General features: G+C 41.0%; 96 protein-coding genes and 3 pseudogenes. 51 read left to right on the top strand and 48 right to left on the bottom strand.

The window, feature by feature from the left end:
- The coding region (locus H6G32_RS05265) for an RNA-guided endonuclease InsQ/TnpB family protein (protein WP_190455806.1) at positions 1 to 696 on the bottom strand (696 nt) is incomplete at its 3' end.
- Between the two features lie 776 nt (positions 697 to 1,472).
- Here H6G32_RS05265 and dnaJ point away from each other — a divergent pair.
- Genes dnaJ through rsgA form a run of 3 tightly spaced genes read left to right on the top strand, consistent with a single transcriptional unit; the run spans position 1,473 to position 3,939 of the window.
- On the top strand, positions 1,473 to 2,609 hold the full coding sequence (dnaJ, locus tag H6G32_RS05260; protein WP_190455803.1) for a molecular chaperone DnaJ: 1,137 nt from the start codon (positions 1,473 to 1,475) through the stop codon (positions 2,607 to 2,609).
- Positions 2,609 to 2,866, top strand: a complete 258-nt coding sequence (locus tag H6G32_RS05255) for a sulfurtransferase TusA family protein (protein ID WP_190455801.1) — start codon at positions 2,609 to 2,611, stop codon at positions 2,864 to 2,866. Before dnaJ ends, H6G32_RS05255 begins: the two co-directional genes overlap by 1 nt.
- Positions 2,863 to 3,939 carry a small ribosomal subunit biogenesis GTPase RsgA gene (gene rsgA / locus H6G32_RS05250; protein ID WP_190455798.1) on the top strand — a complete coding sequence of 359 codons (1,077 nt, stop codon included), beginning with the start codon at positions 2,863 to 2,865 and terminating at the stop codon, positions 3,937 to 3,939. The genes H6G32_RS05255 and rsgA overlap by 4 nt, the downstream gene beginning before the upstream one ends.
- 1,014 nt (positions 3,940 to 4,953) lie before the next feature.
- On the opposite strand, the gene H6G32_RS05245 is transcribed toward rsgA, so the two are convergent.
- The 3 genes from H6G32_RS05245 to H6G32_RS05235 all read right to left on the bottom strand — a co-directional run bounded on the left by H6G32_RS05245 (position 4,954) and on the right by H6G32_RS05235 (position 8,702).
- The gene (locus H6G32_RS05245; protein ID WP_242046503.1) at positions 4,954 to 5,934 is read right to left on the bottom strand and encodes a pentapeptide repeat-containing protein; all 981 of its coding nucleotides are present in this window, start codon (positions 5,932 to 5,934) and stop codon (positions 4,954 to 4,956) included.
- A 264-nt stretch (positions 5,935 to 6,198) separates the two neighbouring features.
- Positions 6,199 to 7,674 carry a pentapeptide repeat-containing protein gene (locus H6G32_RS05240; RefSeq protein WP_190455792.1) on the bottom strand — a complete coding sequence of 492 codons (1,476 nt, stop codon included), beginning with the start codon at positions 7,672 to 7,674 and terminating at the stop codon, positions 6,199 to 6,201.
- Positions 7,675 to 7,913: 239 nt separating this feature from the next.
- Positions 7,914 to 8,702, bottom strand: coding sequence for a pentapeptide repeat-containing protein (locus H6G32_RS05235; RefSeq protein ID WP_242046502.1), 789 nt, complete (start codon positions 8,700 to 8,702; stop codon positions 7,914 to 7,916).
- A gap of 536 nt (positions 8,703 to 9,238) precedes the next feature.
- On the opposite strand from H6G32_RS05235, the gene H6G32_RS05230 reads away from it, so the two are divergent.
- On the top strand, positions 9,239 to 10,432 hold the full coding sequence (locus H6G32_RS05230) for an FAD-dependent oxidoreductase (RefSeq protein ID WP_190455786.1): 1,194 nt from the start codon (positions 9,239 to 9,241) through the stop codon (positions 10,430 to 10,432).
- A gap of 165 nt (positions 10,433 to 10,597) precedes the next feature.
- Here H6G32_RS05230 and H6G32_RS05225 read toward each other — a convergent pair whose 3' ends face one another.
- On the bottom strand, positions 10,598 to 10,999 hold the full coding sequence (locus H6G32_RS05225; protein WP_190455783.1) for a fasciclin domain-containing protein: 402 nt from the start codon (positions 10,997 to 10,999) through the stop codon (positions 10,598 to 10,600).
- Between the two features lie 240 nt (positions 11,000 to 11,239).
- Here H6G32_RS05225 and H6G32_RS05220 point away from each other — a divergent pair, with 240 nt between their 5' ends.
- From H6G32_RS05220 to H6G32_RS05170, 11 genes are all read left to right on the top strand, one after another.
- Positions 11,240 to 12,472 carry an ABC transporter substrate-binding protein gene (locus H6G32_RS05220; RefSeq protein ID WP_190455779.1) on the top strand — a complete coding sequence of 411 codons (1,233 nt, stop codon included), beginning with the start codon at positions 11,240 to 11,242 and terminating at the stop codon, positions 12,470 to 12,472.
- A gap of 7 nt (positions 12,473 to 12,479) precedes the next feature.
- Positions 12,480 to 13,430: a branched-chain amino acid ABC transporter permease gene (locus tag H6G32_RS05215; RefSeq protein WP_190455776.1), complete on the top strand. Its 951-nt coding sequence runs from the start codon at positions 12,480 to 12,482 to the stop codon at positions 13,428 to 13,430.
- Between the two features lie 57 nt (positions 13,431 to 13,487).
- Positions 13,488 to 14,414: a branched-chain amino acid ABC transporter permease gene (locus H6G32_RS05210; RefSeq protein ID WP_190455773.1), complete on the top strand. Its 927-nt coding sequence runs from the start codon at positions 13,488 to 13,490 to the stop codon at positions 14,412 to 14,414.
- A gap of 6 nt (positions 14,415 to 14,420) precedes the next feature.
- Positions 14,421 to 14,924: a hypothetical protein gene (locus H6G32_RS05205; protein WP_190455771.1), complete on the top strand. Its 504-nt coding sequence runs from the start codon at positions 14,421 to 14,423 to the stop codon at positions 14,922 to 14,924.
- Between the two features lie 3 nt (positions 14,925 to 14,927).
- Positions 14,928 to 15,722 carry an ABC transporter ATP-binding protein gene (locus H6G32_RS05200; protein WP_190455765.1) on the top strand — a complete coding sequence of 265 codons (795 nt, stop codon included), beginning with the start codon at positions 14,928 to 14,930 and terminating at the stop codon, positions 15,720 to 15,722.
- On the top strand, positions 15,719 to 16,468 hold the full coding sequence (locus H6G32_RS05195; RefSeq protein WP_190455762.1) for an ABC transporter ATP-binding protein: 750 nt from the start codon (positions 15,719 to 15,721) through the stop codon (positions 16,466 to 16,468). Before H6G32_RS05200 ends, H6G32_RS05195 begins: the two co-directional genes overlap by 4 nt.
- 26 nt (positions 16,469 to 16,494) lie before the next feature.
- Positions 16,495 to 16,701: a hypothetical protein gene (locus H6G32_RS05190; protein WP_242046501.1), complete on the top strand. Its 207-nt coding sequence runs from the start codon at positions 16,495 to 16,497 to the stop codon at positions 16,699 to 16,701.
- 114 nt (positions 16,702 to 16,815) lie between these two features.
- Positions 16,816 to 17,220, top strand: coding sequence for a hypothetical protein (locus H6G32_RS05185; protein WP_190455759.1), 405 nt, complete (start codon positions 16,816 to 16,818; stop codon positions 17,218 to 17,220).
- A gap of 201 nt (positions 17,221 to 17,421) precedes the next feature.
- The gene (locus tag H6G32_RS05180) at positions 17,422 to 18,069 is read left to right on the top strand and encodes a histidine phosphatase family protein (RefSeq protein WP_190455756.1); all 648 of its coding nucleotides are present in this window, start codon (positions 17,422 to 17,424) and stop codon (positions 18,067 to 18,069) included.
- Positions 18,070 to 18,168: 99 nt separating this feature from the next.
- The gene (locus H6G32_RS05175) at positions 18,169 to 19,194 is read left to right on the top strand and encodes a glucokinase (protein WP_190455751.1); all 1,026 of its coding nucleotides are present in this window, start codon (positions 18,169 to 18,171) and stop codon (positions 19,192 to 19,194) included.
- A gap of 125 nt (positions 19,195 to 19,319) precedes the next feature.
- Positions 19,320 to 19,940 (top strand): hypothetical protein, encoded by a 621-nt coding sequence (locus H6G32_RS05170; protein WP_190455748.1) that lies wholly within the window; start codon positions 19,320 to 19,322, stop codon positions 19,938 to 19,940.
- 602 nt (positions 19,941 to 20,542) lie between these two features.
- Here H6G32_RS05170 and H6G32_RS05165 read toward each other — a convergent pair.
- Positions 20,543 to 21,919, bottom strand: a complete 1,377-nt coding sequence (locus H6G32_RS05165) for an ABC transporter substrate-binding protein (protein WP_242046500.1) — start codon at positions 21,917 to 21,919, stop codon at positions 20,543 to 20,545.
- Positions 21,920 to 22,024: 105 nt separating this feature from the next.
- On the opposite strand from H6G32_RS05165, the gene H6G32_RS05160 reads away from it, so the two are divergent.
- Together H6G32_RS05160 and H6G32_RS05155 are read left to right on the top strand one after the other, a co-directional pair.
- Positions 22,025 to 22,783, top strand: a complete 759-nt coding sequence (locus H6G32_RS05160) for a YebC/PmpR family DNA-binding transcriptional regulator (protein ID WP_190455746.1) — start codon at positions 22,025 to 22,027, stop codon at positions 22,781 to 22,783.
- A 109-nt stretch (positions 22,784 to 22,892) separates the two neighbouring features.
- Positions 22,893 to 24,152, top strand: coding sequence for an FAD-dependent hydroxylase (locus H6G32_RS05155; protein WP_190455743.1), 1,260 nt, complete (start codon positions 22,893 to 22,895; stop codon positions 24,150 to 24,152).
- Positions 24,153 to 24,227: 75 nt separating this feature from the next.
- Here the strand turns inward: H6G32_RS05155 and H6G32_RS05150 are convergent, their stop codons facing one another.
- The gene (locus H6G32_RS05150; protein ID WP_242046499.1) at positions 24,228 to 24,530 is read right to left on the bottom strand and encodes an SPFH domain-containing protein; all 303 of its coding nucleotides are present in this window, start codon (positions 24,528 to 24,530) and stop codon (positions 24,228 to 24,230) included.
- Between the two features lie 237 nt (positions 24,531 to 24,767).
- Here H6G32_RS05150 and H6G32_RS05145 point away from each other — a divergent pair, with 237 nt between their 5' ends.
- Positions 24,768 to 26,960 (top strand): lytic transglycosylase domain-containing protein, encoded by a 2,193-nt coding sequence (locus tag H6G32_RS05145; protein WP_190455739.1) that lies wholly within the window; start codon positions 24,768 to 24,770, stop codon positions 26,958 to 26,960.
- 662 nt (positions 26,961 to 27,622) lie between these two features.
- Here H6G32_RS05145 and H6G32_RS05140 read toward each other — a convergent pair.
- On the bottom strand, positions 27,623 to 28,885 hold the full coding sequence (locus H6G32_RS05140; RefSeq protein WP_190455736.1) for an ankyrin repeat domain-containing protein: 1,263 nt from the start codon (positions 28,883 to 28,885) through the stop codon (positions 27,623 to 27,625).
- A gap of 258 nt (positions 28,886 to 29,143) precedes the next feature.
- Between H6G32_RS05140 and H6G32_RS05135 the strand changes: the two genes are divergently transcribed.
- Positions 29,144 to 29,428, top strand: a complete 285-nt coding sequence (locus H6G32_RS05135) for a WGxxGxxG family protein (protein ID WP_190455733.1) — start codon at positions 29,144 to 29,146, stop codon at positions 29,426 to 29,428.
- Positions 29,429 to 29,780: 352 nt separating this feature from the next.
- Here the strand turns inward: H6G32_RS05135 and H6G32_RS05130 are convergent, their stop codons facing one another.
- Both H6G32_RS05130 and H6G32_RS05125 read right to left on the bottom strand, forming a co-directional pair.
- Entirely contained in the window at positions 29,781 to 31,199 is a 1,419-nt protein-coding gene (locus H6G32_RS05130) for an IctB family putative bicarbonate transporter (protein WP_190455729.1), read from the bottom strand.
- 75 nt (positions 31,200 to 31,274) lie between these two features.
- Positions 31,275 to 32,834, bottom strand: a complete 1,560-nt coding sequence (locus H6G32_RS05125; RefSeq protein WP_190455725.1) for a GAF domain-containing sensor histidine kinase — start codon at positions 32,832 to 32,834, stop codon at positions 31,275 to 31,277.
- 758 nt (positions 32,835 to 33,592) lie between these two features.
- Here H6G32_RS05125 and H6G32_RS05120 point away from each other — a divergent pair.
- On the top strand, positions 33,593 to 34,756 hold the full coding sequence (locus H6G32_RS05120) for a DegT/DnrJ/EryC1/StrS family aminotransferase (RefSeq protein ID WP_190455723.1): 1,164 nt from the start codon (positions 33,593 to 33,595) through the stop codon (positions 34,754 to 34,756).
- Between the two features lie 48 nt (positions 34,757 to 34,804).
- Positions 34,805 to 35,698: a cyanoexosortase B gene (crtB, locus tag H6G32_RS05115; protein ID WP_190455720.1), complete on the top strand. Its 894-nt coding sequence runs from the start codon at positions 34,805 to 34,807 to the stop codon at positions 35,696 to 35,698.
- Between the two features lie 92 nt (positions 35,699 to 35,790).
- Here crtB and H6G32_RS05110 read toward each other — a convergent pair whose 3' ends face one another.
- The gene (locus tag H6G32_RS05110; protein ID WP_190455716.1) at positions 35,791 to 37,719 is read right to left on the bottom strand and encodes an alpha-amylase family glycosyl hydrolase; all 1,929 of its coding nucleotides are present in this window, start codon (positions 37,717 to 37,719) and stop codon (positions 35,791 to 35,793) included.
- A gap of 281 nt (positions 37,720 to 38,000) precedes the next feature.
- Between H6G32_RS05110 and H6G32_RS05105 the strand changes: the two genes are divergently transcribed.
- From H6G32_RS05105 to H6G32_RS05095, 3 genes are all read left to right on the top strand, one after another.
- On the top strand, positions 38,001 to 38,735 hold the full coding sequence (locus H6G32_RS05105; protein ID WP_190455713.1) for a cyanoexosortase B system-associated protein: 735 nt from the start codon (positions 38,001 to 38,003) through the stop codon (positions 38,733 to 38,735).
- A 138-nt stretch (positions 38,736 to 38,873) separates the two neighbouring features.
- Entirely contained in the window at positions 38,874 to 40,232 is a 1,359-nt protein-coding gene (locus H6G32_RS05100; protein ID WP_190455711.1) for a polysaccharide biosynthesis/export family protein, read from the top strand.
- Positions 40,233 to 40,367: 135 nt separating this feature from the next.
- Positions 40,368 to 42,587: a GumC family protein gene (locus tag H6G32_RS05095; RefSeq protein WP_190455708.1), complete on the top strand. Its 2,220-nt coding sequence runs from the start codon at positions 40,368 to 40,370 to the stop codon at positions 42,585 to 42,587.
- 38 nt (positions 42,588 to 42,625) lie between these two features.
- Here H6G32_RS05095 and H6G32_RS05090 read toward each other — a convergent pair whose 3' ends face one another.
- Both H6G32_RS05090 and H6G32_RS05085 read right to left on the bottom strand, forming a co-directional pair.
- Complete coding sequence (locus tag H6G32_RS05090) at positions 42,626 to 43,297, bottom strand: rhomboid family intramembrane serine protease (RefSeq protein WP_190455706.1); 672 nt, start codon at positions 43,295 to 43,297, stop codon at positions 42,626 to 42,628.
- Between the two features lie 194 nt (positions 43,298 to 43,491).
- Positions 43,492 to 44,205, bottom strand: a complete 714-nt coding sequence (locus tag H6G32_RS05085) for a rhomboid family intramembrane serine protease (RefSeq protein ID WP_190455702.1) — start codon at positions 44,203 to 44,205, stop codon at positions 43,492 to 43,494.
- Between the two features lie 217 nt (positions 44,206 to 44,422).
- Between H6G32_RS05085 and H6G32_RS05080 the strand changes: the two genes are divergently transcribed.
- The 4 genes from H6G32_RS05080 to H6G32_RS05065 all read left to right on the top strand — a co-directional run bounded on the left by H6G32_RS05080 (position 44,423) and on the right by H6G32_RS05065 (position 47,010).
- The gene (locus H6G32_RS05080) at positions 44,423 to 45,160 is read left to right on the top strand and encodes a Uma2 family endonuclease (RefSeq protein ID WP_190455699.1); all 738 of its coding nucleotides are present in this window, start codon (positions 44,423 to 44,425) and stop codon (positions 45,158 to 45,160) included.
- A gap of 230 nt (positions 45,161 to 45,390) precedes the next feature.
- On the top strand, positions 45,391 to 46,011 hold the full coding sequence (locus H6G32_RS05075; RefSeq protein WP_190455696.1) for a tetratricopeptide repeat protein: 621 nt from the start codon (positions 45,391 to 45,393) through the stop codon (positions 46,009 to 46,011).
- 29 nt (positions 46,012 to 46,040) lie between these two features.
- Positions 46,041 to 46,496, top strand: coding sequence for a hypothetical protein (locus tag H6G32_RS05070; RefSeq protein WP_190455693.1), 456 nt, complete (start codon positions 46,041 to 46,043; stop codon positions 46,494 to 46,496).
- Between the two features lie 22 nt (positions 46,497 to 46,518).
- Positions 46,519 to 47,010, top strand: a complete 492-nt coding sequence (locus H6G32_RS05065) for a hypothetical protein (RefSeq protein WP_190455689.1) — start codon at positions 46,519 to 46,521, stop codon at positions 47,008 to 47,010.
- 43 nt (positions 47,011 to 47,053) lie between these two features.
- Here H6G32_RS05065 and H6G32_RS05060 read toward each other — a convergent pair whose 3' ends face one another.
- Both H6G32_RS05060 and uvrB read right to left on the bottom strand, forming a co-directional pair.
- Positions 47,054 to 47,614: a Uma2 family endonuclease gene (locus H6G32_RS05060; RefSeq protein WP_190455686.1), complete on the bottom strand. Its 561-nt coding sequence runs from the start codon at positions 47,612 to 47,614 to the stop codon at positions 47,054 to 47,056.
- Between the two features lie 4 nt (positions 47,615 to 47,618).
- Positions 47,619 to 49,616: an excinuclease ABC subunit UvrB gene (gene uvrB / locus H6G32_RS05055; protein WP_190455683.1), complete on the bottom strand. Its 1,998-nt coding sequence runs from the start codon at positions 49,614 to 49,616 to the stop codon at positions 47,619 to 47,621.
- A gap of 317 nt (positions 49,617 to 49,933) precedes the next feature.
- Here uvrB and H6G32_RS05050 point away from each other — a divergent pair, with 317 nt between their 5' ends.
- The 5 genes from H6G32_RS05050 to hpsJ-A all read left to right on the top strand — a co-directional run bounded on the left by H6G32_RS05050 (position 49,934) and on the right by hpsJ-A (position 54,877).
- Complete coding sequence (locus tag H6G32_RS05050) at positions 49,934 to 50,332, top strand: hypothetical protein (protein ID WP_199327996.1); 399 nt, start codon at positions 49,934 to 49,936, stop codon at positions 50,330 to 50,332.
- Positions 50,333 to 50,672: 340 nt separating this feature from the next.
- Entirely contained in the window at positions 50,673 to 50,855 is a 183-nt protein-coding gene (locus H6G32_RS05045; RefSeq protein WP_190455680.1) for a CsbD family protein, read from the top strand.
- A 907-nt stretch (positions 50,856 to 51,762) separates the two neighbouring features.
- A complete protein-coding gene (locus tag H6G32_RS05040) occupies positions 51,763 to 52,380 on the top strand; it encodes a PEP-CTERM sorting domain-containing protein (RefSeq protein WP_190455677.1) in 618 nt (205 codons plus the stop codon).
- Positions 52,381 to 52,552: 172 nt separating this feature from the next.
- Entirely contained in the window at positions 52,553 to 53,227 is a 675-nt protein-coding gene (locus H6G32_RS05035) for a PEP-CTERM sorting domain-containing protein (RefSeq protein ID WP_190455674.1), read from the top strand.
- Positions 53,228 to 54,154: 927 nt separating this feature from the next.
- The gene (hpsJ-A, locus tag H6G32_RS05030) at positions 54,155 to 54,877 is read left to right on the top strand and encodes an HpsJ-like protein, cyanoexosortase A-associated (protein WP_190455670.1); all 723 of its coding nucleotides are present in this window, start codon (positions 54,155 to 54,157) and stop codon (positions 54,875 to 54,877) included.
- A 51-nt stretch (positions 54,878 to 54,928) separates the two neighbouring features.
- Here the strand turns inward: hpsJ-A and H6G32_RS05025 are convergent.
- Positions 54,929 to 55,786, bottom strand: a pseudogene (locus tag H6G32_RS05025) (RNA-guided endonuclease InsQ/TnpB family protein); the annotation flags it as partial.
- On the opposite strand from H6G32_RS05025, the pseudogene H6G32_RS05020 reads away from it, so the two are divergent.
- Positions 55,787 to 55,867: pseudogene (locus H6G32_RS05020) on the top strand (IS200/IS605 family transposase); the annotation flags it as partial. It abuts the pseudogene before it with no gap.
- A gap of 300 nt (positions 55,868 to 56,167) precedes the next feature.
- Here the strand turns inward: H6G32_RS05020 and rpe are convergent.
- Entirely contained in the window at positions 56,168 to 56,875 is a 708-nt protein-coding gene (gene rpe / locus H6G32_RS05015; RefSeq protein ID WP_190455666.1) for a ribulose-phosphate 3-epimerase, read from the bottom strand.
- A gap of 436 nt (positions 56,876 to 57,311) precedes the next feature.
- Between rpe and H6G32_RS05010 the strand changes: the two genes are divergently transcribed.
- A complete protein-coding gene (locus tag H6G32_RS05010; RefSeq protein WP_190455819.1) occupies positions 57,312 to 58,907 on the top strand; it encodes a S8 family serine peptidase in 1,596 nt (531 codons plus the stop codon).
- Between the two features lie 454 nt (positions 58,908 to 59,361).
- Complete coding sequence (locus tag H6G32_RS05005) at positions 59,362 to 59,589, top strand: proteinase inhibitor I4 serpin (protein WP_190455663.1); 228 nt, start codon at positions 59,362 to 59,364, stop codon at positions 59,587 to 59,589.
- A gap of 110 nt (positions 59,590 to 59,699) precedes the next feature.
- Here H6G32_RS05005 and H6G32_RS05000 read toward each other — a convergent pair whose 3' ends face one another.
- A complete protein-coding gene (locus H6G32_RS05000) occupies positions 59,700 to 60,878 on the bottom strand; it encodes an AI-2E family transporter (protein ID WP_190455659.1) in 1,179 nt (392 codons plus the stop codon).
- Positions 60,879 to 60,987: 109 nt separating this feature from the next.
- Between H6G32_RS05000 and H6G32_RS04995 the strand changes: the two genes are divergently transcribed.
- Both H6G32_RS04995 and H6G32_RS04990 read left to right on the top strand, forming a co-directional pair.
- Positions 60,988 to 61,380: a hypothetical protein gene (locus H6G32_RS04995; RefSeq protein ID WP_190455656.1), complete on the top strand. Its 393-nt coding sequence runs from the start codon at positions 60,988 to 60,990 to the stop codon at positions 61,378 to 61,380.
- A gap of 239 nt (positions 61,381 to 61,619) precedes the next feature.
- A complete protein-coding gene (locus H6G32_RS04990) occupies positions 61,620 to 63,038 on the top strand; it encodes an LCP family protein (protein ID WP_190455653.1) in 1,419 nt (472 codons plus the stop codon).
- A 172-nt stretch (positions 63,039 to 63,210) separates the two neighbouring features.
- On the opposite strand, the gene H6G32_RS04985 is transcribed toward H6G32_RS04990, so the two are convergent.
- Complete coding sequence (locus H6G32_RS04985; protein WP_190455650.1) at positions 63,211 to 63,363, bottom strand: nicotinate phosphoribosyltransferase; 153 nt, start codon at positions 63,361 to 63,363, stop codon at positions 63,211 to 63,213.
- Positions 63,364 to 63,636: 273 nt separating this feature from the next.
- Here H6G32_RS04985 and H6G32_RS04980 point away from each other — a divergent pair, with 273 nt between their 5' ends.
- The 8 genes from H6G32_RS04980 to H6G32_RS04945 all read left to right on the top strand — a co-directional run bounded on the left by H6G32_RS04980 (position 63,637) and on the right by H6G32_RS04945 (position 70,097).
- A complete protein-coding gene (locus H6G32_RS04980) occupies positions 63,637 to 64,200 on the top strand; it encodes a hypothetical protein (protein WP_190455647.1) in 564 nt (187 codons plus the stop codon).
- A gap of 57 nt (positions 64,201 to 64,257) precedes the next feature.
- The gene (locus H6G32_RS04975; RefSeq protein ID WP_190455644.1) at positions 64,258 to 64,647 is read left to right on the top strand and encodes a DUF2358 domain-containing protein; all 390 of its coding nucleotides are present in this window, start codon (positions 64,258 to 64,260) and stop codon (positions 64,645 to 64,647) included.
- A gap of 43 nt (positions 64,648 to 64,690) precedes the next feature.
- Positions 64,691 to 65,878 carry a TRC40/GET3/ArsA family transport-energizing ATPase gene (locus H6G32_RS04970; protein ID WP_190455642.1) on the top strand — a complete coding sequence of 396 codons (1,188 nt, stop codon included), beginning with the start codon at positions 64,691 to 64,693 and terminating at the stop codon, positions 65,876 to 65,878.
- 86 nt (positions 65,879 to 65,964) lie between these two features.
- Positions 65,965 to 66,522 (top strand): RDD family protein, encoded by a 558-nt coding sequence (locus tag H6G32_RS04965; protein WP_190455639.1) that lies wholly within the window; start codon positions 65,965 to 65,967, stop codon positions 66,520 to 66,522.
- A gap of 43 nt (positions 66,523 to 66,565) precedes the next feature.
- Complete coding sequence (gene rpmG, locus H6G32_RS04960) at positions 66,566 to 66,760, top strand: 50S ribosomal protein L33 (protein WP_015211349.1); 195 nt, start codon at positions 66,566 to 66,568, stop codon at positions 66,758 to 66,760.
- Positions 66,761 to 66,762: 2 nt separating this feature from the next.
- Positions 66,763 to 66,978, top strand: coding sequence for a 30S ribosomal protein S18 (gene rpsR, locus H6G32_RS04955; RefSeq protein ID WP_190455636.1), 216 nt, complete (start codon positions 66,763 to 66,765; stop codon positions 66,976 to 66,978).
- Positions 66,979 to 67,191: 213 nt separating this feature from the next.
- Positions 67,192 to 69,252, top strand: a complete 2,061-nt coding sequence (locus tag H6G32_RS04950) for a ribonuclease catalytic domain-containing protein (protein WP_190455633.1) — start codon at positions 67,192 to 67,194, stop codon at positions 69,250 to 69,252.
- A gap of 14 nt (positions 69,253 to 69,266) precedes the next feature.
- Positions 69,267 to 70,097, top strand: coding sequence for a 2-isopropylmalate synthase (locus tag H6G32_RS04945; protein ID WP_190455630.1), 831 nt, complete (start codon positions 69,267 to 69,269; stop codon positions 70,095 to 70,097).
- A 44-nt stretch (positions 70,098 to 70,141) separates the two neighbouring features.
- Here the strand turns inward: H6G32_RS04945 and H6G32_RS04940 are convergent, their stop codons facing one another.
- From H6G32_RS04940 to H6G32_RS04930, 3 genes are all read right to left on the bottom strand, one after another.
- Positions 70,142 to 70,339, bottom strand: coding sequence for a hypothetical protein (locus H6G32_RS04940; protein ID WP_190455627.1), 198 nt, complete (start codon positions 70,337 to 70,339; stop codon positions 70,142 to 70,144).
- A gap of 45 nt (positions 70,340 to 70,384) precedes the next feature.
- Complete coding sequence (locus H6G32_RS04935) at positions 70,385 to 70,660, bottom strand: hypothetical protein (RefSeq protein ID WP_190455624.1); 276 nt, start codon at positions 70,658 to 70,660, stop codon at positions 70,385 to 70,387.
- 78 nt (positions 70,661 to 70,738) lie between these two features.
- The gene (locus tag H6G32_RS04930; protein WP_190455621.1) at positions 70,739 to 71,086 is read right to left on the bottom strand and encodes a hypothetical protein; all 348 of its coding nucleotides are present in this window, start codon (positions 71,084 to 71,086) and stop codon (positions 70,739 to 70,741) included.
- Positions 71,087 to 71,608: 522 nt separating this feature from the next.
- On the opposite strand from H6G32_RS04930, the gene H6G32_RS04925 reads away from it, so the two are divergent.
- A complete protein-coding gene (locus H6G32_RS04925; RefSeq protein WP_242046498.1) occupies positions 71,609 to 71,782 on the top strand; it encodes a hypothetical protein in 174 nt (57 codons plus the stop codon).
- 98 nt (positions 71,783 to 71,880) lie between these two features.
- Positions 71,881 to 72,405 (top strand): hypothetical protein, encoded by a 525-nt coding sequence (locus H6G32_RS04920; protein WP_190455618.1) that lies wholly within the window; start codon positions 71,881 to 71,883, stop codon positions 72,403 to 72,405.
- 29 nt (positions 72,406 to 72,434) lie between these two features.
- On the opposite strand, the pseudogene H6G32_RS04915 reads toward H6G32_RS04920, so the two are convergent.
- Positions 72,435 to 72,566, bottom strand: a pseudogene (locus tag H6G32_RS04915) (transposase family protein); the annotation flags it as partial.
- Positions 72,567 to 72,687: 121 nt separating this feature from the next.
- On the opposite strand from H6G32_RS04915, the gene H6G32_RS04910 reads away from it, so the two are divergent.
- Positions 72,688 to 74,121, top strand: a complete 1,434-nt coding sequence (locus H6G32_RS04910; protein ID WP_190455615.1) for an MATE family efflux transporter — start codon at positions 72,688 to 72,690, stop codon at positions 74,119 to 74,121.
- Here H6G32_RS04910 and H6G32_RS04905 read toward each other — a convergent pair.
- The 23 genes from H6G32_RS04905 to H6G32_RS04795 form a co-directional block, all read right to left on the bottom strand.
- Positions 74,118 to 74,885 (bottom strand): hypothetical protein, encoded by a 768-nt coding sequence (locus H6G32_RS04905; protein WP_190455610.1) that lies wholly within the window; start codon positions 74,883 to 74,885, stop codon positions 74,118 to 74,120. The two genes, H6G32_RS04910 and H6G32_RS04905, sit on opposite strands and share 4 nt — an antisense overlap.
- A gap of 483 nt (positions 74,886 to 75,368) precedes the next feature.
- Positions 75,369 to 76,214 (bottom strand): class I SAM-dependent methyltransferase, encoded by an 846-nt coding sequence (locus H6G32_RS04900; RefSeq protein WP_190455607.1) that lies wholly within the window; start codon positions 76,212 to 76,214, stop codon positions 75,369 to 75,371.
- A gap of 48 nt (positions 76,215 to 76,262) precedes the next feature.
- Positions 76,263 to 79,574 carry a non-ribosomal peptide synthetase gene (locus H6G32_RS04895; RefSeq protein WP_190455605.1) on the bottom strand — a complete coding sequence of 1,104 codons (3,312 nt, stop codon included), beginning with the start codon at positions 79,572 to 79,574 and terminating at the stop codon, positions 76,263 to 76,265.
- A 63-nt stretch (positions 79,575 to 79,637) separates the two neighbouring features.
- Positions 79,638 to 81,002: an aminotransferase class I/II-fold pyridoxal phosphate-dependent enzyme gene (locus H6G32_RS04890; protein WP_190455602.1), complete on the bottom strand. Its 1,365-nt coding sequence runs from the start codon at positions 81,000 to 81,002 to the stop codon at positions 79,638 to 79,640.
- Between the two features lie 377 nt (positions 81,003 to 81,379).
- Positions 81,380 to 82,729: an aminotransferase class I/II-fold pyridoxal phosphate-dependent enzyme gene (locus tag H6G32_RS04885; protein WP_190455601.1), complete on the bottom strand. Its 1,350-nt coding sequence runs from the start codon at positions 82,727 to 82,729 to the stop codon at positions 81,380 to 81,382.
- Between the two features lie 337 nt (positions 82,730 to 83,066).
- A complete protein-coding gene (locus H6G32_RS04880) occupies positions 83,067 to 84,374 on the bottom strand; it encodes a DUF3326 domain-containing protein (protein ID WP_190455598.1) in 1,308 nt (435 codons plus the stop codon).
- 225 nt (positions 84,375 to 84,599) lie between these two features.
- On the bottom strand, positions 84,600 to 86,186 hold the full coding sequence (locus tag H6G32_RS04875; RefSeq protein ID WP_190455596.1) for a B12-binding domain-containing radical SAM protein: 1,587 nt from the start codon (positions 86,184 to 86,186) through the stop codon (positions 84,600 to 84,602).
- A 190-nt stretch (positions 86,187 to 86,376) separates the two neighbouring features.
- Positions 86,377 to 86,766 carry a type II toxin-antitoxin system VapC family toxin gene (locus H6G32_RS04870; RefSeq protein ID WP_190455593.1) on the bottom strand — a complete coding sequence of 130 codons (390 nt, stop codon included), beginning with the start codon at positions 86,764 to 86,766 and terminating at the stop codon, positions 86,377 to 86,379.
- Positions 86,763 to 86,990, bottom strand: coding sequence for a DUF2281 domain-containing protein (locus H6G32_RS04865; RefSeq protein ID WP_190455590.1), 228 nt, complete (start codon positions 86,988 to 86,990; stop codon positions 86,763 to 86,765). The genes H6G32_RS04870 and H6G32_RS04865 overlap by 4 nt, the downstream gene beginning before the upstream one ends.
- A gap of 971 nt (positions 86,991 to 87,961) precedes the next feature.
- Complete coding sequence (locus H6G32_RS04860; RefSeq protein ID WP_190455587.1) at positions 87,962 to 88,597, bottom strand: hypothetical protein; 636 nt, start codon at positions 88,595 to 88,597, stop codon at positions 87,962 to 87,964.
- Positions 88,597 to 89,667, bottom strand: coding sequence for an RAMP superfamily CRISPR-associated protein (locus tag H6G32_RS04855; RefSeq protein ID WP_190455584.1), 1,071 nt, complete (start codon positions 89,665 to 89,667; stop codon positions 88,597 to 88,599). The genes H6G32_RS04860 and H6G32_RS04855 overlap by 1 nt, the downstream gene beginning before the upstream one ends.
- The gene (locus H6G32_RS04850) at positions 89,645 to 90,145 is read right to left on the bottom strand and encodes a hypothetical protein (RefSeq protein WP_190455579.1); all 501 of its coding nucleotides are present in this window, start codon (positions 90,143 to 90,145) and stop codon (positions 89,645 to 89,647) included. Before H6G32_RS04850 ends, H6G32_RS04855 begins: the two co-directional genes overlap by 23 nt.
- On the bottom strand, positions 90,142 to 91,158 hold the full coding sequence (locus tag H6G32_RS04845; RefSeq protein ID WP_190455576.1) for an RAMP superfamily CRISPR-associated protein: 1,017 nt from the start codon (positions 91,156 to 91,158) through the stop codon (positions 90,142 to 90,144). The genes H6G32_RS04850 and H6G32_RS04845 overlap by 4 nt, the downstream gene beginning before the upstream one ends.
- A gap of 29 nt (positions 91,159 to 91,187) precedes the next feature.
- On the bottom strand, positions 91,188 to 91,808 hold the full coding sequence (locus tag H6G32_RS04840) for a hypothetical protein (protein ID WP_190455574.1): 621 nt from the start codon (positions 91,806 to 91,808) through the stop codon (positions 91,188 to 91,190).
- A gap of 11 nt (positions 91,809 to 91,819) precedes the next feature.
- Positions 91,820 to 92,983, bottom strand: a complete 1,164-nt coding sequence (gene csx7 / locus H6G32_RS04835; protein WP_190455569.1) for a type III CRISPR-associated RAMP protein Csx7 — start codon at positions 92,981 to 92,983, stop codon at positions 91,820 to 91,822.
- Between the two features lie 23 nt (positions 92,984 to 93,006).
- On the bottom strand, positions 93,007 to 93,573 hold the full coding sequence (locus H6G32_RS04830; protein ID WP_190455566.1) for a Uma2 family endonuclease: 567 nt from the start codon (positions 93,571 to 93,573) through the stop codon (positions 93,007 to 93,009).
- A 39-nt stretch (positions 93,574 to 93,612) separates the two neighbouring features.
- Complete coding sequence (locus H6G32_RS04825) at positions 93,613 to 94,731, bottom strand: putative CRISPR-associated protein (protein WP_190455563.1); 1,119 nt, start codon at positions 94,729 to 94,731, stop codon at positions 93,613 to 93,615.
- A 31-nt stretch (positions 94,732 to 94,762) separates the two neighbouring features.
- On the bottom strand, positions 94,763 to 95,176 hold the full coding sequence (locus H6G32_RS04820; RefSeq protein WP_190455561.1) for a hypothetical protein: 414 nt from the start codon (positions 95,174 to 95,176) through the stop codon (positions 94,763 to 94,765).
- Positions 95,173 to 96,456, bottom strand: coding sequence for a type III-D CRISPR-associated RAMP protein Csx10 (gene csx10, locus H6G32_RS04815; RefSeq protein WP_190455559.1), 1,284 nt, complete (start codon positions 96,454 to 96,456; stop codon positions 95,173 to 95,175). Before csx10 ends, H6G32_RS04820 begins: the two co-directional genes overlap by 4 nt.
- The gene (locus H6G32_RS04810) at positions 96,453 to 97,202 is read right to left on the bottom strand and encodes an RAMP superfamily CRISPR-associated protein (RefSeq protein WP_190455557.1); all 750 of its coding nucleotides are present in this window, start codon (positions 97,200 to 97,202) and stop codon (positions 96,453 to 96,455) included. The genes csx10 and H6G32_RS04810 overlap by 4 nt, the downstream gene beginning before the upstream one ends.
- Positions 97,199 to 99,511, bottom strand: a complete 2,313-nt coding sequence (gene cas10, locus H6G32_RS04805; protein ID WP_190455554.1) for a type III-B CRISPR-associated protein Cas10/Cmr2 — start codon at positions 99,509 to 99,511, stop codon at positions 97,199 to 97,201. The genes H6G32_RS04810 and cas10 overlap by 4 nt, the downstream gene beginning before the upstream one ends.
- Before the next feature lie 3 nt (positions 99,512 to 99,514).
- Positions 99,515 to 100,432: a CRISPR-associated protein Csx3 gene (locus H6G32_RS04800; RefSeq protein ID WP_190455551.1), complete on the bottom strand. Its 918-nt coding sequence runs from the start codon at positions 100,430 to 100,432 to the stop codon at positions 99,515 to 99,517.
- 195 nt (positions 100,433 to 100,627) lie between these two features.
- Entirely contained in the window at positions 100,628 to 100,933 is a 306-nt protein-coding gene (locus H6G32_RS04795) for a CRISPR-associated protein Csx3 (protein ID WP_190455548.1), read from the bottom strand.
- Between the two features lie 224 nt (positions 100,934 to 101,157).
- Between H6G32_RS04795 and H6G32_RS04790 the strand changes: the two genes are divergently transcribed.
- Both H6G32_RS04790 and cas6 read left to right on the top strand, forming a co-directional pair.
- Positions 101,158 to 102,528: a TIGR03985 family CRISPR-associated protein gene (locus H6G32_RS04790; protein ID WP_190455817.1), complete on the top strand. Its 1,371-nt coding sequence runs from the start codon at positions 101,158 to 101,160 to the stop codon at positions 102,526 to 102,528.
- Positions 102,529 to 103,158: 630 nt separating this feature from the next.
- Positions 103,159 to 104,310 carry a CRISPR-associated endoribonuclease Cas6 gene (cas6, locus tag H6G32_RS04785; protein ID WP_190455546.1) on the top strand — a complete coding sequence of 384 codons (1,152 nt, stop codon included), beginning with the start codon at positions 103,159 to 103,161 and terminating at the stop codon, positions 104,308 to 104,310.
- A 26-nt stretch (positions 104,311 to 104,336) separates the two neighbouring features.
- Here the strand turns inward: cas6 and H6G32_RS04780 are convergent, their stop codons facing one another.
- Positions 104,337 to 105,305: an NAD-dependent epimerase/dehydratase family protein gene (locus H6G32_RS04780; protein WP_190455544.1), complete on the bottom strand. Its 969-nt coding sequence runs from the start codon at positions 105,303 to 105,305 to the stop codon at positions 104,337 to 104,339.
- Positions 105,306 to 105,530: 225 nt separating this feature from the next.
- Complete coding sequence (gene hemE, locus H6G32_RS04775; protein WP_190455542.1) at positions 105,531 to 106,583, bottom strand: uroporphyrinogen decarboxylase; 1,053 nt, start codon at positions 106,581 to 106,583, stop codon at positions 105,531 to 105,533.
- Positions 106,584 to 106,688 lie beyond the last annotated feature (105 nt).

The raw sequence follows: 106,688 nt of genomic DNA, 5'->3' as shown, positions 1-106,688 counted from the left end.
TTTGAGAATCACCTGTAATTTAGCTTTCTTTTTATTAAAAAAATGATTAATGGATTTTAAAGGTCTGCCATTTATCAAGAAAGGTATTAAACCTGCTTGATTGAAAGTTACAGAAGCTAAATTATTTAATCCTAAATCAATACTGGCAATTCTCTTATTATCTACCTGTTTTGGTTTTTCTTCTTGATTATAAATCACCTCAATAACATAATGATTAAGCTTGGGAATAATCCTCACTTGTGCTATTTTTTTAGCCTGAGTAGGGAAAACTATCTCAGTCTGGCTAAGTTTAATAAGTCCTTTGGATAGAAATGGTTTAGACAAAGCCTGGATGGTATAAACTAAAAGGTTTCTCCCATTTTCTTTATGTTTGTATTTAGGTAATCTTGGTTTACCCAAAAACTTAGATGGGTTTTCTTGATAAGCCTTTTGTGCTTGAAAAAATGCTTTCCAGTTCTTATCTAAAATTATTAATATTTGCTGACTTACTTTCGCTGGCAGATTTTTATAATCAAACTGACTTTGTAATAGTTTTTGGGTCTGATTATAACTGAGAATTTCACCAGTTTTAAAGAAGGATTGCCTAATTAAGTAGTTGGCAATATTATAGAGATTCTTAGACAGAAAGCAAAGCCTATCAATTTCTTGGTAATGTTTATGAGTTTTTTTGATGATGTGTCTTTCGGTTAGTTGCATTCATCCTCCTGAAGACATTTTATTTCTTCTTCAAAGTCTTCAACTCACCAGGTTATTTTATAGCTCACTCTTATTAATTTAGCATAATCTGATAGTTTCATATTTGTTGTTCTAAACCTTGACAACTATCTTAATACATTTATCTATATTTGGTAATGTCTGTCTATAAAATCAGAGAAGTTTACCAATACCACAATTCAACTTTGATTTTGATGAAGAAAGTACTGCTCAGGCTGATTATGAGGCGATAGATTAGGGATTGGGGATTAGGGATTGGGGATGAGGGAGAAAAATTAATTCTTCTCCCCAGTATCCAGTCACCAAAATTTCTCCTCCATGGCAAACATGGTTTTATGCTCCAAAGGTTTGCTAGATTGTAGAAACGAATTGCCGTGGGCTAGACGGTCTATTAGTACAGATGCGAACAAATATGTATGGAGAAATTTCCACACCATTAGGTGCGGATAGCCCCTCTGGTTGAAGGAGGAGATTTACTTATGCTAAGTAGCACAATTGTAAAATAGACAGCTTCAGCCAGTTGACAAAATCCGTAGAGGCGGAGCGGCATTCCGTAAGGATTGGTCTATTTCCTCTGTTTATAACTTTTGTTGCTTTTGTCATCTCCCACGAGGAAAGGACTTGTTGCTCAAGACTCCCTGGTGATTTTTGTCAAAGGTAAAAGGTAAAATCGATATATTAACAAAAATTAAGTGTTGCCTTTTGCCTTCTGCTATTAGTCCTTCTGCTTTCTTCCTTCTAACTTTTACCTTTGCTATATGGCCCGCGACTATTATGAAATTCTGGGTGTCTCTCGTGACGCCGACAAAGAAGAAATTAAACAAGCCTATCGCCGCTTGGCCCGGAAATATCACCCAGACGTGAACAAAGAACCGGGAGCGGAAGATCGCTTTAAAGAAATTAACCGCGCTTATGAAGTGCTTTCTGAGCCAGAAATTCGAGAGCGTTACAACCGGTTTGGTGAAGCTGGTGTGTCCAGTGGCGCTGGTGCTGGTGCTGGCTTCCAAGATATGGGAGATATGGGCGGTTTTGCCGATATCTTTGAAAGCATTTTCAGTGGCTTTGCTGGTGGCATGGGTGGCCCAACGCAACAAAGACGGCGTAGCGGGCCTGTGCGGGGCGATGACTTACGGCTAGACCTGAAGTTAGATTTTCGGGAAGCGGTATTTGGTGGGGAAAAGGAAATTCGCATTTCCCATCTAGAAACATGTGAAGTTTGTAGCGGTTCCGGTGCTAAACCAGGCACTCGCCCCCGGACTTGTTCGACTTGTACAGGTTCTGGTCAAGTCCGCCGTGTGACGAGAACGCCTTTTGGCAGCTTCACTCAAGTTTCCACTTGTCCCACCTGCAATGGCACTGGGATGGTTGTTGAAGATAAATGTGATGCTTGTGACGGTAGGGGCGCAAATCAAGTCACGAAGAAACTGAAAATTACTATTCCTGCTGGGGTGGATAATGGCACTCGCTTGCGGATTTCCCAAGAAGGGGATGCCGGTCAACGCGGTGGCCCACCTGGAGATTTGTACGTCTACTTGCTCGTAAATGAGGATGAAGAATTCCAACGGGATGGAATTAACGTTATCTCAGAAATCAAAGTCAGTTACCTGCAAGCAATTTTAGGCTGCCGTTTGGAGGTAGAGACGGTTGATGGCCCAGTGGAACTAATAATTCCGGCGGGAACTCAGCCGAATACGGTGATGAAGCTGGAAAATCGCGGTGTTCCTCGGTTGGGTAATCCTGTTAGTCGAGGTGATCACATGCTGACGGTGTTAATTGATATTCCTACGAAGGTGACTCCAGATGAGCGGGAACTCTTAGAGAAGCTGGCTAAAATTAAGGGAGACCGCACTGGTAAAGGTGGTCTAGAAGGATTCTTGGGAAATTTGTTTAAGTAATGAAGCCCTATCCCCTTTTAACTCCCGACGCTCAACTCGATTTACGCGGTACTCCTTGCCCGATTAATTTTGTCAGGACGAAACTCCGTCTGGAAAAAATGTCACCGGGTGGTTTGCTGGAAGTCTGGCTAGATGCTGGGGAACCAATTGAGCAGGTTCCCGACAGCTTAACAATGGCAGGCTATCAGGTAGAAAAAATTACAGATTGTACTGGCTATTTTTCCTTGTTAGTCCGCTGTCCCTCTACTGTCCAATGAAAGACGAAGCTATTTCTACTACTGGACAGTTACTGGGTACGGTGCTTGCTGTACAGGCGAATTTTTATCGAGTTCATCTGGATGTAGAAGCGGGTAAACAGGAGAATTCTCGCCTGATACTTCTGTGTACCCGCAGAACGCGCCTGAAAAAAATCGGGCAACAAGTGATGGTGGGCGATCGCGTCATTGTCGAAGAACCAGATTGGGCTGGAGGACGAGGTGCTGTTGCTGATGTTCTCCCCCGTCACAGCGAATTAGACCGTCCGGCGATCGCGAATGTGAATCAAATTCTCCTGGTATTTGCGGTAGCTGATCCGCCTTTGGAGCCTTACCAGTTAAGCCGATTTCTTGTTAAGGCTGAAACCACAGGGGTAGATGTGCTCTTATGCCTGAATAAAAGTGATTTAATTTCCCCTCAGATGCAGGAGCAAATTAGCGATCGCCTTTCTGCTTGGGGTTATCAACCGCTATTTATCAGCGTCCAAAATAAACTGAATCTTGACCAAGTATCCCAGCATCTAAGCAATAAAATTACTGTTGTTGCTGGGCCTTCTGGTGTCGGCAAATCTAGCCTGATTAATCAATTGATTCCCGATACTAACCTGCGAGTGGGAGAAGTATCTGGTAAACTAGCCCGTGGGCGTCACACTACCCGCCATATCGAATTATTTGACTTACCAAACGGTGGCTTACTGGCGGATACACCGGGCTTTAATCAACCTGATTTGGATTGCACCCCAGAAGAATTATTATATTATTTCCCAGAGGCCAGAGCGCGTTTAGCGGTTGCTAGCTGTCGGTTTAGTGATTGTTCCCATCGAGATGAGCCTGATTGTGTGGTGCGGGGAGAATGGGAACGTTATCCTCATTATCTGGAATTTTTAGAAGAAGCGATCGCCCAAAAAACTCACCTCCACCACCAAGCCGATCCTGAATCTAGCATGAAGCTAAAAAGCAAGGGTAAGGGACAGAGTCAATACGAACCCAAGCTGGAAAGTAAAAAATATCGCCGCATTGCCCGTAAGACTCAATTGCAAGCGTTGCAAGATATGTATAAGGAAAGCGAGGAATAGCGAAAGAAACCTCACCCTGGTTTTACTACGCAAAACCTGTCCCTCTCCTTCGCAAGGAGAGGGATGTCCGTTAGGACTCTTTGAGGTTTTTCGAGATTTTTGGGTCTGCGCGTAGTTTGTTAATTTAACCTTGGCGGTGTTCTTACGTTACAGAAATATTTTTCTTCCTGTAAATCAAATAGTTGCGGCGAATAGTATTGCTAGGGTTTAAGTATTGCCAGGGTGTTATCTGCCGCTATTATTACACTGAAAAAATCAATGCGCGATGATCGCCCACCTGGTAAAAAAGGTAAGTTTGCTCTCAATTCTGCTGCCAAAATAATTCTGTTTACGACTTTTTCAGGAATATTCCTAACTTCTAGTTTCTATATTGTGTCTTTAATAATTTCTTGTGTGAATACAAGTTTAAGCACTATTCACCCTACGTCTATTCCCTGGATTAGCGATGAAGATAGATGTGAGAACAGTGGTAGAAGTTGGCGTGATAATGAGTGTTGGGATTATGAGCATAGTCCTTCTTTTTGATGCGTTTTTCCTGTTTGAAAGAGATTGATGGAAATTATGAGGAACGTAGACCGAAGGGCGTGCCGCAGGCTACCGCCAAGACGCCCGCGCGCAGCGATGCCCAAAGGGCTGTAGGACGCCAAGGAAGAAGGGCTTTAGAGGGTTTTTGCGTAAGGCTTGACACGGTAGGGGCACGGAGCCAGGGCGAATGGAATTCGCGGCTACACAAACAAAGTCCGCCTCCGCGGACTAAGGGAAAATTGAGGGTTTGAAACCCACGGAGGTGGGTTTTGCCTGTGTAGACGCGGTTTCTAACCGCCCTTTTTAATAAGCCAGGGCGAATGGAATTCGCGGCTACACAAACAAAGTCCACCTCCGTGGACTAAGGAAAAATTGAGGGTTTGAAACCCACGGAGGTGGGTTTTGCCTGTGTAGACGCGGTTTCTAACCGCCCTTTTAACTGGAGGATTATGGGTTTGATGACAATTTGATATTAAGAAAAATGTCTAATTACTCAGATTTCGTCCAATGTTTTGGTCTAGTAATATAATTAGGCAAAATAGTATTTTCATCGCCTTCTGCTAATTCAACCTCCTCTAATGTTAGATTTTTAGCAGATGAAAATTGTGCTCCTTGCAGTTTAGCTTCAGAGAGGGATGCCTCTTGCAGGTTAGCTTCCCAGAGCATTGCCCCTTGCAGGTTAGCTCTACAGAGGATTGCCCCTTGCAGGCTAGCTTTAAAGAGGGTTGCCCCTTGCAGGTTAGCTTCAGAGAGGTCTGCTCCTTGCAGGTTAGCTTTAGCGAGGATTGCCTCTTTCAGGTTAGCTTTAGCGAGGATTGCCTCTTTCAGGTTAGCTTGATAGAAGATTGCCTCTTGCAGGTTAGCTTGAGTGAGGTCTGCCTCTTGCAGGTTAGCTTGAGTGAGGTTTGCCCCTTGCAGGTTAGCTTCAAAGAGGATTGCCTTTTCTAGGTGGGCTTTATAAAGATTTGCACCCCTCATATCAATATTATTTAAATCAAGCCGCTGATATTCCTTCTCTTTTCCACAATTGCGTCGTCCAATTACGGTAAGGGCTGCTTGAATATCCGTGCGAAGTTTTGGTATTTTACCCTCATCTTCTTCCGCTATCTTCTTCACAGGTGCATTTTCTCGCACAAAAGCTGTGAGGACTTCCATGATTGTCCAATGGTATTTATCTGGGGAATCTTGAGCAATTTGTTCTAAAGCATAAATTCCGCCTAATTTTACTTCAAGCCGTTCATTACCAAGCAATTCGATAGCTTTGGCAAAGCGTTCTGTAATTTGCTTGTCTTCTGATAACTTTAGATTTTCACGTGCAATTACAGCATTATCATTGGCAGCTTTAGCATTATCATTGGCAGCTTTAGCGGTTCTTGATGCATAGTAAGCATTAGTTAATAATGCAATTCCACCGAAACTTGCTCCAATGATTGTTAAGGCTTTAATTCCATAATCTAGCCTTGAGGTCATGTTCAAAACGTTAACATTTGGATTCAAAAATGCAAAATCTGAAAAGGAAAATATGAAGATAATAGAAAAAAATAAAATACCAAATATAGCCGCTAAAATTATTAACCAACTCTTGAGAGAGTCTGTATTATTATCTGTGCTGTTCTCAGACATAAAATTAATATTCCTCATCTCCCAAGATATTACGGAGATTAAGGTAATAAATATAGCATATAAATAAAAAAAGCCAGATGCACCCAATTACCCAATTGACGCTATGGTAAATTACCCTGATTGCCGCCAATGGGTGGGGGCTTCGATATAATCAGGGAGGCGAGTAGTGCGATCGCCATAAGCCATTCTAATCTGTTGCAAGTCTAAGTTTTTTACCCCTGTGAGAATTGCCCCTGTAAGTTTGACATCACTGAGGATTGCCCCACAAAGGTTAGCTCCCATCAGGTTAGCAGACTCAAGATTAGCTTCTTGGAGGATGGCCCGATGCAGGTTAGCCCCCATCAGGTTAGCCCCTTGCAGGTTAGCTTCCGTCAAAGTGGTTTCGCTGAGGTCGGCAAAATAGATATCTGCTTGCTGTAGTTTGGCAGCATTCAAGTTTGCCCCTGAGAGGTTGGCACCATTTAAGTTTGCTCCTTGGAGGTTGGCACCAATCAAACCCGAATGCTGCAAGTTAGCTTTACCCAGTTTTGCACCTTGCAAGTTAGCCAGAAACAGCTTGGCCCCAGCCAGGCTAGCGGCTTTCAGGGTGGCTTGTTGCAAGTTGGCTTTATAGAGGTTTGCACCTTGTAAGTTGGCTGAACGCAAACTTGCACCAAAGAATTTAGCACCACGCAGGTTAGCGCCACACAGATTAGCGCGATTGAGATTTACCCAACTCAGATTTGCTCCCCGCAAGCTGGCTTTGTGCAAATTGGCTTCAAATAGAATCGCCCCCGTGAGTTGAGCACCATCAAAATCAGCTTCACACAAATCTGATTCTCGCAAATCTGCCCCAGACAAATCAGACCCCCGCATGTCTACCCGTTGTAGGTTAGCGCCACGGAGATTTGCCTGTCTGATGTCGATATTACGTAAATCAAGTTTCTGATCTTTGCGGTCTTTCTCAAAATTGCGCCGACCGATAACGGTTAGGGCTGTTTGAATATCGGTGCGAAGGGTTGGTAATTCTGGTTGCAGATTTAAATCTGACCGCTGTTGACGATTTACTCTTTGCCGATGTTTGTCTAAGTCAATCGCTGCTGAATCTTTCTCTTTTTGGTGTGGTTTTCCCTCTCTGGTAACAGGTGCATTCTCTCGGACAAAAGCCGTGAGGATTTCCATAATTGTCCAGTGTTCTTGAGGAAAATCCTGGGCGACTCTTTCTAAGGCATAAATTGCACCGGTGCGGGTTTCAACTTTTTCATGGCCAATCTGGGCAATTGCGCCGATAAAACGTTCAGCAATCAGTCTGTCTTGAGAAAGTTTGGTATTTTGTAAGCCAATTTCCAGGTTTCTCTCAGAAGCGATCGCATTTTTCTGCATAGCTTGGGCCCGCTTCGCTGCATAGTAAGCATTAGCCATGACTGCCAAACCCAGAAAAATTATTGCAGTGGTGGTTAATGCTTGATTTCTATATTGTAGTTGTTGCTGAATTGGCAACCTCTCAATATTGGACACCGAGAAGACTATTAGAGTCAAAGCGATAGAAACTATAACTGTAATAGTTATCAACCAACTCAATGGTGCGTATGTCTTACTAGCAGACATAGCAGAAATATTCTTCACAATCATGAGTTATTACTTAGATGATTGGGAAGTTCAGTATAGCATTTAGCTTTTGATTTGGATATGCGCCGCCAGAATTAATTAATTAAGCAATTGACTAGGAGTTATGTATTATTTTAATAACTTACGCAATAAGTCTCGTCAACTCTTCTGACTTTACGATTTCTTTATTCATCATTTTGCGTAAGTCGTAATTTTGTTATGCCTCTGGGAGATTTATTTTAGCCAGAAAATTGGGCCTCTCTCAGGTTTGTTTCATTGAATACAGTTTCATTAAGGATAGCCCCATGTAGCCTAGCTAAATATAGATTTGCCCGATGCAAGTTAGCACCAGACAGATTAGCACCAGACAGATTAGCTGCACTCAGAATTGCCCCAGAGAGGTTAACTAAACTCAGGTTAGCACCAGACAGATTAGCTGCACTCAGAACTGCACCTTCTAAATTAGCACCAGACAGATTGGCCCCAGAGAGATTAACTTGATAAAGGTTTATCTGTTTGAGATTAGCTCCATTCAAATTTATACCTTGCATATCTGTGTGACTCAAATCAAGTTGCTCATTTTTCGGGTCTTTATTTATGTCTCTCCTGCCAATTACAGTCACAGCGGCTTGAATATCAGCACGCGTTTTTACTGCTTGGCCACTTGATACTTCGCCTTGGGGTGAATAAGGGGCATTATTTCGCACAAAGCTAGTCATAACCTCCATGACTACCCAGTGGTATTGCGGATGAGCAAGGGCAATTTGTTCTAAATCATTAATTGCCATCAAAATCCTTTCTAAGCTTTTATTCTCTAGATGATCAATTGCTGTTTTTAAGCGCTGTTTAGGTAACTTATTTTGTTGAGTAGATGTTAATTTTTCTAGAATATTTGGTATTTTACGTATAATTTTTGATATTGTAAATTTATGGTTTAACATACTACTTTTAGTGGCAGAATAGGCATGAAATATAACTGGCAACATACACAAAATAAGTACAGTGATTTTGGTTAATTGAATAGTCAATACTGCTATTTCATACATCTAAAAGCCAGGAATGGTAGTAAATATAACCATGATCTCTATCGCGGCTCAAGAAATATAACTATTGACTAGATAAATATAAATAAGCATATATTCTCCCTATGAGCATCATACTTGAGTTATATTGATCATTCTTTATTCTTCACAGTCTATTGATGCCTATCATGATATTTATTTATATTTAATCATGAAAAATCTCTACCAGTTACTTAGAATATCTATGCTGTAAACAGGAACTGAAGGCGCATTTTCAATAATTTCAATTCTAAATGTATTGAAGATTACATATTAGTATTTTTAATACAATCCCTGGAAAGTATTAGATTAGATTAGTTTCAATGTAGTTGAGGTCAGATACACACCTGGGTTAAACCCTTTATAAGAGGGTAAATGAAGAAAATAGCTCCCTATAAAAAGGGGCTTTGAGGGGGTTTTAGAAAACTGAATGAAACTAACTAAACTATATTGTGATCAGTCCTGGTAGCTGATCCAATATAAGTATTTGCCTAAGTCTCCAAATGCAGCAAAATTTCCACTCAAAAGTTAAAGACCTAGTGCTAATTGGTGGTGGTCATAGCCATGCCATTGTCCTAAAAATGTTTGGCGTGAAACCATTATCTGGAGTACGTTTGACATTAATTACAGTAGCTCCAGTTACACCCTATTCTGGAATGCTACCAGGACACATTGCCGGATTTTATAGCTACGAAGAATGTCATATTGACTTGCGAAACTTAGCTAAATTTGCTCAAGCAGAGTTATATATTGACCAAGTGGTTGGTTTGGACTTGGAAAATAATCAAGTGCTTTGTGCTAACGGACTTGTGGTAGATTTTGATTTTCTATCCATTGATATTGGCAGCATACCTGAGAAAATTTCTGTATCAGGTGCAGCAGAATATGCGATCGCCGCTAAACCAGTTTCACAACTACTAGAACACTGGTATCAATTGGTGGAAGATGTGGCGACCAATCCCCAAGCAGCAATTAGCATTGCAATTGTGGGTGGAGGTGCTGGGGGTGTAGAGTTATCCCTAGCAATGATGGCTAATTTGCAGCAAATTTTACATCAACATCAACAACCAACTACAAATCTAGAAATTCACTTATTTCAGCGGACTGGGGAATTGATGCCAAGTTATGATCAATCGGTACGGCGTCTCATGCAGCAAGTTTTAACTCGCAAAGGTATTAAGCTGCATTTGGGGGAAGCCGTTTGTCAAATTGCACCGATAATACCCAGAGGTACTAGAGAAATCTTGGCGCTTAAATGTGAATCTGGGTTGACGGTAGATTGTGATCAAATTTTTTGGGTAACGCAAGCATCAGCACCGGGGTGGTTAAAAGCCGCGGGACTGGGAACTGATGCAGAAGGCTTTATTCTGGTAGAGGACACATTGCGATCGCTAACTCACCCCAATATCTTTGCTGCTGGTGACATTGCGACAATGGTTAATCATCCCCTACCAAAAGCTGGAGTGTTTGCTGTCAAGCAAGGTAAGCCATTGTTTGAGAACTTGCAGCGGCTTTTATTGGGTAAATCTCTCAAACCCTATCAACCGCAGAGACAATATCTGAGTTTAATCGGTACAGGAGATAGAAGAGCTATCGCCACCAGAGGCACTTTTACATTACCACCTCACAAACTATTGTGGCACTACAAAGACGCAATTGACCGCTGCTTCATGGAACGCTTCCGGAAAATCTTGTGAAACTACTAGACCCCTCTCCTTGAAGAAGAGGGGTAGAACAAAAGTTAGTTTGTATTACATACAAGTGCAAACTGCTGTAATGTCTGAATTCATTCCAGGCAGCATTATTCAGCCGTTCACCAACAGAGATACAACATTACGAGTTTTCCCTATCTCCGTCTTTGCTTATGCAGGAATCAACACTGTATCAATGACGTGAATAACACCGTTATCAGCATTAATATCTGGTTGGGTAACATTGGCATCATTTACCTTCACACCTTGAGAAGCGTCAATGCTCACATCTGAACCTTCAATGGTGTGAGCTGAATTCAGCTTAACAACATCAGATGACAGCACCCTGCCGGCAACGACATGATAAGTCAGAATTCTCTGAAGCCTGGGAATATCTTGAAGCAATGCATCTACCGTACCTTGTGGCAGTTTAGCAAACGCTGCGTCAGTAGGTGCAAATACAGTGAACGGGCCCTCACTTTTGAGAGTATCTTCCAAATTAGCCGCTTGGATTGCAGCAATTAGAGTATTGAAAGAGCCTGCATTAACAGCGGTATCAATTATGTCAGCCATGTTTTTAACCTAGTGGGTAGATGGGATTTCCCAATGAGCACCGAAACAAGCTTATCCAGTAACTCGCCGCCAAAAAAGCACCTATAGATAGAGGAATCGAGAGAGAAAAAGCCTCATTATTTCCTCCCCTAGACAGCAGCACAGACACTGCAATTATTTAACTATCTTGAAATCTAATAGGCAGCGTTGCCTTTGCATGGTCAAATAAAAATGATTCCCTAGATAGATGATCATTGATCCATGAGAAACCCTGCTGCGTTGACAACTACATTCTTAGCCACTTGTACCATTCTGCTGACAGCTTGCGGTGACGCTAACAGGAGCAATAATTCTGTAAATAATAGCCCAAACAACACTCCAGGGACAACGGGTACATCTGCTACTATCCCCATCGGTATTGCTTTTGCACAGACTAGCAATGTGGCATTACTCGGTCAAGAGCAAGTTGCTGGAGCCAAAATTGCCGAAAAGTATTTTAATGATCAAGGTGGGATCAACGGCACTCCCATTAAATTGGTATTTCAAGACACTAGCGGTGATGAAGCCGGAGCAATTAATGCTTTTCAAACTTTAATCAATAAAGATAAAGTTATTGGCATTGTCGGCCCAACTTTATCACAGCAAGCTTTTAGTGCTGACCCTGTGGCTGAACGTGCTAAAGTACCAGTTATTGGTGCATCTAATACTGCGAATAAAATTCCCGAAATTGGTGATTATGTGGCTCGCGTATCTGCACCAGTTTCGATTGTCGCTCCTAATTCAGTCAAAGCTGCACTTAAGCAAAATCCTCAAATTAAAAAAGTTGCCGTTCTCTACGCCCAAAATGATGCCTTTAGTAAGTCAGAAACAGAGATTTTCCAGAAAACAGTTAAAGATCAAGGGCTGGAATTGCTAACAGTGCAAAAGTTCCAAACCAGTGACACAGATTTTCAAAGCCAAGCTACTAATACAATTAACCTCAAACCAGATTTAATCATTATTTCTGGTTTAGCTGCGGATGGCGGTAACTTGGTGCGACAACTGCGGGAGCTAGGTTATAAAGGCTCAATTGTTGGCGGAAATGGCATGAATACCTCAAATATATTTCCAGTATGTAAAGCACTTTGCGATGGTGTATTGATTGCTCAAGCTTACAGTCCAGAGCATCCTGGTGAGATTAACAACGTATTTCGCAAAGCTTATGTTGACCAATACAAAAAAGAACCGCCCCAATTTAGTGCCCAAGCTTTTGCCGCAGTGCAGGTGTATGTAGATGCTCTCCAAGCTTTAGATAAAAAGAGCAAAATTAACAAATTAGCTCTACCACAATTGCGAACAGAATTGAATAGGCAAATCCTAGCTGGAAAATACAACACCCCCTTGGGTGAAATTGCTTTTACCCCCATAGGTGAAGTGATTCAAAAAGATTTCTATGTCGCCCAAATCAAGATGGATAAAGACGGCAACAAAGGAAAATTCTCATTTGTAAAATAGGTTGTACATGGATATAAATTTGTTTGTGCAACAATTGTTAAATGGGTTATCCATTGGCAGTGTTTACGCAATTTTTGCCTTGGGATATACCCTGGTTTACTCCATTTTGGGTATCATTAATTTAGCCCATGGGGCAATTTTTACTCTGGGTGCATATTTCACATACACACTCATGGGTGGGACTTTTGGATTTAACGGTTTATTAGCTAATGCAGCTTTGCCGCTACAATTACCTTATGCTATATCCTTAATTTTAGGAAGTTCCTTGGCGGGATTGGTGGGGGTAGCTATGGAACGCATCGCCTTTCAACCTCTGCGTCGTCAAGGATCTGACCCCTTGCTGACGGTTGTTTCTAGCTTGGGTGTAGCGGTGGTAATTGTCAACTTAATCCAGTATTTAGTAGGGGCAGAAAGTTACACTTTCCCCGCTAATACTTACGGAAATTTGCCCCCAGCGATTAACTTTGGCAGCATCGATCATCCAATTCCTATTCGTAGCGTCCAGGTGGTGATTTTTGCTGTTTCGGTGGTGATTGTTTCTGTTCTCACCTATTTTATTAATCGTACTAAATATGGTAAGGCGATGCAAGCGATCGCAGAAGATCCAGTGACTGCGAGTTTGTTAGGAATTAATACAGATCGCTTTATTATCTTGACATTCTTTATCAGCAGTTTCTTGGCAGGAATGGCAGGAACTTTGGTGGCTTCTAGTGTTAGCATTGCTGGCCCATATTTCGGCATTGCTTTTGGATTACGGGGTTTAGCGGTAATTGTTTTGGGTGGTTTAGGTAGTATTCCTGGTGCAGTCTTGGGTGGCTTACTTATTGGATTGGTAGAGGCATTTGTCCCTGCTGATTACTCTGGCTATAAAGATGCTGTGGCTTTTGGCATCCTATTTATTATGCTGTTAGTAAGACCCCAAGGTTTACTAGGACGTCGGTTTATTCAGAAGGTGTAGTTTATTTAGGGTTTTGGATTAATCCAGAATCCTAAATTTTAAGTTGTAAATATCTCCATGACTGATTTTTTTTCTACTTACGGTTCTCTAATTGTCTCTATGGTATTGGGGGCGTTGCTAGGATTATCATTGTACTTACCTCTGATGACGGGGCAATTGTCTTTAGCTAGTCCTGGATTTTATGCTTTAGGTGGTTACATTGCGGCAATTCTCTCTACAAAAGTTTTTACATTTAGCAGTAGTTCATTCCCCATTTACATCCTGTTATTAGAGATGGTAATTGCTGGTTTAGCTGCTGGTTTGTTAGGTGTGGCGGTAGGAATTCCGGCGTTAAGATTGCGGGGAATTTATTTAGCGATCGCCACTATTGCTTTTGTCGAAGTTTTGCGCGTTTTTTCTCTCAATCTGGATATTACTGGCGGTGCTGTCGGCATTTTTGGCATTCCCCAACCCTTCCAAAACCCAATTGAATATTTGTGGATTGCCCTGCCATTATTAATAATTACTATGGTGCTACTTTACCGTTTAGAACGGATTCGGGTAGGTAGGGCATTTACAGCCATTCGTGAAGATGAACTAGCAGCAGGAGCAATGGGAATAGATCCCACCTATTACAAAGTTTTAGCTTTCAGCTTGGGGGCAGTTCTCGCGGGAGTTATCGGTGCTATTAGTGCCCATTTTCTCAATACTTGGAATGCGCGTCAAGGTACTTTTGATGCTAGCATTATTTATCTAACCTTTGTGTTAATTGGTGGTTCAAGGACTTTTTTGGGTTCGGTGTTAGGTGGCATGGTGTTTACAGCTTTGCCAGAAATTTTAAGGAATTTAGCAGACACCGGAGGTTTACCCAATTGGTTAGCGCAATTTCTCCGAGATGGGAGATTAATTATTTTTGGTTTGCTGATTGTCATCGGCACAATCTTTTTTCCCCAAGGGCTAGTGACTCCTGATATCTTTAAAAGACGACGCAAAATTGATAAATAGGCAAAGATGAAAAAACGCCAAAAAATTTCCTCCTTATTTATAGCTTTGATTGCTGTGATTTTTTTCTGCACTACAACTCAAGCCCAGCCAGTTACACCAATATCAACTACTTCAATTAATGCTGATTATGTCAGGGCATTATTTACGGCTGATAAATTCTTATCTGCTTGGAAAAATAGAAGTGTAGAAGCAGGAATTGCGCTTTTGTCACCAGAAGTTAAAAAGAAAGTATCTAATGACGAATTGGTTAATTATATTTCGGGAACATCTAGCCCTAGTCATGCAGCTTTTGAGATTAAGTCCGGGAGAAAAATAGCAAATAATAGATATGCTTTTGAAGTGAAACTTTATGAATATCTTTACTCAGCAACACCAGAAGCTCAAACTTGGGATTGTCCACAATCAGCAAAAATTATTCTCGTCAAAACAGGAGTTGATAACCCAAAGTTCCGGGTTGGAAATTGGTTGGTTAATGAACTACCTACACCTTGTGAATTAATATTGCGCTAAACAATGTCTTACAGTATTCCAGTAGTTGATAACAGTATTATCTTAGAAGCAAAAGCTTTGACTCGCCGGTTTGGGGGTTTAGTGGCGGTAAATAATGTATCTTTTGCAGTTAATAAAGATGAGATTTTTGGCTTGATTGGCCCGAATGGTGCTGGCAAAACCACACTGTTTAATTTGATTACAGCTTTAATTGCCCCTTCTAGCGGAGAATTGCTGTATCAAGGTGCTGAAATTTCGCAATTACGCCCCCATCAAATTGCTGGTTTAGGTATAGCTCGCACTTTTCAAAATATTCGCCTGTTTGGGGAATTATCGGCATTAGATAATGTAATTATTGCTCAACATTTACATATAAAAAGTGGTATAATAGCGGGAGTTCTGGGTTTGCCGCGAGCTGCCAGGGAAGAATACAAAAGTAGGCGGAAAGCTATAGAGTTATTGGAGTTGATTGGCTTAAGCGATCGCACTGACGAAAAAGCAAGAAACCTAGCCTATGGTGATCAACGTCGCTTAGAAATCGCCCGCGCACTGGCTTTACAGCCGCAAATCTTGCTTCTCGACGAACCCGCAGCGGGAATGAACCCCAGCGAAAAGCAGCAACTGAGTCAGTTTATCCGCGAATTGCGCGATCGCTTCAATTTAACAATTATCCTGATTGAGCATCATGTACCCTTGGTAATGGGATTGTGCGATCGCATCGCTGTTCTAGATTTTGGACAATTGATTGCTTTGGGTGAACCATCTGTAGTCAGAAATAACCCGGCTGTAATTGAAGCTTATTTGGGAAATGAATCATGAAAGCTGATGAAAGCCGATATTTAGATGATGGCAAAGATTTTACTATTTTAGATATCCAAGACTTGGATGTTAATTACGGTGGCATTCGAGCGCTAAAAAAGATTAATTTAAAGATTCAAAAAGGCGAAGTTGTCACCCTACTCGGTGCTAATGGTGCTGGCAAAAGTACCACACTCCGCGCCATTTCAAAATTAGTAAATCCTCAAAGTGGAGCAATTATTTATAATGGACGTAATATCACCCGTCGTCAACCTCATGAAGTCGTAGAAATTGGGATTGCTCATTCACCTGAAGGACGTAGAGTATTAGCTAGGCAAACAATTTTAGATAACTTACTCTTAGGTGCTTATATTCGCTCTAACCAGGCAGAGATAAAAGCAGATATCCAACAGCAATTTGATCTATTTCCCAGGTTAGCACAAAGACGGCATCAACTAGCAGGAACCCTCAGCGGTGGTGAACAACAAATGTTAGCTATTGCTCGTGCTTTAATGAGTAGACCAAAATTGTTACTTTTAGATGAGCCTAGTTTAGGTTTAGCCCCGGCAATTGTCCTAGAAATCTTCTCAATTATTGAAAATTTGCGTGCTACTGGCATGACGATTTTGTTAGTTGAACAAAACGCCAATCTGGCTTTACAAATTGCTGATCGCGGTTATGTTTTAGAAGCTGGTTCTATGACTTTAACAGGTGCAGCATCAGAATTAATTAGTGATGAACGAATTAAAAAAGCTTATTTGGGTTAGGTAGCAGAACAAGCTTTAGTAGTTGTATGGAAGCTTTACCTAATAATTGGACAGATATTAAACCTGACATTGTATATCTTTCAACTAGTGGTTTGCTAGTTTCATTTAGCGAAGAACAAATAAAATTAGGTATAAGGTATGATCAAAATGGCAAGCATTTAAAAGCAATTGAAAAAGGCCAAGTACTCCCACGCGGTAACATTGGGCTTGTTACTTCCCAAGAAGAAGGCTAAAATTTAAAATCAAAAGTGTTAGGTAAAGGTGACGATAGAAGGTTTCATGCAAAATTTGTTGATGGTGTATTACACTTTCCTGGTTTGGTAACAGAACATTAATCCAGAACAAGTATGACTAAACTCGAATTAAAAAATCATCAAGTTTGGCGAGATTTAACTGAGATATTAGAAAATCTAGATGCTGATATTCTTGTTAAAGAACATCTTGAAGAGTGTGATTATAAAGTGTCTGGTTATTGGGATGAACAGGATAAATATTATGAAACTATTAATTTACCTCGCAGCCTAAAAGCAGAATTAGTCAGTAGTTCTGTTGGCGTTACTCATAAAGAACGCTTTCTACAATTAAAGTTTTTTATCATAGCTGCCGACAATGCAACTTTTCAGCTAAATAAGAATTTTCAAAAAATCGGTGAATTGGTTCTTATTTATGATGAAAATCTGCAATTTATTGATGAAAATTGGCTTTTAAATATCGATTCTCCTATGCTGAATATCCAGCATTTTCATACCTGAAGAATCACTCTTCTTTCTCTCTCTGCGCCCTCTGCGCCTGAAGCGGTAATGCCGACCGCACCTACGCGAACGTTAAAAAACAAAATTCGGTAAAATATTACAAAATATTACAAAATTATCCTATATTTAGATTTGCACCCCTTATTTGGGTGTTTATCTTCATCTAGCGGCGAAATCCAATTCGCCTAAATATTTAAACCCATGAGTCAAATAGTCTGGATTGCAAGACACGCCAACCGCCTCGATTTCGTCAACCCTGATTGGTTCCTCACCGCCGAAAAACGCTATGATCCACCTTTATCTGATGATGGCATGGTGCAGGCGCAACAATTAGCTAAAAGGTTGCAAGGAGAAAAAATCGCCCATATTTTTGCTTCTCCCTTTCTGCGAACAGTACAAACTGCAAACGCAGTTGCAGAAGTGCTAAATTTGCCTATTCAACTGGAAACAGGCTTGAGTGAATGGCTAAATCCAGCTTGGATGACAGAAGAACCAGAAACACTTTCAACTCCAGCAATAGCCGAATTATTTCCGAGAATTGATACTAGTTACACTCCGCGTATTGCGGCTAAATATCCAGAAACTCAGGAAAAAGTACGGGAACGTTCTGGACAAACTGCTAGATGCTTGGCTGCGGAATTTTTCCCAGAAGATATTCTATTGGTGGCACATGGTGCATCTGTACTAGGGGCGGCAATGGGGCTAGTTGGAGAAATTGCGAAAACGGAAGTTAAAGCTTCTCTATGTTCTTTAGTAAAAGTCCTGCGGCTAGAATCAGAATGGTTGTTAGAACTAAAGGGAGATACTTCCCATTTGATGCAGATAGAGGAAGTAATTCGGTTTGTTTAAATCCTGGTAGCAATTATTGATTAGGATGTTAAATAATTGCCTCTTTAATCCTGGATACATTTTACTAGAGAAAAACCAACTAATTAGCTGATAAGTTTTATGACATTGTTACTAGCTGGAGACATTGGCGGCACAAAAACTATTTTGCGATTGGTTGAGACATCAGAGACACTGGGGTTACAGACTCTTTTTGAGAAAAATTTCCTCAGTGGGGATTATCCTGATTTGGTGCCAATGGTACAGAAGTTTTTGGCTAAAGCTAACGCACCGACACCGGAAAAAGCTTGTTTTGCGATCGCAGGGCCAGTAGTTAACAATACTGCCAAGTTGACAAATTTGGCATGGTTTTTGGATACAGAACGTTTATCTCAACAACTAGGTATTCCCTCCATCTCGCTGATTAATGACTTTGCTGCTGTTGGCTATGGTATTTTCGGTTTAACGAAACAAGATTTGCTGACTCTGCAAAATGGTCAACACCAACCAGAAGCCCCAATGGCGATAATTGGCGCGGGGACTGGCTTAGGCCAAGGATTTTTAATTAAACAGGGAAACCATTATCAAGTCTTTCCCTCAGAAGGTGGACACGCTGATTTTGCCCCCCGGAACGAGTTAGAGTTTCAACTGATGAGATATCTGCTAGATAAACATGATATCCAGCGTGTATCAGTGGAACGGGTAGTTTCTGGCTTGGGGATTGTGGCTATTTACCAATTTTTGCGCGATAGGCAATCAGCCGCCGAATCACCAGATATTGCCCAAACCGTCAGAAGTTGGGAACAAGAGGCGGGAAAGGCAGAAAAAAGCGTTGATCCGGGTGCGATTATTGGTAGTGCTGCACTCCAAGGACGCGATCGCCTTTCTGAACAAACCTTGCAAATCTTTATCGAAGCCTACGGCGCAGAAGCCGGAAACCTAGCCCTCAAACTCCTACCTCATGGTGGACTATACATTGCTGGTGGTATTGGCCCCAAAATCCTCCCCTTAATGCAAAAAAGCACTTTCCTGCTAAATTTCACCCAAAAAGGCAGGATGCGTTCCATCCTCGAAGAAATACCTGTGCATATTATCCTCAATCAACAAGTAGGGCTAATTGGTGCTGCTTTGTGTGCAGCTAGGTTGTAACTGCATCCCTTCACCCCTATAAAAATAGGGTTAGCAGATTTTTGCTAACTGAAGATCACTAACTGAACTGTATTGGGTTATAACTAGCAGCATCAGTGATATCAGCATCTTCAAATGCAAAAATTATGGCCATCAGAGTTTTATTACCTTTTATCGCTGCCACTTTTGTATGTAGTGGATCTTTTATAGCCGAGGCGCTTTCACCTAAAACTCCAGTTTCTGCCAAAATAATAGTTGCCCAAAAGAAACCAACTGTTGTTAAAGTAGTGCAGCCAAAATGGAAAATATTTACAGCCCCAGATGGACGCTTTAGTGTTTTGATGCCAGGAATACCCAAAAGGCAAACTCAAACGCAAAAAACTTATATGGGGCCAATAAATTTAGAAGTATTTGCGGCTCAACCGCCTAAACAGGATGTAGCTTATGTAGTTACTTACAATGACTTTCCTTATGACTACGCTCAAATGAAAAACCCCGAAGAAATTCTCAATAAAGCAAAGGATACGGCGTTAACAACTACAAAAAGCAATTTAGTCAGTGAGCGCAATATTCGCAGTTCAAATGGTCATCCTGGAAAAGAAATTGAATATGTCAATGCTGGAGGTAAAATTACTAGAAGCCGGATGTATATTGCCGATGGCTACTTGTATCAGGTAACAGCCATAACTTCTAAAAAGCAGGACAAGACTTTAGCTAAAACCGTACTGGGGTATTTAAATTCATTCCATATAGTTTTGAAAAGGTGAGATTATCTAATATCCTTAGATCAGATCATTCGTAGGGGCACAGCATTGCTCATAGGTGTCAACTTAACGTGAAAACCTGGTAAAAACTGAGTTTCGTCTAAAGCTTTCTCGTTCCCATACTCTGTATGGGAATGAATGCTAGAAGGCTCTGCCTTCAATGACAGCAGAAGAGGCAGAGCCTCTGTGATGACATTCCCAGTGGGAGACTCTTAACGAGTTATTGTAAGGATTTGAGCTTAAGTTGACACTCATGAGCATTGCTGTGCCCCTACTTCCAGTCGTTTGATTTTACGGTAAATTGAGCGTTTTAATCAGCAATTTGGGGAATTTATGAGAGATTAAACAGTTCCCTATCTGCATCTATCCACCAGATGATAGTAATTTCTGAATATGATCCACACTATTAGCTATTTGAGGTACTACCCACTCTTGTGTGGTGCGACTTAAAGTTACAATTGCAGCGAATTTACCAATCCATTCAATAACATCTTTGAAAAAGGATACGTCTTCCGTATAAGCGGCAGAGCCGCAATGATTGCATTCCCAGTCGGAGACTGGGAACGAGATATAAAACGAGGTAAAAAGGTAAAAATCAAATTTAATCACTTGAAAATCAAATCCAAGCGCTGCTGGGATACTTTGAGGGCTGCTGCTGGGGAACTTTTACCCAACAACACCGCTTCAATTGCTCTGCCTAAACTATCGGAAATCCGATTATAACCAGGAAAAATCGGACGCGATCGCCCATACTTGGCTTGATCTAAAAAAGTTTTTAGCTGTGGTTGTTTTTGCACAAATTCCTGATATTTTTCACTTTGACGAGACTTGATATTGATAGGTAAATAGCCAGTTCCTAACGCCAATTCTGTCTGAAATTCTTCACTCAAAGTATATTCAGCAAATTTAAATGCCGCTGTTTCCCGTTCTGGTGTAGTTTTGAATAAAAAGAGATTTTCGCCACCAATAACCGTTGCGGGTATTTCCCCGACAGGAATCGGAAAAACATTAAAGTCTACACCACTCTGTTTAAATTCTCCCAAACTCCAGGGTCCTGTTAGTTGCATGGCAATCTTACCGGCTAACAAGTCGGCTATTTCATAACCTCGTTCCGGCTCAGATAGTACTGCAGTACCATCCGCGAGCAAATTTCGCCAAAATTGCAAAGCGGCGATCGCACCTTTATTATCTAACAAAACCACTCCCGCCGCCTGCTGTGAATCACCAATCACCAACTCGCCGCCAGCACTCCACATAAATGGCAACCAGGTAAACACCGTAAATTCACCCTTCCCCAAAGGCAGAATCATCCCATGTTGATCTATCTTTCCATCACCATTGGTATCACGAGTTAATTTCTTGGCAACTTGCTGCAACTCTGCCCAAGTGCGGGGTACAACAGTAATTCCCGCCGCGGCAAACAAACTCGGACGGTAAAAAACACCCACATTATTTGTAGCAAAAGGTACTGACCAAATCTGACCTTTGTACTCCATCGAGGTATACAAAGCCGGGTCAATTTCTTCTTTTACTGGTGAAAATTCTAACTTGTCGTCTAAAGCTAAAATAGCATCTAATTCCACCAATTGTCCGCTAATTGTCGGGTTAAACCACAACAAATCAGGGGGCGCATTTCCTACCACCGCTGCCAAAATCTTGGGCATTTGCTGATCTTGTTGCCCGACATATAGAGACTCTACCTGAATATCTGGGTTGGTTTGATTAAATTTGTCTACCAGCTTTTGCAATACATCCCGATTTGGCGGCGGATTCACACCATGCCACAGGGTTAAATGAATCACTGTACTTGCTTTACCAGGGATAATAGCCTGACACGCACCCAATGCTAAGACACCCACAAGCACTATCACCAGTAAACTGCTAAGGTAGTTTCGTGCTTTCTTGCTTTTTCGCCAAAAATTCCCAGGTGCGAAAAAACCTAGGTCATGATCTTGATTTAGATGATTGTTCAATTTATCCATTTGGTGCTGAGGTTGAGAAACAGTAGCTAAGAAGCTAACCTTTGCATCAGTGCAAAAGCTAGGTATATCTTAAGTTTTAAATAGCATTTTGATGATTTTCTGATTATGGCAGGACATAGTAAATGGGCAAATATTAAGCGCCAGAAGGCGGTGGTGGATGCCAAAAGGGGCAAAACCTTCACCCAGCTGTCGCGGGCAATTATTGTAGCTGCCAGAAGCGGCGTTCCCGATCCAGCGCTTAATTTTCAACTCCGCACGGCTATTGACAAGGCAAAAGCGGCGAGTATTCCTAACGATAATATCGAAAGAGCGATCGCTAAAGGTGCCGGGACTTTTGGTGGAGATCACATCGGTTTAGAAGCGATTCGCTATGAAGGCTATGGCCCTGGTGGTGTAGCAATTTTGATTGAAGCCCTCACAGATAACCGTAATCGCACGGCTGCGGACTTGCGGATGGCTTTTAGTAGAAATGGAGGCAACCTCGGTGAAACAGGTTGTGTTAGCTGGATGTTTGCCCAAAAAGGTGTCTGTGTAGTCCAGGGTGTGGTGGATGAAGAACAGCTTTTAGAAGCATCTCTAGAAGGGGATGCTGAGTCCTATGAGATGACAGAAGATGAGACGGCTGAGGTATTTACCGACATCGGCAATTTAGAGATTCTCAGTCAGACACTCAAAGACAAAAGCTTTAAGGTGACAGATGCCGAATTACGCTGGATTCCCGGTAATCAGGTGGAAGTCACCGACATTGATCAGGCGCGATCGCTGTTTAAGTTAATCGATACCCTAGAAGGATTAGATGATGTGCAAAATGTGACAGCTAATTTTGAAATGGCAGAGGAGCTCATAGCCTTAACTTTTGCTTAGTGATCCTACGAGGTTAAAAATAGACGCCCAATCTTTACAGCAATTACCTTGCCCTAAAAGGCGCGATCGCGTAACAATAATAGTAAAATTGCTGTAATTTATCTTAACAATGTCCCTCACGCAGCTTAATCAAACCCTTTCCCTTCCCCACACACCCACAGACAAGGGGGGATATGATTACGATTTGGTAATTGTCGGCGGTGGGATTGTTGGCTTAACCCTAGCCGCTGCTTTAAAAGACTCTGGCTTAACTGTGTTGCTAATTGAGGCAAAAGTCGCATCAGCAGCAGTATCCAAGGGACAAGCTTATGCTGTACACATGCTTTCGGCGCAAATTTTTCAGGGAATTGGCTTATGGGACAAAATCCTGCCCCAAATCGCCAAATATTGTCAGGTTAAACTTTCTGACGCCGATTATCCCGATGTGGTGGCATTTCAAACCTCTGATTTAGGCACACCAGAGTTAGGATATGTGGCAGAACACCAAGCACTGTTACAGCCGTTGCAAGAATTTGTCCAAAATTGTCCTAATGTAACTTATCTCTGTCCGGCGTTCGTCGTAAATACCCAGAACGAACAAGATATAGTTAGGATCAATATCGAAGTTGAAGGTGAGCAGCGGACAATTAGCAGTAAATTACTGGTAGGTGCAGATGGATCGCGATCGCCTATTCGTCAAGCTGCGGGGATTAAAACCAAAGGCTGGAAGTATTGGCAGTCCTGCATTGTAGCCTTTGTAAAACCAGAAAAATCACACAACAACACCGCCTACGAGAAATTTTGGTCTAGTGGCCCCTTTGCAATTTTACCTTTACCTGGGAACCGCTGCCGGATTGTTTGGACAGCACCCCATGAAGAAGCCAAAGCCTTGTGTGCTTTAGATGATCAGCAATTTTTGGCTGAACTCACCCGCCGCTATGGTGATCAGATGGGTAAATTGGAATTATTAGGCGATCGCTTTATTTTTCAAGTACAACTAATGCAGAGCGATCGCTATGTCCTCCCTCGTCTAGCCTTAGTTGGAGATGCAGCACACAACTGTCATCCCGTCGGCGGACAAGGTTTAAACTTAGGTATTCGTGATGCAGCAGCTTTAGCCCAAATCATCCAAACAGCACATCAAGCAGGTGAAGATATTGGTAAAATCCAAATCCTCAAAAAATATGAACGTTGGCGAAAAAAGGAAAATCTAGCAATTTTAGGTTTCACCGATTTGTTAGATCGGGTATTTTCTAATAACTTTTTACCAATAGTGGTAATTCGTCGCCTAGGTTTAGGAATTATGCAGCGAGTACCGATGGTAAAAATATTTGCCCTCAAGTTGATGATCGGCTTAAAAGGGCGAACTCCAGAATTAGCGAAACGGTGAAATACAGCAGATTGCAACTTGGTGAGGTACAGATTATCGTAGACAACAATTTTCTGCCCCAAAAGTGTACTTCATTTACCTGAAAAATGCTGTATTGATGGCAAAATTGGGATTTGTAATGCGGTAGTAGAGAACAGCATTAACTTTGATGGTGACGCTATCGGCAGTTACAGTTTCTTGCGGCTCAATACTCACCGTTTTAGTGCGAATATCAACTTGGGTTTTTTGGTCGATGAGCGGTATAATCCAATATAATCCAGGTCCGCGAAGTCCCTTAATTCTACCTAAGCGAAATATCACACCCCTCTGATATTCCCGGTCTAGCTTGAATCCTGCTAAAAAGATGGTTAAAGCAACAACAGCAATGAATGGTAACATTTGTAATTAAGCTCATTTTAAATAGCTCCATTCTATACCTAAGATAGATGTAATAAGATAGACTTAACGCTAAGAGCTAAGTCCAGATTACTCCTAACTAAGAATCAATCTTCATAAAGATTGATATTTAGCGTTTTTACCCAAAAAATTATAAATATCCACCTAAAAAGTGATAACACTGACCGCAAGTAGTGCTAGAGTTTCTAGAAATTCATCGGAAATTTTCAGCGGGTATCGATGCTGAAGAAACTACAGAAAAAGCAAATTTCGCTGATTGCTGGTGTAGGACTGTGTGCCTTTCTAGCCGGAGCAATGGTGTCAGCGCCTCAGCTAGGAAAAAACTTAGGGCAATGGCTCAAACTGACTAAGAGTGAGCCTGAGCAAATCTCTGAAGCTAGCAAAGCCACCTCAGTAGTGTTCCCGCTGGCCTCACAATCTCTGCCAGAACGGGCGGCAAAACTAGCCACAATCGCCCAAGGTTCCCCTTCGCTAGATCGGGAACGTGCCCGTTATCTTTTGGCAAGTGATTACATTGAAAGAACCCAAGCCAAAAAAGCGCTGAGTTTATTGGCAGGACTAGAGAAAGACTATCCGGCCCTAGGGCCCTACGTTTTACTGAAACAGGCTCAGGCTCATGATATGTTGGGCGAGGGAGGCAAAGCATCGGATCTCCGGCAACAAGTGCTGAAAAAGTATCCCAAAGAAGCAGCCGCAGTTAAAGCCATATATTTGATCGCCCAACCAAAGCTACAGGAGCAAGCGATCGCTCAATTTCCTTCTCATCCCCTGACTTGGGAAATTATCCGCAAACGGTTAAAAGACAATCCCAATCAGCCAAAATTACAATTAATTTTGGCAAAATATGCCTATAAGCAACCGGGAATAGTCGGGGTGTTAGATCAGTTGGTGAAACAGCCCAACCTCAAACCCGAAGACTGGGAAACCATTGGCACAGCCTATTGGGAAAACAGTCAATTTACTAAAGCGGCAGCAGCTTGTGCCAAAGCACCCAAGACAGCGCGTAATCTTTACCGCACAGGCAGGGGGTTACAAGTAGGGGGTAAAGATCAGCAACAGGCGATCGCCACTTATAAACAACTCATGCAGCAATTCCCCACAGCTAAAGAAACTGGAACTGCTGGACTGCGGTTAGCAGAAATGGCAACAAGTAAAGACGCCGTCACCTACCTTAACCTAGTCATCAGTAAATCTCCAGAGCAAGCTAGTACAGCACTGGTACAAAAAGTCAAAGCCTTAGAAGCCCTTAAGGATAGCAAATCAGCGATCGCCACTAGAGAATTACTCCTAGGCAAGTACGCCAATTCTGATGAAGCGGCAGAGTATCGCTGGAAAATAGCTAAAGAGAAAGCCAAAGCCAAAGATTATGTAGGAGCATGGCAATGGGCCGAACCAATTGTCACCAACAACCCCAACAGTATTTTGGCTCCTAGAGCAGGCTTTTGGGTGGGTAAATGGGCAACTATTTTAGGGAAACAGCAAGAAGCTAAAACGGCTTATGAGTATGTGCTGAGTCAATTTCCCCAATCTTATTACGCATGGCGAGCCGCCACCATTTTAGGGCTGAATGTTGGTAACTTTAATGACGTCCGCTTAATGACTCCAGAAGTTGTCCCACCCCAGCGTCCTGTACCTCCTGCGGGTTCTGAGACTTTTAAAGAATTATATCTTCTAGGTCAAGACCGTGATGCTTGGTTGCAATGGGAGACAGAATTTATCAACAAAGGCCAGCCTACTGTAGGGGAGCAATTTACAGAAGGGTTGATGCAATTGACAAGGGGAGAAAATTTATTAGGAATTAACACAATTTCTAAATTAGAAGACAGGGAAACACCCGAAGACAGAGCGCAGTATCAGGCTCTCAGCCAACAAATCACCTATTGGCAAGCCCGTTATCCATTTCCCTATTTCAAAGAGATTTCAAAATGGTCTGGGGAACGGAAAGTTAATCCCCTGTTAGTTACTGCCCTGATGCGGCAAGAATCTCGGTTTGAGGCTAAAGTTAAATCCCCTGTTGGTGCTACAGGGTTAATGCAGATCATGCCAGACACAGCTAAATGGATAGCTCCACAAATCAACTTAGACTTTAAAACAATTAACCTAGAAAAGCCCAACGATAACATCATGTTGGGGACGTGGTATATGGATCATACCCATCAGCTGTATAACAATAACTCGTTATTAGCGATCGCTAGTTATAATGCTGGGCCCGGCAACGTTGCCAAGTGGTTGCAAACTGTGCCGAGACAAGATCCAGATGAATTTGTCGAAGACATTCCCTTTGATGAAACCAAAAATTACGTGCGGCAAGTATTTGGTAATTACTGGAATTATCAGCGACTGTATAACCCAGAAGTTTCCGCCCTAGTAGCTAAATACTCCGCGGCACATCCAAAACTACCAACACAGTAAACAATTCAAAACTCAAAATCGTATAATTTCCTTGGGAAAAACCTGGACAAAATTGGCGGTTCCAACCCAAGGAAGGCGGCTATATAATCTCGTTTTCACAGAATATCTTGGGTGATGCCGCGCTGCGCACCGAGTTTACCCATCCAACGAGTAGATTATTGGATCAGGAACCGCCAATAAAAGGATAACTTTAATGAAACCCCAGTGCTTCTAGAAATAGGTAGAAATTCTCCCTATGGGATGAATTATTTTAGTTAAGGTTTTCTACGATACCCAAAAATTGCTAATTACAATACTTTCACCCAACATCAAAAACGATATATTTTGTACATCTAGCACAGTAGGAAATGCCAAGAGGAATACAAGTTAAAAGGTAAAAAGCAAATCTGCTTCTTCACCTTGTGGCACAAGCATTTTGTCTTGGTGTTTTCGATTTTTCCTAGCTCCGCCGTAACTGTTATTATCCTGCTACGGCGGAGTTTTACTAAATATGCCTGAAACTTTAATAAGTAGGTTGGCGTAAATAATTCAAGGTTGGTAGTGAGGGCTAAAGCCCTCACTACGAGCAAATTATTTTTCAACTTTTTGAGATAATGAAGATGGGGGTGAGGGGCATGAGGAATAGCCAAAAAAATTGGCAATAACCAATGCCCAATTTGCAACTATTCCTGTGTTCCAGCTTGCCGTAGACTCTGGGCTATATTCCTAAAGCCGTTAAATTCTGCAATCATTAAAGCAGTATAACCGCCTCTATTTTTCAAATTCACATCTGCCCCAGCTTGGAGTAATATCTGCACCGCTTTACTATAACCGCCTGAGACAGCCCACATTAAAGCCGTCGCCCCTGCTGAGTCTTGAAAGTTGACATCTGCCCCCTTGGCCAGCAGCAATCTGATCATTTCTGGGTGATTGCCTGCTGTTGCTTTCACCAAAGCAGTTTTACCATCATCGCCTAGAGTGTTAGCATGAGCACCGTAGTCTAACAACACCTTGACCGTCTGGGTGTGTCCTTGGGCTACCGCCATTGTTAAAGGAACGTCACCGAGGTTTTGTCGATGAATATCTCCAACAGAATGCAGTAGTGCCTCGACAATTTCGCTGTACCCCTGGAACGCTGCCACAAGCAATGGTGTATCACCCAGATGGTTTTTAATTTGCACATCTGCGCCCCGCTGAAGTAATATTTGTACTACATCCAGGTGGCCTTCGACTACAGCAAGATGGAGACCAGTTTCACCATCTTGGTCTTGGAGATTAATCTTAGCGCCTGCATCTAGTAAAGCAGTGACGATCGCACTGTGTCCAGATGCTGCTGCTGCCAACAAGGCAGTGCCCACATCAGCCCCAGCCGCCAGCAATACTTGCACCATGTCCAGGTATCCCAAGTCTACCGCTATCATTAAGGGCGTTTCATCCTCTTCATCTGGGATATTGACATCAACACCATGTTGGAGGATTTCTTGGACAACAGCTGTGTATCCGTGCTTAATTGCCAGTTTCAAGGCTGTATCATCATCTTTATCTGTGATTTCCACCTTGGCACCAGCAGCCAATAAGACTCGCACCACATCAAGATGACCTTTGAGTGCTGCTGCCATTAAAGCTGTGCTGCCATCTTCGTTAATGGCATTTACATCTGCGCCTCTAGATATTAAAAGCTGCACAATGTCAAGTTGATTGGCACTAGCTGCCAACATTAAAGCCGTCAAACCATAGATTTTTCTAGGTAAGTTGATATTGGCCCCAGCGGACAGTAGCGATCGCACAATTTCGGTATAGCCTAAATTCGCAGCAAACATTAATGCTGTGGTGCCATGGCGATCGCACAGATCCACCTTAGTCCCAGCGGCCAGTAGCACACACAGCCGCTTGATATCACCACTTTTAGCAGCATTCAGCAGCAAAGTATCATTGTTTTCAGTCATGGGTGAGATTCCGCACAGGCGGGTTTTATTCGTCTAGACTTAAAATTCAGTCTGAGATTGTTTATCCACTTTGGCAAGTAGTTGAGGAAAAATTCATGAAAATTTCCCACAGCTAAAGTTCCTATCGTTGAGAAATGGCATTGTATGTCTTTAGCGTGAGTTGAGAAAAACCCTAGTTTATAGCTACAGATTGATTTTGTTAGTTTTGGAACCCGATAGAGTGGTGAGTAGCTTTGGAAGAGATGAGGCACTTTGACTATGAAGCGTAATGTCACCAAAACTCTTGGCGCTGGCTTTCTCACTTTGAGTATGGCGAGTATGGCAATTTTGCCTTTAACTCTATCGGCACAAGCCCAGGTTACTCAGCCTAGAACCGACACCGCACCAAGAACGGCCGTTGACGATCGCAATGATTTTGATTGGGGTTGGTTGGGATTAATTGGTCTATTAGGTCTAGCTGGGTTAGCAGGTAGAAAGCGTGATGATGAACCTACCCGTTATCGTGACCCCAATACTCCTGGTGCCACTAGCTACAGGGAGTGAGGTAGTCCTACAGTGATTGCAAAGGTTCTAATACCGGAGGCTCTATGAGGGAATTTTGTATCCCTGGCGGGAGCCGTAGGTTCTATGAGAAAATTTTGAATCCCTTACGGGAGCCTACGGGAGCCTCCGGCTCCATTTTGAATTTTGAATTTTGAATTTTGAATTTTGAATTTTGAATTTTGAATTTTGAATTTTGAATTTTGAATTTTGAATTTTGAATTTTGAATTTTGAATTGTTTAAGACGTAGTCCTACACTGTTTGCCAACAATACAGTGTAGGCTACGAGGGCGACTCCTGCTATGGCAAAGGTTCTAATACCGGAGGCTCTATCTATTTTGAATTTTCAATTCTTTAAGATGTTGGTTCTGGTGAATTTATTTCTGGTGTTTGGTGATTAGGGACAGGTTTCCAGTAGCTGGCAATTAAAGCCACCATTAGCCACCACAGGGTATTAACTTCAGGACGAAACCAGATAGTATCTACAGTACCGTGAGCCAGCATCCCCAACAAAGTAGCGATCGCCCCAATTAACCAAAAACCCTCTACATTTCTAGATTGGCGCAGTCGTTGTACTTGTAAAACTGCGGCATTAAACGTCACAATTACTAACCAGAGAAAACAAGCTAAACCGACAAAGCCAGTTTCTACAGCCACCTCTAGCAAAATCGAATAAGCACTCAAAGCAGTATAACGAGGGCGTTGGTAGAGGGGATAAACTTTATTAAAAGAATTGTGACCAGGGCCAATACCCAAAATCGGGCGATCGCGAATCATCTCAAAAACAGCATCCCAGACATTGCGGCGAAAATTATTACTGCTATCTTTGCGATCAGCAAAAATGCTTAAAACCCGGATATTCACAGGCTCAACAAATATCACCGCCAGCACCAATACTCCAATCAAACCCCCCATAATAATTGGCAATGACCAAGTCCGCCAAAACGGGGGCATGGACAGACTCCACCAATAAATTATCAACGCCATCGCCGTCACAACTGCCACCACTAAACCAATCCAGCCGCCACGACTAAAAGTCAGAATCAGGCAGGCACTATTGACAATAAACATTGTTGTTGCGAGAGCTTTTCTCATCCAGGTTTGCCAGGCAAAAATCGCCACAAAGCTAAAAACTACCGCTGGTACCAAGTACCCCGCCAACAAGTTGGGATTGCCCAAATAACTGTAAACTCTCGTAGTCTTAGACAGCGGAGATTCGGGATCAACCCAAGTTGCTAGTGCTGTAGCTCCAAAAAACCATTGCCGCAACCCATATATACTAACAATTAATGATATGTGTAAGTAAAGGGCGATCATCCAAGACCGCAGCCGAGGCGACCTTAGCACCCTAGCACAAAGGGCAAACAGCAGCAAATAGAGCGTCAACGTTCCCAAATCTGTCAACGCCGCCTTTTTCACTGGTGATAATGCGGTGGCGACTGCGGCAATTCCCCAATAAAGTAATACCAGTAGATGAATGGGACTAACTGATGAGGCATTAGCTAGGGTTGTATCATCGGATAAAGTTAACAGCAGCCAAAATGCCACACAAGCTACCAGCAATAACCCCACCAATGCGCTGGAAACAAAAGGTGCAAGAGCATACACCAAGCTGAGTAAAGCAGCCGCTATTGCATCTCCCCACTGCATCAAGACACTAGTTTGCCGCCAAGAACGCAAAAGCCCAACCAAAGAACGACGCAGATAACTGGTAGCCAGATATTCTTTTAGCGGTAAAGTCGATAAAGTAAATTGTTGCCAGACTAAGTTCATAAAAAACGCTGTGACCAATAAGCGCGTGAGCGCATAGCTTGGACTTGATCTTAATCTGGGTTGCTGTAAAAAGGTTCAGACATCGCTAATTGCTTGTGAGGGGGTTGCCAGTTGCAGGGGCAAAGAAAGCACATAGCGGTATCCTGACTCTAGTGAACCTTGAATTGAGATTTGTCCGCCGTGCAATTCTGCCAGCTGACAGCTAAGTAACAGACCCAAGCTTTCGCGAGACAGACTATCAGATGGCTTGACTAAATCTGTCCCTAAACTGCCAGCAGAGACACTTAAGTGATTCTTAATCAAGTATTGCGACTTATCTACCCCTATTGGTAAAGTCTCTGCCTGCTCTTGATTTTCTGTATGTATATTGTACGTTGCTGCCTCATCTGCCAGTTCAAACAGCGGCGAGGGATTGAGGTGAAAGTAAGGATCAACCTCAGTGATACCATCTCCCAGCCAAGGATGGGAAACCCACACAGTAATATTGATCGTATCTTCTTTGTAAGAAACATGAATCCGAACAACGCTACTTGTCGGAGAAAGTTGAATTACACTGAAAACCAAGTGATACAGAATTTGCCGCACCTTGTCCTTATCTAAAGGACAAATGCGACTGCGTCCTGGTTCTATAGACAGGCGAATATCTTGCTCTCGGCGGTTAGCTACTTCTTCTAAGGTATTGATAGCTTGTTGACATAGCATTTCAATATCTACAGGAACTACATTCAGTAAATTTGGGCTTTCATCCATTGCTCCCAGTTCAGTAATTTCATTAACCAAAGAAAGTAAATACCGCCCACTGTGTTGGATAATCTCCAGATATTCTCTCTGCTTAGTCGTCAAAGGCCCATAAATCTCACGTCCTAGGACACTAGCCATACCAAGTACAGATGTTAAAGGCGTACGTAGTTCTTGAGTTAGCTGCCCCAAAAGTTCCAATTTTACTTGCTTGGTAGAAATAAAACCTTTTTCTAAAATGGGTGGAGTGATTTTGTGATCATTGACACGCTCTTCTTTGATTAACAAACTAGGTGCATTTTTGGGAATACTTTTTTCTTTTTCTAGTTTTCCTTGCAGTAATTGGTTACGCTCAAATTCACTCATACTCCAACGAGCAATGATTTGTAAAAACTCAATGTCTCTAGGTGTAAAATTGCGTGGCACCAAATCCATTACCGCCAGAGCACCTAAACAATTTCCCGCAGCATCAATCAGTGGCGCACCTAAGTAAGCGCGGATGCCGTAATTCTGCACCAACTTGCTGGTGGCTATTACTGAATCTGTGATGTCTGCCGTATCGTTAATCACGACTACTTGAAAGCTCTCCACCACTTGAGTACAAAATGACTCCTGGCGTGACAGCTGACGGCTTTGGACTAGATCATTCATGAGTCCTAATGTTGATAAGCCAAAGGCTGATTTGAACCAGTGGCGTTCTTGATCGATAAATCCCAAAATGGAAATTGGTACTTCCAAAAAGCGAGCAGATCTTTCAGTGGCTTCTACAAAAACTGGAACTATCTCTGGATGCCGCAAACCTAATTCTGACAATGCTTTGAGGCGCTGTTGTTCTTTGGTCTCCCGACCTGCCCAACCATCCTTGAGGGCAGATAATTTATTTTTAGGCTCTACCATTGCCGCTGCTACCTTGATAATTGCTCGATCTCGATACTGTAATTTATATAACCGCTGTTATTGGGTTACTATTTACTATTTTTAAGCATTCCCCGATTTCACCTCTGATAAACAAGTTTGGAACAAAATCTTTTTAGTCCCTTCCAATAGCCGGCGATAAAGTCTCTAAATTTTTCTAAATACTGAGATTAAAAGTTGTATTTTCTACTGATCTCTCCGTATTGTTTATTGTTGCTGAACAATGTTAGTTCTGGATTTGGCCTGGGCAACATAATGCTAAGAGGTTGTTTGGAAAGCGATAAAATTTACTGAAAAACCTGCCTCCTTTCTCCAACCAACTAAATTGAGTGGTGAAATACGATTGTTTTGTCTATTATGATTGGGATGATTTAAGTCATTAATGTTGGATTAAATATTCACAATCTAGAGAGTCTACCGATAATTAATATTTTTTGTTTCATACCATTTCTCTATCAATTTGCACATTACGCTCCTCAGATGGCGTCCCTAGTCCAGGTGGGTAAATCTGATTTATGGCAAGATCACACAGAATTGATATCAGAATATTTTTTATCTACAAATTTTCAAAAATTAGCGTAGTCATCCTCACAGGAGATAAATACAAATATCATTAAAAGTTCACCAAGATTTCATAATATTAATCAGAACAGAGACTACTCTAAAGTTTAAAATATATTAGTTTAGTCAAAGTAGTATTTTTGATAGTTAATTTTTGAGAATGCTTGGTAATGAACAAAATGACTATTAGAGTTCCTTTTGTAGATCTTAAACTACAACACCAGCCGATACAAGCGCAACTTCAACAGGCAATCCAATTGGTATTGGAACAGGGAGATTTTATTTTAGGGGAAGCACTGTCAGGTTTTGAGGCAGCATTTGCGGCAGCGTCTGGTGCAGAATATGGTATTGGGGTGGCATCAGGAACTGATGCGATCGCACTGGGACTTCAAGCTTGTCATATCGGTGCTGGTGATGAGGTGATTTTACCAGTAAATACTTTTGTAGCCACCTTAATTGGTGTACTCCATGCAGGGGCAAAACCGATTTTCGTAGATTGCGATCCGCAAACAGCTTTAATTGACTTAGAGGCGGCAGCAAAGGCAATTACGCCCCAAACCAAAGCGATTATCCCTGTGCATCTCTATGGACAGATGGTATCGCCACGGGATCTGTTAGATTTTGCCGATACCTACAAACTGCTAATTTTTGAAGATGCAGCCCAGGCACACCTAGCCGAAAGAGATGGATATCGCGCAGGTTCAGTGGGGATAGCAGCAGCGTTTAGTTTCTATCCCAGTAAGAACTTAGGAGCCTTTGGCGATGGGGGAATGTTAGTCACAGGAGATCCAGATGTAGCACAGAAAATGCTACGCTTGCGGAATTACGGAGCTTCGCAAAAGTATGTGCATATTGAATCGGGGACTAATAGCCGCTTAGATACCTTGCAAGCAGCGGTGTTACACCAAAAACTACCATATTTGCCACAGTGGAATAGCGATCGCCTAAGAATTGCCCAGCAGTATGATATTGAACTAGCAACCTTAAGGTCTGCTGGTATTATACCTATGGAAAACCAAAGCGGCACAGGACATGTTTATCATCTTTATGTCATCAAAGTGGATGATTCCTGCCTCCGAGAACGCCAGCAAATTCAAGAACAACTGACAGCAGCAGGCATTCAAACTGGCATCCACTACCCAATTCCCTGCCATCTACAGCCAGCATTCACCAACTTAGGCTATCAACAAGGAGACTTTCCCCAAGCAGAGAAGCTGGCAAAGCAAATATTATCCTTACCCATGTACCCCGGTTTGAGTAATAGCCAAATTCAAGAAGTTGTGGTGGCAATCAACAAAAGCTGTTGTGCATTTAATTTGCTGCCTAGAGAGGTAGTCCAGTAATTATCTATTTTTTCACTGCTAACTGATAATTTTTAATTGCTTAAAATCATGGCGATTTCACAACAAGTTAACAAAACAAACCCGGCGCAATGGTTAATTATAGCTATTTTCGGGGTTCTATTGCTGCTTTATGCCCCTATATTGCAACACTGGTTCCATGGTTGGCTGTATAAAAGTATTAGTACAGAACATGAATATTTCAGCCACGGGATTATTGGCCTACCATTTGCCGCTTATTTGGGCTGGATGAACCGGAAAAAGTGGCAACGTTTGCCAAATATTACCCACCCTTTAGGCGCTCCATTATTATTAATAGGGGCAGCATTTTATTTGAGTGGTGTCACACAATGGGTTAACCTTTCCTTGCCCACTATATTGGCAGGACTATGTTTGTGGCTCAAGGGAATACCCGGTTTTCGACTGCAAGGTTTCCCCTTATTGCTAGTATTTCTGGCAACACCAACGGCATTACCCTACGTCATCACTCCCTATACCTTTCCCCTGCAAAGTTTTATCGCTAGTACGGCAGGCTTCATCCTGAATCAGTTTGGCATGGAAGTAATTGTTGATGAAATAAATCTATATGTCGGCGGGAAAATTGTAGAAGTTGCCCCCTATTGTGCAGGGTTAAAAATGTTGTTTACCACTTTTTACGTCAGTTTGATGATACTTTATTGGACAGACTCTTTCTCTTCTCGCCGCATAACTACTTGGTTTTTATCGACTGCTTTAGTAATTAGTATTACTGCCAATATAATTCGCAACACATTACTTACATACTTTCACGGTTCAAATCAAGAAGCAGCTTTCCAATGGCTCCATGATGGTTGGGGTGGTGATCTCTATTCTGCTTGTATGCTGTTTTTATTAGTGCCTCTGCTGAATTGGATGAATAACAATTTCTCTGTAGATCCAGAAAATCAGCCAGTAGAGGAGAGCTAGCAGCGAACACCAAAACAACCCCAGAATATTTTATGAGCGTACAAAATTGCCAAAAAATCAAGTGTGAAGGATGGAAATTTTAGTCCACATTTCTAAGATTCCCTGCCCACAGCCCAAGTATCTCGCCATTTAACAGTACCTTCTTTGGCGATTACCCAACGGCGATTTACCAGATTTTCCCGCAGAGGCGATTGCCCTTCTCGCCACATGGCATATTTATAACTGATCAAGTTACCAGTACTCTCATCAAAGGGAATCTCTGCAAACCAGGTATTGGCATTGATATACTCTAGAGGATATGCCTTAGTAATATCCCAGTTACCCAACTCTGGACAGTCCCCAGTCACCACAATGGTTTCCCCAGGTTGAGTATTCACGCCATTGAGTTGCACTCGCACAAGGGTTTGTCCTTTGATGCGTTCTCCAACATGGCTAAAAATAATCACTCCCCGTTCTTCCAGTTGCAGGTGATAAATCTTGCCATCTTTGACTTCATACTTATTGCGAGTTACTGCACAGGTATGTTCACCGTCGGGTAGTTCGGTTTCAACTTCTGGTAGAGTCACTTCTCCCCCCCGGTTGAGTGCGACAAAACACAGGGAGTCACGATAGCGACGCACATAGCAATAAATGTCAGGTGTCAGGTATTTTGGCCATTGGCTACCCATTGCTACAGCGGGATTAAGTCGCCGCAACCCCGACAACAGTCTGATATTACGATAAATCTCTGTATCGTTATCCCATTTTTCCATCATTGGGCGATTGTAGGGGTCATTACCGCCCTCGGTATCATCGTGCAAATACTGTTCTGTGCCGTAATAGATGCAGGGTATGCCGCGACAAGTCATAATTAGAGCGATCGCTACTTTCAACATCGCTGGATCGGGGTTCAGCGATTGGAAGCGGCACATATCATGGTTATCAATAAAGGTGACTAACTCAGTGGCCCCGTTGTAGCAATGATCTTGATCAAAAATATATTGAATTGTCTGGAATCCGTTTTCTGAACCTTGTCCCAGTGCAGCCCGAATCGCCATACACAGTCCAAAGTCCAAAATAGTCATGCCTGAGTGGTTGGCAAATTCCATTGAGAGATCGTCACCAGGATGGCTATAAATCCATTCCCCAAAAATAAATATATCTGGCTTGTGAATCATCATATCGCCGGTAAATTCTTGCCAAAACCAGATCGGCATATGCTTGACAGTATCTACCCGCAGTGCATCCACACCCCGGTCTAGCCATTGTTTAATCGCTGACTTGATGTACTGACGATATTCACTATTGTTTTCATTGAATGTAGCTAGACCGGCTAGTTCACAGTTTTTCACTTGCCATTCGTCTTCCCAGTTTTGCACTTCCCCATAGTGGTGATACCAGTTATTGACATCGTTGTTGAAGTCAGCTATTTTGACTCCATCATCATACAATTCACCCTTACTGCCGTTAGTATCAGGGCTGCTATGGTTGCAGACAATATCCAGCACCAACTTCATTTTCCGCTGGTGCAGTTCGGCAACTAGGCGGTCAAATGTCGTATTTTTGGCTTCTTGGGTATTGTTTAATGAAGGATCTTCTCCTTGAGCAATGTATCGAGGATTGATCCGCTTAAAGTCTTTTGTCCAATAGCCATGCATCGCTGCATTGCTAATAAACAAATCTTCCACCTGCTCAAACAAGGGAGTCAACCAAAGGGTCGTTACTCCCATTTTTTGCAAATAGTCCAATTTATCGATCACCCCTTGCAAGTCCCCACCCCAATACTTACCCCAATCTTGTCTAGTGCGATCGTACAGTTCTGAGTTAGCACCTTCACTATTATCTGGATCACCATCATAAAAGCGATCAACCACGAGAAAGTAAATCGTTTCCTGCCGAAATTCAATATCTCTGGTATAAAGAAACTCTAGATCAATCTCAGTATCCGAGGTCGATGTTTGTATAATAGATTCTACTGTTGTCTTTTGCGAATCAACTTTGTATTGATCTGGTGAAAACTGGGACGGAGGGTTTTGTATCATATAAAAATTTAAGCTCGCCGAAAATTCAAGTTTGCAGAGTATGAGTTCAGTAATTGTCAGTAACGTTTGTAACTCTAAACAACAGCGTTAAGCAATCCTCCCTAGGATATAACCATACTCATACCCTATTTTCAAGATAGGTCTATTTTCTGCCAGAAAACTTCAGCAGAAAGGGGATTCAGGGTTGTCTGAAAAAAATTGGCAGTAAAATGTGGATATTACGGAATGTATAGTGTTATTTTATCAAGTAAAATATTTTATAAGTGTTGGAAATATCACTAATGATTTCCTTAGCTAAATTTCTCAAGCAACAGCAATTGACTCAGGTAGCAGCGCTTTTGTTATTGTTGCTACTATTGGCCATAGGAGGGGTTCCCGGATACCTAACAGGAAAATGGCAATGGAAGCAGCCACCCCCTGTCACTAGCCTCAAGGAATTGAAACAGATCCGCCATCAGGGATTAAGCCTGCCTGGTTGGCAAACTATTGAACAAACAGAACAACAGATGGGCGAGGGCAAATGGTCTTGGCAGTTAATCAAGAAAGAAGACTCGCCAATCCAAGCTATGCTGCTTTTGCAAGCACAAAACGGCCCCACAGATCAACCAGAGGTAGAATGGACAGAGATTAACGGCTGGGGGAAGTCATATTGGGGAAAGTGGGATATAGCTCAATATCGCTCTGCTGAGTTTACTGTTAAACAGCCAGCCAATTTAGGCTCAAAAAACGAAGCTAAGGTAGAAGCTAGGTTCTTTCGCGCTTCTACAAAACAGGATACCTTCGCTGTGTTGCAATGGTACGCCATGCCAAACGGTGGCAATCCATCACCTTTACACTGGTTTTGGGCAGATCAACTGGCACAGTTGAAGAAGAAGCGTACTCCTTGGGTGGGTGTGAGTATTCTGATGGTGATGGAGCCTTTGGGGCAAGTGGAAAAATCTTGGTCTTTAGTCCAGTCTCTTGGTGAAACAGTGCAAGCTGCGTTGATGGCAGGGCCGTTGTCAAATAGTACATAGGCGTGTGGGTGCAGAGATGGGTTTGGCTTCTGCTTGCTCCCCTCACCGAGTGCAAATCGAACATAACTCCTCAAGGCTAGTAGTCAGTTAGAATACCGTTTTGGTGCAACCAATTTTGATTGAAGCTTTCTGGCACCGATGTTTATATTTCCCAGTTCTCCTATGCGTGCATTCACCGCCCTGTGTTTTGTCAGTCTTCAGGTAGGTGTTTTTTTAACAACATCTGTCCCACCTGTTGCGGCTCAAGCATCACCATCTCCAGGACAATCAATAGAGCCACCCCCCTCACCTCCCTCAAGTGCTGATGTTTTAACTCCGGGTGAAATTGACGAAATTTCTCCCCAACTCAGCCGCTACTTGTTAGGACCAGGAGATGTAATTAGTGTTACGGTTCAGCGCCCTCCTGGTGTATACCGCTTAGGAATTGGAGATGCGATTAGTGTTGCGGTTCAGCGCTTTCCAGATTTGAGCTTTCAATCTCAAATTAATCCAGAAGGTAATATTGTCGTACCCCTACTGGGAACTTTGTCCTTACAAAATTTAACTTTGCCCGAAGCCCAAGAAAAAATTCGCGCTAGTTTAAATCGTTATGTAATTAATCCCATCATAGTTTTATCACTGTCAGCGCAGCGACCAGACTTAACTTTTCAAGCTGCAATTAGTCCAGAAGGTAATATTGTCGTACCGCAAGTGGGAACCTTATCTTTACAAGGCTTGAGCTTGGAAGAAGCCCAAGAAAAAATTCGTTTGGCTTTAAGTCGGACAATGATCAATCCGATTGTGGTGATATCACTGGCAGGAACGCGACCAGTTCAAGTTACCATTACTGGGGAAGTATCACGTCCAGGAATTTATGCTGTTACTTCGGCAATACCCAGGGTTGCTGATACTTTAACCTTAGCTGGTGGTTCAACTTTGACAGCAGATCTGCGGCAAGTGCAAGTACGCCGGAAGTTGATTGATGGTTCTATAGCTTCACAAAATATTGACTTATATGCCATTTTGCAAAATGGCGGTTCATTGCCTAATCTGCGTCTGCAAGATGGGGATGCCATAATTGTGCCGCGTCGTGAAGTCGGGACTGATGAAGGTTACGATCGCAAGTTGGTAGCCCGTTCAACTTTGGCCGTACCACAGATTAAAGTCCGGATTTTAAACTACGCTGCGGCAGGAATTTCCACGCAATTACTGGCTAATGGTAGTACGTTTATAGATGCCTTGGGAGGAATCAATCTCGACACTGCTAACTTGCAGGATATTACTTTGGTGCGCTTCGATCCTGAACGAGGTAAAGCTGTTACCCAAAGACTTAATGCTAAAAAGGCCTTTGCTGGTGATGCGACTCAAAACGTGGCACTTCAAGATAATGATGTCATTGTTGTTGGTCGAAACCTCGTAGGTAGAATTACTAATTTATTGAATACGATTACTCAACCTTTCTTCAATGTTCAGTCCTTTCTCCAGTTTTTTGAAAATTTCGGTGGCGGCTCAAACTAAAAAGACAACAGGCAAAAAATAATTTTTGACCAATAAGTTGCATACAGTCAGCAGCCAACGAACTTGCTAATACTGGTTTTTAAATTTTCAATTCTGTTAGCGTTGCTCCTCTGAAAGAGGCATTTTGAATTTCTTATGACCCCACCAATTGTTAAGCGCTACCTTATTGCTTTTGAGAAGTACAAGTGGATTGGATTAGCCAGCTTTGGTTTAGTTGTAGCGGGGTCAACGGTGGTGGCTATCCAACCAGAACCACCTCCTAACTACATAGCAAGCGCAGCACTTTCCTATATTCGCCCACCAGTTTCTTTTTCTGCAACTGGTACTGCAATCCAGCAGCAAGGGCAGGATCTGAACGATCAAGTTTTGCTATCAAACGAAGTGATTAAACGGGTGGTAGAAAAATTTAACGTTAAACCAGAAAAGATTGTCGCCAGTGTGGCTCTGACTATGCCAAAAAGGGATAAAGCTGGGGAATTAGAAACAACAATCATTGGTCTGAAATATCAAGATAGTGACCCTAAGCGAGCCACGGAGATATTGCAGGAACTGATGGAAGCGATGAAGAAGTTAAGTGGTGATATTAATACTGAGCGATTAAGAGCAATTATTGAAAAAATTGACGAGCGTTTACCCAAGGCTAAAGAGGAGTTGCAAGCGGCTGAGAAGAAATTAGAACAGTACGATCGCATAGAGCGAACTGCAATATTGGCATCAGAGAATGGCAGTTTGCTAACTGGGATTACTACCAGCCAAAATTTACAACGACAAATTCAATCGACTATTTCGGGGATTGATGCCCAAATTCGCAGTTTAGAAAATAAGTTGGGGTTAACAGTTGGACAGGCTTATGTGTCTTCGGCTTTGAGTGCCGATCCGATTATTGCCAACTTGCGATCGCAAATTTATCAAGCTGAATCACAAATCGCTGTTCTCAGAAAAGATTTGCGCCCCGAACACCCGACAATGATTCAGTTGCAGCGTCAGAAAGAAGCTGCTGAGGAATTGCTGCAACAACGTGCCGCTGAGGTTTTAGGTGGTGGCGGTACGGCGGCTCCTATTCGGGGTAATGTTAAAGGTATTCGCACCCAAAGCAGTCTTGATCCCACAAGGCAGGGACTAGCAAACCAGATGGTCACCTTGCAAACCCAACGGGAGACACTGCAACAACAGCTAGCCCAGGAAATCAAACAAGCGGCGGAATTAAAAAAAGAGTATTCCCTGATACCCAATAAACAATTAGAGCGATCGCGTTTAGAACAGGTAGTTGGACTCAAAAAAGCCGTATATGACCAAATGCAGGCCAAGCTAACTGATGCTAAAACCGCTGAGGCAGAAACTGTACCAAGTCTCAGCATTGCCAGACCACCAACAGTATCCGGCAATATTGTCAAACAAACGAGCATGGTTGTGACCTTGGGTGTAGGTAGCTTCCTGGCTGCTGTGGTTGGTGCTGGAGTTGTATTTTTGTTGGGTTCCCTAGAAGGAACTTTTAAAACCAAGGAAGATATCCGCGACAGCCTCAAACAACGGGAAGTAGCACTACTGGGAGAATTGCCTTTAATGCCAATTGATGATTTGGATGCAGAAGCGATACCGATGGTAGTTTCCCCAGATTCTCCCTATTTACAGTTTTATGAGAAATTTCGCAGTAATTTGCGGCGAATAGGTGGTAAAAAACTCAAGGTGCTGTTGATTACTAGCGTCAGTAGTCAAGAGGGCAAGACCGCGAGTGTTTATAATTTGGGCATAGCTTCTGCCCGTGCTGGCAAAAGAACCTTGATTATCGAAACAGATTTGCGATCGCCTTCTCGTGCATCATCTCTGAAGGTTACTGCCGATCCTGATGCCACTATTGAACCCCTGCGCTATTATGGCAGCTTGAGCGAATGTATCCGCTTGGTTCCTGACATAGAAAATTTATACATTGTGCCCAGCCCTGGGCCTGTGCGCCAATCTGCTGCTATTCTAGAATCCAGCGAAATGCGACGGCTCATAGAAGATGCTCGTGAACGTTATGATTTCGTCATCTTGGATACTAGCCCCCTCAGCTATTCCAATGACCCTTTGTTAATCCAACCTTACAGCGATGGCATAGTATTGGTGGCGCGACCAAACTATACAGAAGAAAATATGCTAGGTGAAGCTATTGATCAATTAGTGGAATCTGAATTAGGGCTATTAGGCGCTATTATTAACGGTGCTGATATCATCGTTTCTCTACCGGAACCAGTAGAACCACCACCTGCCTCTCCCAGGGAAATAGAACTGGAAATAATCCCCCCTTCACCAGAAGCAAAACCGGAAATTATCGAAAAACCAGAAGAAGTTTCAGTAGGTGCCAGCAAAAAATAAGGAAGTATGCGGTTCAATTTTAGATTTTAGCCTTTCCCCTAATCGCGGCTAAACCACCTAAACAAGGGCGCAAAAATAATCCCAAAAACAAAGCCCCCGATATGCGCCCAGTAAGCAACTCCACCTGATTCCACACTCATGTTAGCAGCGGCTTGTAGACTGGCAAAACCGGATATGAGATTCTGGATAAAGAAAAGCCCGATGATTATCCATGCCGAAACCCTGATTGTAGTGATGAAAAATCCTAAGAAAACCAAAGTCATCACACTAGCTTGAGGGAACCAGACAATGTACGCACCCAAAACCCCAGCAATTGCACCACTTGCCCCCAAAGAAGGAATAGTAGAACTCATCCCAATAAACCACTGGCACAAGGCAGCAGAAGCACCGCATAGCAAATAAAAAATCAGATATTTGAAATGACCTAAGCGGTCTTCAATATTGTTGCCAAAAACCCAGAGATACACCATATTCGATATCAGATGCCACCAACCGCCATGTAAAAATTGCGATGTAATTAAAGTTGTCCACTCAAGAGCAAAGTTAGTGCTTAACTCTTGAGGTATTACCGCATACATCTGGAAAAACTGCTCTAATTGTTCATTTGGTAACCTCACTTCGTGAAGAAAAACTAAAATATTCATCCCAATCAAACCGTAAGTAAAATACGGTGTTGTTCGCGTCGGATTTTCGTCGTAAAGGGGAAACACAGGTGTTTTTCCTAATTAGCATTAATTGTAATATAATACAAATTTGAAAAAAAGAATGTGACAGATACAAGCCAAAAAACTTATCAAATCAAGCTTTCTTAATTTTAAATTTTGAATTTTGAGTTGTATGCAAAGTCTCTACTTTCCCACCTATGGTTCATTTACCTGAAAATATCTGTCAATTGGAATGATCTTTACAAAGATTCTTCCTGAGATTTATCGCTAAACAAACCCAAAAGCGGCGCAAGAATCGCCCCAAATATGAAACCCCCTGCATGGGCCCAGTAGGCAATACCGCCGCTTTCCATACCAATATTGGTACGTGTTTCTAGACTAGCGACTCCATAAAAAGCTTGCTGAACAAACCACAATCCGATAAAGAAATATGCGGGAACGACAAAAGTAGGGAAGAAAATACCCAAAGGAACTACACCGAGAACTTCCGCTTGGGGAAAACGGAGAATATATGCACCCATCACACCTGCGATCGCACCACTCGCACCCAAAGAAGGAATATTAGAACCTTGGGCAAAATACCATTGGGTTAATGATGCCAAAACACCGCAAGAAAGATAAAAAAGCAAATATTTAAAATGTCCTAACTTATCCTCAACATTATTACCAAAAATCCAGAGAAACAACATATTCCCACCTAAATGCAATAAACCACCATGCAGAAATTGGGAAGTAATTAAAGTTGCCCATTCTGGAACTGGTTGATTTACCGAAATACCAGCAAAACTTAAGGTGAGTTCTCGCGGAACTACAGCCGCAAGGTGTAGAAACCCGTTTAATGCTTGGGGGGGAAGACTAGCTTCATAAAGAAAAACAAGGACATTGGCTGCAATCAGCCCCAAGGTAACATAAGGCGTAGTTTCTGTAGGATTATTATCTCTAATAGGAACCACTGGTTTTTTTCCTGATTTTGGAGAACTTAGCCTCAAAATACTGGATTTTGTCAGTAATTTCTTCTACCTAGTGGATAGATTAGGATGATATGGGTGTGACTAAGCGATTATGTTTTTGACCAAAACTTATGCAAATTCAACTCAAACCCTATTTTTTTACTTTACCGCCTCTAAACTAAGAATATAAGCGCAACTCCCCAAACTTGGAGGCATAGCTATGGTACAGCAACTCACACCAGAAACCGCCTCAGATATCATCTACCCTGACAGCGACGGACAACCAATGGCAGATAATACAAAACAATTTCGCTGGATTGTCAAAATTAAAGAAAACTTAGAAGTCCTATTTGCATCACGAAATGATGTCTTTGTCGGGGGTAATCTTTTATGGTATCCCGTTGAGGGAAGTGTCAAAACTCGCCAAGCACCTGATGTGATGGTTGTCTTTGGTAGACCAAAGGGCGATAGAGGTTCTTATAAACAATGGGAAGAAAATAATATTCCCCCCCAGGTGGTTTTTGAAATTTTATCCCCTGGAAACCGAACTCAAGAGATGATTAATAAATCACTTTTTTATCAACGTCATGGAGTGGAAGAATATTACATTTATGACCCAGATACATTAGAATTATCCGGTTTTTTGCGTTCTCAAGATTCTTTTGCAGCAATTGAGGAAATTAATGGTTGGGTAAGTCCACGCTTGGGTATAAGTTTTCAACTCACTCCTGATACTTTAGAAATTTATTATCCTGATAGACGGAAGTTTCTCACATCTGTGGAGCTTGAAAAACGTGCTGAACAGGAATATCAGCGTGCTGAACAGGAATATCAACGTGCTGAACAAGAATATCAACGTGCTGAACAAGAACGTCAGGACAAAGAAGCCGCACTTCAGCAGTATCAAGAATTATTAGCTAAATTGCAAGCCAAAGGAGTTGATATAGACAATTTATAAATACTTTATCTGATATTTTGCACCAGTTGCCGCAAGCCGTGAACTAAAGTTCCGGCTGAAAGCACAAACCAGTTAAAACTGGTTAAAAGTAGAGGCGCATCTGCGTTCAATAAGTGTCTCCAAAGGAGAATTGATCAAGAAAATCTATGAAAATATGGGGGGAGGGGATTGACGTATTCTCCCCAAAGCTGAAATTATGCAATTAAATACATATTCAGCTAAACCAAATCATGTTTTTTACGAATTCCCTAGAAAATCAACTCCAGCGCTGGAACGATACCATCCGCAATCAACCAGAAAATCCTCATGCTTACATTCGTCGGGGGATGGTTAATTTTCAACTTGCCAAAATTGAAGAATCGATTGAAGATTTTGACACAGCAGAAAAACTAGATGCTAAACTTAAACCCTACCTTTGGCAACGTGGGCTATCTTATTATTATGCAGAAAAATTTGCCGAAGGCGCTCAACAATTTGAGATAGATTTAATAGTAAATGCTCAAGATGTAGAAGAAACCGTCTGGCGATATCTTTGCATAGCTCGCTCTGAGGGTGTGCTAGAGGCGCGTAATTCCCTATTAACTGTTAAAAATGACCCCCGGCGAATTATGCGGTCTGTATATGATTTCTATGCAGGTAATTGCACAACTGATGATGTTTTAAATATTGGTAAATTAGAAGGGTTAAAAGGTAAGTTTTATAGTCATCTTTACTTAGGATTATATTACGAAGTCGAGAATAATCTTGATTTGGCTCAGGAATATATAGTTAAAGCTGCTGATAATTACAAAATTGATGATTATATGTGGTATTTAGCGCAGGTTCATAAAAAGGTGAGAGAATGGTCTTGATTGGCTGAATAGTAAGGGAATCAAGGGTTTTGGAGCAAAATGAAGCAGCTTCTCAAGAAAATTCCCCACTTGTTGAAGTTGTGCAACAGAAAATAAAAGATCCTAATATAAAAGTAGGAAGTGGGTGTGAGTGGATAGGAAAGGGAGCAGAACCTCAATGGGACAAACCTAGATCAACCAAAGCCTATGATCATATTGAGCGTCATCATGGCCCCAAATTGAACCCAGCACAATTAATGGGAAGAATAGCCAGTAGTACTAGCAATTACCAAGGACAGTGGTTAAATGCTAAAGACTGGGTAAAGGCAGAGCAGTCAACACCTAAGCATCCAGGTAGATACATTATAGATTTTAAACGTCCTATTGGTAGAGTTTATTACCATGATGGGACTATAACTGAAAATGTAACTCGTGCATTTGTTGAAAGAAACAATGATGGAACGCTCAACTCTTCATATCCTGTTCTAGATAGCTTTACACTGTAAAAATCATCAAGGAGAAGTACAAGTGATCTTTTCTCTTCAATTTGCAGAACCTTGTCAGAAAGACTGGTTTCTTCCTCCTGAAGATCCATTAGGAGAACTTTCTCATTTAGAAATGGGACTAAGACGCTTTTGTTTTGAAAACAACTGTAAAGTTTTACTAAAAATTGGCTACAAAGATGAAAAGTTATTTTTAGATCCGGATATTGCACTGATTTTGGATGAACTACCAGAAAAAATCTCTCAACTTTTGAAAGATAAAAAAATTGAGTTAAGCTTTCCTGAAAGTTGCATGATTATCTATTTTGAGCCTGTAAATAGACAAATCAATTGTATTTGGAAAAAATATGGACAGTCATCTCAAAAAAATAACTTTAAATTGGAAAAGAATGAGGTCTTAAAAGTCTTAGAAGATTTTGTCTGCAAAATTGGAAGTAAAGCTGTCGATGGAGGTTATATTACAGATAAAGAAAAAAATGAATTCCTGAAACCAATTATTAAGCAGTCGAAGCACTAACGTCTCAGCATTTTATCTCTGAGTTACTGAATACAATAACCTCCTAAACCTTTCGCAATAACTCCCGAATCAATATAGTACAATCGGGGAAGGCTAAAGGGGAAATTGTCACATCTTCTGCGAGGATGGTTTCACTGTGATAGCCGTCTGGACTGGGGAGACGGTACATATATAATTTGCGGTTATTGATATCCAAAATCCAGTAATCAATAATACCTGATTGAGCGTAGGCTAAAGTTTTCACTTCCCGATCATACTTAAGACTGGAATCAGCTATTTCAATAACTAAGAATACTTCGGAAGCATCAGGATGATGATCATCATAATCTAAGGGATTAGGCTTCACTACTGAAATATCCGGTTCTGGTTCCGAATAATCATCAAGTTGTATTGGTGCTTGAATTCTTAATAAAACTTTGTCACCCAAGCGCTGACGTAATAATCTTTCTGTGCGGGTAATTGCTGATTCGTGAGCAGTTCCTTTGGGTGACATTTTGATGATTTGTCCCGCAATTAATTCTAAGCGTTCTTCTGGGTGAAAAATTCCCGTTTCCGCCATGCGGTGATATTCTTGAGTGCTAATTAGGCGAATATTTGCCAGCATAACGTTAACGTCCTAACATTTTATCTCGCAGATGCTTGATGCGATCGCGCAATTTTGCCGCTTCTTCAAATTCTAACTTCTTCGCCGCCTCTTTCATCTGCGCTTCTAATTGCGAAACCAAGGCCGGAATCTGTTCTAACGGTAATTCATCTATATGTTCATCAACAATTTTCAAATCAGTTGCGCTCAACCGCCGAGATACATCTAAAAAAGACAAAATCGCATTACTCGATTTTTTGATAATCGGTTGCGGTGTAATTCCGTGCATCCGGTTGTGCGCCATTTGAATTCCCCGCCGTCTGTCAGTTTCATCAATAGCTTTAATCATGCTACCTGTTAAATTGTCAGCATACATGATTGCTTTTCCTCGGATATGACGCGCCGCACGTCCAATAGTTTGAATTAAAGAACGTTCTGCACGCAAGAAACCTTCTTTATCTGCATCCATAATTGCCACAAGGGAAACTTCCGGTAAATCCAAACCTTCCCGCAGCAAATTCACCCCAACCAACACATCAAAAGTGCCTTCGCGCAAATTCTGTAAAATCTCAATGCGCTCAATAGAATTAATTTCTGAATGCAAATATCTTACCCGAATTCCCTTATCTTGGAGATATGCGGTCAAATCTTCCGCCATCCGCTTGGTTAATGTGGTAATCAGCGTCCGTTCATGGAGGTCAACTCTATCTTTAATTTCTCCTAACAAATCATCAATTTGTCCTTCTGTCGGCCGGACATTAATTTCTGGATCAATTACTCCAGTTGGTCGAATCACTTGCTCAACAATATGACCTTCAGAAATTTCTAATTCCCAATTCCCTGGGGTAGCAGAAACAAAAATACACTGGTTGGCTTTTTGCCAAAATTCCTCTGCTTTTAAAGGACGGTTATCAGCGGCGCTGGGAAGGCGAAAACCATGATCTATTAAAACTTTTTTCCTGGCTTGGTCACCGTTATACATACCACGAATTTGCGGGACGGTAACGTGAGATTCATCAATTACTAACAGCCAATCTTTAGGAAAATAATCAATTAAACATTCTGGCGATTCTCCAGCTTGCCTTCCTGCTAAGTGACGAGAATAGTTTTCTACGCCGTTGCAATAACCGACTTCGCGCAACATTTCCAAATCGTAGCGTGTCCGCTGATCTATGCGTTGCGCTTCTAATAATTTGCCATCTGCTTCTAATGCTAATTTTTGCTGTTTTAATTCGGCGGCGATGTCCTGACAAGCGACTTCTAACCGTTCTTCTGGGGTGACAAAGTGACGTGCAGGGTAGATATTCACTGCTTCCAAACTTTTGAGAATTTCACCTGTCACCGGGTCAATATAACGAATTGCGTCGATTTCATCGCCAAAAAACTCAACGCGAATAATTCGGTCTTCATAAGCCGGGCCAATTTCTAAGACATCACCCCGGACGCGAAACTTTCCCCGTCCCATTTCTATATCGTTGCGGCTATACTGCACTGATGCCAAATCCCGCAAAATTTGACGTTGATTAACTTCCATGCCTATTTGCAGGGGAATGGCTGCTTTCAGGTATTCGGCGGGCATTCCCAAACCGTAAATGCAGCTAATGGAAGCTACGACAATGACATCACGGCGTTCAAATAGCGATCGCGTCGCTGAGTGCCGCAACATATCTATTTCATCATTAATCGCCGCCGTTTTTTCAATATACGTGTCGGTGACTGGAATATACGCTTCTGGCTGATAGTAATCGTAGTAACTGACAAAATACTCAACGGCGTTTTTGGGGAAGAACTCCCGCAACTCATTACAAAGCTGTGCCGCCAAGGTTTTGTTATGGGCCAGCACCAAGGTAGGTTTCCCCACTTTCTCAATTACTGCTGCTACTGAAAATGTCTTACCAGTTCCCGTAGCTCCCAGTAAAGTTTGGTAACGATTACCTGCTTCGATGCTAGTAACGAGTTGTGCGATCGCTTGTGGTTGATCGCCAGTCGGAGCAAAGGGAGCTTGAAGACCAAAATCTGCCATTACAGTTATGCGGAAATACCCTATCCCATACTAACGATACCAACAGGCAACCGTTACACCAGCCTGGACAAACTCATAAATAGTAATAATTTTTTACAAAAAGATTTAATTCTACTTATATGTCAGTATTGAGAATACTTATAGGTACAGGTAGTTTTTTAAGGTTAAACTCTTAGTATTATAGGAAAAAAGTTTATCTTTACTTAATTATTGTAAAATTCAGTTAACAAGCCAGAGGTGTTGAGTTATGAGTATTAGCAGCACTGGCAAAACAATTTAGTTTTCGGCAAAAACTTGCCAATTCCAAGGGAGAAACAATGGTGGAAGATACAAATTACCAAGATCAGAATTTTAATTCAGATAAAGTAGAGCCAAGTACTGAACAGCCAGTGCCGGATGCTCAAGGGACACTTGCCGTTGCTGGAGTTAGTTCCATTGACAACAGCGGCTTAAAGATTGCTGAAACATTTTCAGCTGCTGGGTTACGTCCCATTAGCACCAGTACCTTGCAAATAGTTCAAACCTATAACTCAATGGGGATTCGTCCAATTGGTGCCCATACATTTGAAATAGTTAGCAGTATTAACTTATCTGGTATTCGTCCAATTGGTTCAAGTTCATTGGTAGTTTCTGAAAACTATTCGTCCTTTGGAAAACGTCCAATGGCATCCAATGATATTGATGATTCTGAAATTCTCATGGGTTTTTTAGATTAGATAAAAATATCATCTTTATAACTTTATTAAACCGGTTTCTTTATGACACCGGTTTTTTTCGTTTTCAAAATTCAATAACCAACAATTAGTATTTTGGTAGCAACCTAACTTGCTTCGATAGCATCCTCATAACTGATGATCTAGGTGGCTAAATCTAAATTTGGCAAAAACTCTAGTTACAACTCAGCCCCACAATAGCATACATTCACTGACTCTTATTATCTCTCTTTTTGGATAGATAACTAATATACCCTACGACAGAAGGCTTAAGTAGAAACCTTAAGTTAACTTGTAAAAGTGATAACAAATTACTTCAAACTATAAAATGTAGGAGAGCAAAATGAGCTTAGAAGAACGGACAAAAGCCACAGCTAAAAATATTGAAGGCAAAGCCCAAGAAGCAATAGGCAATGTTACTGGAGATCCAAAAGATAAAGCTGAAGGCAAATCAAAGCAAGCCGAAAGCGAAGTCCGCCACGCTGTTGAAGACGTGAAAGACAATCTCAAAAAAAAGCTTGATTAAAACTCATACTTCTTGGCAATAACTCTTCTCAAAATAAAAGCAATTTTATTTTTAAATGTGATTAATTGGGAGGCAGGGGTGCAGGGAGGTAGGGGGCTTTCTTGCAGGGGGAAAGAATTAAAAACGGATGATTTGTATCGGGCTTTTGTGAAATGGTATTACGTCACGCTGCGCTATCAGAATGAATAACGAGACGATGTAGCACGCGCCTTTTTCAAACAGTTGAAAACCAGAGGACTCGACGAACGTCATCTAGCGCAACAGCTAAGGCTTTTCACCCATAACCCCAACCGCATGAGTGCTGATGACGTCAGTAAACTTGCACCCTTCGCCTATCATAACCACCCAGATATTTTCCTATCCAAATTTTAGATAGGAAATGCGCTTACTTACGTACATATACGCCTTTATAACTTATTTATAACAATTCACAGTAATTTTGCTGAAACTCCACGCAAGTATACTCATTGAGATTAACAGTCAGTTCATAGAAATTTTATACACCATTAAAGCTTTATTGGCTGCTGCTAATCCTTATGGAATATAGCTTAATCTTAAAAAAATTAACCTTTATTGTAATTTATCAACCTAAAGTTTCCATAAAGTCAAGTCACAACCATTGATTATACACCCTAAATTCGTAATAATACTGCTTGTGTATCATTGATCAGCTACTTTAAGCTACATACATACGCTTTATCCAAACCTACTCATTTTGCTGAGTGCTTTTGGATATCAAATCTTCTATATCAAATATAAGTTGTAGCTTTCAGTTGCTTGCACAACTGCTCCAGTAATTCTAACCAACATCCCATATAGAAGTACGCCCTTGACGTTCCCGTAGGGTAGGGGTATAGACCCTAACATCCTGATCAAAATCCAACTTTTTTTTGGAGGAATTACTGCAATGACTGAACTTACCTTAACAAAGAATTTATTGCTTGCTGGTATCGGCGCAACATTCCTGTTTGCTCCTAGTCCATCTCAAGCAGCAGTTATCAAATTAGACAACTTTACTGGATGGCAAACAATTGGCAACGTTAATCTGACTACTAACCGAGTGTCACTAAACAGCGAGGATGGTACATCACAAAATGCTGTTGAGTCATTTTTAGGATTAGATTCTGGTACTTTGAATACACTTAATACCACACCTACCAATGGCTCTGCAATTAAAAACACCATTACAGTGCAAGATAATGACGTTTTGACCTTCTATTGGAAATTCCAGGCGAATGATTACTTACCCTTTAACGACTTCTCATTTTACTCCATAGGATCTTCAGCCTATCAGCTGGCTGATATAGCCAAAGTTGGTAGTTATGGAAACATTACATCTCAAATTTCCTACACCTTCCAACAAGGTGGAACATACACGATAGGATTTGGTGTGTTCAATAGCATTGATTCCGTCTACGGCTCAAAACTAATCATTGACGAAGTTCCCGAACCTTTAACTATCTTGGGTTCATTGACAGCTGCTGGTTTTGGTGTCGTTTTGCGCCGCAAACGTACAATCCCATAAGAACAAGTATTGAAAATTGTTACATAAGGGGATTTAAACCCCGACTGTAGCAAGACCCCCTAGGGTAACACAAGCTAAGTATAGAAGTACGCCATAGACGTTTCCCTAGGGTAGGGGTGTTAGACCCTAACATCCTGATCACAATCTAACTTTTTTTGGAGGAATTACTGTAATGACTGAACTTACCTTAACAAAAAATTTATTGCTTGCTGGTATCGGCGCAACATTCCTGTTTGCTCCTAGTCCATCTCAAGCAGCAGTTATCAATTTAGACAACTTTACTGGATGGCAAACAACTGGCAACGTGTACCTGACTACTAACGGAGCGGTACTATACACTGATAATGGTACATCACAAAATGTTGTTGAGTCATTTTTAGGATTAGGTTCTGGTACTTTGAATACACTTAATACAAACCCTACCAATGGCTCTGCAATTAAAAACACCATTACAGTGCAAGCTAATGACGTTTTGACCTTCAATTGGAAATTCCAGACGAGCGATTACTTACCCTATAACGACTTCTCATTTTACTCCATAGCATCTTCAGCCTATCAGCTGGCTGATGTAGCCCAAGTTGGTAATTATGGACAAACTACATCTCAAACTTCCTACACCTTCCAACAAGGTGGAACATACACGATAGGATTTGGTGTGTTCAATGCCCGTGATTACTCAGTCAGTTCAAATCTAATCATTGGCGATGTTAATTCAGCCGGTAATCCTGACTATCCTCCAGAAGTTCCCGAACCTTTAACTATGTTGGGTTCATTGACAGCTGCTGGTTTTGGTGTCATTTTGCGCCGCAAACGGGCATTAGCACAAAAAGATACCGCCAAAGCATAGGCTAATCACTTGGGGCACGCTCATTTTTCACGCTGATATAATTTGAGCCAAGTTGTCTATCAACAAAATCTCAGGAGCAGCTAAACCACATCTAGTTTGCATAATGTGAAATTATACATCTCTTGTAGGGTAGGCGTCCCGGCTGCTCAGAATATACAAGTTAAATGTGGAACAGCTTATTATCTTGCATCATTCTCAATTAGCCCTTCAATAAATTTAGGGCTGAAAACTGAAGTTAGAAGACAGCTAACTAAGCTCAAGTCTTAACCAGTTTTAACTGGTTTTTGCTTTTAGCCGGAACTTTAGTTCACGGCTTTTGGCAATTGGTGCAAGATGTGAGTTGTCATTTTCTCAGTTTGAGAGCGAACACCAGCAAGGTACAATCAGTAATTAATTGTAAAAATCATGGGTGTTGAGTGTGTAAAAATTGACAATTCAACACCCGATTTTTGTGTTGAAGAAAGCTCTGGCTTATTTGGTATAATTACGGTAATCTTGTTGTAATTATTCTATTGTTGCTCACCTTAGTAACATGAATAACAAAGTCATGCGTATGTGGAGTCATCAAGGCGATGAGACAGTGGAAACAACTACGGTTTCTGTTTTTATTTGTAACCTTGGTTAGTACCCTCTTGGTCTTAGTAAGAGTATTGCTGGCGAAACCGATAGACAAACCAAAACCAGAAGAGATTAGGGGTAAAGCCAATATTTTCAAGACTACCCATCTACCCCACCCCTCTACAGTCTCCCAGTTCAAGGGAGATTTTAGGACTGTAGCAACTGAAGATTCAGACTTTGTGTAAAACTATATTTGGTAATTTGCATAACTACAAGCTACCGGAGAATATTTATTGCTCTTCGTAAGAACAGTAACTCTGTTTAAGGCAAACTTTAATTCTTGTCTTTGTTTTCTATTTTGCTAACAACATGACTAAATCAAATAACGATAAATTAATTCCTGTAGTACAAGAGCTACAAGACTTCGCCTTCAGCCAATTAAGCTCAATGACTTTGTTGCGAGTGCTGGGCTATGGTCTGTTACTATTAGCACTTTTCGACATCATTGAGATGTTTGTCCCGCCAAACTTTATGAACCCTGTTTGGGAATTTCAAACCTTTGGGGCACTAGTTGAACGAGTACCAGTACCCTTAATTGGGCTAGCGCTGGTGTTTTATGGAGAGTTGCATGGGCGATCTAAATGGGAAATTTTATTTGTCAAGGTCTTATCTTGGCTAACTTTATTGTTTGCACTATTATTTTTCTTACTAATTCCATTGGGAATCGGTAACACTGTGCGGCTCAATAAACAAGCTGCGGCTCAAATTACTACTGCATCGCAGCAACAAATATCTCAGGCTGAACAAGTAGAGAAGCAATTAAACGCGGCTACACCAGAACAAATAGATGGTTTTTTGAAGAGCCAAGGTCGAGGCATTGAAGGTAAAAATCCTGAAGAATTAAAATCTCAAGTCTTGTCAGAAGTTTCCAAAGCCAAGACTCAAATTACAACTCAAGCAAAAGCCACTCAGTCTTCTCAGAGGCTGAACTTGCTGAAGAATTCTGTGAAATGGAATCTCGGAGCTTTGCTTTCTGGGACTTTATTTTTTACTATTTGGAAAGTAACCAAGTGGGCAAGAATCAGCAGATGACAATAGCTGTTGAGCCTCTCAGGTCTAAAGACACTGAGATTCCAGAAGAGTCTATAAAAGAACTTTCTTGGGCTGACTCAAACAGCCCCTACTGATTCCAGCTAAATCAAATTTAGCCATCATCTCTACTTTACGGATAATATTTGCAGCACCATTGCAATCTGCATTTATTTTAATTCCGGTTGAAGTCTTGAACAAACCGCGATTTGTTCTAGTACCACTACTTTTCCACCCTATGCCTTCGGCACGGCTATGCCTATCGGGTTTTTCACCGATTGTAGGTAGAACATCATTATCTAGGAAAGATGCCTTGGAGGTATAACTTTCTTCAGTTTCGATAAAATATATTCCGTATTGTTCACATAACTGTTCAATACGGTTTTTTAGTTTTGCTGTCGGGATTTGAACAAACTTCTGATTTGTTTTTGCCCCCATGTTCGCACCATCTTTTTGGCCAGTATTCCAACCAAAAACAATAGAGCCAATTTGATTATCAATGCAGTGGTTAATTACAATCCTTGCAGCTTTATTAACTGCATCTTTCATCTGACGATTGCGTTGTTCTGTAATTGCTGCAAGCCTGTTTGACCAAAAACCTTGAGGTTTATTCTCTTTGATTTTAGCTACAGATTTGTTAAACCATTGGTTCAAACTTTTAAGATGCAAACCATCAACAATAAAAGATGTACCAATATTGGAGACACAAGTTAACCAGTTGTTTAGCCCGTGGTCAATACCGAGAACTTTCAACTTATCAACTATTGGGGTTTTGACATCTTGTTTATAGACAAATTCTAAGTAGAATTCTCTATTTCTTGGCAGTATTCTGTATTCTTTAATCTTTGAATAATCCAGATTGATTGGCATCGGCAACTGAAATGAATCTAACCCAAACCAAGATTTTACTTTTATTTTGTATCAACAGCAGGAAACCTTAGTAGCGAAGGTATTAGAAGATATATTGAAGACCCACACCACGGAACCAATTGATAGAATATTTTGACCACGGGGATTAAAATCCCTCGTGTCGCTTATATCTCAGCACTCTTCGTGACTGAGCTTTACGCATCCCGCATATTCTTGTAAAAAGTAAAAAATGATTTTTGCTTTTTACTAATTACCTGCTTTCTTTTCAAAACCGGATTGTTGGCTTTTGAGAATAATCACCAGCCAAAAATATTTACAAAAAAAAGAAGGGTGGCTATTATCCAGCCTTCTTTTTTTGTGGCTAATGATCAATTCAACATGATGTTGGCGCTTTGTCTCCCGTTAGGGAGGTTCACAAATGGATTAAACTGTGGCTAATTCTGGTGTAGGACGCTTGCTGTTACGAATATTCCTAATCGCCTCGGCATAATCGGGAGCATTAAACACAGCGGAACCAGCAACGATCGCATTAGCTCCTGCTTCCAACACTTGCCAGGTATTATTTGCCTTCAGTCCCCCATCCACTTCAATCCAGGGGTCAAGACCGCGTTCATCACACATTTGACGCAGCTTGCGAATTTTGGGCACAACAGAGGGAATAAAGCTTTGACCGCCAAAGCCGGGGTTGACACTCATAATCAGTACCAAATCGCAAAGCTCCAGCACATATTCAATTAGCTCTAGAGGAGTACCGGGGTTAAGTACCACTCCCGCTTTTTTACCGAGTTCTTTGATTTGTCCGAGAGTGCGATGCAGGTGGGGCGAAGCGTTATGCTCGGCGTGTACAGAAATAATATCAGCACCAGCTTTGGCGAAACCCTCAACATACTTCTCTGGTTCCACAATCATCAAGTGGACATCCAGCGGTTTTGTTGTAATCGGACGAATCGCCTCCACAACCAGAGGACCTATTGTAATATTAGGTACAAAACGACCGTCCATTACATCAACATGAATCCAATCTGCTCCCGCCGCATCTACGGCACGAATATCATCACCCAGACGACTAAAGTCGGCTGATAGGATGGATGGAGAAATCACAATGGGCTTTTTAGATAGGTTTTGGGTCATGGCTGGTGGGTTTTTAAGCGTCTTCGTCTGTAGGCATTGTAACAAAATATTGCATCCATGCTCATAACTTTGATCCCGCCCTTTTGATTAAGGGAGATGGGTTTCGTTAAAGCTATCCTTTCATTGGTGGTTCCTGATCCAAAATCTAGTGACACATCAGTGGCTGCCCTTCCCCCTTGCGGAGAAGACTGCACCGACTCACAACTAAACTAGGACTTACGCACTATACAAATTAGACACGATATGGATCAACGATAATTGGTCATTTTCGGCTTTTAGGAGAGCATGGCTTTGTAGGGTGCGTCAGATGGCAAAAATCTGTTCATTATTGCCGAATTATTGGGTCTGACGCACCCTACAAGAGACTTAACCAAGAACACATATTTGGTGTTTCCTGTCTATGCGTAAGTCCTATAAACAACTGACAACTAAAACAATGGGCAAAAAACTAACCTGGGTCATTTGGGGATTGAGTGCTTCTTGCCTGAGTTTGCCAGTACTTGCTTCAGCTTTAGGAACTTCTTTGGCAAGCAATGGTATTGATGCACTGAAACTACACCAACCTCCTTACAATTTAATCGGGCGCAAAATTGCCATTGGTCAGGTAGAAATTGGGCGTCCGGGAATGTTCGGGTGGGATAAAACAGTATCGAAGAATCGTGCTATATCACCAGTGGCGGTATTCTTACGCAATGGGCCTGCTAAGTCAAATAGCGGCGTTGACCCCCACGCCTATAATGTTGCTGGTGTGATGGTGAGTACAGACAAAGGCCTACCGGGAGTAGCCCCAGGAGCGCGACTGTATTCATCTGCTGTGGGTTCTATGAAAAACATGGGACAGCCAGAAGAGTGTTTATCGGCGCAGCATGTGGCGTTACAGAACAATGGCGATGTCCGCGCCATTAACTTCAGCTTTGGTGAACCTCTAAACCGCGACCCAAGACCGGAGGCTGTTTTAGATGGCAATGCTTTACTAACCTTATGTATTGACTGGTCTAGCCGTGTTCATGATGTTGTGTATGCGATTGCAGGCAACCAGGGTAAGGGCGGTATTCCCATCCCTACCGATAATTTTAACGGAGTCAACGTGGCTTTTTCATCCCGCCGCGGGGGAATTTTTAATAAAGTAGATGTTTCCAATCTGGCGGGTACTAATCAAGGAGTCAATCAGCGCCTAGCTGGTAAGGAGTTTAATACGGGTGAACGCCGCGCCATCACTTTAGTTGCACCTGGAAGTAACATCCCTGTGCTCAATCCAGATCGTAAGCAAAATAAGGTGACAGGTACGAGTTTTGCAGCGCCTCACGTTACAGCTACTGTTGCTTTATTACAAGAATTAGGTGATAGACAACTGCGGACAAAACAACCGAATTGGAGTGCTGATTCTCGACATCATCAAGTAATGAAAGCTGTATTGCTGAATTCAGCCGATAAAATTCAAGATAGCGGCGATGGTTTGCGACTGGGAATGACTCGGACATTAATTGATAAACAAAATAAAGACTGGTTAGCAAGTGATGCCTACCAAAATCCCAAAATTCCCTTAGATTCCCAAATGGGAACGGGTCATTTAAATGCATTCCGCGCTTATCAGCAATTTAGCCCCGGTCAATGGCAGCCATCAGCTGCTATCCCAGCCATTGGTTGGGATTATCGCACAGTGGATGCTGGGGCTTCTGTAGAATATGCCTTAGCAAACCCGTTAAAGCGAAAAAGTTTTGTGGCGATTACTTTAACTTGGGATCGGTTGGTCGAGCTAGATGATCAAAATAAAAACCAGCAGTATGATGCAGGTGAAATTTTTAGCGATCGCGGTTTGAATAATCTCGACCTCTATCTAGTAAAAGCTAATGCCAAAAATTCTGATGCTGGCACTGTTTGCTCCTCAATCAGCCAGATCGATAGTGTAGAACATATTTTCTGTCCCGTGCCTGCTACTGGCAATTACAAAATCCGCGTCCAGTTTCCTCAACAGGTAAACGAAGGGACGCAGCCATACTCTTTAGCTTGGTGGACTGTACCAAATAACTGAAAAACGAAGCAGCTACCTTAATGTGGGGTTTGACCCCGCATACAATCTTCGTCTTTATATGGTAAGCCAAAAGGGAAGTATTGAGATCAGAAATAAAACCTCTAAGATATATGAGAGAAATTCCCGGCCGATTGCATGGCAAAATTATCAAATTTAGGCTCACCAAAAACCAACTAGCCGCAGTTATTTGGTGATTCCGTAGTCTAAAATACATTTATCCAAAAAAATCCCCAGAACCTTTATTTATAGAGGCTTTTGACAAATGATGGGCATCACTGCCTTAATTAAAAAATAACAATTAGCAACTTTTAAAATTCTCCCACATACTCACTGTTACTAAAACTGTAACCATCAAATGATTATGTAGTTGTAAATGCGATAGTGAATAATTGACACATCATTTAGCGTCAAACTTGATAGATAGCTAAAAATATTTGGCAAGTGAGGTAGCGGTATGAATCGGCAGAAATTTAGTGGTGAGAGAGAGAATTTCCTGCAAAGACGTTATGGTGTGCGCTTGGGAAGACGTTACGTTCTGGCGGCTGCCAGCGTTATGCTGTTCAATGTATTAGGGTATTCGTCAATGGATACTAGTGCCAATGCCCTTGCCCAATCCCCTCTACCTAGTGCAGAGTCTCCATTATCAAAAAAACCTGTCAAGCCTGATCCAAAAAATCTTTGATGCTAAGAATTAACTTTGGCGATGAACGCATCCCACCCACATCCAAGATTATAGGTAGGGACTGCGCTCAAAATTTTTTGTTCAAAATTCAAAGTTCAACAAAAGCAACTTTAGAGTGACGTGGCTTCGGAGACATTTAGGGAATTGTTGGCTTCAGCTTGAGAAGATTCTGCTGGTGCAATGGGTGCAGCTATTTCCCCAGTGGTGGGGCTTTCTTGGATGTCGCTGCTGGGTACAGGAAGACGAATAGCACTTAAAGCAGTTTTAATCACTACAGCTGTGGGTACTGCTACAATCACACCCAAAAGTCCGCCAACTCTTGCCCCTGTCAAGACAGAAATTAGGATCCAAACTGGGTTTAAACCCGTAAAACTCCCTAAAATGCGGGGAGCAATTAAGTTTTCTAAAATTTGCTGGACGATTACCGCTGCTACTAAAACCCTCACCCCCATGGAGAAATCTTGCAGCGCCACCAACAAGGTAGTCAGGGCGATACCTACAGAACCGCCAAAGGGGACCAGGGCCATAATCCCAATAGTTAAGCCAAATAGCAGCCCAAATGGCACCTTCAACCACAAAAAGCTGGGAATGAGGGCGGATGCCATACAGGTAGACAAAATCAACTGGGTGATAAAGAAGTTCTGAAAGCTCAGGCGTACTGTTTTTGAGAAAGCCACGCGAAATCTTGAGGGTAGCCATTCCACTAAACTTTGCCAGAGTTCATCTCCATGCTGCAAGAGATAGAAAGTCAAAACCATCGTCAAGAGGAAGTCTAGCAGGCTAGTGAATGTGACTACAGCCAAATTCAAAACCTGTCCGGCGATCGCTTGTAATTGCCCCTTGACGCGATCGTTAATTTGTACTACAAGAGCATCAAGGTTAATCGGTAAACCAACATTTTCTGCTTTCTCGTTTAATATCATTAACTGAGAGCGTCCAGAGTCAATCAACTCTGGTAAGCGGGCGACAAGTTGCTGTGCTTGGGTAAGGGCCAGGGGAAAGAGGGTGACACCCAGGGCCAATAAAATGGATAAAGCTAATAAAAATACTAAAATAGCAACTTGTTCTCGCCTAGCACCGTGACGCACCATCCAACTAACAGGGTAGTTGAGCAGAAATGCTAGCACCGAGGCTCCGACTAAAATGACTATCAGAGAGTGGAAGTAACTAAAAATTGCCGAAAGCGCCCAACCATTGAGAACTAACAGCGGTGCGAATAGCGCGATCGCCCCGATTTGCGCTATTGGTGTAAGTGTCTGCCACCAGTCGAGTAGCTTGCGTGTCTGCATTTTCAGCTGATTGCGGGATACAACTAAATTGAATTCTCTTTACAGCCTATTATCTCTAACTTAATGACTGTCATTCATCCTTCTAGTTTAGGATTAAACTCTAATCAACATGGAAAATCTGCAACCAATTGGCAATCCGCCAACGGATCAACAGCCGATCACCTCTAAAAGACAGTTACTTTTACATTTGATTCCCGTGATTGGCTTTTTCCCCTCCCTCTGGACTCTCTATCGCCGTCAGGGAAGTCGGGAACAACTTGCCGTCAGTCGTCTGTCTATTAGTTTGGGGTTTATCTGGATGTTGGGATACCTCTTATTAACAACCGGAGCATCAACTTCAGGATTTTTCACACTACGTCTGTTAATCCTCAATAGCTTTTTCACCTCTGGGTACTTTTTAGTCAGTGTCTGGTTAATTTTTCACCTCATTCAGGGCAAGTCTGTGCGCTTACCAGGGGTGAGTAATTTTGCTAATCGCTTGCTGGGTAAGTACTTGTCTTAATTTTTACTTGTCTACCAACAAATTACAAATTATCTGCCACTGCCTCTGGTCAAATCCGGTTTATTATTGCCATACTTCAATCAACATCTCCGGGTTAGCAGCGAAAAAGCAGAAAGATCCCTATAAGTGTTGTGGTTAATACGACAGTTAATCAAGAGTTAGCTATTATGAGTTGATTTGTCTGCATATATTGAGTTTACAAATTTACCGAATTTGAGCAGTTAAGTGTGAGGAATTCTGTGACCAGTCAAAGAACATCGGCAGAAGATAACCAATCGGCAAAAACCAAATCCAGAAACAAAAATTATCGCCACTCAAAATCTGGACGTTGGCTGTGGTTTGCGGTGGGGATGGGCGGTATTGCAATGGTATCAGGAATGGCGGGGGCACTATTGGCGGTTTCCTGGAACAGTACGCCTTTGCAGCAAGCCCAGCTAAGTCCACAGGAAGAGGCAGTATTTGATGGCGATCGCATTTCTGGCAACGGGCTGCGATTTTCACAATTAACTCGCCCCGTGAATATCTTACTCATGGGAATGAGTGTACTCCCTCCAGATTTGCAAAACCCGCCCCCTGAAACTCAAAATCTTAGGTATCTGCCCCAGGTAAATTCCTTTGATGGTCTTTCTGATGTCATGCTCTTGATCAAATTCGATCCAGAGACCAAAAAAATAGTTATGCTTTCTGTTCCCAGAGACACCCGTACAGAGATTGAAGGGCATGGAAAGAAAAAAATTAATGCGGCTAACCTTGATGGCGGTCCAGCCTTGACTGCGAAAACAGTCAGTAACCTCTTAGATGGGGTAGGTATAGATCGCTATGTCCGAATTAATGTTTTGGGAGTTGGGAAGCTGATTGATGCTTTGGGTGGGGTGACATTCTATGTCCCCAAAGATATGAAATATCGGGATGAATCCCAGCACTTATATATTAATTTGAAGGCGGGCAAGCAACATCTCAACGGCGATCAAACGCTGCAATTACTGCGCTATCGCCATGATGAACTAGGAGATATCGGTCGGATTCAACGCCAGCAATCGTTGCTGCGGGCCTTGATTGATCAAACTCTCAACCCCTCAACCTTGACTCAATTACCCCAAATTCTCGAAGTAGTCAAAGAAAACATTGATACCAACTTGACAGTTGAGGAGTTGGTGGCGTTAGTTGGTTTCGGGGTGCGAACCAATCGCTCGAATATGCAGATGTTAATGTTACCTGGTCGCTTTAGTGAAAAGGGCGAGTATGATGCTAGTTATTGGTTGCCCAATAAAGATAGTATTGCCAAACTAATGGCTAAGAACTTTGGCACAGAATCAATCACACAATCACCAGAAGTGACTGATCCAAGTTCTGTGCGAGTCGCAATTCAAGATAGCACAGGTGGCGATCGCTCTAGTCTTCGTCCTCTGGTGAAAATGTTGGAAAGGTCTGGATATCGCAACGTTTATTTCTCTAAACCCTGGGGTGAACCTCTAGAAGTGACCCACATTATCGCCCAACAAGGCGATCGCGACAGTGCCGAATCAATTCGTAACACCTTGGGATTTGGAGAGGTGCGCGTGGAAAGTACTGGTAATATCGGCTCGGATATTAGTATTCAGGTGGGTAAGGATTGGTTCCAAGAAAAAGCTATTTTCCCCGATTCTACCCAACCTTAACCCCTCTGGGAAATTCCCAATTCCCAATTTTTTACCTTTTTTTGCATTTTGAATTAGAGCAAAGGCACAGTCTAATACAGCATATCTAAATTTCAAAAAAAGGCGTGGGATATTGTCTCACGCCTTTTTTTACTCTCTATTTGAATTATTTTAATGACTGCAACGCCAACATCTACCAAGAATCGGCTGTACGTTGCTTATAAATTTCACCTGTAAAGGGCTGTACACCAATAACAGGATAAGCATCATCAGTCGGGCTAAAAATCCGCATTACAGCTTCAGAAACATACTGGGCTATGCTAGCAAGCATTTGGGAAATAGCCATAATATTAGACTCCTTTTAAAAGTCGCCTTTATTGTGATATTTATACTGTAGTGCTGATCTTCTCTGCTCGCGCATCTTCTCAATATATCTGCAATGATTTTTCAGATAACTTTGCAATACTTTATTAATAAGCTAGGTAGCAACTTTGCTACGCTCATAACTAGTATGGATATTCTCTATAATATCTAACGCAACATCACCATTCAAGAGTTCAGCCAATGGGCCTGGTGAACCTCAAAGCGTTACCCTAGAGGCTAAAGCCTAGAAAAGACTATGACACAGGAAGAAATAGCGAGTACGCTAACAGAATTATTTGGTGCAACAGAGGTGCAGGCGATCGCACCTGGATCGTGGCAAGTAGAAACTTCAGCTTTTCGGCTGTTGGTGCTGCTTTCAGAAGATAACCCTTGGCTGCGAGTCTTACTGCCCATTGTACCCTTACAAGAAGCCCAACCCTTTTTAGAGCAGTTCTTAGAAGCTAACTTTGATGACACCCAGGAAGTACGCTACGCTGTATATGATGGGGTAATTTGGGGCGTATTTCAGCACAATAGCAGCACTTTAGCGATCGCAGATTTTAGCAAAGCGATCGCACAACTAGTTTCTCTGCATCAGGCTGGTTTAGATGATGTCTTCAATCGATTGGTAGAAAACCGCATCAAGCAAATTATCCTAGCAGCAAAACAGCAAGGACAATCGCTGCCAGCCACAATGCAAAGCCTGGAACGCTTTTATGCAGAAGGTTTGCTTGGTGGATTAGAGCAAACCCCAGAAGCGCGAGAACAAGTCCTAAATGCTTGGCGGCGGCGATTAGAAAGCCTTTGGAATGAAATATAGCATTGGGGAAATAGGGAAAATTACCAATTACCAATTACCAATTACCCATTACCAATTATGGATATAATTCAAATTCTCAAAGATGACTATCAAAGATTTCCCCTTAATCAAACTTACAGCATTTACGCCACCGACGTTTATTTTCAAGATCCACTGAATCGATTTCGCGGCGTTAAACGCTATAAACAGATGATTGATTTCATTAAAACCTGGTTTTTAAATCCCAAAATGGACTTGCATAACATTCAACAATTGGGAGACACAATTAAAAGCGAGTGGACACTTAGCTGGAATACCCCCCTCCCTTGGAAACCACGCATTTCTATCTCTGGCTGGAGTGAATTAGGTCTTAACTCAGAAGGATTCATTGCTTCCCACATCGATTATTGGCATTGTTCCCGCCTAGACGTACTAAAGCAGCATTTATTTCCTCTAAACCGCCGATAATGTAAATATATGTAAACAATCCTCAGGCAGGAAAAGAGCATCCATGCGTGTAATTTTAATGACAGGCAAAGGCGGCGTCGGCAAAACCTCCGTAGCCGCAGCCACTGGACTGCGATGTGCAGAACTAGGCTATCGCACACTGGTTTTGAGTACAGATCCTGCCCACTCACTAGCAGACAGTTTTGATCTAGACTTAGCACACACAGCCAAACAAATTCGCCCCAACTTATGGGGTGCAGAACTGGATGCCCTACAAGAACTAGAGGGGAACTGGGGTGCTGTCAAGCGCTACATTACCCAAGTTTTACAAGCCAGGGGTTTAGACGGCATACAGGCGGAAGAATTGGCAATTTTACCAGGCATGGATGAGATTTTTGGCTTGGTAAGAATGAAACGCCACTACGATGAAGGGGAGTATGATGTCTTGATTATCGACTCAGCCCCCACTGGCACAGCATTACGCCTATTGAGTTTACCAGAAGTTGGTGGCTGGTATATGCGTCGTTTTTACAAACCGTTTCAAAACATCTCGGTAGCACTGCGACCACTGGTTGAACCGCTATTTAGACCAATTGCTGGTTTTTCCTTACCAGATAAAGAGGTGATGGATGCACCTTATGAGTTTTATGAACAAATTGAAGCCCTGGAAAAAGTATTAACTGACAACACTCAAACCTCCGTGCGCCTGGTCACCAATCCAGAAAAGATGGTGATTAAAGAATCTCTCCGCGCTCACGCTTATTTGAGTTTATACAACGTCGCCACAGATTTAGTTGTAGCTAATCGCATTATTCCCGCCGAAGTCAAAGATCCGTTTTTCCAACGTTGGAAAGAGAGTCAGGAGCAATATCGCCAGGAGATTCATGACAATTTCCACCCTCTGCCGGTAAAGGAAGTGCCACTGTTCTCTGAAGAAATGTGTGGTATGGCAGCTTTAGAAAGGCTGAAGGAAACCCTTTACAAAGATGAAGACCCAGCGCAAGTTTATTACAAAGAAACAACTCTCAGGGTAGTTCAAGAGAACAACCAATATAGTTTGGAACTTTATTTACCCGGTATTCCCAAAAATCAAGTGCAACTAAGTAAAACCGGGGATGAATTAAACATTACCATTGGCAACCATCGCCGTAACTTAGTATTACCGCAAGCGTTGGCAGCACTCCAACCCGCGGGGGCAAAGATGGAAGATGATTATCTAAAAATCCGCTTTGCTGAAATTGCCAAAGTTTAATTTTGCTAACAGGTAGACCGTTGATTAAATTTAGGCCAAATCAATAATTAATGCCCAAGTCCTAAACAAAAACACCTATTTTTTGTATGACCATCGTCAAAACTAGCCAAAAACACTATCCCAAGGCGGAAATAGCGCGACGCGGTATGGCATTCGGGCTAGATTTCCTTGGTGCTTGGTTAATTAGCGCCGTCTTTAACAGCGGTAGTCCTGGGATTCAGTTTGTGCAAATTCTAGTATTTATCATCGCTTGGCTAGTTTTGCGCGTGCTGGTGGTGTACAACAATCAGGGACAGAGTTTAGGGCGTTGGGCGTTTGACTTGAAAGTGTTAGAAGTTGACAATGGGCAAGTAGTGGGCAGAATCCCCCAATTGCAAGCCTTGTTGATGCGAGAGGCGATTATTGGCTTTAGTGCCCTGCTGACGTCAATTACCCTCAGCACTATAATGGCCAATCCCACTGCTATACTGCTACTACTTCCCCTAGCAATTGACTGTGGTTCTGCCTTATCAGATTCTCTAATGCGGCAGGCTTTGCATGATCGCTATGCTAGGACTATCATAGTTTCGTCGCGGCGTGGCTATTCGCTGGATCTAAAAGTTAAGCGATTAGTTGAAAAATTGCAGCGAAATGTGAGAAGATAGGCATTTGTGTTAATTCTCTCCCAGCTTTACAGTTTGTAAGATTATGGCTAAGAGTAAAGGTGCCCGCATAATAGTGACACTAGAATGCACCGAGTGTCGTACTAACCCAGACAAGCGTTCTGCTGGCGTTTCCCGCTACACCAGTACAAAGAACCGTCGCAACACCACGAACCGCCTAGAACTAAGCAAGTTCTGCACCCACTGCAACAAACATACTGTTCATAAGGAAATCAAGTAAAAATGAGTTACTACCGTCGTCGTTTGTCTCCCATCAAGCCAGGAGAACCAATTGATTATAAAGATGTTGATTTATTGCGTAAGTTTGTCACCGAGCGTGGTAAGATTCTACCACGTAGGATTACGGGGCTGACATCTCAGCAACAGCGAGAATTGACATTAGCAATTAAACGCTCCCGGATTGTGGCTTTGCTGCCATTTATCAATGCAGAAGGCTAAATCAATTTTGGATTTTGGATGAAAGGATTTTAGATGATCCAAAAAAGTGGCGTTTGTACAGAATTAAACGTTAGCTTTAAGTCCAAAATCTAAACTTTAGACCAGAAGGGAGTGTATAATAACCTCCCAAATTTCAAATCATCAGATTAGGGATTAAATGCCAGTTATCTAATTCCAAAATCTAAAATCTAAAATTAGTAAGTAGCGAGAGTTGTGGAGAAGGGGACGCTGGTTGAATTTAGGGTTCAAGGCGATCGTCGTCTGGGTGTAGTAGACCGCCCAGACGGCAAGACCCGTTGGTTTGTGGTAGATGAACGCGGTCAATCCCACAGCCTCGCGCCTAGACAAATTACCTACACAGTTAACGGACAAACCTACAAGCCATCTGAGATTGCCAGCTTTTTGGAGCAGGTTCAGCCTTACTTAGATCCATCTAGCTTGTCTGTGGCTTGGGAATTATTGGTAGAGGATGGGGAAACAGTTACCCCATCTCAAATGGCGAATCTGTTGTATTCGGAATCGTCCGGGCCCCATTCTTACGCCGCCTATTGCTTGTTATCAGAGGACAAACTCTATTTCAAGCAAAAAGGAGAGGCCTACGAGCCGAGAACTGCTGCTCAAGTGGCAGAACGTCAACACCAGATAGAAGTAGAATCGCAAAAAGCTAAGGGACAGCAGGAATTTTTAGCTCGCGTAGAACAGGCGCTCAAGGGTGAAGCAGTAGAATGGCAGCGACACGATCGCCAGCGCTTAGAAGGACTGGAAAAATATGCAGCCCTAATGGCGGACATCGTGCGGATGGGGGTAAATTACGATGCTTTGGCTCGTGCCTATCCTCCAGGTGCTCCAGTATTGGAAACTATGACCATGCTGGGACGTTCTGCAACTCCCCAGGCAGCCTTTCAACTGTTGATCGACTTAGGTTGGTGGAGTCCCCATGAAAACTTGTTCCTGCGTCGTTCTTCAATTCCGGTTCAGTTTCCTAATAAGGTATTAGAAGTGGCGCAACAGCGTTTGGATTTTCCGCCAACTGACTTAGATGCAAATCGTCTGGATTTGACTCACCTGAAGGTGTACACCATTGATGACGAAAGCACCACAGAAATAGATGATGGTCTGAGTTGGGAATTACTTTCGGATGGACGGCAACGCCTGTGGGTGCATATTGCCGATCCTACCCGGTGGTTAGTACCGGAAGATGAATTAGACCTAGAAGCCAGAAAGCGCGGCAGTACAGTTTATTTGCCGACAGGGATGATTCCCATGTTCCCGGAGGTATTGGCTACTGGGCCCATGAGTTTGGTACAGGGAAGAATTTCTTGCGCCCTGAGTTTTGGGATTATTTTAGATGCAACTGGGGCAGTAGCAGATTACAGCATTCATCCCAGCCTGATTAAGCCCACTTATCGCCTCACCTATGAAGATGTAGATGAGATGCTGGAGTTAGGAGTGGAGGCTGAACCAGAAATAGAGGCGATCGCAAATTGGGCAAAACAGCGCAAATCTTGGCGATATAACCAAGGTGCCATCAGCATCAATATGCCAGAGGCGATGATCAAAGTCAAAGATGGCGAGATCAACATTGACATTTTAGATGATTCCTCATCGCGCCAGTTAGTAGCAGAAATGATGATTTTGGCTGGTGAAGTGGCGGCGCGTTACGGCCAAACTCATAACATACCTCTACCATTTCGTGGTCAACCACAACCAGAATTACCCCCAGACGAAGAATTGCTTCTACTCCCAGCCGGATTCGTCCGTGCCTGCGCCATGCGTCGTTGTATGCCCAAAAGTGAAATGAGCATTACGCCTGTGCGCCATGCTGGTTTAGGCTTGGCTACCTACACCCAGGCTACTTCCCCCATTCGTCGTTACAGTGACTTACTGACCCACTTTCAACTCAAAGCCCACTTACGGGGCGCAATTTTGCCCTTCTCCGCCGAACAACTTAAAGAAGTGATGATGAATGTCACCAGTATCACCCAAGAGGTGACGATGGTGGAACGACAAACTAATCGATATTATGCTTTAGAATATTTGCGCCGTCATCCTGAGCAAGTTTGGCAGATTACAGTCTTAATGTGGTTGCGAGAAGATAGCAATTTAGCGCTAATTTTGTTAGAAGATATCGGCTTGCAGTTGCCAATGACCTTCAAGCGTTCTGTGAATTTGGGTGAACAATTATTAGTCAAAGTCGGACTCTCCGATCCGCAAAAAGATATGATTCAGTTTCAGGAAATAATGTATCAAGAAAGCTTAGTCAGCGGTAATTAAACCATACTTGACAAATGACTAAAGTGATAGTTTTTGACACCACCATGCGTGATGGCGAACTTATGCCTGGTGTCAAAATGAATCTCCAACAAAAGATTACCATGTCCCAACTGCTGGAAGCAATGGGAGTAGATATTATTGAAGTTGCTTATCCAGGCAATTCGCAAAAGGATTTTGATGAAGTTTTTAATATCTCGAAAATAATTAAAAATGCTACGATTTGTGGATTAGCAAGTTCACAGAAAAATGAAATAATTAGTGTTGCTGAAGCAATTAAACCAGCGGCTAGAGGCAGAATTCATACTTACACTCCGGTAAATATTAAAAATCAGTCGAAACTCGGCGAAGTGCAAGTATTATCAACAATTAAAGATAGTGTTTCTCTAGCACGGAATTACTGTGATGATGTGGAATGGAGTGCTTTTGATGCTCCCAGAAGTCAGGCAGATTTTTTGTGTAAAGCTATTGAAACGGCGATTAAAAGCGGTGCGAATACAATTAGTATTCCCGATAGCTTAGGTTTGTCTTCACCAGCAGAATTTTCCCAACTTCTGCAAATGATTTTTAATTGCGTGCCAAATATTGATCAAGCTATTGTTTCTGTACATTGCCATGATGATTTAGGTATGGCGGTAGATAATTCGCTTATAGCTTTAAATTGCGGTGTCAGGCAAATTGAATGCGCGATTAATGGTTTAGGTGCGAGGAAAGGTAATGCAGATTTAGCAAAAGTTGTGATGGGTGTTTTAAATCAAGGCAATTATCAAATTGATATTGATACTGAGTTAATTAATCAAGCCTCAGAGTTAATTTCCCAAATTACGGGGGTGGAAAAGGGAAATTAACAACATAATTACAGCTTGGCGTTGCTGAATGCATACTGTGTGTTTTATTCTTCCTGAAGAAGGGATTCAGTAATCGCGTATGCCAAAATTAATCGATCCTCAATTGGTAATTTTGAAGCTGGCTTTTTTAAAAAATATGACAAACGTAACTCTTGCAAGCTCTCCAATGTATTATCTTGCATCATTGATGCTCTTTCCTCTAAACTAATTCCCAATTTTCTACGACGTAACCAATCTTCCATTTTTATATTAGACGGGGCTATCTTTTTTAGGCTGGCTTTCGATTGTCAATAATTTTGAATTAATATAGTATCTTCCTCTAAAATCTTAGCTAATTCCTTGTTGTGTTCTTCAAGAGATGATATTTGCTCTGGCGAAATACTCTTCTTCAAATTATCCCCCAGTTTTCTATGAAGTGATTCGAGAAACATAGTGTCATTGCCAATATCAGAAGCCTCGTCTTCATCTATATCTTCAATTTCCTTGAGCCGTTCTTGATATTTCTCAATCAGAAGTTCAATTGCTTCTACAATGAACTGTATATCTTTAAAAGATAGATTCATTTGCAACTCCTTAGACACAATATCGGGATGAACAGAAAAATTTTCTAAATCATAAACAATATATAATTTTTATCGCTATTAATTCACTTTACAGAAATATGTACCTATTAATTGAAGGGCTGCTTTATATTCATCTATTGGCATTGTTTTACTTGGTTTCCACAACCAGTGGTTATCGTAGTCGTTAACTAATTCTAGTTGCTCTGGAAGTTCAGTACCAGACTCTAGTTTCCACCAGTTCTGTCCATATCCTTGATTCGCAAATGTCGAAATTCCTCCAGGTGATTTGCCATCTGCTAAAGTAGTCATGACCCAAGTTTGACCATCTTTATCATAAGTAGCAATATCCTTATTAGGTCGAACGTTTTCCATTCTGGGAGAACTAGCATTGCCCTGTCGATAGAGAGCAATTGGTGTTTTTGCCATTGAGTGAGTGTTGAGTTCCAAGTATCATGCATTAAATAGCATAATGGTTTGGGAGAACCTATTGCTACACCCGCATTGCTTTTACTGATTTTCCAAGGCTTCTGCTTCAATTATATATAAGTTCCAGCTTCAAAAGCGATACCTACGGTAGGCTCCGCTAACGCACTCCAAAAACTTCAAACAGCAGATTCCAACTCTACTGCTATATTAAGCACATTTTTAGGAAAAATAAGTATATCCATTGATAACACAACCAGGGGCTAGGGCTGGAAACACTGAAAATGAAGCAATTACGGGTGAACTTGTCCCTAGTGGCAATAAGGAAGTGTAAAAAATCAAGCGATCGCTCCATTGTGGCATTTAAGCTAGTGCTGGCTATTTGGGGGAAGTGAATGTCTTGATACACCGAGATGAGAGATACTCTTAAGACAATTCAGGAGCAGTTGACTTAATGCGATCGCCCTGACTAGAATTCCCCTGAGTATTCTCGCCAACTACCTTTTAATCTTTGGTAAATTAGGCTTGCCACCTCTAGGATTAGCGGGGATTGGTTGGGCTGGCACTTTTGTCTACTGGGTAAATTTTCTCGCTGCTGCTGCCGTAATTGCTTTCCACCCTTGGTTTAAAGAATACAAACTATTCGCTTCTTTAAAGTTCAATAGAGATGTATTTGTCGAACTTTGGCAAAATGGCTGAAAAATAGTGCTATTATTTTTGTGGATATTTTGGATATGCTGAAGTACCTGTATTTTCCCTTTACTTCCCGATAAATCCTGACAAAGTTTTAAAAATTTATGAACCTACACAATAATGATGATGAAGTGATTATTACTATGATAGATCACATGGAAAAATTTATAGAAAAGCCAAATCCTGTTTTTGACAATATGCCCATTTGCCCCTTTGTAAATAAATTTCGTCAGGAAAATAAAATTGTATATAAAATTTCTAATTTTGACTACTCTGAAAAATTGGGTTTAGATGCAAAAGTTCTAGATTTAATCAATGAATTTAAAACAGATGAATATCACGAAGTAATGATAGTTATTCATCCAGATAAACAAGCTCTCTCATTAGAGGAGATGAAGCAGTTTACCAAAAATTTAAATAATCTCATATCTCCTCTCTGTTTAATTGCTTTCAGTGGTCATCCACTTGATGATTTTAATATAGATGGTGTTTACACAAGGCGAGATCCATTTATAAACTTTACAGTTCAAAATCTACAAAAAGTTAATATGTATGCAGAAAAATTAAAATCTACTGGATATTATGGAAGATGGAGTTTAGAAAATCTTAATTATATAAATCATAAATAATATTATTTAAAAGTTTAATATTTGCGATACTTCTTTAACATTGATTCAACTTCTTCATCACTTAAGCCATTTCTTTGGGCGACACTATGGATGTTGCTATTTAATACTTGTTGAAGTAGATCAGTCGCTAATGTTTTAGTATATCCTTTGCTTTTATCTACGGGGTAGAACTAAATTGGCAGTACCGGCATTCTACCTAGCGCCTTTGATTTGGGGAATCTTAATATATTGATACACTGACATAAGAGATACTCCAAATCCAATTCAGGAGCAGTTGATTCGATGCGATCGCCTTCAAAATTCCTATCAGAAGTTTTTGCTACCCTACATTTAGCAGTTCCTTTGGGGGGCATTCAGCTCGCTGAGGCGGCTGTTGGTTTTGTAAATACCGTCATGATGGGATTCTTGGGCATTCAATCCCTCGCTGCCGGCGCTTTGGGTGTCATCACCTTCTATACCCTACTTCTTATTTGTATGGGGGTTATAGAAGGAGCCAGTCCCCTAGCAGCTGAAGCCTTTGGCGCCGACAACACAGAGCGCATTCGCCAAATCTTCGCCCAAGGACTCTGGCTGGTGGTTGCTCTGTCTTTACCAATGATGTTGCTCACTTGGCATCTGGACTCGATTTTGATGCTATCGGGTCAACAAGAAAACACAGTAGCCCTAGCTAGTACTTATTTAAGAGCCATTGTTTGGAGTTTACCGGCAGCAGTGGGGTTCTTCATCCTTAAAGAGGTTGCAACTGCCGTCAATCGCCCCCAACTTATTAGTGCGATCGCTCTGACTAGTATTCCCCTCAATATTACTGCTAACTACCTTTTAATCTTTGGTCATCTAGGCTTGCCACCTCTAGGATTAGCGGGCATTGGTTGGGCTGGCACCTTTGTCTACTGGGTGAATTTCCTAGCTGCTGCCGCCGTAATTGGTTTCCATCCTTGGTTTAAAGAATACAAACTATTTGCTTCTCTACAGTTCAATAAACATGTGTTTGCCGAACTTTGGCAAAATGGCTGGCCCCTTGGATTGGAATACGCCTCCTCATTGATCTTGTTTACCCTGATTGCCTTGCTGAGTGGCTACATGGGAACAACCTTGCTAGCAGCCAATGAAATTGTCGTGCAAACTCTAGAAGTATCTTTGATTGTGCCGACAGCGATCTCTTACGCTACCATGACGCGAGTTGGACAAATGATCGGTCAGAATGACCCAAGGAGTGCAAAGAGGGCAGGATTTGCAGCAATTGCCATTGGTTTAGCAGCAATGAGCCTGATTGCCGTTGCTATATGTCTATTTCCAGAGCAGATTGCCACCATCTATTTAGATGCCAGTAATTTAGATAACGTCCTAGCAATCACGTCTGCAATCCCCTTGTTGAGAATTGCCTCACTTTTTCTCATCGCTTTCGGACTTAACCTGATTGCTTTAGGGACGTTGCTGGGCATCCAAGACACCCGCTTACCTTTATTGATTAACATCCTGTTTCAGTGGTGTGTTGGTATGACTTGCGGCTACCTGCTTTGCTTTCATCTCAATTGGGGTTCTATCGGTTTGTGGTCAGGGTTAACGATAGGAACCACACTAGCCACACTGTTTTTAATCTATCGTTTTTACCTTTCAACTTCTGAGATTATCCAACCTAGCGAGGATGAGGAAAAGCCAGACAGGAGTCTAGCCACAGATGAGGATCAAACGCCTGTATTCAAATCAGTTTCTTAATCACTCTCAGCAGAGTTAGCGATCGCATCTTGAATTTCTTGCCCAAAGTTTCGACCCACAATCTCTGACAAAAACTTTAGTTCTTCCTGCAATAAAATATAACCTAGTTGCCCACACTCAGAATATTGACCACAAGGCACTTTTGTGAAGAAACCATCATAGCCATACTCTGGAAAATACCAAGGTTCAGTTTCAGGACTGGGTAAAACTATTTCCGGTTGATTCTGCCCTGGAGCAATCAGAATTGGGAAAAGCCAACAGGTGAATGGTTTATAGTGCCAGGGATGTAATCCTTTTGCTTTGGAAAGCTCCTGTAATCCGCAGCGAGAATCATCTAGTAAAAAAACACAGGATGTATTTTTGAAATGCCTTGGATAGTCGTTCACAATACTGGAAATATGTTTCTCCTTTACTGCTGTTTTCTTAATCGAACATAGACCTTTCCATTCCAACTTTTCAACCGGAAAGTCTTCATAATCTTCATCATCGATAATTACTTCTTTTGGTAAGTCAAGACCAAGAGACTTAAAAAACTCTGCTTCTTCTTCAGCGACTCTTTGAATAACTTCAGCAGTTTCTTGATTGACGTGAGTTCCATGATGACAGCACATACCGTGACAGCTAGATAAAGAGCAACGCTGACGATTCTGCTTGAATGAATCAATGTCAAGAGTACCTTGACTAAGTTCATCTCGGCAAACTTGTTCTGTCTGTGGGTAAGCCGTAAAGGTTGTTAAATTTTCTGGAAGATTAGCATTAGACATTTGTTTTAATCCCAAAGAATGGGGGAATGCAAAACAGGAGTAAATCCGCTGTATTAAAATCAGTTTACTAGTCGTTCTTAGGAGAGTCAGCGCATCTTGGATTTATTACACAAAGTTTCGACCTAATAATCTCGAACGAAACTATTCCGGCTATCCTTATTTAAAAATCTTATAATTTTTTGGGTTGATTGTAATAAGGAGTCTTGAGGAGACAAACCAATAATTTTATCTTGATTGTTGGTTATCAGTTTTGCCCATTGGTGTCAACTTAAGGTGAAATCCAACCTAGAAAAAGGTTTCAGAGATGATCTCGTTCCCAGACTCAGGCTGGGAATGCCCCTTGGGAGGCTCTGCCTCCCCTCCCTAGCGGCAGAGCCGCACTGATTGCATTCCTAGTCGGAGACTAGGAACGAGATTTTCAAAGGTTTTTCGCTTAAGTTGACACTTATCAGTGTTGCCTCCCCAGCAAAATGAACAAAATAATTAGGAACGGCAAATTAATATTTGTCGGGGAGATTCCGAAGTGAAAGGTGTTAGATCATAATCACCAAACCAATGTTCGATTGTAAACCCGTTATACTTCAGCAGCATATCTAGCTCTTTTGGGAAATATAACCGATATTTTATTTCTTCTACAATTTCTTGTTTTTGTCCTGTTAATTGGAAAAATAGCTTCCAAATCCATATCTGTTGAGGCAAATGTAATTCATTTTCATAAGTTACTACGACTGTACCTTTTCCGTCTGGATCTTCATATACTGAATATAAGTTTCGAGTTTTAGATAATAAGAATTCTAGGTTATCTTCTCGCAAGTAATTTTCTAGTTCAATAATAAATCTGCCGTCTGGTTGTAGATATTTACGAACCAATTTCAAGCAATTCTCAATTGATTGTAAATCTGAAAGATGTCCCAGGGTGTTGAAAGGAATTATTATCAGGGAGAACTGCTTATCAAGGGCAAAGTTTTGGACATCAGCTTGTATCCATTCTACTTGAGAGCATTTTCTTCTAGCTTCTTCTAGCATAGATTCGGAAATATCAATCCCCGTTACCTGCCAACCTTGTTCTGCTAAACTAATGGAAATTCTACCATTACCACAACATAATTCTAAAATTGGCTCACCATAACGATTTGCCATATCCATCCAAAAAGGAATGTCACGAACTAGTATATCGGGTTCAAGGTAATTATTCTCATAAAGTAGATTGTAATGTCTACCATCATATAAGATAGACTCATTATTATAAATCTTGGTCACACTTTCTAATTTAGAGTCAATTTCTAATCTATGAAAAATTGATAAAATTTGATTTTCTTCACTATTCATTGGCGATTAATCCCTGTTTTAATTGATGAAAATTTTTAATTTGTAACACTAAGATTTTTTTGAAAATAACTCAAATTCAGAAATTTTTATTTCTGAATTTTTAACAAGCTGCTGAAGAATATTTTGATAGTCACTAAAAAACTGCTCTATGCTTTCAGATGTAAATAAGTTTGTACTGTAATATGCTAAAATTCTCATAATTGAATAATCTGCTTTCGGTGAATAAATATAAATTTCTAGCGGATTTTCCTCTTCATTCCAAAGTTCACCTTGATTTACAAGTGCTATGGGTTCTGAATCAAACATTTCACCTTGCCCAGAAACTGGTGGAATCATACTCACAAATGTGGTTTGCAGGGATTTTAGTCCGCTGATATTATTAAACACATTATTTACAGGAATATCTTGATGAGCGATCGCTTCACTAACTGTCTGTTTAACCTGTTGTAGAAGAGTTTGTCCTGTTTGCAAGTCATCAATGTGGGAGTACAAATAAAGGCAATTAAAAAAGCAACCCATCATTTTTTCAACTACTGGAGTTCGGCGATTAGCCGTTATCCCCGTGACTATAATTTCTGTTTGTCCACTTAATTTAAACAAGAGTATCTTTAGAGCCGTCAAAATAATGACAAAATTGGTAACTCCTTGGGAACGGCTGAGAGATGTGATTGCAAGTCCCAGACTCTCTGGCAGTTCTAGAGAATATAAAGATGCATATTGACTGCTCGTGGTTTGCTGTGGCTGTTTAGTAGGTAGGAGATTGAGTGGTGTGGGAATATTAGCCAGCTTTTTCTGCCAATAAGCAAGCTGCTTTGCCAGTAACCCTGCATTTAACCACTGTTGCTCCCAGATGGTGAAATCCCCGTACTGAATAGGTTGTTCAGGTAAGGGTGAAGGCTTACCAATGGAGAAGGCACTATAGATAATTTCTAACTCTTGAAGCCAGATTCCCATTGACCAGCCATCTGTAATTATGTGGTGTATTGTGACTAATAGCTGATACTTCTCCTTTGCCAACTTCAGCAAGGTTGTCTTCATCAGAGAGCCAGATGCTAGATTAAATTTGTGGCGGGCTTGTTGAGTAAAAATTCTTTGAGCCGCCGCATCTCGCTCTACTGGAAGTAGATGCTGCAAATCTAGTATCTCTAGAGGCACGGTAAGGGATGGAGCAACGACCTGCTGGGGTTGACCTTGTACAATAGTAAAGTTAGTACGTAGAATTTCGTGTCTACGGATAATCTCATTGATGCTTTGCTCCAAGACATGGGCAGAGAGCGGGATAGTGAAATGTAGAATCATAGGGCAGTTGTAGCCGCAGCTGTCTGGATTCAACTCCACTGACTCCCATGTAGACTTTTGTGCAGAAGACAAGGGTATATGTTGCTCTCGTGGGACGTGTACCAGAGGTGGAGGGGCGTCAATCACCATACTCCTGGATTCAATTAGGCGTGAATTTTCGATGTACTGACTGACTGAAGCTATGGTAGGTGTCGTAAATAGATAGTCCAGAGGAAGTTGGATAGAAAAGGCTTGCTCAATACGTGAGACAATAGAGGTGGCAAGCAGCGAGTGTCCCCCCGATTCAAAAAAGTTGTCTTTAATACCTACTTGTTGCAGTCCCAAAACTTCAGACCAAATAGCTGCTAGGATTTTTTCAGTAGGCGTGCTAGGGGCGACAAAATTTTCTGATTGGTCTGGTCTAGTAGCATCAGGCACTGGTAGCGAGGAGCGATCAACTTTGCCATTAGGGGTTAGGGGTAAAGCATCCAACGTGACAAAGCGATCAGGTATCATATACACAGGCAGTTTTGCTTGTAAAAAACTGCGGAGAAGCGGTATTAGCTTTTGCTCAGACAGTACGCTGCTTTGTGGGTTTTCCACTAGATAGGCTACTAGGCGCTTATCACCTGGAATATCCTCTCTAACTATCACAACAGCTTCCCGCACGTCTGGATGTTGAGTTAGTGCTGCCTCAATCTCGCCCAATTCAATACGGAAGCCGCGAATCTTTACTTGATGGTCGATACGTCCGAGAAACTCAATATTGCCATCAGGTAGATAGCGGGCTAAGTCACCAGTTTTGTAGAGGCGAGAACCAGGTTCATTGCTCAAGGGGTTGGGGATAAATTTCTCCAGAGTTAAATCGGGACGGTTAAGGTATCCCCGTGCCAGCCCATCTCCATCGATGTACAGCTCTCCAGGGACACCAATGGGGACAGGTTGCTTTTGCGCATCCAGCAGAAAACAGCGCGTATTGGAGATGGGGCGACCTATGGGAATAGTTGTATCCCCTTCTGCGACATCCTGTACCAAGTACCAGGTGGCGAATGTTGTACTTTCTGTCGGTCCATAAACATGAAGCAATCGCTGAGGTGGCTCATTCTTCAGCACTTCTTTGACCCACCTTAGCTCGACCGCCTCTCCTCCAAATAGAAGGTGGTGTACCGAACGGAAAGCCGAGGGAACAACACTCGCCATTTGATTAAATAAGGCGGTTGTCAAAAACAACACGCTGATTTCTTGCTTTTGAATAAACTGTGCAAAGTCATTGGGTGAAAGAACCACATCCTTAGAAACCCCAACGAGCTTCGCCCCGTGAAGTAGCGCTCCCCAAATCTCAAAAGTGACAGCATCGAAGGAAAAGTTTGACGCGAAAGCAACTACATCTTGGCATTGTAAATTGATGTAATTCGTATTAAGTAATAAGCGGTTTACTGCTCGGTGAGGAACAGTAACCCCCTTGGGCTGACCAGTTGAGCCAGAGGTGTAGATGACATATGCTAGGTTATCGGGCGTCACGTCGCTCGTGGGGTTTGACTTCACCTGGTGGGCAATTTTTACCCAATCAGAATCCAAGCAGATGGTATGTGCAGAGTATTGGGAAAACTCCTCGGACAGATGCGCCTGGGTAAGCAGCACTGGCACAGAAGAGTCTTCCAGCATATAAGCCAAGCGCTCAGACGGATACCCTCGGTCTAGGGGAACATAAGCACCACCTGCTTTGAGGACACCAAGAACTCCCACTATCATTTCTAGGGAGCGTTCAACGCAGATACCCACTAGCACTTCTGGCCCAACCCCCAGGCTTTGCAGGTGATGTGCTAGCTGATTGGCTCTGGCATTAAGTTCTTGGTAGGTTAGTTGTTTCTCTTCAAAAACCACAGCGACAGCTTTTGGAGTGCGTTCCACCTGCTCTGCGAATAGCTGATGAATACACTTATCTTGAGGATAATCACGCTGAGTGTCATTCCACTCGATTAATAACTTATGCAGTTCTGTCTCGGTAAGAAGTTGTGGGCCATCAAGTTGTTGTTTTAGATGAGCAACTAGTATTTTTGAATCATTAAAATGCTCATTCATAAGTAACCCTCTGATAAAGAATTATGCTCCTGTTTAAAATGAAATGCTTACAAAATAAGGCTTTCACTGATTTTTAACTGGTTTTTCCATAGAAATAACCGAAGAACCCACTACCTCAACTAAGGTATCTGGTGCTATTGTCTGGAGATGCCAGTCAGTGATTTCTTCACCAGGTATCAAAACCGGAGTACCAGGGGGGATTTTTTTGATGCTTTGACAACTCACTAGTCCCTTTGCTTCCTGGAGATAAACTTCTTTTCTTGTGGATGCAAAAAAAGCCTCTCTCGGTAAACACCGCATTACTGGAGTTCTCATTAAAATATGCTCGTCAAATAATTGTCTGGGAGCTTGAGTAGCCAGAGTTGTGTAAATTTCTGCCAAGACTTTAGCTACATGGACAAAATCATCATCAGTATTTTGAAATGAGAAAATTAGTAGTACTCCTCTGGAATCAGAGTATTCGTCATCAACACCACGTTCATACAGTAATTTAGCTAGATTATCACCGGAAATGCGATCGCTATACAGGAAAAGCTTGAATGGATCGGAAACCTGGAAATCATAAGTTAAAGTATTTCCCCAATTATCTAGCAGACACCGCAATTGATCACAATTGCCAGCCACCTTGTGAAAAATAGATTTTCTCTCATCTCCAAAAGCCAGTTGAATAGCTTCTTCTATACTTAATAATAGGAGATTACTCCTTGATGTGGTTTCAAACAATGCCAGGGCGGTGAGTGCTTCTTCCTCGGTAATCACTGAAGTTTCCGGTAAGTGAATTAATGCTGTTTGCACAAGACTACCAACAAACTTGTGCAGGCTATGAACAACTAAGTCACATTCTAATGTCACTGCTGATGTTTTTGCTTCTAAGAAAGGAAAATGAGTTCCATGTGCTTCGTCGAGCATGAACTCAATATTTTTACTCCGGCAATATTTGGCAATATTCTCTAAGTTAGTTATTTTTCCATCGTAGCTAGGATAGGTTAAAAAAAGTGCAGTTACCTCCTCACCTGCTGTTTCTAATGCTTGAATAACTTCTTCATCTGTGGGCATGAAGGAACGAGATGGAATAAAAAATGGTTCTGTTCCCGAAAGGATAAATCCATGAATTATGGATAGGTGACTATTTAGACCAATAGCAACTTTTCGATGTTTTCTTGCCAATAGACTACAGGCAATTAAAATTCCTTGAGTAGCTCCTCCAGTAATAAAAAATGTACGTTTTGTTTTATATAGACTAGAAATATACTTTTCTACATTGTCAAATTCGTCACGGTTAAAGAACGGTAAATCATAGCCATAAATGCAATCATCAAAATGTTCCGATACTCCTCTATATCCTTGATGAGCAGGAGTGTGAAGCCTCAGTTTTGTAACTGATTCATGAGACGAAATCATCTGATAAGTAATTAATTTATCATTCATTTAGGACTCCTATTTGATTATTCAACAGTATACATTTGTAGGACTTACGCACTGTACAAATTTACCCTTTTTTCAGGCTTTTTCGATGCGTCAGGGGACGCATCCTACACGTAGTGTGCGTTCCCTAACGCACAATTTATAGGACTTTCAATGAATAAAATTGATATACATATTTACCATTTTTTGTCAATGCGTAAGTCCTAATTTAATTCACAATTCAAAATCTTAGTTATAATCAGCACTCTGAATAAAGCTCCAATTTAAAATTTATTGAGTACAGTTTATTAGCTCTTCAATTTGCTAAGTTATAAATCCCCAGTTGCAAACAACCTCTTTAGTGGAACTTAAGATTAGACTGTCTCCTAAACGCTACTTCTTTAACTCATGACTTTAACTAAGGTATCTGGTGCTATTGTCTGGAGATGCCAGTCAGTGATTTCTTCACCAGGTATCAAAACCGGAACGCAAGGGGGGATTTTTTTGATGTTTTGACAACTCACCAGTCCTTTTGCTTCCTGGAGATAAACTTCTTTTCTTGTGGATGCAAAAAAAGCCTCTCTCGGTAAACACCGCATCACCGGAGTTCTAATTAAAATATGTTCGTCAAATAATTCTCTGGGAGCTTGAGTAGCCAGAGTTGTATAAATTTCTGCCAAGACTTTAGCTACATGGACAAAATCATCATCAGTATTTTGAAATGAGAAAATTAGTAGTACTCCTCTGGGATCAAAATATTCAAAATAAACACCACTTTCATACAGTAATTTAGCTAGATTATCACCGGAAATGCGATCGCTATACAGGAAAAGTTTGAATGGATCGGACACCTGGGAATCATAAGTTAAAGTATTTTCCCAATTATCTAGTAGAGACCGCAATTGATGACAGTTGCCAGCCACCTTGTGAAAAATAGATTTTCTCTCATCGCCAAAAGCTAGTTGAATAGCTTCTTCTATACTTAATAATAGGAGATTACTCCTTGATGTGGTTTCAAACAATGTCAGGGCGGTGAGTGCTTCTTCCTCAGTAATCACTGAACCTGCCGGTAAGTGAATTAATGCTGTTTGCACAAGACTACCAACAAACTTGTGCAGGCTATGAACAACTAAGTCACATTCTAATGTCAAGGCTGATAAATTTTCTTCCTCTAAAAAAGGAAAATGAGTGCCATGTGCTTCATCGATCATCAACTCAATATTTCTACTACGGCAGTATTGGGAAACCCTGCATAAGTCCGTCGTGATGCCATCATAGCTAGGATGTGTTAAAAAAAGTGCAGTCACATCTCCATCTGCTGATTCTAATGCTTGAATAACTTCTTCATCTGTGGGCATGAAGGAACGCGACGGCATAAAAAATGGCTCTACTCCTGAGAGGATAAATCCATGAATGATGGATAGATGACTATTTAGACCGATGGCAACTTTACGGTGTCTTCTTGCCAGTATGCTACAGGCAATTAAAACTCCTTGGGTAGCTCCTCCAGTAAGACAAAAGGTACGTTTAGTTTTATACAAACTAGAAATATGCTTTTCTACATTGTCAAATTTATCACGTTTGAGAAAGGGTAAATCGTAAGCATAGATGCGATCGTCAAAATATCCGGATTCCCCTCGAACGCCTTGATGAGCAGGAGTGTGGAGCCGAAGTTTTATTTCTGGGGAATGAGATGCAATCATCTTGTAAGTAGACAATTTGCCATTTGGGTAGTTTGCTGTGGGTTCCATAGGTCTCCTGTTTGATCTTGAATTTATTGGGTTTGGGAGCATTCCAAATTGGCAAAAATTCTGCTGAATTTAGAAATAATTAAATGTAAAGTGAGAGGCTTGTTAGTAGTGAGCAATTTATCCTTTCCTAGGCAACGCTGTAGGAACGACCGAAGTATTTTTAAGACTAAAGTCCTTAATACGCAGCTTTCTGTTAATTTAATTCTCCTAATTAGTCAAGCAGGTTCGTCTGATTCTGCTATTCCCTGCGAGGATAAATCTACCAAAGTGGGATGCTCCCCTCCCTCGGTTTTGAGTTTTGCTGACAAGTGTTAGCAGCGACTGAAAAAATTCGATTTTAAAGAAAAATTGGCTCTATTGGGGGCATAGGACGTGTTGTGGCTTCAGGGGCAATTCCATGTCGTAAAGCGAGGAGTAACCCAGAGGCTTCCATGTAACTATTCACGTAGTAAATTTTTCTCCGTTCATGGTCAATTCCCAGAATGGAGGGAGTTACTTCATACTGAGTGTAATTGTCCCGAACCAGAATAACTGGAATATTTTGCTCAAGAGAGGCAAAGAAGGGAATATTGCCTACCGAACTTTCTGGCATCACAACTGCTGAGACATTTTCTACAGAAATTCCCTGACATCCTGATGGCAATGGAGTATCGAATTTTGCTAAACGTGGAGAGTGGGTTAATCCTTTCAAAGTCGAACAGAGAAATGAACTAGAGATTAACTCTGCACCATCCCGTGGGTCTCCTAGAGTGCCAAACATGGTATGAGCTTCATCTAGCAGTAATGGTGAATGGGCAGCAGTAAAAGGATAAAAATTCGTCGTCATGTGGGTAAGAATTGCCTCTGCTCCTCCCCAGGGATTTGGTATAGATTCTTTGTTGTAATACTGCTGTCGAACTTCATCCTCAACTAAGAGAGTGGTGGAAAAAGCAACGGCATTAGTGTCTGTCTGAGCAACAATATCTAATGCCTTCATCAACTCATCAATGCCCTCAAATTCTCCAGAGGCATGACCGTAGGGGGAATAAGTGCATTTGGTTCTCACTTGTCCACCTGTCACCACCACAGGATCAATATTGATTCCTCCAACAGTTCTCAAAGCATTGAGGGCATTAAGGATATTGTTCAAAAATTTCTCTTGGGTTTTCTCAATAATCACACCAATTTTGGTGCGAGTTTCTGGTATCAGAGTAGTATGCCCCAACAAGAGATGGCAAATTAAATTTCCTTCTAGGTAAAGAACATTGTCACTAGCATAATAGAGGTCAGAAGCTGTAACCGAATTGGGATTAACAACTAAATAATCACAAGCTTTGGCTAAAAGATTAACACTTGGGGTAGCGTCACCAGCAAAACCTCCTATTTCCGCACGGACTCCTGTTGGGATAATACTGACAGCAACAAAAGGTTTAGCTGAAGATATTTGACGAGGACGAATATTTAATAAGGAAGGCCAGACAGGTTTTCTATCTGTTTCCAAAAAACTGCTTTCAAATACTAACTTATTTTCTCTGAGTGCTGTTAATATCAGCCGGATTGGTGTTCCTGGTAGTCCCAGTTCTCCAATTCTATGAGCGATTTCACTCCAAATTAGTTGCTTAGGAGAACATTCGATTTCAAAAGCTTTGGTGATAACTTGTGACACAATTAAGCTTACTCGATTAACTTCAACCGTTACTTATACCTTATATTGAGCATTGATTATTAAAATTTCCATAAAATTTAAGTGTTAGTACTTGCGTAGTAATACTTAAATTTGTAGTTTTAAACACTTTTTAAAATTTGTTTCCTAATCTTGATAGGCGATCGCCACCTAGAAAACTAGATCAAAAAGCCTAGGCGAAGCCCAACTTAGGCATCGCCTTTTACTCTAACTAACTACTGCTTCAGCTTTTTCCTTCACTAGCACATAGGGTTTTTCTGGTCCTTGTGCTAAATATTCAGCTAGCTGACTTTCGATTTGATCGCGGACAATTTGGCGATACTCTAAAAAGTGCTCGTTGTGGGCGCAAGTAGAGATATATTGCTCAAACACCTTGGGGTTACGCTTGAGAATGCTAAACAAGTGATGCCAGAATTTCCAGCGGGTTTCCCGGATGACGCCTTGTCGCCAAATTACAGTTAGCAGCGCTTTCACAACTATCCACTCTGGCTTTTTAGCTGGTGCTGTCCATTTGGGAGAACCCAACATCAAAAAACAGCGATAGGTGCGATCTAAGTATGCTACTGGATCGTATAAAGCGCAAAAAGCCTCAACGTATTCTCTCGCAATATCTTCTAGGGGACGGGTGGCGACAAAGTTCATCAAAGTTGTTTGGTTGATGTTACCGTCTTGATTTTCCCGTAGTCGTCCTTCTTTTGTCAGACGATGCCACAAAGCGGTATTGGGTAGCGCTTGCAACATAGCGAAGGTGGTAGAGGGAATGGCGGCTAGTTCTGCAAAGCGAACGATGCGATCGCCTGCACCGGCTTTTTCGCCATCAAAACCAATAATAAACCCAGCCATTGGGCGCAACCCAGTTCTAATGATAGTTTCCACCGACTCAGTTAAGGAACTGCGAGTATTTTGAAACTTTTTCGTCAATTGCAAACTCTCTTCATCCGGTGTTTCAATCCCCAAAAACACCGCTTTAAAGCCACAATCAACCATCAACTCCATCATTTCTTGGTCTTGTGCCAAATCAATGGAAGCTTCAGTGTCAAAATTGAAAGGATATTGATGTTCTTCCACCCAGACTTTTAACTCTTTCAGCAACAACTTAACATTCCGCTTGTTGCCAATAAAGTTATCATCCACCATAAACACACCCCGCCGCCAACCCAATTCATAGAGATAATCTAACTCTGCTAACAGTTGGGCTGGGGTTTTAGTCCGTGGTTTGCGTCCGTAGAGAACGATAATGTCGCAGAATTCGCACTGGAAAGGACAACCCCGCGAAAACTGCACCGACATCATGTCGTAGGCATCAAACTCTAATAAATCAAAGCGGGGTATGGGTGTGCTAGTGACATCAGGTTTTTCTGTAGCGCGGAAAGTCCCGGAAGTTTCTCCCCGTTGAATAGCTTCGACAAACATGGGTAGAGTCAGTTCCCCTTCATCCAAAATCAGAAAATCTGCCCCAGCGGCTTCCACTTCATGGGGTGTAGAGGTGGGGTAGGGGCCACCCAGCGCCACTAACTTACCGCGTCCTTTCGCTTCTCGGATTTGGTCAAGTAAATCTTGTTTTTGGACAATCATGGCAGAGAAGATTACTATATCTGCCCAAGCCCATTCTGCTTCTGTTGCTGGGCGAATGTTGCGATCGACCAGCTTAAATTCCCATTCTTGAGGCAAAATCGCCGCCACCGTTACTAAACCCAAGGGTGGTAACAAAACCTTGCGATCGACTAATGCCAAAATCTTTTCGTAAGACCAAAAGGTTTTCGGAAATATCGGATACACTAGCAAGACTCGCATATAGTATCACTCCTCACAGTTTGATTGTTATCTAACTGTAACTAAAATAAAGACTAATTGACTTTTTAGCAAAGTTGTTTTATTTTAAGGCTAAAGTTATTCTTTAAAAATAATTAGTTTTCACTCAAATTGAGCGAGAACAATTTCCTATTGGGAGAAATCAGCTACTAGTTTTAGGCTTCGACTTTAATCACCAGATGATTTGCATATTCATAGAACGGATTTTAGAATCACAAGTAACCAAGGGCAGATTCAAATAAAAAGCGGTAGCCGCGATGATGCGATCTGCCATTTCTGGTACAGTATCACGTGGAATTTGCGTAATTGCTTGAGCAATTTCTATATTTAGTGGCATCAGTAACCATCCAGTATTAATATCTGCTAAGACTTGGTTCAATCGATGTAATGCTACCTCTGGTATTTTTCCCTTTTCTTGCAAATAAATAATTTCTACAACAGAAATAGCAGGGACATAAACCAAGTCAGCGTTATCAATTGCTGCTAATGCAGGAGCAGATAATTTTTTTGATTGCAAGAAATACCAAATAATAACATGAGTATCTATCACTACTGCGCTCATAAAGGAATATCCTTAGGAAAATTTCCCCACATTTCTTGACGAGCTTCAGTAATATCTTTTTCGCTAATTTCAATATCTAGATCACTCCATAAGCCGTACAAGCTACGACGAGGTTTTTTTGGTAGTGACTTTTGCTTGAGAAACTGAATGAAATCTAGAACTTCTTGCTGTTTATCTGGTGGTAGTTCGCGTAAATTTTCTAGAACTGTTTGTTCAATGGTCATAATTTTACCTCTGATAGTATTAATAGCATAGTCACTGCTAGGATGCTGGTGGTTCCATTAGGATAAGATAAAGTAGGGCGATTTGAGCGCGAGTCTTATTTTTTCCCCTTCGCTCTGGTGTCATCAATTTTCGCAATTCACTAAAAGGCTTTGTCTTCATATCAATCCTTCGTCCTCAAGTTATTTTAGCCATTGGTCGTAGAGTTTATCAGCTTTTATTATTTCTTTTTATCAACTAACAAGCGCTTCAATATAACAAAACAAAGGTAGCTGCTGGTTAGCAAGCAGTTACCTAATAATAAAATATTTTCTGAGTTTTAGTCCCCTTGCGGGGAAGCGGTGAAAACTGAAACAACTGTTCAATCACCATACTAGAGGAGTGTTTCAATCCCCTAGCGGGGAAAACTTAAACTCTCTAGCACCAAATAATAGCTTGACTTTTATGTAAAGTCAAGCCACCAATTAGACTAATTATTATTAATTAGCCATTATATTAATCCTTTATCATGAGTCGGAGTAATTACCACAACTACAGTCTTCATAATATTCGTCGGACTGTTCACCCAAACAGTATTCTATTTGATTAATAAGAGTTGCGATCTCTTGAAGCTGGGGTTTTATTTCTTGAAGTTGGGGTTTTATTAAATCAACTACCTTTACCAGCTTAGATACTAATTTAATACAAAGAACTTCCCTATCATTGATACAGGGGCATTTGTCTATTGTATTAGTTTTCAAAGATTCTAAGTCTTGTTTCATCATATTCTTGTATGCCTCTAAAAACATCTTTCTGTTTGTTGATTGAACAGTTGTTTCAGTCTCTATAGCTAGGGCTAAAAGAGTTTTTTTAGTAAATCCAAGTATTGCCTGTTACATAAGCTACTCCTTAATATGTATCAAAAGATATTTTAGGTATAGACTCTATGTTACAACCTTTACCCAGAATATTGCCATAAGGGAATACAGGTTTTTTAGTCAATTAATCTAATTTTCTTGATAATCCCGTCTTCTTTAAGCTCTAAAATCTCCACCTTTACTACCTGTTCCTCCTTTAGAGAATCTGCTTTTTTAGGTTCTTTCTCAGTCAGTTTAATTGTTCCCAAAATCTGATAAGTCACCTTATTCCCTTTTTTTGCAGTAACCGTAGCGTCCAGAATTTGACCAACTGTGAATTTAAGAGTAGTAGTAACTTTCGCAATTTCCGCTTGACGTTCAGAAACCTGTTCAGCTTGCGGACTGGGGGAAATAGCTAACTCCTCAATGGGAGTAACTTTGTAATACCGCATTAAACGCATAGCCCAGCCTAAGATTTTTAACATGGTCTGGGCGTTTGCTTGTTCGTTTTGCAGATATTGATTACACGCACGTTCTATACTGCGATAGTAGCCTGCGGTTCTTCCACTGTGTCCAATTTGTCTACCGTTAGTGACAAGGGTTTTGAGATAACTAAAAAATCGCCGTCCTGCGTCGGGTGAAGTCGCTATACTACGCAGATATGCAATTACTTTTCCCAATTCGTTAACATCAGTTTCTTCTTTAACCAAGGTGATAGCTAAGTTGTGCGCGAGTTGGGATTCCGCTGCTGTTAAAGATTCTGTAGTCAACATTAATACATTCCTTCCGGGGGTTCACGGTCAGTTGGGTAACGGAGAACTTCAGCGAGTTGTTGGAGTTGGGGAAGTTGAATCAGTCGGGAATGTGCAGTTTTAATATGGGTTTCAATAAATTTTTGCAGCGCCTCCCCTGTGAGAGCGTTATTATGGGGGGTGTAGGTGGAGTAGTGCGATCGCAAATCCTCAAGATTTTGTAATACCTTAGCTTGCGTCACTTCTAAAGTAATTGTTCCCATACCAATCGGTTTACCACCACCAACTTTTAAAGCAATCGGGTAATTAGAATCTTGTCCTAGTACGACAAACAGCGTCCCTAATTCTTCAGGTTTCAAGTTTTTAAACTGTAACTGAGTAGTAAAACCGTATTCTCTAGAAGCTTGTTGAACAGCAATACCTTGATTTTGCCCTTTCTCAATAGCACGAACTGTATGATAATAAAACTTACGTCCTGCAACTTTTCCCCTAGTGTCAAAATATCCGCTTCCAGGTTCAGGACGCGGACGATATAAAGATGGCATAAATCCCGTATTAAAACCCATACTTTCGCATTTAGCATCATTAAAATCAATTAATCCCTGCCAATCTAAAGCACCAAATACTTGACTAGCAGGGCATAATTGCTCTTTATTTCGACAAGGTAATCTTTCGCTGGGTATTGTCTCACGATATCTTGAAGTGACTACTGCAAGAGTGCTATTTGTAATCGCTTCATACACCGAACGAATGCAACCTTTAAGAGAACTCCCTTGAATTACAAGATGTTTATCAACACCCTGCACCATTGTTTTAATTAAAGATACGTGAGATGCAATATCATTACCAGGAACAACTACACCAGTAGAAACATGAAGCGAAGTTTTAGCTTTTAGGGTTAAAAATAAAGTTCCATGCAAGCGATTATGATGAAATCTATCATGTCCAGCCGGATTTTCTAAACGTGGTCTTTCTTGTGGAAAAGACACAAACTTATATGGTTTTTGTGTACTAGTCACCGCAGAATCATCATGAGAAGCAGGCTGAGAAGAAATTGGTTTCCGTGGTTTAGGTTTCGGTATGTTGGTCATTTTCTTTAACCGTTAAAGCGATAAAATGAATAGTTGCTGTTTCCGAATCTTTAAAATATCGTTGCTTTATTCGTATATCATCAGGCTTGATAAATTCATTATTTTGTCCTTTGAAACTGAAACCTTTGGGAAACTTTGTTTCTTTAAAGTCGTGCCAATAGGCATTTCTATCACAAATTTCCCAATTACCAGTGATTTTTTCAAATCCTTCTAAGTTAAATTCCTGTTTAGTGAGAATCAAAATATCATATCTTGACTTATATTTTTTCCACCGCATTTCACAGATAGAATTAAACACCTGCCCTTCAATTTCGCCTCTCTCAGAAGGCAAATCTCTACAAATTCCACTCACAGCATGAGAGTAACGCAAAAAATAATAACTTTGGGAGTTAGAGAGTTGAGTAATAAACTTACCAAGTTCATCAGGTGACGCCAATTGCTTATGATATATATACCCTAGTGTAAGTTCTTGTGTCATGCGGTTAAAACCTCTCTCCAAACCTCAACAGCACGTTTAAATAAATCTTTTACACCAGAATTAGTGTTATTTTTCCATGTAAGTTTTACGCCAATTCCTAATTCCATCGACTCTGCAAAACCTTCAGAATCTCGGTTATCTGATTTAGGAAAGCCATATTTATCTGCTTCTTGTTTCGTTAAAAATTCCCCTGCACCAAGTAAAGAATTTGAATCCCATTGTTTTGAATGTCCTAGTTGAAGAATTTTTCTTGTTTTAGAGTCAAATTGACATCCTGGATATTGCACAACCGCACTATTGTATTGAACCCGAACCGTACCTAAACCCCGTGATTTGGCAAAACCCAACCCAAACCAACCATCATTTAAATCACGCAGTACCAAACCAATTAAACCAAGTTGCGCCAAAGTGAAATTTTTCAGGTGTATTTTAGTGCGGAACTCTCCCGCCGTGCAAACTTGATAATTGAAAGGGCCAACCGCAACCGAACCAAATACCCGGTCGATAGCAACACCATTACGTTCTTCTAATTTTAGTTTTGTCAGGTCAAATGGATGTGCATCTTCAATGCGAATGCGGCTAGCAATTGAAGTATTACCAAACATTTGAGAAACAAAACACGATTGTCTATATAATTCTGCACCCGGATTAGGATGTCTATCTTCTAGCTTCTTCTTTTTTTCGATATTTTTCCACCTTTCTAAATAAAAGTTCGGGTTATTATCTTGGTTCTTTTCGTCTAAAAGATTACTAGCCCAAAGTTTTTGATTATTTTCTGCTGGGCGTTGTTCACTTCCTACTGTTCTCACAATACGTTCAGCATGGGCACGAATTGCACCTTTGAGGCTGCTTCCGGGTAAATAAATTGACCATCCATCCCTATGAAAAGTTCTCACAAATTCCATATCAGGATTTGTCGGGTCTGCACCTTCACGTCCCGATTTAATCAAAATTGGCCCATCTGGGATGATACTTAAATCAATAGTGCAATGGTTAACGAGTCGTTTATGCATGGCTATATTTGTTTTTTGAAAAAATCTGTTTAAGCTGCAACTAAATTATTTAGCTGTATTTCAGATTGTTGAAACACGAAATTAACAACAGCAAATAATTTATCTAGTTCATAAATTGTACAAGGAGTGATATTTCTGGTAAATTTGTCACCTTCTAATTTACCAAATTGCCATGTTACCCCATTAGAAACAATACCAAAAATAATTATTTGATATTCTCCATTTAATCTTTGAGCAGCAATCATTTCTGCTAAACATTGCGCCCAACCTGCTTCAAAGTTATCTTGTTTTGCTTCAACTAAGATAAAGTATGGTTTGTCAAAAACAACTTTACCTAATGGTGAACGTTTAGCTAAAATATATTCAGGAAAACCCGATAATTTTTCATCATAATTTAATGATTCATGACTCCATAAAACAAAATGTTGGCGGTAGGTTTTCCAAACTTCTTTAAGAACGGGATAAATGAAATTTTCGCAAATAGCAAATTCCGAATTATCAACAACAGCATCCCGCATCATCAGTTCTAAGTCTTCGCGGAAGTATTCGGAAACGGTAAAGGCTATTTCGCTAATAAAATTGGCTTCAGTGTAGGTAACTTGAAATGCTTTGAGGACTTCACCAATAGTTTTGTAATTACTAAAAGCCATGTTTTATCTCCTCAAGATTGTGTTTGGGTTGTGGTGGTAAAATTTTTGGGTATATTTTCTGTTAAATATGTAATGAGAGATTGAGTCCATTTTTGTTTAGATTCTTTACCATCTTGATAGCTGGGTAGTTTATCACCTATTTTGCTCTCAACTAATTCTTGCAAATAAGTTAATAGTTTTTCTGGGTTGTTGCTAACATCAAGCCACCACATTTTATCTATATCTAGTTTAACAACTCCCAAACCGCGAGAACGTCCACCACCAAGGGGAATTTGTTCTGTCTCAAACTGGTGTAACCCAATAATCAAAAGTCCTAACTCCCATTCTGTGGCGTTTTCCACCACTGCGCGAAATTCAAACTGTGTACCAGCAGGTACTACTTGGAAATCATAGAGTTTCCCGTCTGCTGCGGTTTCAGTATCGCGGTCAATTGAAACACCATCACGTTCTTGATACTGTCCAAACCATGTATCATCTACTATGGTTAAGTCGCGTACTTGAAATTTACTTGCTATCCAGGGTGAACCAAATAAAGAAGAAACTATATCTGTATTGTACTGAACTACTGCTGTAAGAATATAATCATTGTTATATTTTTTATTCAATTCATTTAGTTCATTTTTTGGTAGTAAATATCCGTCTTGTATACGTTGAATTATTTCTTCAAAAGTCGATTCTATGATACTTTCTGATTCCAAAATTTTATGCAAACTTATTAATTGATCTAAATTAAATCCTTTGATTTTTATAATCTGCGTCTTTAATGCATTTTCAGGTAGTAAGTTCTTATCTTGAATATGTTCAATCAAATCTTCCAAAGATAAATATTTGAAATCTTCTACTATCCGAAGTAGATACAGAATGATTAATTGTTCTAAATTAAGTCCTTTGATTTTTTTAAGCTCATTAGATGTAAGTGACCATTCTTCCTCAATTGCAGGGTTAGCAACTAATTTACGATTATTACCAACAATACCACGCAGGAAGCTTTCAAGACGGGATCTTAATGCACCTTTAAAGCTAGAACCCGGTATTAATGGTTGCCCTAATACGTCTTTGATGACGGGTAAATCTGTTCCTATCGGTTCAGTAGAACGTCCAGCACTAATGCGTAATGCTGTAATTGTTGTTAGTGTTCCTGAGATTTCTAGGCGGTTTTTGAATGTGTCGAACATATAAATTTACCAATAAATATTAACTAATTTAGACGCAGACAACTAAATATATCCTCAACAGATATTTTCCATTCCGTTAAAGCATTTAACACAGGTAAAATATCTTGATTTTGCTGAACTTCTGGTAGTTGATTAGGTAAAAAAGTCATAATTAAGCGTTCTTGAGGATCAATAAGCCAGCCTAATTCTGTGCCATGCTTTAAGCAAAACAAAATATTGTTAATTACACGGGTTGAACTTTGTTCCGGTGATAAAATTTCAATTGTCCAATTTGGAGGAATTGTAAACTCATTCTGAATTTCACCATTATCATCAAGAGGAATTAATTCCCAATTAAAAACACTGATATCTGGAACAATGGAACGACCTCCAAAGGTGCAGCGCAATTCTGTAAATGCACGGGCTATTTTTTTAGGTATGGTTATCTGATTAATAGCAGGTGCTAAAAATGTTTGTACTGCACTGTGTTTACCTTTAGGCATTATTTTTTGGTAGATGTTACCATCAATATATTCACTAGCTGGTTTTGTTTCTGGTAGTTGGAGGAAGTCGGCTAAGGAGATTAAGGTGGAAAGGGGAGTAGAGGCCATAGTTTTTAGGTGGTGGTTTTTGAGTGTGTCAAAATTACGTTAATTATTCTCCGCAAATTCTTTTTGTAAGTGTAAGGCTATGGTATTTGTTTCAGCTAAATTTCTTCCTGTTGTTTCAATACATATTCCTAGTCCTGCACTTGTCCAAGTCAAAACAAACTCTACTATTCCCTTATCAGTAGTTCGTCTAATTGGATTAGTACGTTTGGGATTAAAAGGGAGAGAATTGATTATTTTTTTAACATAGGGAGAGTAACAAATTCTCTCAGAAAATTCTTGAAGAATATCCTTTCCATGATCATCTCGTAAATTAATAGCTTTACGACTTGGTTCAGTCTCATCTTTAGGCACTAAAGAAAGAATTGTTGTTTCTTGTTTAGCAAATTGTAATCGACAACGTTCATTAAATAAGACACCCATTGCTGAAAGACTAACTACGTTTGTTTCTCCTAATGTTTCTTTATCAATGAGTGAATACAAATATTCACTTTCTAAATTAGCTTCAAGTTGTAATTCTTCTATAGTTGGTTCATCTTCAAGCTGTGCAAACAAAAGATAATTATTAAGCCAAAATGCTAAATCTAAAGCGACAGGTTGTGGTGGTAACTCAATTACTTCTGAAAATTTCTCAAACAAATAGTAAACAGGCATTTCTAATGCTTGTCCAATCATCCCTGCAAATGATATCTGTGCTTTATAACCACCAGTTGCATTAATCGCAATTGCTTCTGGAGTAAATTTTCTCACTTCTGTGCTAATTTCTTTAACTAAATTTTTTAACCCTTGCTGTTTAAAAGCCTTGACATCATCATCACGTAATCCTTCAAGTACACGGACTTCTACTTTCTCAAAAAACAGGGAATTATTTTTCTTATTGTCATAATACAGTTTCAGTATATTTCCAGTATTTTTCCCATCGTCCGTGTCAGAAACTAGGAATATTAACCGTATACGTGCAGCTAGTAGCTTTTTTTCACAGATACTTGTAATTGAGTTTATTTCTGCGCCACATATACGATCTGAATTTTTTCTCTGAAGCAATAATAAAGCTAACTGATTCCAATTTCTATCATCAAATACTTGCTTAATTGATTCTTCTGCATATTTAAGATTATTCAATAAGCTTGTTCCAACGGTGCAAATAAGTGTATTTCTCATTTTTTTCAACCTTAATTTAACATTTTTTTATTTATACTGCATTTCCATCACGCTTATATTTCAAATAGCGTGCGCCATAACCTAAATAACGGCGAATCAGTTCTAGCCAAATCGGTTTAAAATCAGTTTCACAGCACTCACCAATTATTTGAGCAGCTTTCTTGATGTTATTATCAATATCCTTGATAATTCTTTCAGCTAAAGAACCTTCACCTCTACCCCATTTTTTCTCCCGACCAACTTGATAGCGAATAAAATTTTTAATTACTTCAACACTTTCAGTAGTATCTGCAACACGCACTAAATTGCGAAATTGAGATTCTTGTAAATCTTCATACTTGGTTTCATCCAAAGCATCCTGAATCCAAATTACTAAATCATCTTCAGATTGACGAATTCCCTTTTGCACCTGTAACTCTATTTTTTGTTCTGTAGGTAAACTCATGCAGCCTCCTCTCTAAATACAAGATGAAAATCATTACAAACTTCTACTTGACCAAAACCTTCACAAGTGCGTTCTCCAACTCCTTTTAACTCTAAATCAGCTAAAGCGGTATACCAAATATCCGGCTGTGTAGTGCTAAATAAATAAACCGCACCTTTATTAGTTATTAGTTCTACATCTTTCATTAATCCCCAAGCTGCATTCCAGCCTGAACGATAATCGTAACTACTATAAGCAACTTCAAGTTTTAAAGATTCATCTTCAATATTTGCATTTGTGAATTGCTTTAACATCTGTGCAGAAATCACAGTAGTGCGTTGCCATTTTTCAGTAAAAATTGCATCTGATTGTAAGTCTAAAGCAAAGTAGGTACGCTTGGGTAATTCCTCTATTGAATTACCAAAAACTGACCATTTTCGCCAACGTTCCCACAACTTATCATTAAATACTTCTATTTTGTCTTGGATATTTTTTTGAATTTCTCCTAATTTAGCATCAATTTTTACCTTCCCTAATCCTCGTGAGGTTGAGCCACCAAAGCGAAAAATTTTAGAATTATTATTGATAAAGTGATGCAATTTTTCCGGTAGATTGTCTAAATCATCTGGAACTAAAATAGATGACTTAAAAAATTGAGGTTTATTAGTTTTAGCTTCAGTTTCATTGAGAACTTCAATACTATACAATATTTCTTCTTCAGATGTTGCTCTTCTGCGATTAATACCGACTCTTGTTAAGAGGCGTTTACTAGCTGAAGCACTATAATACATCCCATCTACTTTACTATAAAAGCCGCTATATGGTTCAACTCTTCCTCCATCTTCTGGACAATTAGGATCATAAGGTAAACCATAATGTTCAGCACAAAATCTGTCGATTAAACTATCGAAAGCACCTTTGTCTTTAGTTGTAGGCTCCCCATCTTTTTTTCTGCAAAATCCTGATTTAGTTTTGGAACTTAAAGCAGTAGTAGGTAATAACTTTATTTCTTTTATCCGATTTTGAGGAAATATTCTACCGTGTCCAGCTTTTACATTTGCAGGATAAGCATTTTGAAAAATTGCAGGTTCATCACCTAAAAATAATGCCTGAAAATGACCGCCATTTTCGCTAAGATTTGCAAATTGTTGACCAAATTGTTTTAAAATTTCACTTGCAACCGCACCACGAATGACGGTACCGGGAATATAATCTTCACATTCACTTACGGAACCGCCTGGTTTTTGTCGAGAAATTGCTAAGGGAGATAATGCTTTAATTTCTAATTCAATACGCTTCACTTTATCTCTCCTTTTGCTAAAAACTGCCAAACTTCAGCAACATTAATATTTTCTAATTCGTTTTCTAATTCGTCTAGTTCCCAATGCAACCAACCTAAACCAGCCGACTTACTTCCACCTAATGCATAAATTTGTCGCAAGCCTGCTAAGATTAATACTTTTGCATAATCTGGTCTTTCGGGTGTAAGACTTGGTTGAATGTGGATTTCTCCTTTAAACTGAAGTTTTGCGTTTACAGGTGAAGTTTCGAGAAAGTAAAGTTTTTTCTCTTCTGCAATGCGACGACGGCGATTAATTGTTACCCCTGGACGCAATACTTCAGCTAAATTTTCTGGTTCTTCTGTACAAACTAAATCGTCAAAAATTGCCCGTGAAGGTAAAACGGGGTCGCCGAAAATTTGACTAATTAAACAGTGATATGTATTTTCATATCCAGGTATTTTGTATTCATCTCGTGCAAATTTAGCAGGTGCATTATTTGTACGGATAACCATTTTTCCTGCATTGGGAGATTCGGAAATTTCCCATCCTAAACCTCGCAGGATTTTTTCACATTCATGGCGCACTCTTCCTTTAATTTGTGAACCAGGAATTAGTAAATTACCTTCTGAGTTGCGGACAATTGGTTTATCTGCTAAGGAACCAGAAGAACCTCCTGCACCTACACATAATGCTGAGTCAATTATGGCAGTAATTGTGTAGGGTTTAACTGTGTAAGTGTTCGATGCTTGATTAAGATATATCATCGCGTAGTCTCCTTGTGTGATGGTTGGGGAGATTCGCTTTTTGAGAATGTAATTAAATCAAATAAATCTACCATTTCCCGCCAGATGGTTTCATATTTTGTCTCATCATCTTCATCTTCTTTGAAGTTGTACATCCAAGGTGCGATATTACCTTTATTTGTTTTAGCTGTACACCACTTATCTTCAAAGTCTGCTTTAAGTGCGTCTTGTCCTTTTTTAAGTCTGTGACGAAAATAGTAATAATTTAAACTCGCAGTTCGTCTACCTAGTTTTAAATAGCTACGAACTTGATAAAGTTGCGATTTAGGAAACTCAGCTTTTTGTAATGCCTCAATGGCTTTAAGTAATCTATCTAATTCAGGCAATGTATAGGGTGCAGCATATAGCTGAAGCTTGGCTCCTATGTTATTAATAGTTAAAGCTTGTTTGCGAAATCCTTCAATATTGGACGAAATCATTGTTACTGATTTCAGGGTGAAGAAATCAACTGTACCACCATAATAAGTAATTTTTTTATTTTCTTGCTTGTCATTGCTTATCAAGATTTTAGCATATCCTTTTGCGGATTTCATTAACTGTTTTGTTAAATCTTCTGCGTAATAAATTGGCGTACTATAGCTAGTAATTAATACACCACTTGACATACTCAATTTACATTGATAATGTTCTGATATTTTTTCGGAAAAACGATGAAATTTGTTAGGATCGGTTAGTTTTTCTTGTACTTTATATTCGCCTTTTATTTCTACATTCGATATTGTAGCTTCACACAAAAGTATGTTTTCAAATTGCTCGCCAATCATTTTAGCAATTTGTAAGGCTTTATCTGCTGGTACTATCAAGAAAATGTCATCACCGCCAATGGTGATAATTTCAAATGGATGAATTAAATCACCATTTTTTAATCTTGATTTAGCTTCATCAATACCCTGTAATTTACGCGGTTGTAGATTTTCAGATAATGCCTGAAAAACAGCATATCTGGTTGCATTATCAACATCTTCGCTAAATTCTTGATATTGTTTAGGAGTGCGGATTTTTTGAATTGCTCCGCCCATATTATTACCATCAGCATAAATATAAGCAATATAACCATTACTTACATTACCAAGCTGTGTTAGAGATTCAGGAAGTTCAACATTTTCTAAGTTAATCTCTTTTAAATATTTCTTCTTTTGTATGGGATTCTGATCTAAGAATTTCTCAAATCGTTGTACCCAACCTTCATATATTGGAGGTTTACTTTTATCCCAAACAGTTTCTTTGTATTCTCCAGTTTTTGCTCTATCACCAAATTTGCGCTTGATAGCAGAAGGTTCAGAAAAATATGGTTTTCCAGGAAGTTTATCAGCTTGAGTAATTGCAGAACGTTTTTCTGTTTCGTCGCGTCGAAGATAAGGGTGTGTTTCTAACATCGGTGGATAGCGCCGATTGGGACGATTTTCGGTTTCGTTGCCGCTGCGACGTTGATTAAAAAGAATTACTAGTTTTGTTGTTAATTCGTTAAAACTTTTGCGATTTTTAAAGCTTTCTTCAATATTGGAATCTTGATCTAGTTTGCCAAAATATGATTCTACTAATTTATCTTCATACTTTTCTTGATATTGTTCTAACCAAAAAGTATCTTTTATATTATCTCGCAACAATCCAAAGCGGATTTCTAGTAATCTAAAAGTATCTCCTACTGCACCTGAGTTGGCTGTTAATGTTTTGTATGTGTAACGCTTTTCAATTGCATTAGCTAAGTCATCAACAAAAGCAGCGGGACAAAAAGCTAGAATATTACCACCGCAGGAATAAATAATTAATTCTGGAATTAATGCTTCTAGTAAAGGTACATCAGGAAAGTTAGATTCTACCCAATCTCTAACTTCTGGATAATAAAATCTGTAAAGGTTCGATTCGGGAGATTTGTTAAAAAATGCAGGTAAATCAACTGTATTAATTTGGTCTAAAAGTCCAGATGCACCGCGAATATCTGGAAGTTTAGATTCTTCAAAAACATATTGCTTAATTTTGGTTGCACCACCGTAAATTAAGCCAATTTTAGATTCCCAAAGAATTGGATGTTGTTTAGTTAATTGTTCTAATTCATTTACGGTTTTAGGATAATTTTCCTCTTTATCTAATTTATCTAATTCTTTGACTGCATCAACTAACTCCTGCACTTCCTGCGGAACTTGTACCCCAGTCTTCAATGCTTGATGCATTAGTTTCAATACATCCAAATCAAATTTAGGTTTGCGTTCGTTACCCCAAGCTAAACACCAAGCTATGCCTATAGATATGGGATGGATGTTGTTAGTCATGATTTATCCTCTATACTTATTTACTAATAAATTTGCTAATGCTTGCACTATCGGACGTTCTGCAACATTCTCCCCTCGCTGCAAACGGTGAACGCTTCCCTTTAGAGGTGACATTTCCGAATGTATCACGTCATTTGTTCCGTAATAATCACTAAAAATGATGGCTACTATTTGTAAATTCAACGACTCACATAATTCTTGCCAAGGTGCTATTTCAGTTTCATTTTTCACTAAAATTACGGCGTGAGTCGCTTCAGCCATAATCAAACGGTTTTCTGGGGAAATTTTGCCACCGACATCAAAGACAAATATCGGTGTATTAATTCCCTTGACTTCCTGTGCTTTCAGTCGCGCGAACTCTGGCGTAAATCCGGCTTTGTATTCCGCTTTTAATGTCTGCGCTAAATCTAAATCGCGGCGTGCAGTTTCTCCGTACCATGAACCATCCCCATCTGGACAACCTGAGATGATATAAGACTCTGGTGCATTGGGAATTTGCAATAACGCCTGTTTTAAACCATCCCGAAAACAAGTTTTTCCCGTATTCGCAAACCCACATAGCACAACTTTGATATTTGACTGTTGCTTTGTTCGCACTACATCCAAAATATCCCCAACTTTGTACTCAGGGTTATTACTGATAGTGACTACGTACCTATCCAGTCCTTTATCGCCAATCTTGGGGTCAAAAAGAGCAATTACCTCATACAACTTCGACAATTTAGCGGCTAAAACTTGACTAACTAGTACAGATGTGCGTCCGTTGATTTTAATTAGGGAACCACCTGGTAATTCTCTAGAAGCAATCATCTCATTTAGCCTGGTGTCAGCATCACGGACAATTTGATCACCTGTGGCTAGGGTAGCGCCAAATCCTACTTTTAAGATGTCACCCTCTAATTTGATCTGGTAAGTACTCATGAATTAAGACGCAGGATAAAAAACCAACGAAGCCAATAGTCTTGCCGCTTTATTTATTTTTTCGTCAGACAAATATCTAAAAGTCTCTGAAATCAAGACTTTTATTTTTCTTTGAAAAGAGCAAATTAATTGTTGTAAAACTTTCAAAAGTTTGGTTTATTTTCTCTCTCCAGAGAAATAGAATAGGTCATGAATTTAATCAAGCAAATCTCCTAATTTATACGCTGGATTATGAGTAATTGAAACCACATATTTACCTAATTTTGGGTCAAAAAAGGCGATCGCACCATATATATGAGCAAGTTTATGGGCTAAAACAAATGCTACGGGGATGGAAACTGGCCCATTAATCTTCAACAGCGGGCCCCCAGCCAGTTCTCCCGACTGGGCCATTTCTTCCAACCGTGCCGCCGCATCCTTCACAATTTGGTCATTCTGCGCCGGTTCACCAAAACTAATCCGTAATATTCCGTCTTTTAACTCGATTTTGTAAGTACTCATTGCTGTCATCTTCCAACCAATGGTTACATCATACACGGTGCTGGAAGAGGCTAGTTCCAAAGTGTTTTATGCTGGTATGATACCTGGCATCTTGTACCAATTGCCAAAAGCCGTGAACTAAAGTTCCGGCTGAAAGCATAAACCAGTTAAAACTGGTTGAAATGCTGATTTTAGGGCTAATTGAGAATGGTGCAAAATGTCAAATACCTGACTATACTCAGCAAGTGTCCGAGCAAATTTTTTTAGATATCCCTCAAGTAGAATTGCTGCAATGGTTAGCACGCGGTAGCCTTAAACAAAACCTGCTGCGGGCAATTCGCTTGTGGGTATGGTTGCGATCGCTATATGGTTCCGATGAAACCCGCTTGGTGCTTGACGATCCCTTTACTTTTGCCGATTGGAGAGATGCTTTCTTTAATCAAAATCATCCTAAAGCAGAAGCAATTCCTGACTTGCACGATGCCAACTGCCTTTGTGCTAAAACTACCGCTGCATGGTTGTTTGATGCCAAAACGGGACTGAATGAATCAGAATGGAAGCGATCGCTTCTTACTCATGTTGAAATCTCCCAAAAATTAGACGCACTACTACAGCAGCGGTTGTTTGGGGTAACTCGTCGTTCTTTGCAAGCAGATTTAGAAATTCTCCAAAAATTAGGTTGGCTGGAATATCGACAGCAGAAATATCACCGCGTCAAGAAGTTACCATCTCGTCCCATCTCTGCAAATCAAGCACCAACCTCTACCAATCTCAACAGCTATGAACTGAATTTTCTCAATCAAGAAGACTTAGCAAGCATTGCTCAAAATCATTCCCAGCAAATCTGCGGTGTCCAGCGGTTCTTCTTCAAACTTGATTATGTCAGCCCCCGCACCACTATAGATCAAGTAGAGGACTGGCAACACGAATTGAGAGAAATTTGGGGACAAACTCCAGTCCCACCCATCAGACTAACTTACAACAGCGCCAGGTTAGGAAAGGCTGTGGAATCTTTAATTTATCCAGTTTGCATCTACTATGTACAGCGTGCAGTTTACCTATGTGCTTTTGGGCAAAGTCCTGATAGAAAAACTGATTGGTATAACTATCGTCTAGACAGAATTCAACAAATTACCCCCATCAAGTGGACAAATACTGCTATTCCCCAAATTCTACAACAGCGCTACAATAAGGCAACTTTACCGAATCCAGAAGAGATTGAAGGGCAATTATCTAAAGCTTGGGGTTTTGATTTTTACTTGCAGTCTCAACTGATGCTTTTAAGATTTGTTCGTAACTATCATGACCGTTATATTCAGCATACCTTTCGCCATGAAACTTTTCAAGCAATTTCCTATCAGCAAGCACAACGCCTAATTCGACAGCACACACCGCAACTGCCACAACAGCAGGCATTATTAAAAGTCCTTGCAGCGCGTTCTCACGAAGATGCCTACTACCGGGTGAACTATCGACATGGGGATAATAATGTCATGATGCGTTTACGGGCATGGCGTCCAAAGGCTGAAGTGCTGAGTCCTTGGGATTTGCGGCAAAAAATTGCAGCTGATGTTGCTGCGGAATTTCAACTTTATCACGATTCACAAAAACTATGAACACAGGAAAATTAACAAGTTTGTAATAAGGACTAAAGTCCTTACTACGAGCAATTTTTTGGTAAAGTAACAAGTAGGCTGCTAAAACAGAAATTTACTAGATTTTTGCACGAAAATACTAAGGACTTAACGAACAGGAAATAGTAAATATGGCGTATGGTTTGAGTAACAGGACTTACGCAAGAACCCTCTCAAACCCTTCTTCCTTTGCGTTCTACAGCCCTTTGGGCATCGCTGCGCGCGTGCGTCCTTTGCGGTTCGTTTCTTCATGATTTTGCATAAGTCCTGAGTGATTAAAAATGCTAATTGGTGCGTTAGGGAACGCACCCTACTACCTTTTCTCCCACCTTCGAGGTTCGTTAAAAAATATTTATTTTCACAAATCAAATTCAAATACTCTTTTACTTTCCACCAAACAAATCCCCGCAAAAGGAATGAAACAGAATTTTGCACATACACACTTTTATGGAATTACGGCGGTTTTCATCTATTTGAACCATATCTATCCTAGGGAACACTGCTGTGCCCCTACCGTGTGGTCTATTTACCAGAAAATCGCTGTAATTAAAAATAATCTCCAATGGGGGATGGAAATAGAGTAAAATAGGCAAAATCATATAATATCCAGCGATGCCAAGAGCAGCAGCATCCACCAGTCGCAAAGCCAAGGCGAAAACAGAGACTTTTTCCTCTATGCCCACATTGGCAGATGACACAGAGTTGGTAGGATTGGTTTTTGACCTCCAGCCAACTACTTCTAGTTCCCTTTATTCTCAATACACAATTGGACTCCATGCTTGGTTTCTTGACCAAGTGCGGCAATTCAACCCCGACCTTTCCGCTTATCTCCATGATGGAGAATCAGAAAAACCCTTTAATATTTCTTCACTAGAAGGTCAACTCCTCCCCAGTGGTAGACAATTACAACTGCAAGCAAACCAAACTTATCGCTGGCACGTTAACGGACTTTCTCAAAGAGTGGTGCAATTTCTGAGTCAATGGTTAACCCAATTACCACAAACCCTAGACTTAAAAGATGCTCCGCTGCTGATAACAAAGGTGAGTGTTGCCCATCCAGCCACTACTTATGCTCAACTGTTGCACTCAGCTACAGCAAAACATTCTAACATTAATCTCAGCTTTGTTTCACCTACCAGCTTTCGCCGCAAAGGTCATCATTTCCCGCTTCCCGTTCCGGTTAATCTTTTTCACAGCTACCTGCGACGCTGGAATGATTTTTCGGGAATGGCTGTAGAACAAGAGGCATTTCTCAACTGGATAGATGAAGGGGTGATTATCCATCAGCACCGCTTGGAATCTGTGAAAGTTGCAGCAGGTAAACGGGGTTCGGTGACTGGGTTTACAGGGACAATTTCCTGTGGTTTGAGTAAAACAGCTTTGGCTAATACTGAATTTACTCAATTGTTTTATGCTTTGGTACAACTCGCTCCCTATTGTGGAACAGGACACAAAACCACCTTTGGACTAGGCCAAACTCGCTTAAACTTGGTAAAACCGGAAGTTGCTACATCCTCTCAGTTGCTGACAAATATGCTGGGAGAACGGATTGATGAGTTGACAGCGCTATTTACAGGACAACGAAAACGGACAGGTGGCGATCGCACTGACAAAATTGCTGCAACATGGGCAACCATCCTCGCACGGCGGGATATGGGCGAATCATTGCAGGTTATAGCCGATGATTTAGAAATGCCTTACACCACAGTCAAAACTTATGCCAAATTAGCCCGTCGCGCCTTAAAGCCGGAAAATATTTCGTAGAATAGGCGTCCCGCCTGTTCTATATCTCATATATTTTTTGGATTACCCGCTTCTACGCCGCTAATTCTCAAAACATCGGTCATGGTTGCACAGTAATTTGGCAAACCGAAACTATCAGGATTGATAATATTATCGTAAGTAAAATGGCGATAGTTCATACAAAACCTGTCCCATGCAGCCATTTGAATGCGAAATACCTTAATCAGCACATTAGCTAAGGCGATAGACAGGGGAAAACGAAAGTAAATCCTTTTACCTAAATAGGCGCAGACTTCTTCCACTGCTTGATTGACACTTAACTGAGATTGACCTAAAACAAATCGGCGCGGTTCGTCTTCTTTGGGTGGATAATTAATCAAATATTCGACTACAGTGGCAATATCTCGCCCGTGGATAAAGTGAAAACTACCATCCACCTGTAGAAAACGAATCAAGTTAATATATTTGGTAACTTCCGGGATACCAGATGTTAGATGAGAATAAGGTTTTTTGTCATCACCGCCTAAAACTAGGGTGGGAAACACAGTGGTAATTTTCGGGGCGATGGCTAATTTATCTAATTGCTGTAAACAATGGAATTTAGTACAGATATAATCTGTACCTATTTGCCCTGCTTCTTTCAGTAGTTGGTTGTGGCGATCTAAAACACTAGCTGTAGAAAAATAAATCACCTGTTCGCATTTATCTGGATTTAGCAGACTCAGCAACTCTAGAGTTTTGAAGACATTCACATCAAATATGCCATCGCCGCCCCAAGATGTTGCCGTTAGTACTGCCGTATCAATGGTGGACAATAACTCGGCAAATTGACCAATTTTTTGCATATCACCCTGCAAAACATGGATACCAGGACGTGCTTGAATATCAACTTGCAGTTTACTGGGTTTTCTAACTAACAGATACAATTCGTGATCTGTGTTTTGAATTAAGGCTTCACTTATATAGTGGCCTATACAGCCACTGGCGCCGGTCACTAAAATACGTTTCTGGTTCATATATATATTATATATAGTATACAGAGCAAGGATTTGAGGTTTTCAATCTGAATGTGTTTCTTTAATCTGTTGCGGCAAGGCAAACCGCGTCGGTAGGAGGCTCATATCAAGTTGCCACCAAACCAAAGATGATGGCGGGAGCCTGCTCTGAAAATTAGGTAAAAAACTAGAAATTAAGGTGGGCAGCGCCCACCCTAGAGACTGACTAACGGCGATTTAGTTAAACTACACAAGTGCATTCAGTTGCTTTGCTGTTTCAAAGAAGAAAGCAACATTTTCTTCTGGAGTTTGTGGTAGTACACCGTGACCGAGATTGAGGATGTGTCCCCAATTGCCGGCTTTGCGAACCGTATCTAAAATGCGATCGCGAATAAAATCTTTAGAACCAAATAACACCCCAGGGTCAAGATTTCCCTGGACTTTGACATCCTTACCCAATCTTGCCCGTGCATCTGCCATATCCACTGACCAATCTACAGTGACGATATCCGCACCTGATTGTGCCATTCTCTCCAGCACACCTGCACTACCGCTAACGAGCAAAATCAAAGGTGTATCGGGATGAGTTGCTTTGACTTGCTGGAAAACCCTTTTTTGGTAAGGGAGAGCAAAGGTATCATAATCTTGAGGACTCAATTGTCCTGCCCAAGAATCGAACATTTGCACAACTTGAGCACCACAGTCAATTTGGTAGCGCATATAAATGGCGATCGCATCAGCTAATTTGCTTAACAACTGATGCAGCATCGTTGGCTCGGTGAATGCCATATTTTTGATGATCGAGTAAGTTTTTGAGCCTTTACCCTCCACCGCATAAGCTGCCAATGTCCACGGCGCACCCACAAAGCCTAACACCGTTGATTGATTGCCCACTTCCTGACGCAATGCCTGCAAAATTGTTTTGATAAACGGCAGGGCTGCTTCTGGATCTAAGGGATGCAGGTGATCCACTTGTGCAGATGTGCGAATGGGCGAGTGAATAATCGGGCCTTTACCTTCGGCAATATCCATATCAATGCCCAAACCAGGCAAAGGGGTGACAATGTCAGAAAATAAGATCACTCCATCTGGCTGGAAAGCTCTCCAAGGTTGCAAGGAAACTTCAATCGCTACTTCTGGAATTTCCGAGCGATCGCGAAATGAAGGATACTTCTCCCTTAAATCCCGATAAGCTTTCATATATCGTCCCGCTTGTCGCATCATCCATACCGGGGGACGATCTACAACTTCACCACGAGCAGCCTGCAGGAGACGAGGAGCCGTTAAGGAAACACCCATTTAACACTTCATCCTAAGTCACTTAATTTATGCCACTGTTTAGCTTATCATTCTGAGATTACGCTTTTTCAGGAGGCTGGCCTCAAAAGCGCTAGTCGCTGCTTT

It is taken from the genome of Cylindrospermum sp. FACHB-282 (genome assembly GCF_014697195.1).
Classification (GTDB): domain Bacteria; phylum Cyanobacteriota; class Cyanobacteriia; order Cyanobacteriales; family Nostocaceae; genus Cylindrospermum.
The sequence above is the reverse complement of the archived record's forward strand: the minus strand, read 5'-3'. Positions and strand labels throughout refer to the sequence as shown.

Excerpts from the sequence above, each read along its gene's own strand:
- H6G32_RS05010 (WP_190455819.1), top strand. The coding sequence starts at position 57,312 with ATGGGCAAAAAACTAACCTGGGTCATTTGGGGATTGAGTGCTTCTTGC.
- cas6 (WP_190455546.1), top strand. The coding sequence starts at position 103,159 with ATGCCAAGAGCAGCAGCATCCACCAGTCGCAAAGCCAAGGCGAAAACA.
- H6G32_RS04810 (WP_190455557.1), bottom strand. The coding sequence starts at position 97,202 with ATGATATATCTTAATCAAGCATCGAACACTTACACAGTTAAACCCTAC.
- H6G32_RS04975 (WP_190455644.1), top strand. The coding sequence starts at position 64,258 with ATGGATATAATTCAAATTCTCAAAGATGACTATCAAAGATTTCCCCTT.
- H6G32_RS05220 (WP_190455779.1), top strand. The coding sequence starts at position 11,240 with ATGAGAAACCCTGCTGCGTTGACAACTACATTCTTAGCCACTTGTACC.
- H6G32_RS04795 (WP_190455548.1), bottom strand. The coding sequence starts at position 100,933 with ATGAGTACTTACAAAATCGAGTTAAAAGACGGAATATTACGGATTAGT.
- dnaJ (WP_190455803.1), top strand. The coding sequence starts at position 1,473 with ATGGCCCGCGACTATTATGAAATTCTGGGTGTCTCTCGTGACGCCGAC.
- H6G32_RS05150 (WP_242046499.1), bottom strand. The coding sequence starts at position 24,530 with ATGTTACCATTCATTGCTGTTGTTGCTTTAACCATCTTTTTAGCAGGA.
- H6G32_RS05215 (WP_190455776.1), top strand. The coding sequence starts at position 12,480 with ATGGATATAAATTTGTTTGTGCAACAATTGTTAAATGGGTTATCCATT.
- H6G32_RS05245 (WP_242046503.1), bottom strand. The coding sequence starts at position 5,934 with ATGACCTCAAGGCTAGATTATGGAATTAAAGCCTTAACAATCATTGGA.
- H6G32_RS05175 (WP_190455751.1), top strand. The coding sequence starts at position 18,169 with ATGACATTGTTACTAGCTGGAGACATTGGCGGCACAAAAACTATTTTG.
- rpe (WP_190455666.1), bottom strand. The coding sequence starts at position 56,875 with ATGACCCAAAACCTATCTAAAAAGCCCATTGTGATTTCTCCATCCATC.
- H6G32_RS05225 (WP_190455783.1), bottom strand. The coding sequence starts at position 10,999 with ATGGCTGACATAATTGATACCGCTGTTAATGCAGGCTCTTTCAATACT.
- H6G32_RS05190 (WP_242046501.1), top strand. The coding sequence starts at position 16,495 with ATGGAAGCTTTACCTAATAATTGGACAGATATTAAACCTGACATTGTA.
- H6G32_RS05120 (WP_190455723.1), top strand. The coding sequence starts at position 33,593 with ATGACTATTAGAGTTCCTTTTGTAGATCTTAAACTACAACACCAGCCG.
- H6G32_RS05080 (WP_190455699.1), top strand. The coding sequence starts at position 44,423 with ATGGTACAGCAACTCACACCAGAAACCGCCTCAGATATCATCTACCCT.
- rsgA (WP_190455798.1), top strand. The coding sequence starts at position 2,863 with ATGAAAGACGAAGCTATTTCTACTACTGGACAGTTACTGGGTACGGTG.
- H6G32_RS05165 (WP_242046500.1), bottom strand. The coding sequence starts at position 21,919 with ATGGATAAATTGAACAATCATCTAAATCAAGATCATGACCTAGGTTTT.
- H6G32_RS04970 (WP_190455642.1), top strand. The coding sequence starts at position 64,691 with ATGCGTGTAATTTTAATGACAGGCAAAGGCGGCGTCGGCAAAACCTCC.
- H6G32_RS04940 (WP_190455627.1), bottom strand. The coding sequence starts at position 70,339 with ATGGAAGATTGGTTACGTCGTAGAAAATTGGGAATTAGTTTAGAGGAA.
- H6G32_RS05000 (WP_190455659.1), bottom strand. The coding sequence starts at position 60,878 with ATGCAGACACGCAAGCTACTCGACTGGTGGCAGACACTTACACCAATA.
- H6G32_RS04825 (WP_190455563.1), bottom strand. The coding sequence starts at position 94,731 with ATGAGAAATACACTTATTTGCACCGTTGGAACAAGCTTATTGAATAAT.
- H6G32_RS05170 (WP_190455748.1), top strand. The coding sequence starts at position 19,320 with ATGGCCATCAGAGTTTTATTACCTTTTATCGCTGCCACTTTTGTATGT.
- rpmG (WP_015211349.1), top strand. The coding sequence starts at position 66,566 with ATGGCTAAGAGTAAAGGTGCCCGCATAATAGTGACACTAGAATGCACC.
- H6G32_RS04840 (WP_190455574.1), bottom strand. The coding sequence starts at position 91,808 with ATGGCTTTTAGTAATTACAAAACTATTGGTGAAGTCCTCAAAGCATTT.
- H6G32_RS05105 (WP_190455713.1), top strand. The coding sequence starts at position 38,001 with ATGATTTCCTTAGCTAAATTTCTCAAGCAACAGCAATTGACTCAGGTA.
- H6G32_RS05155 (WP_190455743.1), top strand. The coding sequence starts at position 22,893 with ATGTCCCTCACGCAGCTTAATCAAACCCTTTCCCTTCCCCACACACCC.
- H6G32_RS05110 (WP_190455716.1), bottom strand. The coding sequence starts at position 37,719 with ATGATACAAAACCCTCCGTCCCAGTTTTCACCAGATCAATACAAAGTT.
- H6G32_RS05100 (WP_190455711.1), top strand. The coding sequence starts at position 38,874 with ATGTTTATATTTCCCAGTTCTCCTATGCGTGCATTCACCGCCCTGTGT.
- H6G32_RS05160 (WP_190455746.1), top strand. The coding sequence starts at position 22,025 with ATGGCAGGACATAGTAAATGGGCAAATATTAAGCGCCAGAAGGCGGTG.
- H6G32_RS05140 (WP_190455736.1), bottom strand. The coding sequence starts at position 28,885 with ATGACTGAAAACAATGATACTTTGCTGCTGAATGCTGCTAAAAGTGGT.
- H6G32_RS05075 (WP_190455696.1), top strand. The coding sequence starts at position 45,391 with ATGTTTTTTACGAATTCCCTAGAAAATCAACTCCAGCGCTGGAACGAT.
- H6G32_RS04800 (WP_190455551.1), bottom strand. The coding sequence starts at position 100,432 with ATGAGTACTTACCAGATCAAATTAGAGGGTGACATCTTAAAAGTAGGA.
- crtB (WP_190455720.1), top strand. The coding sequence starts at position 34,805 with ATGGCGATTTCACAACAAGTTAACAAAACAAACCCGGCGCAATGGTTA.
- H6G32_RS04890 (WP_190455602.1), bottom strand. The coding sequence starts at position 81,002 with ATGAATGATAAATTAATTACTTATCAGATGATTTCGTCTCATGAATCA.
- H6G32_RS04910 (WP_190455615.1), top strand. The coding sequence starts at position 72,688 with ATGCGATCGCCTTCAAAATTCCTATCAGAAGTTTTTGCTACCCTACAT.
- rpsR (WP_190455636.1), top strand. The coding sequence starts at position 66,763 with ATGAGTTACTACCGTCGTCGTTTGTCTCCCATCAAGCCAGGAGAACCA.
- H6G32_RS04905 (WP_190455610.1), bottom strand. The coding sequence starts at position 74,885 with ATGTCTAATGCTAATCTTCCAGAAAATTTAACAACCTTTACGGCTTAC.
- H6G32_RS04900 (WP_190455607.1), bottom strand. The coding sequence starts at position 76,214 with ATGAATAGTGAAGAAAATCAAATTTTATCAATTTTTCATAGATTAGAA.
- H6G32_RS04895 (WP_190455605.1), bottom strand. The coding sequence starts at position 79,574 with ATGAATGAGCATTTTAATGATTCAAAAATACTAGTTGCTCATCTAAAA.
- H6G32_RS04820 (WP_190455561.1), bottom strand. The coding sequence starts at position 95,176 with ATGAGTTTACCTACAGAACAAAAAATAGAGTTACAGGTGCAAAAGGGA.
- H6G32_RS04875 (WP_190455596.1), bottom strand. The coding sequence starts at position 86,186 with ATGCGAGTCTTGCTAGTGTATCCGATATTTCCGAAAACCTTTTGGTCT.
- H6G32_RS05205 (WP_190455771.1), top strand. The coding sequence starts at position 14,421 with ATGAAAAAACGCCAAAAAATTTCCTCCTTATTTATAGCTTTGATTGCT.
- H6G32_RS05125 (WP_190455725.1), bottom strand. The coding sequence starts at position 32,834 with ATGGTAGAGCCTAAAAATAAATTATCTGCCCTCAAGGATGGTTGGGCA.
- H6G32_RS05185 (WP_190455759.1), top strand. The coding sequence starts at position 16,816 with ATGACTAAACTCGAATTAAAAAATCATCAAGTTTGGCGAGATTTAACT.
- H6G32_RS04930 (WP_190455621.1), bottom strand. The coding sequence starts at position 71,086 with ATGGCAAAAACACCAATTGCTCTCTATCGACAGGGCAATGCTAGTTCT.
- H6G32_RS05145 (WP_190455739.1), top strand. The coding sequence starts at position 24,768 with ATGCTGAAGAAACTACAGAAAAAGCAAATTTCGCTGATTGCTGGTGTA.
- H6G32_RS05200 (WP_190455765.1), top strand. The coding sequence starts at position 14,928 with ATGTCTTACAGTATTCCAGTAGTTGATAACAGTATTATCTTAGAAGCA.
- H6G32_RS04935 (WP_190455624.1), bottom strand. The coding sequence starts at position 70,660 with ATGAATCTATCTTTTAAAGATATACAGTTCATTGTAGAAGCAATTGAA.
- H6G32_RS04860 (WP_190455587.1), bottom strand. The coding sequence starts at position 88,597 with ATGTTGACTACAGAATCTTTAACAGCAGCGGAATCCCAACTCGCGCAC.
- H6G32_RS05050 (WP_199327996.1), top strand. The coding sequence starts at position 49,934 with ATGGTGGAAGATACAAATTACCAAGATCAGAATTTTAATTCAGATAAA.
- H6G32_RS04965 (WP_190455639.1), top strand. The coding sequence starts at position 65,965 with ATGACCATCGTCAAAACTAGCCAAAAACACTATCCCAAGGCGGAAATA.
- cas10 (WP_190455554.1), bottom strand. The coding sequence starts at position 99,511 with ATGACTAACAACATCCATCCCATATCTATAGGCATAGCTTGGTGTTTA.
- H6G32_RS05130 (WP_190455729.1), bottom strand. The coding sequence starts at position 31,199 with ATGAACTTAGTCTGGCAACAATTTACTTTATCGACTTTACCGCTAAAA.
- H6G32_RS04945 (WP_190455630.1), top strand. The coding sequence starts at position 69,267 with ATGACTAAAGTGATAGTTTTTGACACCACCATGCGTGATGGCGAACTT.
- uvrB (WP_190455683.1), bottom strand. The coding sequence starts at position 49,616 with ATGGCAGATTTTGGTCTTCAAGCTCCCTTTGCTCCGACTGGCGATCAA.
- H6G32_RS05255 (WP_190455801.1), top strand. The coding sequence starts at position 2,609 with ATGAAGCCCTATCCCCTTTTAACTCCCGACGCTCAACTCGATTTACGC.
- H6G32_RS05195 (WP_190455762.1), top strand. The coding sequence starts at position 15,719 with ATGAAAGCTGATGAAAGCCGATATTTAGATGATGGCAAAGATTTTACT.
- H6G32_RS05135 (WP_190455733.1), top strand. The coding sequence starts at position 29,144 with ATGAAGCGTAATGTCACCAAAACTCTTGGCGCTGGCTTTCTCACTTTG.
- H6G32_RS05005 (WP_190455663.1), top strand. The coding sequence starts at position 59,362 with ATGAATCGGCAGAAATTTAGTGGTGAGAGAGAGAATTTCCTGCAAAGA.
- H6G32_RS05210 (WP_190455773.1), top strand. The coding sequence starts at position 13,488 with ATGACTGATTTTTTTTCTACTTACGGTTCTCTAATTGTCTCTATGGTA.
- H6G32_RS04830 (WP_190455566.1), bottom strand. The coding sequence starts at position 93,573 with ATGGCCTCTACTCCCCTTTCCACCTTAATCTCCTTAGCCGACTTCCTC.
- hemE (WP_190455542.1), bottom strand. The coding sequence starts at position 106,583 with ATGGGTGTTTCCTTAACGGCTCCTCGTCTCCTGCAGGCTGCTCGTGGT.
- H6G32_RS05180 (WP_190455756.1), top strand. The coding sequence starts at position 17,422 with ATGAGTCAAATAGTCTGGATTGCAAGACACGCCAACCGCCTCGATTTC.
- H6G32_RS04870 (WP_190455593.1), bottom strand. The coding sequence starts at position 86,766 with ATGAGCGCAGTAGTGATAGATACTCATGTTATTATTTGGTATTTCTTG.
- H6G32_RS04780 (WP_190455544.1), bottom strand. The coding sequence starts at position 105,305 with ATGAACCAGAAACGTATTTTAGTGACCGGCGCCAGTGGCTGTATAGGC.
- H6G32_RS05040 (WP_190455677.1), top strand. The coding sequence starts at position 51,763 with ATGACTGAACTTACCTTAACAAAGAATTTATTGCTTGCTGGTATCGGC.
- H6G32_RS05240 (WP_190455792.1), bottom strand. The coding sequence starts at position 7,674 with ATGTCTGCTAGTAAGACATACGCACCATTGAGTTGGTTGATAACTATT.
- csx7 (WP_190455569.1), bottom strand. The coding sequence starts at position 92,983 with ATGTTCGACACATTCAAAAACCGCCTAGAAATCTCAGGAACACTAACA.
- H6G32_RS05035 (WP_190455674.1), top strand. The coding sequence starts at position 52,553 with ATGACTGAACTTACCTTAACAAAAAATTTATTGCTTGCTGGTATCGGC.
- H6G32_RS04885 (WP_190455601.1), bottom strand. The coding sequence starts at position 82,729 with ATGGAACCCACAGCAAACTACCCAAATGGCAAATTGTCTACTTACAAG.
- hpsJ-A (WP_190455670.1), top strand. The coding sequence starts at position 54,155 with ATGACTAAATCAAATAACGATAAATTAATTCCTGTAGTACAAGAGCTA.
- H6G32_RS04865 (WP_190455590.1), bottom strand. The coding sequence starts at position 86,990 with ATGACCATTGAACAAACAGTTCTAGAAAATTTACGCGAACTACCACCA.
- H6G32_RS04980 (WP_190455647.1), top strand. The coding sequence starts at position 63,637 with ATGACACAGGAAGAAATAGCGAGTACGCTAACAGAATTATTTGGTGCA.
- H6G32_RS05095 (WP_190455708.1), top strand. The coding sequence starts at position 40,368 with ATGACCCCACCAATTGTTAAGCGCTACCTTATTGCTTTTGAGAAGTAC.
- H6G32_RS04845 (WP_190455576.1), bottom strand. The coding sequence starts at position 91,158 with ATGCATAAACGACTCGTTAACCATTGCACTATTGATTTAAGTATCATC.
- H6G32_RS05060 (WP_190455686.1), bottom strand. The coding sequence starts at position 47,614 with ATGCTGGCAAATATTCGCCTAATTAGCACTCAAGAATATCACCGCATG.
- H6G32_RS05230 (WP_190455786.1), top strand. The coding sequence starts at position 9,239 with ATGCAGCAAAATTTCCACTCAAAAGTTAAAGACCTAGTGCTAATTGGT.
- H6G32_RS04850 (WP_190455579.1), bottom strand. The coding sequence starts at position 90,145 with ATGACACAAGAACTTACACTAGGGTATATATATCATAAGCAATTGGCG.
- H6G32_RS04985 (WP_190455650.1), bottom strand. The coding sequence starts at position 63,363 with ATGGCTATTTCCCAAATGCTTGCTAGCATAGCCCAGTATGTTTCTGAA.
- H6G32_RS04920 (WP_190455618.1), top strand. The coding sequence starts at position 71,881 with ATGAACCTACACAATAATGATGATGAAGTGATTATTACTATGATAGAT.
- H6G32_RS04855 (WP_190455584.1), bottom strand. The coding sequence starts at position 89,667 with ATGACCAACATACCGAAACCTAAACCACGGAAACCAATTTCTTCTCAG.
- H6G32_RS05045 (WP_190455680.1), top strand. The coding sequence starts at position 50,673 with ATGAGCTTAGAAGAACGGACAAAAGCCACAGCTAAAAATATTGAAGGC.
- H6G32_RS04995 (WP_190455656.1), top strand. The coding sequence starts at position 60,988 with ATGGAAAATCTGCAACCAATTGGCAATCCGCCAACGGATCAACAGCCG.